Origin of the sequence: Symbiobacterium terraclitae (assembly GCF_017874315.1) — a bacterium.
Classification (GTDB): Bacteria; Bacillota; Sulfobacillia; order Symbiobacteriales; family Symbiobacteriaceae; genus Symbiobacterium; species Symbiobacterium terraclitae.
Window position 1 is genome coordinate 57,672 of record NZ_JAGGLG010000003.1, and the last position, 113,731, is coordinate 171,402.

The 113,731-nt window shown below is 68.7% G+C and carries 108 protein-coding genes, 9 tRNA genes, 1 pseudogene and 1 other annotated feature (2 of these 119 only partly in view); of the genes and pseudogenes, 20 read left to right on the plus strand and 98 right to left on the minus strand.

The window, feature by feature from the left end; translation table 11 throughout:
* From J2Z79_RS02665 to mraZ, 3 genes are all read right to left on the minus strand, one after another.
* On the minus strand, positions 1–446 hold the 5' portion of the coding sequence (locus tag J2Z79_RS02665) for a hypothetical protein (protein ID WP_209465313.1). It extends 70 nt beyond the left edge of the window; the window shows 446 of its 516 coding nt (coding positions 1–446); it begins with the start codon at positions 444–446; its stop codon lies beyond the left edge, outside the window.
* A 1-nt stretch (position 447) separates the two neighbouring features.
* Entirely contained in the window at positions 448–1,404 is a 957-nt protein-coding gene (rsmH, locus tag J2Z79_RS02670; protein ID WP_209465314.1) for a 16S rRNA (cytosine(1402)-N(4))-methyltransferase RsmH, read from the minus strand.
* A 90-nt stretch (positions 1,405–1,494) separates the two neighbouring features.
* Positions 1,495–1,917: a division/cell wall cluster transcriptional repressor MraZ gene (gene mraZ / locus J2Z79_RS02675; RefSeq protein WP_209465426.1), complete on the minus strand. Its 423-nt coding sequence runs from the start codon at positions 1,915–1,917 to the stop codon at positions 1,495–1,497.
* 405 nt (positions 1,918–2,322) lie between these two features.
* Between mraZ and J2Z79_RS19245 the strand changes: the two are divergent.
* Together J2Z79_RS19245 and J2Z79_RS02685 are read left to right on the plus strand one after the other, a co-directional pair.
* Positions 2,323–2,523, plus strand: a pseudogene (locus tag J2Z79_RS19245) (metallophosphoesterase family protein); the annotation flags it as partial.
* Positions 2,524–2,542: 19 nt separating this feature from the next.
* Positions 2,543–2,773 carry a hypothetical protein gene (locus J2Z79_RS02685; protein WP_209465315.1) on the plus strand — a complete coding sequence of 77 codons (231 nt, stop codon included), beginning with the start codon at positions 2,543–2,545 and terminating at the stop codon, positions 2,771–2,773.
* 48 nt (positions 2,774–2,821) lie between these two features.
* Here J2Z79_RS02685 and J2Z79_RS02690 read toward each other — a convergent pair whose 3' ends face one another.
* The 3 genes from J2Z79_RS02690 to J2Z79_RS02700 are packed head-to-tail and all read right to left on the minus strand — an operon-like array spanning position 2,822 to position 5,416.
* Entirely contained in the window at positions 2,822–3,610 is a 789-nt protein-coding gene (locus J2Z79_RS02690) for an ABC transporter permease (protein WP_209465316.1), read from the minus strand.
* Positions 3,600–4,427 carry an ABC transporter permease gene (locus J2Z79_RS02695; RefSeq protein WP_209465317.1) on the minus strand — a complete coding sequence of 276 codons (828 nt, stop codon included), beginning with the start codon at positions 4,425–4,427 and terminating at the stop codon, positions 3,600–3,602. Before J2Z79_RS02695 ends, J2Z79_RS02690 begins: the two co-directional genes overlap by 11 nt.
* Positions 4,424–5,416, minus strand: a complete 993-nt coding sequence (locus tag J2Z79_RS02700; RefSeq protein WP_209465318.1) for an ABC transporter ATP-binding protein — start codon at positions 5,414–5,416, stop codon at positions 4,424–4,426. The genes J2Z79_RS02695 and J2Z79_RS02700 overlap by 4 nt, the downstream gene beginning before the upstream one ends.
* Positions 5,417–5,651: 235 nt before the next feature.
* Here J2Z79_RS02700 and J2Z79_RS02705 point away from each other — a divergent pair, with 235 nt between their 5' ends.
* The 3 genes from J2Z79_RS02705 (at position 5,652) to J2Z79_RS02715 (ending at position 9,605) form a co-directional block, all read left to right on the plus strand.
* Entirely contained in the window at positions 5,652–6,905 is a 1,254-nt protein-coding gene (locus J2Z79_RS02705; protein WP_209465319.1) for a Glu/Leu/Phe/Val family dehydrogenase, read from the plus strand.
* A 53-nt stretch (positions 6,906–6,958) separates the two neighbouring features.
* Positions 6,959–8,458 (plus strand): glycerol kinase GlpK, encoded by a 1,500-nt coding sequence (gene glpK, locus J2Z79_RS02710; protein WP_209465320.1) that lies wholly within the window; start codon positions 6,959–6,961, stop codon positions 8,456–8,458.
* Between the two features lie 631 nt (positions 8,459–9,089).
* Complete coding sequence (locus J2Z79_RS02715; RefSeq protein ID WP_209465321.1) at positions 9,090–9,605, plus strand: hypothetical protein; 516 nt, start codon at positions 9,090–9,092, stop codon at positions 9,603–9,605.
* A 12-nt stretch (positions 9,606–9,617) separates the two neighbouring features.
* Here the strand turns inward: J2Z79_RS02715 and J2Z79_RS02720 are convergent, their stop codons facing one another.
* From J2Z79_RS02720 to J2Z79_RS02790, 15 genes are all read right to left on the minus strand, one after another.
* Positions 9,618–10,190, minus strand: coding sequence for a 5-formyltetrahydrofolate cyclo-ligase (locus J2Z79_RS02720; RefSeq protein ID WP_209465322.1), 573 nt, complete (start codon positions 10,188–10,190; stop codon positions 9,618–9,620).
* 89 nt (positions 10,191–10,279) lie between these two features.
* Positions 10,280–11,629, minus strand: a complete 1,350-nt coding sequence (accC, locus tag J2Z79_RS02725) for an acetyl-CoA carboxylase biotin carboxylase subunit (RefSeq protein WP_209465323.1) — start codon at positions 11,627–11,629, stop codon at positions 10,280–10,282.
* A gap of 33 nt (positions 11,630–11,662) precedes the next feature.
* Positions 11,663–11,920, minus strand: coding sequence for a hypothetical protein (locus tag J2Z79_RS02730; protein WP_209465324.1), 258 nt, complete (start codon positions 11,918–11,920; stop codon positions 11,663–11,665).
* Positions 11,920–12,393, minus strand: coding sequence for a biotin/lipoyl-containing protein (locus J2Z79_RS02735; protein ID WP_209465325.1), 474 nt, complete (start codon positions 12,391–12,393; stop codon positions 11,920–11,922). Before J2Z79_RS02735 ends, J2Z79_RS02730 begins: the two co-directional genes overlap by 1 nt.
* A 22-nt stretch (positions 12,394–12,415) precedes the next feature.
* On the minus strand, positions 12,416–13,957 hold the full coding sequence (locus J2Z79_RS02740; RefSeq protein WP_209465427.1) for an acyl-CoA carboxylase subunit beta: 1,542 nt from the start codon (positions 13,955–13,957) through the stop codon (positions 12,416–12,418).
* 7 nt (positions 13,958–13,964) lie between these two features.
* Positions 13,965–14,375 (minus strand): methylmalonyl-CoA epimerase, encoded by a 411-nt coding sequence (gene mce, locus J2Z79_RS02745; protein WP_342589402.1) that lies wholly within the window; start codon positions 14,373–14,375, stop codon positions 13,965–13,967.
* Between the two features lie 85 nt (positions 14,376–14,460).
* Positions 14,461–14,859: a cobalamin B12-binding domain-containing protein gene (locus J2Z79_RS02750; protein WP_209465327.1), complete on the minus strand. Its 399-nt coding sequence runs from the start codon at positions 14,857–14,859 to the stop codon at positions 14,461–14,463.
* Positions 14,860–14,863: 4 nt separating this feature from the next.
* A complete protein-coding gene (locus tag J2Z79_RS02755) occupies positions 14,864–16,534 on the minus strand; it encodes an acyl-CoA mutase large subunit family protein (protein ID WP_209465328.1) in 1,671 nt (556 codons plus the stop codon).
* A gap of 144 nt (positions 16,535–16,678) precedes the next feature.
* On the minus strand, positions 16,679–16,885 hold the full coding sequence (locus J2Z79_RS02760; RefSeq protein ID WP_209465329.1) for a hypothetical protein: 207 nt from the start codon (positions 16,883–16,885) through the stop codon (positions 16,679–16,681).
* Between the two features lie 213 nt (positions 16,886–17,098).
* Positions 17,099–18,649, minus strand: coding sequence for a choice-of-anchor L domain-containing protein (locus J2Z79_RS02765; RefSeq protein WP_209465330.1), 1,551 nt, complete (start codon positions 18,647–18,649; stop codon positions 17,099–17,101).
* A gap of 25 nt (positions 18,650–18,674) precedes the next feature.
* Positions 18,675–19,283, minus strand: coding sequence for a M73 family metallopeptidase (locus J2Z79_RS02770; protein WP_209465331.1), 609 nt, complete (start codon positions 19,281–19,283; stop codon positions 18,675–18,677).
* A 300-nt stretch (positions 19,284–19,583) separates the two neighbouring features.
* Positions 19,584–20,228 carry a SipW-dependent-type signal peptide-containing protein gene (locus J2Z79_RS02775; RefSeq protein ID WP_209465332.1) on the minus strand — a complete coding sequence of 215 codons (645 nt, stop codon included), beginning with the start codon at positions 20,226–20,228 and terminating at the stop codon, positions 19,584–19,586.
* Between the two features lie 66 nt (positions 20,229–20,294).
* Positions 20,295–20,810: a TasA family protein gene (locus tag J2Z79_RS02780; protein ID WP_209465333.1), complete on the minus strand. Its 516-nt coding sequence runs from the start codon at positions 20,808–20,810 to the stop codon at positions 20,295–20,297.
* A gap of 94 nt (positions 20,811–20,904) precedes the next feature.
* A complete protein-coding gene (locus J2Z79_RS02785) occupies positions 20,905–21,495 on the minus strand; it encodes a signal peptidase I (protein WP_209465334.1) in 591 nt (196 codons plus the stop codon).
* Positions 21,492–23,105 carry a hypothetical protein gene (locus J2Z79_RS02790; RefSeq protein WP_209465335.1) on the minus strand — a complete coding sequence of 538 codons (1,614 nt, stop codon included), beginning with the start codon at positions 23,103–23,105 and terminating at the stop codon, positions 21,492–21,494. Before J2Z79_RS02790 ends, J2Z79_RS02785 begins: the two co-directional genes overlap by 4 nt.
* Before the next feature lie 395 nt (positions 23,106–23,500).
* Between J2Z79_RS02790 and J2Z79_RS02795 the strand changes: the two genes are divergently transcribed.
* Positions 23,501–24,160, plus strand: coding sequence for a LuxR C-terminal-related transcriptional regulator (locus J2Z79_RS02795; protein WP_209465336.1), 660 nt, complete (start codon positions 23,501–23,503; stop codon positions 24,158–24,160).
* 64 nt (positions 24,161–24,224) lie between these two features.
* On the opposite strand, the gene J2Z79_RS18765 is transcribed toward J2Z79_RS02795, so the two are convergent.
* The gene (locus tag J2Z79_RS18765) at positions 24,225–24,725 is read right to left on the minus strand and encodes a MarR family winged helix-turn-helix transcriptional regulator (RefSeq protein ID WP_209465337.1); all 501 of its coding nucleotides are present in this window, start codon (positions 24,723–24,725) and stop codon (positions 24,225–24,227) included.
* A gap of 332 nt (positions 24,726–25,057) precedes the next feature.
* Between J2Z79_RS18765 and J2Z79_RS02805 the strand changes: the two genes are divergently transcribed.
* Positions 25,058–25,612 (plus strand): RNA polymerase sigma factor, encoded by a 555-nt coding sequence (locus J2Z79_RS02805; protein WP_209465338.1) that lies wholly within the window; start codon positions 25,058–25,060, stop codon positions 25,610–25,612.
* 86 nt (positions 25,613–25,698) lie between these two features.
* Here J2Z79_RS02805 and J2Z79_RS02810 read toward each other — a convergent pair whose 3' ends face one another.
* Both J2Z79_RS02810 and J2Z79_RS02815 read right to left on the minus strand, forming a co-directional pair.
* On the minus strand, positions 25,699–26,442 hold the full coding sequence (locus J2Z79_RS02810; protein ID WP_209465339.1) for a TasA family protein: 744 nt from the start codon (positions 26,440–26,442) through the stop codon (positions 25,699–25,701).
* Between the two features lie 176 nt (positions 26,443–26,618).
* On the minus strand, positions 26,619–27,074 hold the full coding sequence (locus J2Z79_RS02815) for a MarR family transcriptional regulator (protein WP_209465340.1): 456 nt from the start codon (positions 27,072–27,074) through the stop codon (positions 26,619–26,621).
* Between the two features lie 165 nt (positions 27,075–27,239).
* Between J2Z79_RS02815 and J2Z79_RS02820 the strand changes: the two genes are divergently transcribed.
* From J2Z79_RS02820 to J2Z79_RS02830, 3 genes are read left to right on the plus strand one after another with little or no spacing between them, the layout of a single operon-like run.
* A complete protein-coding gene (locus tag J2Z79_RS02820) occupies positions 27,240–29,153 on the plus strand; it encodes a PrkA family serine protein kinase (protein ID WP_209465341.1) in 1,914 nt (637 codons plus the stop codon).
* Between the two features lie 15 nt (positions 29,154–29,168).
* The gene (gene yhbH, locus J2Z79_RS02825; RefSeq protein ID WP_209465342.1) at positions 29,169–30,356 is read left to right on the plus strand and encodes a sporulation protein YhbH; all 1,188 of its coding nucleotides are present in this window, start codon (positions 29,169–29,171) and stop codon (positions 30,354–30,356) included.
* 1 nt (position 30,357) lies between these two features.
* On the plus strand, positions 30,358–31,611 hold the full coding sequence (locus J2Z79_RS02830) for a SpoVR family protein (RefSeq protein ID WP_209465343.1): 1,254 nt from the start codon (positions 30,358–30,360) through the stop codon (positions 31,609–31,611).
* A 24-nt stretch (positions 31,612–31,635) separates the two neighbouring features.
* Here the strand turns inward: J2Z79_RS02830 and J2Z79_RS02835 are convergent, their stop codons facing one another.
* The 11 genes from J2Z79_RS02835 to ruvC all read right to left on the minus strand — a co-directional run bounded on the left by J2Z79_RS02835 (position 31,636) and on the right by ruvC (position 42,685).
* Positions 31,636–32,430 (minus strand): response regulator transcription factor, encoded by a 795-nt coding sequence (locus J2Z79_RS02835; protein ID WP_209465344.1) that lies wholly within the window; start codon positions 32,428–32,430, stop codon positions 31,636–31,638.
* 241 nt (positions 32,431–32,671) lie between these two features.
* Positions 32,672–32,941 (minus strand): preprotein translocase subunit YajC, encoded by a 270-nt coding sequence (gene yajC, locus J2Z79_RS02840; protein WP_245301985.1) that lies wholly within the window; start codon positions 32,939–32,941, stop codon positions 32,672–32,674.
* Positions 32,942–33,112: 171 nt separating this feature from the next.
* Positions 33,113–33,583: a GNAT family N-acetyltransferase gene (locus J2Z79_RS02845; RefSeq protein WP_209465345.1), complete on the minus strand. Its 471-nt coding sequence runs from the start codon at positions 33,581–33,583 to the stop codon at positions 33,113–33,115.
* Positions 33,584–33,606: 23 nt separating this feature from the next.
* A complete protein-coding gene (tgt, locus tag J2Z79_RS02850) occupies positions 33,607–34,785 on the minus strand; it encodes a tRNA guanosine(34) transglycosylase Tgt (protein WP_209465346.1) in 1,179 nt (392 codons plus the stop codon).
* An 18-nt stretch (positions 34,786–34,803) separates the two neighbouring features.
* On the minus strand, positions 34,804–35,829 hold the full coding sequence (gene queA, locus J2Z79_RS02855) for a tRNA preQ1(34) S-adenosylmethionine ribosyltransferase-isomerase QueA (RefSeq protein ID WP_209465347.1): 1,026 nt from the start codon (positions 35,827–35,829) through the stop codon (positions 34,804–34,806).
* Between the two features lies 1 nt (position 35,830).
* Positions 35,831–37,507, minus strand: a complete 1,677-nt coding sequence (locus tag J2Z79_RS02860; protein ID WP_209465348.1) for a SpoIID/LytB domain-containing protein — start codon at positions 37,505–37,507, stop codon at positions 35,831–35,833.
* Between the two features lie 194 nt (positions 37,508–37,701).
* On the minus strand, positions 37,702–39,639 hold the full coding sequence (locus tag J2Z79_RS02865) for an anti-sigma-I factor RsgI family protein (RefSeq protein WP_209465349.1): 1,938 nt from the start codon (positions 39,637–39,639) through the stop codon (positions 37,702–37,704).
* 21 nt (positions 39,640–39,660) lie between these two features.
* On the minus strand, positions 39,661–40,416 hold the full coding sequence (sigI, locus tag J2Z79_RS02870; RefSeq protein WP_209465350.1) for an RNA polymerase sigma factor SigI: 756 nt from the start codon (positions 40,414–40,416) through the stop codon (positions 39,661–39,663).
* A gap of 102 nt (positions 40,417–40,518) precedes the next feature.
* A complete protein-coding gene (gene ruvB / locus J2Z79_RS02875; RefSeq protein ID WP_209465351.1) occupies positions 40,519–41,562 on the minus strand; it encodes a Holliday junction branch migration DNA helicase RuvB in 1,044 nt (347 codons plus the stop codon).
* Positions 41,563–41,568: 6 nt separating this feature from the next.
* The gene (gene ruvA / locus J2Z79_RS02880) at positions 41,569–42,183 is read right to left on the minus strand and encodes a Holliday junction branch migration protein RuvA (RefSeq protein WP_209465352.1); all 615 of its coding nucleotides are present in this window, start codon (positions 42,181–42,183) and stop codon (positions 41,569–41,571) included.
* Between the two features lies 1 nt (position 42,184).
* On the minus strand, positions 42,185–42,685 hold the full coding sequence (gene ruvC / locus J2Z79_RS02885; RefSeq protein WP_209465353.1) for a crossover junction endodeoxyribonuclease RuvC: 501 nt from the start codon (positions 42,683–42,685) through the stop codon (positions 42,185–42,187).
* Positions 42,686–43,188: 503 nt separating this feature from the next.
* On the opposite strand from ruvC, the gene J2Z79_RS02890 reads away from it, so the two are divergent.
* A complete protein-coding gene (locus J2Z79_RS02890) occupies positions 43,189–44,097 on the plus strand; it encodes an LCP family protein (RefSeq protein WP_209465354.1) in 909 nt (302 codons plus the stop codon).
* Positions 44,098–44,239: 142 nt separating this feature from the next.
* On the opposite strand, the gene J2Z79_RS02895 is transcribed toward J2Z79_RS02890, so the two are convergent.
* The 20 genes from J2Z79_RS02895 to tyrS form a co-directional block, all read right to left on the minus strand.
* The gene (locus J2Z79_RS02895; protein WP_209465355.1) at positions 44,240–45,067 is read right to left on the minus strand and encodes a hypothetical protein; all 828 of its coding nucleotides are present in this window, start codon (positions 45,065–45,067) and stop codon (positions 44,240–44,242) included.
* Positions 45,064–45,570, minus strand: coding sequence for an RNA polymerase sigma factor (locus J2Z79_RS02900; protein WP_209465356.1), 507 nt, complete (start codon positions 45,568–45,570; stop codon positions 45,064–45,066). The genes J2Z79_RS02895 and J2Z79_RS02900 overlap by 4 nt, the downstream gene beginning before the upstream one ends.
* 341 nt (positions 45,571–45,911) lie before the next feature.
* Positions 45,912–46,367 carry a M67 family metallopeptidase gene (locus J2Z79_RS02905; RefSeq protein WP_209465357.1) on the minus strand — a complete coding sequence of 152 codons (456 nt, stop codon included), beginning with the start codon at positions 46,365–46,367 and terminating at the stop codon, positions 45,912–45,914.
* A 70-nt stretch (positions 46,368–46,437) separates the two neighbouring features.
* Positions 46,438–46,947 (minus strand): M67 family metallopeptidase, encoded by a 510-nt coding sequence (locus J2Z79_RS02910; protein ID WP_209465358.1) that lies wholly within the window; start codon positions 46,945–46,947, stop codon positions 46,438–46,440.
* A 58-nt stretch (positions 46,948–47,005) separates the two neighbouring features.
* Positions 47,006–47,905 carry an NAD(+) synthase gene (gene nadE, locus J2Z79_RS02915; protein WP_209465359.1) on the minus strand — a complete coding sequence of 300 codons (900 nt, stop codon included), beginning with the start codon at positions 47,903–47,905 and terminating at the stop codon, positions 47,006–47,008.
* A 3-nt stretch (positions 47,906–47,908) separates the two neighbouring features.
* Complete coding sequence (locus tag J2Z79_RS02920; RefSeq protein WP_209465360.1) at positions 47,909–49,114, minus strand: M20 metallopeptidase family protein; 1,206 nt, start codon at positions 49,112–49,114, stop codon at positions 47,909–47,911.
* Positions 49,115–49,546: 432 nt separating this feature from the next.
* Positions 49,547–51,220, minus strand: coding sequence for an ABC transporter permease (locus J2Z79_RS02925; protein ID WP_209465361.1), 1,674 nt, complete (start codon positions 51,218–51,220; stop codon positions 49,547–49,549).
* 1 nt (position 51,221) lies between these two features.
* Positions 51,222–52,328, minus strand: coding sequence for an ABC transporter substrate-binding protein (locus tag J2Z79_RS02930; protein WP_245301989.1), 1,107 nt, complete (start codon positions 52,326–52,328; stop codon positions 51,222–51,224).
* 33 nt (positions 52,329–52,361) lie between these two features.
* Positions 52,362–53,414, minus strand: a complete 1,053-nt coding sequence (locus J2Z79_RS02935; protein WP_209465362.1) for an ABC transporter ATP-binding protein — start codon at positions 53,412–53,414, stop codon at positions 52,362–52,364.
* Positions 53,415–53,842: 428 nt separating this feature from the next.
* Positions 53,843–53,959 carry an RCKP-type rubredoxin-like domain-containing protein gene (locus J2Z79_RS19070; RefSeq protein WP_342589403.1) on the minus strand — a complete coding sequence of 39 codons (117 nt, stop codon included), beginning with the start codon at positions 53,957–53,959 and terminating at the stop codon, positions 53,843–53,845.
* Positions 53,960–54,128: 169 nt separating this feature from the next.
* The gene (gene sat / locus J2Z79_RS02940; RefSeq protein ID WP_342589404.1) at positions 54,129–55,346 is read right to left on the minus strand and encodes a sulfate adenylyltransferase; all 1,218 of its coding nucleotides are present in this window, start codon (positions 55,344–55,346) and stop codon (positions 54,129–54,131) included.
* Positions 55,347–55,360: 14 nt separating this feature from the next.
* Entirely contained in the window at positions 55,361–56,062 is a 702-nt protein-coding gene (locus J2Z79_RS02945) for a phosphoadenylyl-sulfate reductase (RefSeq protein ID WP_209465364.1), read from the minus strand.
* A gap of 75 nt (positions 56,063–56,137) precedes the next feature.
* Positions 56,138–57,301, minus strand: coding sequence for an MFS transporter (locus J2Z79_RS02950; protein ID WP_209465365.1), 1,164 nt, complete (start codon positions 57,299–57,301; stop codon positions 56,138–56,140).
* 392 nt (positions 57,302–57,693) lie between these two features.
* Positions 57,694–58,629, minus strand: a complete 936-nt coding sequence (gene cysK, locus J2Z79_RS02955) for a cysteine synthase A (RefSeq protein ID WP_209465366.1) — start codon at positions 58,627–58,629, stop codon at positions 57,694–57,696.
* Between the two features lie 336 nt (positions 58,630–58,965).
* Positions 58,966–59,712: a HesA/MoeB/ThiF family protein gene (locus J2Z79_RS02960; RefSeq protein ID WP_209465367.1), complete on the minus strand. Its 747-nt coding sequence runs from the start codon at positions 59,710–59,712 to the stop codon at positions 58,966–58,968.
* Positions 59,709–60,470 (minus strand): HesA/MoeB/ThiF family protein, encoded by a 762-nt coding sequence (locus tag J2Z79_RS02965; protein WP_209465368.1) that lies wholly within the window; start codon positions 60,468–60,470, stop codon positions 59,709–59,711. The genes J2Z79_RS02960 and J2Z79_RS02965 overlap by 4 nt, the downstream gene beginning before the upstream one ends.
* A 98-nt stretch (positions 60,471–60,568) precedes the next feature.
* Positions 60,569–60,781: a hypothetical protein gene (locus J2Z79_RS02970; RefSeq protein WP_209465369.1), complete on the minus strand. Its 213-nt coding sequence runs from the start codon at positions 60,779–60,781 to the stop codon at positions 60,569–60,571.
* A gap of 410 nt (positions 60,782–61,191) precedes the next feature.
* Positions 61,192–61,935 carry a sporulation protein YunB gene (gene yunB, locus J2Z79_RS02975; RefSeq protein ID WP_209465370.1) on the minus strand — a complete coding sequence of 248 codons (744 nt, stop codon included), beginning with the start codon at positions 61,933–61,935 and terminating at the stop codon, positions 61,192–61,194.
* Between the two features lie 180 nt (positions 61,936–62,115).
* Positions 62,116–63,165: a mechanosensitive ion channel family protein gene (locus tag J2Z79_RS02980; RefSeq protein WP_209465371.1), complete on the minus strand. Its 1,050-nt coding sequence runs from the start codon at positions 63,163–63,165 to the stop codon at positions 62,116–62,118.
* Between the two features lie 424 nt (positions 63,166–63,589).
* Positions 63,590–64,816 carry a tyrosine--tRNA ligase gene (gene tyrS / locus J2Z79_RS02985; protein ID WP_209465430.1) on the minus strand — a complete coding sequence of 409 codons (1,227 nt, stop codon included), beginning with the start codon at positions 64,814–64,816 and terminating at the stop codon, positions 63,590–63,592.
* Positions 64,817–65,240: 424 nt separating this feature from the next.
* Here tyrS and J2Z79_RS02990 point away from each other — a divergent pair, with 424 nt between their 5' ends.
* Positions 65,241–67,862, plus strand: coding sequence for a transglycosylase domain-containing protein (locus J2Z79_RS02990; RefSeq protein ID WP_209465372.1), 2,622 nt, complete (start codon positions 65,241–65,243; stop codon positions 67,860–67,862).
* A 77-nt stretch (positions 67,863–67,939) separates the two neighbouring features.
* On the opposite strand, the gene J2Z79_RS02995 is transcribed toward J2Z79_RS02990, so the two are convergent.
* The gene (locus J2Z79_RS02995) at positions 67,940–68,332 is read right to left on the minus strand and encodes a hypothetical protein (protein ID WP_209465373.1); all 393 of its coding nucleotides are present in this window, start codon (positions 68,330–68,332) and stop codon (positions 67,940–67,942) included.
* 258 nt (positions 68,333–68,590) lie between these two features.
* On the opposite strand from J2Z79_RS02995, the gene J2Z79_RS03000 reads away from it, so the two are divergent.
* Together J2Z79_RS03000 and J2Z79_RS18770 are read left to right on the plus strand one after the other, a co-directional pair.
* The gene (locus tag J2Z79_RS03000) at positions 68,591–69,832 is read left to right on the plus strand and encodes an HD domain-containing protein (RefSeq protein ID WP_209465374.1); all 1,242 of its coding nucleotides are present in this window, start codon (positions 68,591–68,593) and stop codon (positions 69,830–69,832) included.
* 264 nt (positions 69,833–70,096) lie between these two features.
* Positions 70,097–70,486: an NUDIX hydrolase gene (locus tag J2Z79_RS18770; protein ID WP_209465375.1), complete on the plus strand. Its 390-nt coding sequence runs from the start codon at positions 70,097–70,099 to the stop codon at positions 70,484–70,486.
* 296 nt (positions 70,487–70,782) lie between these two features.
* Here the strand turns inward: J2Z79_RS18770 and J2Z79_RS03010 are convergent, their stop codons facing one another.
* From J2Z79_RS03010 to J2Z79_RS03050, 9 genes are all read right to left on the minus strand, one after another.
* Positions 70,783–73,164 carry an endonuclease MutS2 gene (locus J2Z79_RS03010; RefSeq protein ID WP_209465376.1) on the minus strand — a complete coding sequence of 794 codons (2,382 nt, stop codon included), beginning with the start codon at positions 73,162–73,164 and terminating at the stop codon, positions 70,783–70,785.
* Between the two features lie 227 nt (positions 73,165–73,391).
* Positions 73,392–74,315 carry an alkaline phosphatase family protein gene (locus tag J2Z79_RS03015; protein ID WP_209465377.1) on the minus strand — a complete coding sequence of 308 codons (924 nt, stop codon included), beginning with the start codon at positions 74,313–74,315 and terminating at the stop codon, positions 73,392–73,394.
* 99 nt (positions 74,316–74,414) lie between these two features.
* Positions 74,415–75,122, minus strand: coding sequence for a DUF421 domain-containing protein (locus J2Z79_RS03020; protein ID WP_209465378.1), 708 nt, complete (start codon positions 75,120–75,122; stop codon positions 74,415–74,417).
* A 58-nt stretch (positions 75,123–75,180) separates the two neighbouring features.
* Complete coding sequence (locus J2Z79_RS03025) at positions 75,181–77,139, minus strand: ABC-F family ATP-binding cassette domain-containing protein (RefSeq protein ID WP_209465379.1); 1,959 nt, start codon at positions 77,137–77,139, stop codon at positions 75,181–75,183.
* Positions 77,140–77,591: 452 nt separating this feature from the next.
* Entirely contained in the window at positions 77,592–78,479 is an 888-nt protein-coding gene (locus tag J2Z79_RS03030) for an ABC transporter ATP-binding protein (RefSeq protein WP_209465380.1), read from the minus strand.
* A complete protein-coding gene (locus J2Z79_RS03035; RefSeq protein ID WP_209465381.1) occupies positions 78,472–78,867 on the minus strand; it encodes a GntR family transcriptional regulator in 396 nt (131 codons plus the stop codon). Before J2Z79_RS03035 ends, J2Z79_RS03030 begins: the two co-directional genes overlap by 8 nt.
* Positions 78,868–78,893: 26 nt before the next feature.
* Positions 78,894–79,703, minus strand: a complete 810-nt coding sequence (locus J2Z79_RS03040) for an ABC transporter permease subunit (protein WP_209465382.1) — start codon at positions 79,701–79,703, stop codon at positions 78,894–78,896.
* Between the two features lie 12 nt (positions 79,704–79,715).
* Positions 79,716–80,492, minus strand: coding sequence for an ABC transporter permease (locus J2Z79_RS03045; RefSeq protein ID WP_209465383.1), 777 nt, complete (start codon positions 80,490–80,492; stop codon positions 79,716–79,718).
* Positions 80,489–81,376: an ABC transporter ATP-binding protein gene (locus J2Z79_RS03050; protein WP_209465384.1), complete on the minus strand. Its 888-nt coding sequence runs from the start codon at positions 81,374–81,376 to the stop codon at positions 80,489–80,491. The genes J2Z79_RS03045 and J2Z79_RS03050 overlap by 4 nt, the downstream gene beginning before the upstream one ends.
* A 343-nt stretch (positions 81,377–81,719) precedes the next feature.
* Between J2Z79_RS03050 and J2Z79_RS03055 the strand changes: the two genes are divergently transcribed.
* Positions 81,720–82,601, plus strand: coding sequence for a VOC family protein (locus tag J2Z79_RS03055; RefSeq protein ID WP_209465385.1), 882 nt, complete (start codon positions 81,720–81,722; stop codon positions 82,599–82,601).
* Positions 82,602–82,971: 370 nt separating this feature from the next.
* On the opposite strand, the gene J2Z79_RS03060 is transcribed toward J2Z79_RS03055, so the two are convergent.
* The 14 genes from J2Z79_RS03060 to J2Z79_RS03125 form a co-directional block, all read right to left on the minus strand.
* Positions 82,972–83,048 (minus strand) — tRNA-Pro (locus J2Z79_RS03060).
* Positions 83,049–83,782: 734 nt separating this feature from the next.
* A tRNA-Pro gene (locus J2Z79_RS03065) sits at positions 83,783–83,859 on the minus strand.
* A 40-nt stretch (positions 83,860–83,899) separates the two neighbouring features.
* Positions 83,900–83,989, minus strand: a tRNA-Ser gene (locus J2Z79_RS03070).
* Between the two features lie 7 nt (positions 83,990–83,996).
* Positions 83,997–84,072: transfer RNA gene (locus tag J2Z79_RS03075), tRNA-Arg, on the minus strand.
* Between the two features lie 34 nt (positions 84,073–84,106).
* A tRNA-Ala gene (locus J2Z79_RS03080) sits at positions 84,107–84,182 on the minus strand.
* Positions 84,183–84,201: 19 nt separating this feature from the next.
* A tRNA-Asp gene (locus J2Z79_RS03085) sits at positions 84,202–84,278 on the minus strand.
* 55 nt (positions 84,279–84,333) lie between these two features.
* Positions 84,334–84,409 (minus strand) — tRNA-Lys (locus tag J2Z79_RS03090).
* Positions 84,410–84,415: 6 nt separating this feature from the next.
* Positions 84,416–84,489, minus strand: a tRNA-Gly gene (locus tag J2Z79_RS03095).
* A gap of 2 nt (positions 84,490–84,491) precedes the next feature.
* Positions 84,492–84,566, minus strand: a tRNA-Asn gene (locus J2Z79_RS03100).
* Between the two features lie 105 nt (positions 84,567–84,671).
* Positions 84,672–85,727: an ABC transporter ATP-binding protein gene (locus tag J2Z79_RS03105; protein WP_209465386.1), complete on the minus strand. Its 1,056-nt coding sequence runs from the start codon at positions 85,725–85,727 to the stop codon at positions 84,672–84,674.
* Positions 85,724–86,707, minus strand: coding sequence for an ABC transporter ATP-binding protein (locus J2Z79_RS03110; protein ID WP_209465387.1), 984 nt, complete (start codon positions 86,705–86,707; stop codon positions 85,724–85,726). Before J2Z79_RS03110 ends, J2Z79_RS03105 begins: the two co-directional genes overlap by 4 nt.
* Positions 86,708–86,722: 15 nt before the next feature.
* Positions 86,723–87,568, minus strand: a complete 846-nt coding sequence (locus J2Z79_RS03115) for an ABC transporter permease (RefSeq protein ID WP_209465388.1) — start codon at positions 87,566–87,568, stop codon at positions 86,723–86,725.
* 12 nt (positions 87,569–87,580) lie between these two features.
* Positions 87,581–88,591 carry an ABC transporter permease gene (locus J2Z79_RS03120; RefSeq protein ID WP_209465389.1) on the minus strand — a complete coding sequence of 337 codons (1,011 nt, stop codon included), beginning with the start codon at positions 88,589–88,591 and terminating at the stop codon, positions 87,581–87,583.
* Positions 88,592–88,603: 12 nt separating this feature from the next.
* Positions 88,604–90,202: an ABC transporter substrate-binding protein gene (locus J2Z79_RS03125; RefSeq protein WP_342589405.1), complete on the minus strand. Its 1,599-nt coding sequence runs from the start codon at positions 90,200–90,202 to the stop codon at positions 88,604–88,606.
* A gap of 232 nt (positions 90,203–90,434) precedes the next feature.
* Here J2Z79_RS03125 and J2Z79_RS03130 point away from each other — a divergent pair, with 232 nt between their 5' ends.
* Complete coding sequence (locus J2Z79_RS03130; protein WP_209465390.1) at positions 90,435–91,262, plus strand: ferritin family protein; 828 nt, start codon at positions 90,435–90,437, stop codon at positions 91,260–91,262.
* A gap of 166 nt (positions 91,263–91,428) precedes the next feature.
* Here the strand turns inward: J2Z79_RS03130 and pheT are convergent, their stop codons facing one another.
* From pheT to infC, 9 genes are all read right to left on the minus strand, one after another.
* Positions 91,429–94,173 carry a phenylalanine--tRNA ligase subunit beta gene (gene pheT, locus J2Z79_RS03135; protein WP_209465391.1) on the minus strand — a complete coding sequence of 915 codons (2,745 nt, stop codon included), beginning with the start codon at positions 94,171–94,173 and terminating at the stop codon, positions 91,429–91,431.
* A 19-nt stretch (positions 94,174–94,192) separates the two neighbouring features.
* Positions 94,193–95,224, minus strand: a complete 1,032-nt coding sequence (gene pheS, locus J2Z79_RS03140) for a phenylalanine--tRNA ligase subunit alpha (RefSeq protein WP_209465392.1) — start codon at positions 95,222–95,224, stop codon at positions 94,193–94,195.
* A gap of 42 nt (positions 95,225–95,266) precedes the next feature.
* Positions 95,267–95,522 (minus strand) — a binding site (T-box leader).
* 270 nt (positions 95,523–95,792) lie between these two features.
* Positions 95,793–96,584: a TrmH family RNA methyltransferase gene (locus J2Z79_RS03145; RefSeq protein ID WP_209465393.1), complete on the minus strand. Its 792-nt coding sequence runs from the start codon at positions 96,582–96,584 to the stop codon at positions 95,793–95,795.
* The gene (locus J2Z79_RS03150) at positions 96,581–97,246 is read right to left on the minus strand and encodes a potassium channel family protein (protein WP_209465394.1); all 666 of its coding nucleotides are present in this window, start codon (positions 97,244–97,246) and stop codon (positions 96,581–96,583) included. The genes J2Z79_RS03145 and J2Z79_RS03150 overlap by 4 nt, the downstream gene beginning before the upstream one ends.
* Complete coding sequence (locus J2Z79_RS03155) at positions 97,243–98,613, minus strand: TrkH family potassium uptake protein (RefSeq protein ID WP_209465395.1); 1,371 nt, start codon at positions 98,611–98,613, stop codon at positions 97,243–97,245. The genes J2Z79_RS03150 and J2Z79_RS03155 overlap by 4 nt, the downstream gene beginning before the upstream one ends.
* Before the next feature lie 15 nt (positions 98,614–98,628).
* Positions 98,629–99,279 (minus strand): potassium channel family protein, encoded by a 651-nt coding sequence (locus tag J2Z79_RS03160; protein WP_209465396.1) that lies wholly within the window; start codon positions 99,277–99,279, stop codon positions 98,629–98,631.
* Positions 99,280–99,392: 113 nt separating this feature from the next.
* Complete coding sequence (gene rplT, locus J2Z79_RS03165; RefSeq protein WP_209465397.1) at positions 99,393–99,746, minus strand: 50S ribosomal protein L20; 354 nt, start codon at positions 99,744–99,746, stop codon at positions 99,393–99,395.
* A 60-nt stretch (positions 99,747–99,806) separates the two neighbouring features.
* A complete protein-coding gene (rpmI, locus tag J2Z79_RS03170) occupies positions 99,807–100,001 on the minus strand; it encodes a 50S ribosomal protein L35 (protein ID WP_209465398.1) in 195 nt (64 codons plus the stop codon).
* Between the two features lie 16 nt (positions 100,002–100,017).
* Entirely contained in the window at positions 100,018–100,539 is a 522-nt protein-coding gene (infC, locus tag J2Z79_RS03175) for a translation initiation factor IF-3 (protein ID WP_245301993.1), read from the minus strand.
* A gap of 953 nt (positions 100,540–101,492) precedes the next feature.
* Between infC and J2Z79_RS19075 the strand changes: the two genes are divergently transcribed.
* The gene (locus J2Z79_RS19075; RefSeq protein WP_209465399.1) at positions 101,493–102,749 is read left to right on the plus strand and encodes an amidase domain-containing protein; all 1,257 of its coding nucleotides are present in this window, start codon (positions 101,493–101,495) and stop codon (positions 102,747–102,749) included.
* Here the strand turns inward: J2Z79_RS19075 and proC are convergent.
* The 3 genes from proC to tatC all read right to left on the minus strand — a co-directional run bounded on the left by proC (position 102,746) and on the right by tatC (position 106,772).
* Positions 102,746–103,585, minus strand: a complete 840-nt coding sequence (gene proC / locus J2Z79_RS03185; protein WP_209465400.1) for a pyrroline-5-carboxylate reductase — start codon at positions 103,583–103,585, stop codon at positions 102,746–102,748. The genes J2Z79_RS19075 and proC overlap by 4 nt on opposite strands.
* A 350-nt stretch (positions 103,586–103,935) precedes the next feature.
* A complete protein-coding gene (abc-f, locus tag J2Z79_RS03190; protein ID WP_245302044.1) occupies positions 103,936–105,618 on the minus strand; it encodes a ribosomal protection-like ABC-F family protein in 1,683 nt (560 codons plus the stop codon).
* 437 nt (positions 105,619–106,055) lie between these two features.
* Positions 106,056–106,772 (minus strand): twin-arginine translocase subunit TatC, encoded by a 717-nt coding sequence (gene tatC, locus J2Z79_RS03195; RefSeq protein WP_209465402.1) that lies wholly within the window; start codon positions 106,770–106,772, stop codon positions 106,056–106,058.
* Positions 106,773–107,037: 265 nt separating this feature from the next.
* Here tatC and J2Z79_RS03200 point away from each other — a divergent pair, with 265 nt between their 5' ends.
* On the plus strand, positions 107,038–107,481 hold the full coding sequence (locus J2Z79_RS03200; protein ID WP_209465403.1) for a hypothetical protein: 444 nt from the start codon (positions 107,038–107,040) through the stop codon (positions 107,479–107,481).
* On the opposite strand, the gene J2Z79_RS03205 is transcribed toward J2Z79_RS03200, so the two are convergent.
* The 6 genes from J2Z79_RS03205 to J2Z79_RS03230 form a co-directional block, all read right to left on the minus strand.
* The gene (locus tag J2Z79_RS03205; protein WP_209465404.1) at positions 107,475–107,756 is read right to left on the minus strand and encodes a hypothetical protein; all 282 of its coding nucleotides are present in this window, start codon (positions 107,754–107,756) and stop codon (positions 107,475–107,477) included. The two genes, J2Z79_RS03200 and J2Z79_RS03205, sit on opposite strands and share 7 nt — an antisense overlap.
* Positions 107,756–108,235, minus strand: a complete 480-nt coding sequence (locus J2Z79_RS03210) for a V4R domain-containing protein (RefSeq protein WP_209465405.1) — start codon at positions 108,233–108,235, stop codon at positions 107,756–107,758. Before J2Z79_RS03210 ends, J2Z79_RS03205 begins: the two co-directional genes overlap by 1 nt.
* Positions 108,236–108,986: 751 nt before the next feature.
* Entirely contained in the window at positions 108,987–109,988 is a 1,002-nt protein-coding gene (locus tag J2Z79_RS03215; RefSeq protein WP_209465406.1) for a M42 family metallopeptidase, read from the minus strand.
* Positions 109,985–111,013 carry a M42 family metallopeptidase gene (locus J2Z79_RS03220; protein WP_209465407.1) on the minus strand — a complete coding sequence of 343 codons (1,029 nt, stop codon included), beginning with the start codon at positions 111,011–111,013 and terminating at the stop codon, positions 109,985–109,987. The genes J2Z79_RS03215 and J2Z79_RS03220 overlap by 4 nt, the downstream gene beginning before the upstream one ends.
* A complete protein-coding gene (locus tag J2Z79_RS03225; RefSeq protein WP_209465408.1) occupies positions 111,004–112,059 on the minus strand; it encodes a M20/M25/M40 family metallo-hydrolase in 1,056 nt (351 codons plus the stop codon). Before J2Z79_RS03225 ends, J2Z79_RS03220 begins: the two co-directional genes overlap by 10 nt.
* Before the next feature lie 46 nt (positions 112,060–112,105).
* On the minus strand, positions 112,106–112,573 hold the full coding sequence (locus tag J2Z79_RS03230; RefSeq protein WP_209465433.1) for a 2-thiouracil desulfurase family protein: 468 nt from the start codon (positions 112,571–112,573) through the stop codon (positions 112,106–112,108).
* Between the two features lie 208 nt (positions 112,574–112,781).
* On the opposite strand from J2Z79_RS03230, the gene J2Z79_RS03235 reads away from it, so the two are divergent.
* Together J2Z79_RS03235 and J2Z79_RS03240 are read left to right on the plus strand one after the other, a co-directional pair.
* Positions 112,782–112,934 carry a hypothetical protein gene (locus J2Z79_RS03235; RefSeq protein ID WP_209465409.1) on the plus strand — a complete coding sequence of 51 codons (153 nt, stop codon included), beginning with the start codon at positions 112,782–112,784 and terminating at the stop codon, positions 112,932–112,934.
* Complete coding sequence (locus tag J2Z79_RS03240) at positions 112,931–113,653, plus strand: PepSY domain-containing protein (RefSeq protein WP_209465410.1); 723 nt, start codon at positions 112,931–112,933, stop codon at positions 113,651–113,653. The genes J2Z79_RS03235 and J2Z79_RS03240 overlap by 4 nt, the downstream gene beginning before the upstream one ends.
* A gap of 50 nt (positions 113,654–113,703) precedes the next feature.
* Here J2Z79_RS03240 and J2Z79_RS18780 read toward each other — a convergent pair whose 3' ends face one another.
* On the minus strand, positions 113,704–113,731 hold the final stretch of the coding sequence (locus tag J2Z79_RS18780; protein ID WP_209465411.1) for a stalk domain-containing protein. The gene runs 917 nt beyond the window's last position; the window shows 28 of its 945 coding nt (coding positions 918–945); its start codon lies off the right edge, out of view — the gene reads right to left on this strand; it ends in the stop codon at positions 113,704–113,706.

The window sequence follows — 113,731 nt, forward strand, 5'->3', positions numbered from 1 at the left end:
GGCTCCGCCTCGGTCACCTGTGCCTCCACCGGCTCGGGCTCAGGCGGGGTCCGCACGGCCACGGCCTCCTCGCGGCCCGCGAGCGTCTCCGCCACGCTCTCGGGCTGCTGCATGCCGTGGGCCAGGGCCCACCGCTCCACCTCCTCCACCGATGCGGCGTTGGCGATCTTGGCCTCGAGGGCCAGGTTCTGCTCGTTGAGCAGGCTGATCTGCCGCTGGGCGGCGGCGGTGGCGGCCTCGGCCTGCCGGATGGCGGCCTTGGTCTGGACCAGGGAGAGCGCGACGAGGATCAGGGCGACCCAGGCCGCGGTCAGGCCCAGCACCGCCGGGATGCTGACGGTGCGGCGCGCCGGGCGCGGTACAGGCGCAGCGACAGGCGCCGCCGGGGCTGCCGGCGTGTAAGTCCTGGGCTTCTGTACCGGGGTAAGCTGCGGTGCAGCCGACATCTCACATCGCCTCCTCGTCTCCCTGAAGCTTGGCAACGGCCCGGAGCGTGGCGCTCCGCGACCGGGGGTTGTCCTTCAGTTCCTCCGCCGACGCCTTCACCGGCTTGCGCGTAACCGGCTCGGCCAGGGGCCGCTTGCCGCAGACGCAGACCGGGATGTTGGGCGGGCAGGTGCAGGGCTTCGCCCAGCGGGCGAAGGTCTGCTTCACGATCCGGTCCTCCAGCGAGTGGAAGGTGATCACCGCCAGCCGGCCGCCCGGCTTCAGCACCTGCAGGGCGCCTTCCAGGCCCCGCTGCAGGACGCCGAGCTCGTCGTTGACGGCGATGCGTATGGCCTGGAACGTGCGCCGGGCGGGGTGTCCGCCCTCACGCCGGGCGGCGGCGGGAATCGCCGCCTTGATGATCTCCACCAGCTGGCCGGTGGTCTCGACGGGCCGCTCACTGCGGGCCCGGGCGATGAACTGGGCGATGCGGCTTGCCCAACGCTCCTCGCCGTACTCCCGGATCACCCGGGCGATCTCCTCCTCCGGCCACTCGTTCACCACCACGGCGGCGCTGAGGGGGCTCGTCCGGTCCATGCGCATGTCCAGGGGTGCGTCGTGGTGGTAGCTGAAGCCCCTCTCCCCCTCATCGAACTGGTGGGAGGAGACGCCGATGTCCATCAGCACGCCGTCCACCGGCCCGATGCCGAGGCGGTCGACCACGGCTGCGATCTCTGCGAAGTTGGTGCGCACGAGCCGCACCCGCCCGCCGAAGGGCGCCAGCCGCTCGCCGGCGGCGGCCAGGGCGTTGTCATCCTGGTCGAAGCCGATCAGGCGGCCGTCCGGCGACGACAGCCGGAGGATCTCGGCGGAGTGGCCGCCGCCCCCGACGGTGCAGTCGATGTAGACGCCGCCCGGCCGCACGGCCAGGGCGTCCATGGTCTCGCGCAGCAGCACGGGAACGTGGTGAAAGACCACGGGGATCGCCTCTTCATGCCGGATTGGAAGGCCTGTTGCGACCCGGAGCGGGGATGCGCCTGCGGGTGTCGGACACCGCCGTGGCACACCTCAGAAGCCGAGCTTCTCAGCGATCTCGGTGTAGAGCTCGCCGGCCTCCTCACTGTACTCTGCCCACCGCTCCGCCGCCCAAATCTCCACCCGGTTCTCCACGCCGACGATGACGCAGTCCCGGACGATGCCGGCGTACTCCCGGAGGTTGGCGGGGAGCAGGATGCGCCCCTGCGGGTCCAGCTCGCACTCGGTGGCGCCGGAGAAGAACAGGCGGTTGAAGGCCCGGGCGGCGCTGGTGCCCATGCCGAGGCTGCGCAGCTTCTGGCTCACCGCCTCGAACTCGGCCTGCGGGAAGACGAACAGGCAGCGGTCCAGCCCCTTCGTGGCAATAAAGCGCTCGCCCAGCCCCTCGCGCAGCTTGGCCGGGATGATGAGCCGCCCTTTTGCGTCGACTGCGTGCTGGAACTCGCCCATGAACATGGCTGTCGTCCCCCGCTGCCAGCCGCCCTGCAGTGGCGCCAGCCGCATGGTGAAGGGGGCAGGGCGGGCGCCAGCCACTTCAATGGGCCAGCGCCCCACTTTCCACCACTCTTCACCACCATATTACCACGAAATGGGCAAAACGCAAGGGAATCTTGAGTAACTTGCAGACAAAATTCTCACGATAGGCAGAATCGCCCGGGTTGCGGCGCGCAGAGGGCCCGCCCCCACGTGGGGGCGGGCCCCGCTCCGCCACTCGAGCCACGCGCCCCCCAGGCGTCGGGCCACTCCCCTGCGGCGCACGGCCTGCGACCATGAACATCTGGCTTGTACTACGATCATCAGTTCGCTAGACTGAGAGGAGCGATCAACCTGTGACATTTAAGGAAGTAAGGTGTTTGGCAGATGCGACTCGCAGCGGTCTCGGACATGCACGGCAACGCAGTCGCTTTCGAGGCGGTAATCGCTGACCTTCGCCGCCAGTCCCCTGACCACGTGGTCTGCCTGGGCGACGTGGTCATGCGAGGCCCCCAGCCCAAGCGGTGTGTGGATCTGCTTCAGGCCCTTGATCCGCTGGTGACGGTTCGGGGCAACTTCGATCACCGGTTCACCCGGTGGCCGACCTGTGGTCAATGCCGGCTCGGTCGGTCTTTCGTTCGATGGCGACAACCGGGCCAGCTACGCGGTGATCGACATCGCCAACGGCGACCTGGCCGTGCAGATCCGCCGGGTCGCCTACGACGTGGAGGCCGCAGTTCAGGCCGCCCGCGACGCTGCCATGCCGGACATCAACGTCTTCGCGCATGCCGTCCGGAGGGCGGAGTATCCGTACCATGCGCCGGTGCCCCAGGGATAGCCCGCGTTGCAGAAGGCCCCCGGCCATTTCCGGCCGGGGGCTCTCGCGCTATGACCGCATCACCATCAGGTTGCCCGACTCGTACCGGCGCAGGCCCCGGTGGAAGGTCCAGACGCCCAGCCCCAGGAACGCCGCAGCGGCCCCGGCCAGCCAGAGCAGCCGGATCCAGTCGAACTCCCGCACCAGCTCCACCGGAAGCGTGGAGATCAGCCCCGCGGGGAGCACCGTGTACAGGATCGTCTGCACCCTCCGGTCGAACAGGGTCGCCGGGTAGGTGGAGAAGTGGACCAGGGCGTTGGCCACCTGCCCCAGCACCGCCTCCGCGTGGCCGATGAAGAAGGCCAGCGACCCGATGAGGATCAGGAAGCCCAGCAGCACCAGGGCGGAGAGCACCGTCACCACCAGGTAGACGAGTGCCGTGGCAGCCCCGGGCCGCACCACCAAAGCCAGCAGGACGGGCCCGAAAAGCAGGTCGCCCAGGTTCACGATCGCCATCCGGCTCACCAGCAGGTGCAGCAGCGGGTTCTTGGGCAGGGCCAGGTAGAAGTCGAGCTGCCCCTCGGCGATGAGCTGCGGGATGCGCAGCACGTTGCCCATCAGCCCCACCGCCAGCCCGAAGCTGGTGGTGACCACGGCCCAGAGCATGACCACGTCGTCCAGCGTCCAGCCCCGCACCACCGAGAACCGGCTGAAGTAGAGCGCCCAGAAGAAGACCCAGAGGGCGTTGTTGATCAGCATGCCGACCACTTGGGAGACTAGGGAGACCCGGTATTCCAGGGCCGTGGCCAGATTGGCCCGCATGTAGGCCCCGATGAAGGCCAGCGACTTACCCACCATTCAGGTCCACCCTCCTCACGCCCCGCCGGTAGATGCCGGCGCAGACCAGGCCGAAGACGGCCAGCCAGAGCGCCTGGTTCAGGAGCAGTTCCGCCGCCCCGGACCACGAGAAGTGCACGAAGAGTTCCGCCGGCCCGCCGATCATGTGCCGGAAGGGCAGCCAGTCCACGAGCCGGCGCACGGCCTCCGGGTAGAGCTGGACCGGGATCAGCATGCCGCCCAGAATCCACTTGAGCTTGTCGAAGAGCAGGTGGAGCCCGATCACCTCCTCCACCCAGAAGGCCAGCAGGCCCACGGCGGCGATGTAGAAGAAGTTGAGCGCGTGGGTGGTGAGGTAGAGCAGCAGCAGGACGGGAGCGGCCTCCCAGCGGAAGGGGATGGGCCCGACCATCAGCCGGGCGGTGGTCCCGCCGACCAGCAGCATCACCGCCAGCTTGACCAGCGCCTCACCCAGAAAGGTAGCGTAGTGGAAGCCCAGGTAGGCGTAGGGCTTGGAGAGCCGCAAGGCCAGGTCGCCGCCCTTCACCTCCTGCTCCAGCACGGCGTGGACCCGGGGGAACGAAAGGATGATGGCCTCGGTGGCCACCAGGTACCAGATCATCTCCGGCAGGGTGTAGCCGTCGATGACGGCGCCCTGGGCGGCGAACGTCACCCGCCAGAGCTGGACGAAGACGTAGAGGACCACCACCAGGAACAGGGTCGAGAGGAGCTGGTTCCAGATGTAAGCCCAGGCCGAGCGCAGGGCGATCCGGCACACCTCGGCATACTTGCGGGCGATGCGCCAGACCCGCCGGCCCGGTGCTGCGTGAGCGATCATCCCACCGCCCCCTTTCCCTGGTAGATCGCCGCGATGATCTGCTCCATGGGCGGCATGGCGATGGCGATGTCCTTGACCTCGCACTCCCTGAGCAGGGCGCCCAGCGTCGCCTCGATCGGCGCCACGCTGGTGTCCACCGCCAGTTTCAGTCCGTAGCCCTTCGCCTTCAGCACCCGTACGCCGGGCAGGTTCAGTTCGCCGGCGAAGGGCGCCCCCAGCCTCAGGTCGATCTCCCGTTCCTTCATATAATCACGCTTGAGGGCGTTGACCGTTCCGTCGTGGATCACCTGGCCGTGGTTGATGATCACCACCCGCCGGCAGAGCTGTTCGATGTCGCCGGCGTCGTGGGAGGTGAGGAAGACGGTCACCCCCTCCTCCCGGTTGGCCCGCCGGATCAGGTCCCGGATCGCGCCCTTGGCCACCGGGTCCAGGCCGATGGTGGGCTCGTCGAGGAAGAGGATCTCGGGCCGGTGCAGCAGGCTGGCGGCGATCTCACAGCGCATGCGCTGCCCCAGGCTCAGCTTCCGGGCAGGCGTGTACATGATCTCCTCCAGCTCGAAGAGCTCCACCAGCTCTGCCCGCCGCTTCCGGTAGTTCACCTCGTCCAGTTCGTAGATGCGGGCCAGCAGGTTGAAGGTGTCCACCGGCGGCAGGTGGAGCCAGAGCTGCGACTTCTGGCCGAAGACCGACCCGATGCGGAAGGCGAGCCGCTGCCGCTGCTTCCACGGGGTCAGGCCGAGCACGCTGGCGGTGCCGGCGGTCGGGTGGAGGATGCCCGTCAGCATCTTGATCGTGGTGGACTTCCCTGCGCCGTTGGGGCCGATGAAGGCCAGGGTCTCGCCCCGCTCCACCGAGAGGTCGATGGCCTTCACCGCCTCCACCTCCGCCGCCCGGGGCCGGAAGGTGGCGACCAGCCGCTCCCAGGAGGACTCGGGCTTACGATATACTCGGAACACTTTGCGGAGACCGCGGACCTCGATCACTGTCATGCCGAATCCTCCCCTCACAAAGGTATATTGGTTCACTAGACGTCGGGTCAGGACCGGAGGTTCCAAAGTTGCATAGAAATCTTACAGAGAATCGGTCGGATGCGGCACGGGACAAGAACTGAGGGTTTATGCAACAAAAGCGCTTCTGGCGCGTGCGGGACGCAGGAGCCCAGCCCCCACCTGCTGAATAATGGATAGGGTCGTGGCTTGCAACTACGAAGGGAGGATACCGTTCATGACTGGCCAGGAGTTCTTCCGGGATACCCAGGAAACGATCCGCCAAGCGGTGGCCAAACTGGGCCACTCGGAGAACGTCTACAAGGTTCTTCGCAACCCGCGGCGCACACTCGAGGTCCACATTGCTGTCACGATGCCTGATGGCTCCATCGAGACCTTCCTCGGCTACCGCTCTCAGCACGCCGCCGTCTTCGGCCCGTTCAAGGGCGGGGTGCGCTTCCACCCCAACGTGAACAAGGAAGAGGTCGAGGCGCTGGCGATTCTGATGACCCTGAAGAACGCCGTGCTCGGCCTGCCTTACGGCGGTGCCAAGGGCGGCGTCATCTGCGATCCGACCACCCTGCCCGCATCAGTGGTGGAGCAGATCGCACGGGGCTACGTGCGCGGCCTGAAGGACATGATCGGCCCGGAGAAGGACATTCCTGCGCCGGACGTGAACACCAACTCCCGCATCATGGGCTGGATGCTGGATGAGTACCTGAAGCAGGCCACCGCCATCGACTTCAGCGTCTTCACCGGCAAGAGCCTCAACCTGGGCGGCATCGAGGGCCGCACGGGCGCGACCGGCCTGGGCGTCGCCTACGTGACCCGCGAGGCCTGCCGCGTCCGGGGCATCAACCTGCGGGGCGCCCGCGTCGCCGTGCAGGGCTTCGGCAACGTGGGCCGCGGTGCGGTCCAGGCCCTCAGCGAGATGGGCGCCAGGATCGTCGCGGTCACCGACGTCACCGGCGGCGTCTACCGCGCCGAGGGGCTGGACGTGGCCGCGCTCTCCGCCTACGCACAAGCCAACCGTGGCGTGGCCGGCTTCCCCGGCGGCGCCCCGCTCACCAACGAGGAGCTCTTCGCGCTGCCTGTCGACGTGCTGGTCCCGGCCGCGCTGGAGGGGCAGATCACCGCCGAGGTGGCCAAGAAGGTGCAGGCGCCGGTCATCGTGGAGGGCGCCAACGGCCCCACCACGCCCGAGGGCGCCAAGGTGCTGGCCGACCGGGGCATCCTGCACGTGCCGGACATCCTGGCCAACGGCGGCGGCGTCACGGTCTCCTACTTCGAATGGGTCCAGGGGCAGCAGGGCGGCCTCCGCTGGTCGGAGCGCACGGTGCACCGCCGCCTCGACCGCTATATGACCGATGCGTTCAACAACGTGCTGAGCTACAGCAAGCGGTTTGACGTGTCCATGCGCGACGCCGCTTACCTGTATGCCGTCGACCGCCTGGCCACCGGCATGATCGAGCGGGGCTGGGTGCCGAACTAGCAGACCGGGGGGCGCGCCATGGGCGCGCCCTCTTGTGCTGGGAGGCTGCGGCGATGACGAAACGGTATGTACTGGCGCTGGATCAGGGCACGACCTCCTCCCGGGCCATCCTCTTCGACCAGGATGGCCGGCCGGTGGCGCAGGCCAGCCGGGAGTTCCGGCAGATCTACCCCCAGCCGGGCTGGGTCGAGCACGACCCCCGGGAGATCTGGTCGAGCCAGCTCGGGGTTGCGCGCGCGGTGCTGGAGCGGACCGGCGTGGCGCTGGACCAGGTGGCGGCCATCGGCATCACCAACCAGCGGGAGACGACGGTGGTCTGGGATGCCGAGACCGGCGAGCCGGTCTACAACGCGATCGTCTGGCAGTGCCGCCGCACGGCCCCCATCTGCGACGACCTGGCGGCGCGCGGCTGGGCCGACCGCATCCGGGCCAAGACGGGCCTCGTGATCGACGCCTACTTCTCCGGCACCAAGGTGAAGTGGATCCTCGACAACGTCCCCGGCGCCAGGGAGAAGGCCGAGCAGGGTCGGCTGCGCTTCGGCACCATCGACTCGTGGCTGATCTGGAACCTGACCGGCGGCCGGGTCCACGCCACGGACTACTCGAACGCCTCGCGCACGATGCTGTTCAACCTCCACACCCTGGCGTGGGACGAGGAGATCCTCGCTGAGCTCTCCATCCCGCGTTCCATGCTGCCGAAGGCCCTCCCCTCGTCGCACGTCTACGGCGAGACGGCCCCGGAGGTGCTTGGGGCGGCCGTCCCCATCGCCGGGGTCGCGGGGGACCAGCAGGCTGCCCTCTTCGGGCAGACCTGCTTCCGGCCGGGCGACGCCAAGAACACCTACGGCACCGGCTGCTTCCTGCTCATGAACACCGGCGAGCGGGCGGTGCCGTCCAAGAGCGGCCTGCTCACCACCATCGCTTGGGGCCTCGGCGGCCGGGTCGAGTACGCCCTCGAGGGTTCGATCTTCATCGGCGGGGCCGCGGTGCAGTGGCTGCGGGACGAGATGCGCTTCTTCGACAAGGCCGCCGACTCGGAGGCGCTGGCCCTGTCGGTGCCCGACTCGGGCGGCGTCTACGTGGTGCCGGCCTTCGTGGGCCTCGGCGCCCCGTACTGGGACATGTACGCCCGCGGCACGATCGTCGGCCTCACCCGGGGCACTGGCCGGGCGCACATCACCCGGGCCACCCTGGAGGCCATCGCCTACCAGACCCGCGACGTGATCGGGGCGATGGAGGCCGATTCGGGCATCCGGCTCAACCGGCTGAAGGTCGACGGCGGCGCGGTCGCCAACAACTTTCTGATGCAGTTCCAATCCGACATCCTGGGCGTTCCGGTCGACCGGGCCAAGGTCGCCGAAACCACGGCGCTCGGTGCCGCCTACCTGGCCGGCCTCGCCGTGGGCTTCTGGCGCAGCCAGGCCGAGCTGGCCGACAAATGGGCCCTGGACCGGGGCTTCACGCCGGCGATGCCCGCGGCGGAGCGGGAGCGGCGGTACGCCGGGTGGAAGCGGGCCGTCGAGCGGGCCCGGGCCTGGGCCTCTCCCGAGTAGGCCGCCCACCGGCGCCTGGACGGAACAGCCGGGTTGGGTCTTGAGGCCGGGGGGCGATGTCCCCCGGCCTCGTTCATACCGTTAATGCCGGCCGCACGTCTCCTCGGCCGGCCGCATACGGTCTGTTCTTCCTCGCTGTTGACGGGGGCGCGGGCACCCCCGGCGGGCTGCATACGGTCTGCTCTGCCTCGCTGTTGACGGAGGCGCAGGCGCCCCCGGCGGGCTACATAGGGTCTGCTCTGCTTCACTGTTGATGGGGGCGCCCGCACCCACGGCGAACTGCATACGGTCTGTTCTGCTTCACTGTTGACGGGGACGCGGGCACCCCCGGCGGGCTGCATACGGTCTGCTCTGCCTCGCTGTTGCCGGGGGCGCAGGCGCCCCCGGCGGGCTACATAGGGTCTGCTCTGCTTCACTGTTGATGGGGGCGCCCGCACCCACGGCGAACTGCATACGGTCTGTTCTGCTTCACTGTTGACGGGGACGCAGCCGCACGCAGGTGGCTAATCGCTCCGCCCCCTGCGAGGCCCCGCACCAACAGTCAACCAGAACAGACGCTATGCCACCGGAGGGGCCACCCACCAGGACTCGGAGGTGTTTTGGCGTATAAACTTACTGAGGTGATGTTATTTTGGCTACGGTCTGTCGGGTCGATGTCCTGTACCACTACATGCTGGGCGGCCAGGAGGCCCTGCCGGGTATCCTGGAGCGCGGGCTGCTCCCGCTCAGCGCGTTTCCCGAGTCCGAGCGCTGGCGCCAGCTTGAGCCGTTCTTCCGGTCGCTGTACGCAGAGTGGGCCGAGCCGCTCCTGGGCCCCTTCCGCAACTCGGGCGTGTTCCTCTCGCCCATCGACTTCCGGCAGCTCCCGGGCTCCGTCCTTCACAACCGCACCCGGATCGCCGTGCCGTTGGATGCGATCCCGGCAGACCGGTCGGTGCTGACCTACGAACTGGAGGGCAAGCGCACCGTCCTGCCACTGACCCCCTCTGCCCTGGAACAGGCTGCCGCAATCTGGACCGCCGACCTCGTCTCCGAGTGGTTCAACCGGAACCCCCAGATGATGTTCTACTACGTCCCCCAGGTTGCCGTGTTCCCCGAAAACGGCATCGCCGTGCAGCCCGAATGGGTGGAGCACGGCGACAAGTAGGGACGCGTGCGGCTAGTGGAACCGCAGCAGGCCCTCGTCCGTGGCCACGGCGTGGAGCCGCACGTCGTGGGGCTCGGCGGGCAGGAGGTCCACCAGCTGGAAGGCGTAACCCAGGCCGATCTTCACGGCCCGGTCCATGCCGGGCAGGGCCCGGTCGTAGTAGCCGCCGCCGTACCCCAGCCGGTATCCGCGGCGGTCGAATGCGACCCCGGGTACGACCACCAGATCGACCGCAGCGGGCTCCGCCTGTGGCAGGTCTGGCAGGGGCTCGGGGATGCCGAACGCCCCCGGCGCCAGCTGGTCGGCCGTGCCGTCCCAGCGGTGGAGCCAGAGCCGCCGTCCGCCCTGCTCCGCCCGGGGCAGCAGAAGCTGCTTGCCCTGCTGAACACCGGCCGCGGCCAACAGGGCCGTGTCGGCCTCCCCGCGCACGGGGATGTAGAGGAGCACGACCCCGGCCTGGTGCCACTCCGGCGCGGACAGCACGGCCTCCTGCGCCGTGCCGCTGCGGCGCGCCCGCTCGTCCGGGTACAGGGCCTGGCGGGCGGCGATCATCCGGCGGCGGATCTGCTGCTTGCTGACGTCCACGTGACGAGGCCTCCTCGCGCTGCCTGAGGGCCAGGTCGCACATCGCCGGCTCAGACTGCAAAAGGCCGGGCGTGCTGCCCGGCCCTCTTCTACTTCATTCCCAGAAAACCCTCCAGCCACTCGGTGGAGAAGCGGCCCTCCCGGAAGTCGGACGACGCCAGGATGCGCTGGTGCACCGGAACCGTGGTCTTGATGCCCTCCACCCGGAACTCGGCCAGCGCCCGCTGCATCTTGGCGATGGCGTCCGCCCGGTCCTCTCCCCACACGATCAGCTTGCCGACCAGCGAGTCGTAGAAGGGCATCATCTTGAATCCCGGGTAGAGCATGCCGTCCCAGCGGGTCCAGGGGCCGCCCGGCACCTCCAGCGCCGTGACCGTACCGGTCGAGGGGTAGAGCTTGTTGTCGGGGTCCTCGGCGTTGATGCGGCACTCGATGGCGTGGCCCCGGATGACGATGTCCTCCTGCTTCCAGGGCAGGGGCTCGCCGGCGGCCACCCGGATCTGCGCCTTCACCAGGTCGATGCCGGTCACCGCTTCGCTCACCGGATGCTCGACCTGGATGCGTGTGTTCATCTCGAGGAAGTAGAACTCCCCCGACATCTCGTCGTAGATCATCTCCACCGTGCCGGCGTTGTCGTAGCCCACCGCACGGGCCGCCCGCACGCCGGCCTCGCGGATGCGCTGGCGGGTCTCCTCCGGTAGGAACGGGGCCGGTGCCTCCTCCAGCACCTTCTGCCGGCGGCGCTGGATCGAGCACTCGCGCTCGCCGAGGTGGATGACGTTGCCGTGCTGGTCGCCCAGCACCTGCACCTCGATGTGGCGCCCCACCTGGATGTACTTCTCCAGGAAGACGGCGGCGTTGCCGAAGGCCGCGCCCGCCTCGCTGGCCGCCTTCTGCAGGGCCTGGACCAGCTCCTCCGGGGTGTGGGCGATCCTTATCCCCCGGCCGCCGCCGCCGGCCGTGGCCTTCACCATCACCGGATACCCGATCTCCTCCGCCACCGCGAGCGCGTCGGACTCGGACTCGACCAGCCCGTCGGAGCCCGGGATGGTGGGCACGCCGGCCTTCTTCATCAGCGCCTTGGAGGCGTCCTTCATCCCCATGGCCCGGATCGCCTCCGGGTTGGGGCCGATAAAGGCAATCTTCCACTGCCGGCAGGCCTCGGCGAAAAATGGGTTCTCGGCCAGGAAGCCGTATCCGGGGTGGATGGCGTCTGCGCCGCTGGCCGTCGCCGCGGTGATGATCGCCGGAACCGACAGGTACGACTGATTCGAGGGGGCGGGACCGATGTAGTGCGCCTCATCGGCCATGCGCACGTGGAGCGCCTCCCGGTCGGCCTCGGAGAAGACCGCGACGGTCTTGATCCCGAGCTCCCGGCAGGCCCGGATGATCCGGATGGCGATCTCGCCCCGGTTGGCAATCAGGACCTTCTGAAACATTCGTTCCCCTCTCCTCCCCTGGCTTGAACGCCGCTACCGGGTCCGCCCGCCGAACTGGGCCCTGGTGAGGTGAGCCTGCACCACGCCCGCCCGTGACCAGCCGCTGGCCGCCGCCAGTGCGGCCGCACCCGGTGTTCCGGCCGCATACGGCCCCTGGGCTCCGGCCGTCACCCCGGCGGGCTCAATGGCCCGGATGGCGAAAGTCCCCGGGGGCTGGTCCAGGGCGGCGGAGATGGCCGCCGTGATCACCGCAACGATGTCCACCGGCACCTGTGCACGCTCCTGCCCCATCAGCCGATCACCACCAGCGGGTCGTTCATGCTCACGGATGCGCCCTTGCTCACGAGGACCTGCTTCACCGTACCGGCGTACGGGGTGGTGATGTCGTTCTCCATCTTCATGGCCTCCAGCACCGCCACCACGTCGCCCGAGTTGACCTTCTGGCCGACCGTCACCCTCACGTCCACGATCATCCCCGGCAGCGGGGCGCAGACCGGCTGGCCGTCGCCGGACGGGGCGGCGGCAGCGGGAGCGGGAGCGGGAGCGGGCGCGGCCGGCGCCACGGGCGCCGCGGCAGCCGGTGCGGCCGGCGCAGGGGCCGACGTAGGGGCAGGGGCCGGCGCCGGGGCGGGGACCGTGGGTGCGGCGCTCATCGGGGCGGCCGCAGCCGGGGCGGCGGGCGCAACCGGTGCCACGGGGCCGAGCTCCTCCACGTCCACGTTGTACGTCACGCCGCCGATGGTAACCCTGAACCGTCTGGTCATCGGATAATCCTCCTTCCGCCGCCTACACGGGGAAATTGCCGTGCTTCTTCGCCGGGCGGGACTCCCGCTTCGTCCCGAGGGCCCGAAGCGCCTGGGCGAGCAGCGGGCGGGTCTGGCGGGGGTCGATCACCGCCTCCACGAAGCCGCGGCCGGCGGCGTTGTAGGGGGTGTTGAACTTCTCCTTGTAGCGGGCGACCCACTCGGCCCGGGCCGCCTGGGGGTCCTCCACCTCGGGACCGGGCTTGAAGAGGATGTTGGCGGCGCCGTCGGCGCCCATCACCGCGATCTCGGCCGTCGGCCAGGCGACGGTGAAGTCGGCGCCCAGCGACTGCGACGACATGGCGAGGTACGCGCCACCGTACGCCTTGCGCAGCACGACCACCAGCTTGGGCACGGTCGCCTCGCAGTAGGCGTAGAGCAGCTTCGCCCCGTGCCGGATGATGCCGCCGTACTCCTGCGCGGTGCCCGGCAGGTAGCCGGGCGTGTCCACGAAGGTGATGACCGGGATGTTGAAGGCGTCGCAGAACCGGATGAATCGGGCCGCCTTGTCGGAGGCGTTGATGTCGATGCAGCCGGCCAGCACCCGGGCCTGGTTGGCGACGATGCCCACCGTGCGCCCGTCCAGCCGGGCGAAGCCGACGACCATGTTCATGGCCCAGCCGGGCTGGACCTCCAGGAAGTCGCCGCCGTCGACGACGGCCGTGATGACCTCCCTCACGTCGTAGGGCTTGTTGGGGTTGTCGGGCACGATGTGCAGCAGCCGCTCCTCCGCCCGCCAGATGGGGTCCGTGGCCGGCCCGGGGGGCGGGTCGTCCACGTTGTTGGACGGCAGGAACGAGAGCAGCCGGCGGACGGCCGCCAGGCACGAAGGCTCGTCGGGCGCCCGGAAGTGGGCGACGCCGGAGCGCTCGCAGTGGGCCTGGGCCCCGCCCAGCGCCTCATGGGTGGTGGTCTCGCCGGTGACGGCCTTGATCACCTCGGGCCCGGTGATGTACATGTAGCTGGTCTTGTCCACCATGAAGATGAAGTCGGTGAGGCCGGGCGAGTAGACCGCCCCGCCGGCGCAGGGCCCCATGATCACCGAGATCTGGGGGATCACCCCGCTGGCGAGGGTGTTGTTGAAGAAGATCCGGCCGTAGCCGTTCAGGGCGTCGATGTGCTCCTGGATGCGGGCGCCGCCGGAGTCCTGGATGCCGACGATGGGGCAGCCGGCCTTGAGCGCCATCTCCTGCACCTTCTGGATCTTCCGGGCGTGCATCTCCCCCAGCGAGCCGCCCATCACCGTGAAGTCCTGCGAGAAGGCGTAGACCGTGCGGCCGTCCACGGTGCCGAAGCCGGTCACGACCCCCTCCGCGGGCGTCTCCCGCTCGGCCATGCCCAGCTCCGTGCCCCGGTGGCGCACGTGCAGATCGATCTCGACGAAGGAGCCGGGGTCAAACAGGAGGTCCAGCCGCTCCCGGGCCGTCAGCCTCCCCTGCTCCTTCCGCTTCGCCAGGGCCTTCTCCCCACCGCCCAGGCGCAGCCGGGCCTCGCGCGCCCCCAGCTCCGCGACCAGGTCCTCCATGCTCACGCTAATGCTCACTCCTCGTGTGCTGCACCAGTTCGGTCAGCACGCCGCCGGTCGACCTGGGGTGCAGGAAGCACACCAGGGTCCCGTGGGCGCCGGGGCGGGGCTCCTGATCGATCAGCTGGAACCCCTTCGCCGCAGCCTCGGCCATGGCGGCCCGGATGTCGGGCACCCGGTAGGCCACGTGGTGCAGCCCCTCGCCCCGCTTGTCGATGTGCCGGGCGATCGGCCCGTCGGGCGAGGTGGAGGCCAGCAGTTCGATGCGGGAGCTGCCTGCGGCGAAGAAGGCGACCCGCACTTTCTGCGCCGGCACCTCCTCGATGCCCTCGAAGGCCAGCCCCAGCCGGTCCCGGTAGAGGCTCACCTGCCCATCCAGGTCCCGGACGGCGATACCGATGTGGTCGATCCCCATCATCATAGCACGTCACCTTTCTTATGACCAGATCCTAAAACCGACTCCTAAAAAGAAAGTCGCGCACCCTGGCTGGGCTCATGAACCGTCAGCCGGGCTTGACGTGCTGTGAGATGAACTCGATGGCCGCCCGGGTCGGCGTGCCGGGGGTGAAGACCTCGGCGATGCCGGCGGCCTTCAGCCCGGGGATGTCCTCCGCGGGGATGACGCCGCCCGCCACCACCAGCACGTCGGAGAGGCCGCGGGCCCGCAGGGCGGCCACGGTGCGCGGCAGCAGGGTGTTGTGGGCGCCGGACAGGATGGAGAGCGCCACCACGTCGACATCCTCCTGCAGCGCCGCCTCGGCGATCTGGTCGGGCGTCTGGCGCAGTCCGGTGTAGATCACCTCAAACCCGGCGTCCCGGAAGGCCCGGGCGACCACCCTGGCCCCCCGGTCGTGGCCGTCGAGGCCGGGCTTGGCCACGAGGATGCGAACCTTGCGCTCCATGGTGTCACAGCTCCTCCGAGGGGTGGTACTCGCCAAAGACCGACCGCAGCACGTCGCAGATCTCCTGGAGCGTGGCGTAGGCCTTCACGGCGTCCAGGATCGGCTCCATCAGGTTCGCCGTGCCCGCGGCCGCGGTCTTCAGGGCAGCCAGCGACCGGTCCACGGCGGCCTGGTCCCGCCGGGCCCTCACGGCCGCAAGCTTGCGGATCTGTTCCTCCTGCACCGCCGGGTCGACCCGCAGGAGGTTGGTGGGCGGCGGCTCGTCCACCTGGTACCGGTTGACGCCGACGATCACCCGCTCGCCGTTCTCCACCTGCCGCTGGTACTGGTAGGCCGCCTCCTGGATCTCCCGCTGGACGTAGCCGAGCTCGATCGCCCGCACCGCCCCGCCGAGCTCGTCGATCTTGGCGATGTACGCCCGGGCCTGCCGCTCAATCTCGTCGGTCAGGTGCTCGACGTAGTAGGAGCCGCCCAGGGGGTCGATGGTCTCCGCAGCCCCACTCTCGTGGGCGATGATCTGCTGGGTGCGCAGCGCGACCATCACGGACTGCTCGGTGGGCAGGGCGAGGGCCTCGTCCATCGAGTTGGTGTGCAGCGACTGGGTCCCGCCGCAGACGGCGGCGAAGGCCTGCAGGGCCACCCGCACGATGTTGTTCATGGGCTGCTGGGCGGTGAGCGTGGAGCCGCCGGTCTGGGTATGGAACCGGAGCATCCAGCTGCGCGGGTTCTGCGCCCGGAAGCGCTCCCGCATGATGCGCGCCCAGAGCCGCCGGGCGGCCCGGAACTTGGCGACCTCCTCGAAGAAGTCGTTGTGGGCATTGAAGAAGAACGAAAGCTGGGGCGCGAAGTCGTCCACCTTCAGCCCGGCGGCGATGGCGGCCTCGACGTAGGCGATGCCGTTGGCCAGGGTAAAGCCCACCTCCTGGGCGGCGGTGGAGCCCGCCTCCCGGATGTGGTAGCCGGAGATGGAGATGGGGTTCCAGCGGGGGACGTGCCGGGCACAGTAGGCGAAGGTGTCGGTGATGAGCCGCATGGAGGGGCCCGGCGGGAAGATGTAAGTGCCGCGGGCGGCGTACTCCTTCAGGATGTCGTTCTGGATCGTGCCGGAGAGCTGCTCCGGCTTCACGCCCTGTTTCTCGGCGACGGCGATGTACATGGCCAGCAGGACCGCGGCGGGGGCGTTGATGGTCATGGACGTGGAGACCTTGTCCAGCGGGATGCCCGCCAGGAGCGTCTCCATGTCCGCGAGGGTGTCAATGGCGACGCCGACCTTGCCCACCTCCCCCTCGGCCAGCGGCGAGTCGGAGTCGTAACCGATCTGGGTGGGCAGGTCGAACGCGACGGAGAGGCCGGACTGACCGTTCTCCAGCAGGTAGCGGAACCGGGCGTTGGTCGCCTCCGCGGTGCCGAACCCGGCGTACTGGCGCATCGTCCAGAAGCGGCCGCGGTACATGGTGGGCTGGACGCCCCGGGTGAAGGGGTACTCGCCGGGGAAGCCCAGGTCGGTCAGGTAGTCCACCGGCACATCGGCCGGGGTATAGAGCCGCTGCACGGGCAGGCCCGAGTTGGTGGTGAACTCGGGCTTTCGCTCCGGGACCCTGGCGAGGCTCGGCGCGGCGACTTCCCGGTGCCACCGCTCCTGCTCGGCCGCGATGCGGTCGCGCGAATCGGACAAGGGCGATCACCTCGGTGTACGGCTTGCAGAGACGAATGTTTAGGAGTTTTCGACAGCCAGACTAGACCACCTTCTTTGTAACGTTCAGAACAAGCGGCCACCTCCGGGACGTCCCGGAGGTGGCCGCCGATGTAGACGGAAGGGCTACGCCGGTTCCTCCACCTGGCCGATCTGATCCAGCATCTCGCCGAGCTCCCTGGCGGTGTTGGCATCGATCAGATTGGCCCGGAGTGCAGCCCCGAGCTTCAGCCGCAGCGAGGCAGCCGCACAACGAGCGGAGAAGTGGCCGCCGTTGGCCGCAACGCGCGGGATCGATTCGACTTGGTAACGGAGCCAAACGCCAAGGGACACCGGAACACTCACGTGACCAGGGCCTCGGTGTGCCACGCGACCGCTCATCTCTCTCGCCGCCTTTCACTGGTTTTACCCTTAACACGGATCAGGGGGGAGAAAGGTTCGAAGGAAGAGCCGAAGAGTTTTCGACAGCGGCGCTGAACCTGACCGATTGGGAGCACGGTGCGGCGAAGCGGCTGGTGGCTGAACTCGTGCTGCTGCGCTGGGCGGTTATTCGGCGCCTACGATGACGTCCCAGGTGCCGCGAAGCTTGTTGCCGAAGTAGACGAAGATCCGGATCACAGTATCCTTGACGTTGAACCGGCTGGTGTCGAAGAGCTGACTGTACACCTTGGTCGCCTCATCGAACGTGATGCTCTGGTTGTACACGAAACCGGCGAGGAGCTTGTTGTTGTCGTTCGTGTCCCTGACCTTGACCGCCACGGTCTTGTCGAACTCGCCACCTGCGCAGCCGCCGTGCATGAACTGGATATGGAAGCTTTCACCGTTCGCAACGGCCGCGGGTGTCAGCCAGGAGATCCCGCCCCCGCTGCCGGGCGTGAAGGTAACAGTGTGGTCCTTGGACAAGGCGGAACCCTGGTTCCCCTGGGCGTCGCTCGGTACGACCGCAAAGCGGTATGCGCCCGGAGCCAGGCTGAGGGTGAAGGTGCGCTCCTGCGTCCTGCCCTGCTCCGCACCGTTGACCTGAACCGCGTATTCCACGGGGGGCGAGGAGTCGTTCGCCTCGGGCCAGGTCAGCGTCACGATCCCGCACTGCTCAACGACGTCGAGCGCCGCGCCTTTCGGCCACTTCGGGCCCTCGGTGTCCTTGTAGGACCCAGGACCGATGAAGACGGCCGAGTCATACTCAGCGTCCCATGCATCGGCGATGCCAATCCGAATATTGTACCACTTATCCTTCTGAACTTGTACCTCCTTGGTCGTCAGAACCTGACTGAAGCCGTTTACGGCAATCTTCTTCTCGTCAGGCCCGGGCGGATTGTTGATCAACAGGCCGCTGTTCTGCAGGTTGTAGACCGATACCGTCTTGTCGCCGGGCAGCGTGGCGATGTTGTCCACGGCATCCAGCTTCAGCCACTCGTCGAACAGGAAGTAGAAGCCATCGTTACGGCGGTTACCGGGATTCTTGACTTCGAACTCATCCGAACCAAAGACATAGTTGAAAGAGATGGTCCCGCTGCGCACCGGGCGGAACCGGAACTCCAACACCGACCTGTTGGTGGTGTGTTGCAGCAGCATGAGCGAGAGGAGGGGGTCGGCCCCCGAGCCCGAGTCAAAACTCCAGGTCTTGTTCGGGGCGGCCCCGACGTCGACCGCCTTCCCGGTGGTGAGCACGGCGCCCTGCTCGATGTTGATGATGCCCCCGCCGCCGGTGAAGGTTCCCGAGGACGCAGCCTTCTTGGACCCTTCGTACTCGACGTCGGCCAGCCGGCCCGGATCATGGTCGATCAGGGGCCCCACGATCGCCATGGCCAGCTGCTCCTTGGTGGCGCTGCCCGGTACCACAATATTGAGGACGGAAAACTCCGCCTCTGCGTCACCCTCCGGAACAGGGGTTGCCAGGTCGACCTCAGCCAGCTCCCCTTCGCCCGTGAGTGGATCGAGCAGACCGGCTTCGTCCTCGTTCAACCCGCCCTCATAGGGGGGGATTTCACCGCGGTCCAACTCGTCTGCCATGGTGGGGGCAGCCGACAGGCTCATGCCCGCCATCATGCTGGCTGCGACCAGCCATGAGATCGCCTTGCGAAACGGCAGCTTCACGCGCGCTCTCCTCCTTTGCCCGAGGCTACGGGTTGTTCCTGACCTGCTCGGCCACGGCCGTGAAGGTGACAACCGTCTTCAAGCCCTGGTAGTCGTTGCCGGTGTTCAGGGGCAGCTCAACGGTGATGTAGAGGTCGAGGTTGTCGGTGGGCTCGAGCACGACGGCGGGCGTGAGCGACCTGCCGTCAAAGAAGGACGCCAGCGTACCGGAGGCCAGCACGTTGCCGTGCACGTCCCGGACAGTGACCTGCAGGACGTCTGCCAGGTCCTCGCCATTCGGACCCTTGACGGTGCGCGCGGCATCCTCAGTGACCTTGATCGTCGTCAGCCGGGCAGCGAGCGTGCCGATGTTCTCGATCTGCCACTCGCGCATGTGCGAGTCTCCGGGAGCCCAGAGACCGGTTTCCCGGGCGCCGGGCAAGTCTCCCGCAGCGCCGTCATCCGTATTGCTGATGTAGAAGATTGGGCCCTCCAGCGTCTCGTCCACCCGGTTGCCCTCGAGGGCCAGCGTACCGGCCACGAAATCCTGGCCTCCGGACTGGACGGAGTCCGTGAACAGGGCCAGCGTGAAGCCTGCCCCGCCGAGGACGGTGACGCCCACCAGCGAGGCGACCAAGACCCACTTGCGCAGCATCCCATCACATCCTCCCATCTGCGTTGTGACCCGGGTCAGCGACCCGGCGATGGACCCTTGGCGATTCGTTCTCCGTGGAGGCGTGTCTGTCGTTTCATCCCCGATCGGATGTCGCGTATCAGCTCGAGCGGGGGCGGAGCACCATCCCAGTGATGATGTGACAGACAGTAGTGCTCAGGGTCAGTGGGGCGCGCGACGCCCCGCTCGCAGATTTTCGCTCTGAGGAAAAGCGCGTGCACGACTGAGCGGCTGCTCCCAATCCCCGGGCCATGCGGGCCCGGGGATTGGGCACGTCAACCACTACCGGTTGTTCCGCTGCTGCTCGGCATGGACCACGAAGTCCACCACCAGGGTCTTGCCCTGGTACTCGTTGCCGGCGTCCCTGTCGAAGGCGACCTCGAACTTCATGTGCCGGTTCGAGGGGTACGCCAGGGGAATCTTGTCGCCATCGGGGTAGAGGATGGTCACGGGCCCCGCCAGGAAGTCGCTGAGCGGCGCCTCTGCCACCACCACGTCGGGACCGCCGCCCTGAGGCGTCTTGACCACGACGTTCAGCTGGCTGGCCAGGGCGACGTACTGGTCAGCGATCCCCTCGGTAAGGCGGGCCTCCACCGCCGTGAGCCACGCATCCATGCTCGTCTTGCACTCGGGGCGGTTGCCGTTGTAGACGGTCAGCGTCCGCGTATGCGAGTCGCCGGGAGCCCACACTCCGGTGGGAAGCAGACCCGGCGCGCCCGATGTCGTCCGGCCCTGCTCAGCTGTGATGTAGAACATCGGGCCGGGAACCGTGTCGCCGTCATTGCGTTCGCTGTCGAGGCACAGCGTTCCGGCGACAAAATCGGCGCTGGCGCTCTTGGAGTCAGTGAACAGGGCGAGCGTACCGCCGGCGGACACGGCCGCGATCGCAGCGGCTGCACCCATCGTCAACAGAAGCTTCTTGTTCATCCGGGCTCCTCCTCACTGAGACCCCGCCGGGACGTGTGCTCATCCCGGCGGGGACCTCCGGTCTGCTTAGTTCCAGGAAATGGGCTTGCCGTCAGCGTCGGTGTTGTTCCGCGCCTGGACGGCCACGAACTTCAGGTTGACGGTGCCGCTGGCGCCCTGGTACTCGTTGCCGGCCGCCAGCGGGAAGGACCAGTCGGCGGTCACCGAGGCGGTGTCACCATCGTCGTACTTGCCCAGCAGGTAGTAGCCGTTGTGGTCGCCCACGCCGCCGGACAGGGAGACGGTCACGGGATGAGAGCCTTCGAAGAGGGCGCCCTCCGTCGAGAACTGGACACCGATGAAGGCCTCGAGGCTGCCCGAGTAGGTCACGTTGACCGTGCAGGAGCCGCTGTCGCCAGGAGCCAGGTTGTTGGGATCGCCGATATCGCAGGAACCGAGGGCCACATTGCCGAGGGTCACCGTGCCGGCGCTGAAGGTGTTGTTGATGTTCTCGGTCTGGGCCGTGAACAGGGCGAAGCTGGCGCCGGTGATCAGCGCGGAAAGGGCACCCACGGTCGCGAGGGACATAAGGATCTTCTTCATACCGTCTCATCCTCCATGTGTTGTAGTGATAGGACTGGAGTCCTTACCCAGGCTGTGCTGGGTAAACCTTGCACTGCAGCTGCGCTGCAGGAGACTAGCTGGGGGACTGGGCGTCGGCGGGCTCCTTCTCGGCCTTCTTGGCCCGCTCTTCCTCCATGACCACCTGCACGATCTTGCGGATCTCCATGGCGATCAGCAGCACGCCCGGTGCGATCACCAGCGAGACAATGCCCACAGGCTTGCGCATGAACTCACGGAGGTAGCCGTAGTAAGGCACCCGCCAGCGCTGGATACCGACGACCTGCGAACGGCTCACCGGAGAGAGGTCCACGGCGTCGTTGTTGTCGCCCTTGGTCACGTAGGCGGTGGGCTCGCCGTTGACCGACACGATGCCGACCACGCGGTGGGTGATGAGCATTTCGGGTGCGTCGGCCGCACGGAACGTGATCACGTCGCCCTCCTTGATCTCGTGGTCAGGCTTGAGCGGTTCGACGATGATCACGTCGCCGGTCTTGATCGCCGGCTCCATGGAGCCGCTGAGCACCGACAGGACCTTGTAGCCCAGAACTGACGGCATGCCATCTTGAGACCTGCGGGCGGTGATGGCCAGCGCGACCGTGGCGACCAGGATGACGGCGAGTACGGCCGTGACCGCACCGTTGAGGATTCGCAAGACAAGCTTCACGCGTCCTGACCCCCTGCATCTGCGTGATCAACATCGTCCTGGGCCTGGTCTGCTGCGGGTTCGGCGTCGGCCGCATCGCCCCCGGAGTCGGCGAGGTCATCGTCCGCGCCGTCGGCCCCACCTGATGGCGCGTCGCTTTCAACCGACTCGCCGGGGTCACGCTCGGCGGGATCGTCGACCGCGTCACCCTCCGCAGGCGTCTCGCCGATCTCGGCATCATCCTCGCTGGGATCGGAAGCGGAACTGCCATCAGCGGGATCCTCGTCCGCCTCGGCGTCGCCCTCGATCGACTCGCCGGCCGGATCGCCGTCAGCGGGCTCCTCGCCCGTCCCGGGATGTTCCTCGCCGGCGTCGTCGGCCGGGCCATCCTCACCGGGCTCCTCGTCCGCCGCGGGGGCGTCCCCGGTAGACTCGTCGGCCGGATTGCCATCAGCCGGCGGCTCACCCTCCTCAGCATCTTCAGCGGGCTCGTCAGCCGGGTCGGTCTCTACGGGCGGCTCGCTGACCGGCTCGCCATCCGGCAGTTCCTCGGGCGCCGGAGGTGCTGCTGCGGGTGGGTCACACGCTTGCGGCGCTTCCACGCCCTCGGTCTCCTCGGGCAGTGCGGCATCCACAGCCGGCTGGCACTCGAGGACCGGCGTCGGAACCGTGCGGGCGGGATCGCAGGGATCCTCAGACCGCGGGCGGCCGGGTGCCTCACCCGTGGTCGGCGCTTCGTCCTGAACCGGAGCCCCGTCCCCGGCGGAAGGCTCGTCCGCCACCGGGACCTCGTCATCGGCCGGAGCCTCGTCCACCACCGGGACCTCGTCATCGGCCGGAGCGTCGTCCACCACCGGGACCTCGTCATCGGCCGGAGCGTCGTCCACCACCGGGACCTCGTCGTCGACCGGCGTCTCGGCCCCCAGGGTCTCATCCTCGACAGCATCCTGATCGTCAACCGGTGCCGCGTCGTCGGCCGGAACCTCATCCCCGGCCGCGGCCTCCTCCTCTGCCGCGGTCTCCTCGCCGACCGGCGTCACGATCTCCACCGGCAACCCGTCGGTGACCGGGAGGATCTCCTTGCCGGCCGAAGGACCGCGCTTCGAGCCCACCGGCGCACACGGATCCAGGTCCGGCTCGGGGAGGACGACGACCGTGAACTCCATCCCCAGCTCCAGGAAGCCGCCCATGCCGTACACGGTCAGCTCGCCGGTCCAGGTGCCCGGCTCCCCGGGCGTGCCGCTGACGATGATCTCTGCGGTCTCGCCGGGGCCGAGCTTCGACTTGGACAGCTCCACCGTCGCCCAGGGGATCCCGGTCAGCTCGACCGAGAGGGTCACGTGCCGGTCGCTGATGTTCATGATCTGGAACGTGCGCACGACAACGGACCCGGCCTGGTCCGCTGCGGAATCCGGCATCAGCCGAACCCGACCGGAGCTGAACCGGAGCACCTCAGACGTGGTGAGTGTCCTCAGATCGATGCCGGGAGCCCTCGCCGCATCGTAGGTGGAGGCCAGGGTGGAGCCGGTGACGTGCCCGGCCGTGAGGCTGGAGATCACCAGCGTGACCGGGATCAGCAAGAGCGGGAGCTTCCCGCCGGATTCCCGGATCTGCCGACCGAGCGCCCGCATCGCCTTCTGCCTGAGCCTGCGCTTGCGTGACATGCGCCGCAGCGGGCATCACCTCCCGTCCGACGCCGATTATGGCACAGGCCCACATCACCTTTGGGTGTGAATCGGGGGGTGATTCCGAAAAATCACCCCCCGGTGGTAGCCGGGCCCTCCCTCCGGCAACATTGGCCGATCAATGCGGGATTTCCCATCCCCCGATGGGGTGAATTCCGCATATCAGGCAGGCTTTTCATGTGCTATTGTTTTTGGCAGACTCATCCCCGCGGGTGAATTCTGAGGATTTCGCCCACTCATCCTCGGGTGAGCAGGACTGTTAGACATGTCAGGCGAATCACCGGATTTACCCTCGTGAAACCACAACTCGTCCACCTACGGAGATCCAGGAGGCGAGCACGATGTCCGTAGCTTACGCTCTCGAGAAGATATGGGGGCCGCACCTCAGCCAGCGGGAGCTGGAGGTCGGCCGCCTCGTCGTGGCAGGGTACTCCACCCAGAAGATTGCCGAGACGCTGTTCATATCAGAGAACACCGTGAAGACCCACCTTAGGAACCTGTTCCGGAAGACAAAGACACGCAGCCGGATCGAACTGTATCGCAAGCTGGTGGAAAGCGGGGTCGCAGCCCCCAGCCTGCGCACCTTCGGGGAGTCGCTGCCCGACAGGTTCGAGCCCCTCTTCGCCGAGCTGACGGCCGGGCGCGACGGGGGGGCCTGCATCACGGCCGTGGTGATGCAGCTGGAGTTCCAGAAAGACGAGCGGCCCGCAGATCCGCCCGAAGGCATCGTCGACCTGCTGGCGACCTCCATCAGGCAACGGGACCACCTGTTCCCCTGGAAGGAAGGCCTCTATCTCCTGGTCCTTCCCGGCAGTGATCGGGCCAGCTCCCTGGACGTGGCCGAGCGGCTCGTGCGCAAGCTGCAGCGCTGGGCGCAGTTGAAGGGCCTCATGGTGCGGGCGGCGGTCGGGACCGCAGCCCTGAACGAGGGAGCCGGGACCGCCGAGTCGGTGGTCGAGCTGGCGGCCCGCCGGCTCAAGAGCATACATCTGAACTCGTAACGAATAAGAGGCGGGCCAGGGTCGATCGCCCTGGCCCGCCGTAATCCCCTGGAGTCGCCGGCGCTTAACCGGCGGCCACCAGTTCGTCATCCTCCTCGACTTGCACCCGGGAACCCAGCGGGTCCGTCATATCCTGCAGGAGCGCCTCGAGGTGCACGTGGATCTCCTGCGCCTCATCCCAGGTCGGACCCATCCACTCCATCAGCCGTCTGCGGAGCTCCTGCGTGATCTCGGTCACCCGGGCCCCCTTCTCGGTGAGACCCAGCATGACCACCCGGCGGTCCCCCTGAAGCCGAAAGCGCTTCAGCCAGCCGTCCCGCTCCAGGCGGTCGATGATCGCCGCCAGGTTGCCGCGAGTGCAGTAGACCGCGTCGTTCACCTGCTGAAGCATCGTCGGCTTCTCCACCGAGAGCTCCCGGAGAACCTGAAACTGGGGCCAACTCAACCCGTACTCGGTCCGCAGAACCCGTTCACACTGCTGTTCCAGCCTGCTGGCCAACCGCCGCACCAGGGCGATCCGCTCCAGCGCCTCCACATCCACTCGGCTCAGGTGACACACCCCCACGTCTGTTCTTTTACCTCTCTTAACGAATCGTCGCCATGAAATGTTCACGCACAGCACATGTAGGGACATATTTTCATCCCGATTCCGCGTCTTCCGCGCCGCGCTGGACCTCCTCGGTGGCCAACAGCAAGATGCACGGCACCATCCGGCACGGTATAGTCCGTGGATAGGATGTGAGTAAATAACTGAACAATCACCCTTGTTCGCCCTTACAAAAGGGTGCTATGATTACGGAGCACAGGGTCATATCCTCTGGTGCGAAACGTACGGCATTACCACCCGTTGAATCGTCAGTAATCTTGGTTCTGCATATAGAGAGGGGTTGAGGGGTCATGCGTGAAGGTGCCCAGCTGTTGGGAGACGCTCACACGGGCGACGACGAGGCTCTTGGCCGGCTCATGGAAGCGATGGGAGGATCGCTGCTTGCCTACGCGAACCGCCTTCTGGGCGACACCTTCACCGCCGAGGAGGTGTGCCAGGACGCCATGTACAAGGCCTGGTGCCACATGGAGTCCCTGGAGCCGACCGGGCAGCTGCGGGCCTGGCTGTACAAGGTCACGCGAAACGCCGCGCTCGACGTCCTGCGGAGTCAGCGCACTCAGACCGTGGCCCTGCCGGGCGACGACATGCTTGACCCGACGCCGGGCCCCGAGTGGGAGCTGGAGCGCAAGCTGTTCGTCGAGACGCTCCACTCGGCGCTCCAGCGCCTGCCCTCACACTACACCTCGGTGCTGAGCCTACGGCTCCTGGAGGGCTACTCCTACAAGGACATTGCGGAGGAGCTGAACCTCCCGCTCGGGACGGTGAAGAGCCGCCTGCGAAACGGACTGCAGTACCTCTCGCGGGAACTGGTGAGCGCAGGCGTGGATCAGGCGTATCTCTCCTGATATGTCGGTGATTCAGCCCACGGAAGTCCCCGTGGGCTGAATCACCGTGAGAGAGGCCCGGTCCGGGCCCCATCCATGCAGGAGTGCTAGTTGGCGACATGATCGATGGTGAAGTGGTAGACGCTGCCGTCACGGGTGAGGACCACGAAGAGGTAGCTGCCATCGGGAGCCGAGTTAGGGAACTGGAGCCATCGCCCGAAGCCCCCGCGGACGATGAGGCCGTCAGGCAGGCGCGTGTAGATTTCTGACATATCAGCATACTCCAGGTCGATCGTGTTCCCGTCGCTGTCCCGGATCTCATACACGTCCCAGAGCAGGTCGAAGAGCGGGGTGTTGTCCTGCGTCAGGACGGCTTCGGCCGGCTTCGCGGTAACGTTCTTCGTCTGGTAGGCGCGGATGGTGATGGTCGTCTCACCCTTCCTCTTCTGGTAGTCATTGTTGGCTTCCAGCGGTAGGGCAACGGTCAACGTCATGGTGGCCGACTCTCCGGGGCTCAGGATTCCGAAGGCGTTCGCAATCTGCACGGTCGCCGGGGTGTCTCCGCTGAAGATCGGCCCCTTGTTGCTGGCGGTGGCGACGTAGGCCAGCCGCAGGGAGCCCGTGTTCGCCACCGTAATCTCCCGCGAAGACACATCACCCGGGGCCAGGTTACCCACGTCTGCCGACCACGCCGTGCTCTGACTTGCGCTGATCTCCAGCGTGCCCGCCGTGAGCGCGGCACCTTCGGAAGCTGCAGACGCGCTGAAGAGAGCAAAGGTGGCCCCGCCCAACGCGCCGCCAAGGAGCACCGTCGACATGAGACCCATGATCAACGCTCGAATCCGTCGCATCAGCAACTCCTCCCCGTCGAGTCGACTGCCGCAATTATCCGCGGGGGAGCCTGCCCCGCGTTCGCGGGCCGCGGAGCCGGCCTCATCCAACCTGGTCAGTCGGCCCACCCGAACTGACAGAACACATGCCGAAGGGTCCGGCCCCCCACGGCCGGACCCTCCATGTATTGCATCCCCTATGCCTCCGCCGCATCCTCCCCGGTCACGAGCGCCTCCAGCGCCTGGAGCCGCTCGAAGAGCGGGTGCATCTCGCCGAACCACGGCTCCAGCGAGAGGGTGAGGAAGCGGTGCAGCCCCTCCTCCACCTCGCCGATCTTCTCGCCCTTCGGGGTCAGCTCCAGGTAGATCACCCGGCGGTCCTGGGTGGAGCGGGTGCGCCTCACCCAGCCGTCGCGCTCCAGGCGGTCGACGATGCCGGTGATGTTGCTGTGGGTGCAGGCCAGTGCGGCCGTCAGCCGCTTGGCGGACGTGGGGCCCGCCTGGCGCAGGGTGCGGAGGACCGTGAACCCCGGCCAGCTCAGGCCGTAAGTCCGCTTCAGGTAGCTGTCGCACCGGGTCTGCAGGATGTGGGAAACCACGGATGCAGTCTGAACGTAGGCCAGCGGGTCAAGCGGTGCAGCGCTCGCTGCCATGAACCTCACCTCTCCTTGCCGGGACGTGTTGTCCTCTCCTACCTCCTCATAACGTAGGTGAGACCTAAAATGTTCATACGCTGGGTACCAACTCTCGCATTCTGCGCTCTGTTTTGATGATTGCGCCCCTGGGTATAACTCATAGCCAGGAGGTGGCGCGCGAGAATGAACGCACTGCTCAGGCGGCTCGAGGAGTACCGGATGAGCGAGGAGGCCCTCCGCTGGGAGGGCACCTTTGCAGATTACCTCGAACTGGTGGCCCGCAACCCGTCGGTGGCCCAGTTCGCCCACGCCCGCATCTACAACATGATCATCTCCCACGGGGTCGAGGAGGTGAACGGCGTCCGGCGCTACCGCTTCTTCGACCAGGAGCTGTTCGGCCTGGAGCGGGCCCTGGAGCGGCTCGTGGAGGAGTATCTGCACCCGGCCGCCCGGCGGCTGGACGTGCGCAAGCGCATCCTGCTCCTGATGGGCCCGGTCGGCGGCGGCAAGTCGACCCTCGTCGCCATGCTGAAGCGCGGGCTCGAGGCCTACAGCCGCACCCCCGAGGGTGCGGTCTACGCCATCCGCGGCTGCCCGATGCACGAAGAGCCGCTCCACCTGGTGCCCCGCGAGCTCAGGCCGGAGGTGGAGAAGGAGCTCGGCGTGGTGATCGAGGGCGACCTCTGCCCCCACTGCCGGCTCATGGTGCGGGAGGAGTACGGCGGTCGGATCGAGGAGGTGCCCGTGCAGCGCGTGCTGCTCTCCGAGGCTGACCGCGTGGGCATCGGCACCTTCAGCCCGTCGGACCCCAAGTCGCAGGACATCGCCGACCTGACCGGCTCCATCGACTTCGCCACCATCGGCGAGTACGGGTCGGAGTCCGACCCCCGGGCCTACCGCTTCGACGGCGAGCTGAACAAGGCCAACCGGGGCCTGATGGAGTTTCAGGAGATGCTCAAGCTGGACGAGAAGTTCCTGTGGCACCTGCTGAGCCTCAGCCAGGAGGGGAACTTCAAGGCAGGTCGCTTCGCCCTGATCTCCGCCGACGAGCTGGTGATCGCTCACACCAACGAGAGCGAGTACCGGGCCTTCATCGCCAACAAAAAGAACGAGGCGCTGCAGAGCCGCATCATCGTGATGCCCATCCCCTACAATCTGAAGGTCTCAGATGAAGTACGCATCTATGAGAAGCTGGTCCGCCAGGCCGACACCGGCCACGTCCACATCGCCCCGCACGCCCTCTACGCCGCGGCCGTCTTCTCGGTCCTCAGCCGGCTGAAGGAGTCGAAGCGGGCCGGGATCGACCTGGTGAAGAAGCTCCGGCTGTACGACGGCGCCGAGGTCGAGGGCTTCAAGCCGGCCGACGTGGAGGAGCTGCGGCGGGAGTTCGAGGGGGTTGAGGGGATGAGCGGCGTCGACCCCCGCTACGTCATCAACCGTATCTCCTCGGCCATCATCCAGAAGGGCGAGAACAGCGCCAAGGCCTGCATCACCGCCCTGGACGTGCTCCGCTCGCTCAAGGACGGGCTCGACCAGCACCCCTCCATCACGCCCCAGGAGCGGGAGCGCCTGCTCTCCCTGATCGCCGTCGCCCGGCAGGAGTACGACGAGATCGCCAAGCGGGAGGTGCAGAAGGCCTTCATCTACTCCTACGAGGAGTCGGCCCGCAACCTCCTCAACAACTACCTGGACAACGTCGAGGCCTACTGCAACAGCCACCAGATCCGGGACCCGCTCACCGACGAGCTGCGCGACCCCGACGAGCGGCTGATGCGGTCCATCGAGGAGCAGATCGGCGTCTCGGACAACGCCAAGAAGGCGTTCCGCGAGGAGATCATGATCCGCCTCTCCACCTATGCCCGCCGGGGCCTCACCTTCGACTACACCTCCCATGAGCGGCTGCGGGAGGCCATTGAAAAGAAGCTGTTCGCCGACCTGAAGGACGTGGTGCGGATCACCACCACCACCCGCACGCCGGACGCGGACCAGCAGCGCAGGATGGACGAGGTGGTCGACCGGCTGATCCAGGAGCACGGCTACTGCGCCTCCTGCGCCAACGAACTCCTGCGCTACGTCGGCTCGCTGCTCAGCCGCTGACGAGGGGGGAACCCCATGAACGAGACGCGCTTCCGCATCTACCGCGAGGACTGGTCGCTGCACCGGCAGGGGCAGATGGACCAGGAGCGCCACATGGAGCGCATCCGGGAGGCAATCCGGGCCAACCTGGCGGAGGTCGTGAGCGACGAGTCGCTCATCGCCAGCGACGGCCAGAAGGTGGTGCGGCTTCCGATCAAGGCGCTGAAGGAGTACCGCTTCCGGCTGGACTGGCAGAAGCAGAACCGGGTGGGCGAGGGCGGCGGCGCCGTCCGGGAAGGCGATGCGCTGGGCACAGCCTCCGGCGCCGCCGGGCAAGGGGCCGGCGACGGCCCGCCCGGCGAGGAGGTCGGCGAGGAGTGGTTCGAGACCGGGTTCACGGTGGAGGACCTGGATGAGATCCTCTTCGCGGACCTCGCCCTCCCCCACCTCGAGCCGAAGCGGCAGCCCGACCTGACCGCCGAGAGCCACGAGTGGCGCGACGTGCGGCCTCAGGGGCTCCAGTCCAACATCGACAAGAAGCGCACGCTGATGGAGGCGATCAAGCGGAACCGGCTGGCGGGCCGGCCGGCGCTGGCGGGGATCAGCCGCAAGGACCTGCGTTTCAGGACCTGGGACGTGGCCCGCACCCCGCAGGCCAGCGCCGTGCTGATCTTCATGATGGACACGTCGGGCTCGATGGGCCCGGCCGAGAAGTACGTGGCCCGCAGCCTCTGCTTCTGGATGGTCCGCTTCCTCCGCACCCGCTACGAGAACGTGCGCCTGCACTTCATCGCCCACACCACCGAGGCCAGGGAGGTCTCGGAGGAGGCCTTCTTCACCAAGGGCGAGGCCGGCGGCACCCGCTGTTCCTCGGCGTACGAGTACGCCCTGCAGCTGATCGACCGGCAGTACCCGCCCGACCTGTTCAACCTCTACGCCTTCCACTTCTCTGACGGCGACAACCTGCTCTCGGACAACCCCCGCGCGATCGCCCTGATGCGCCAGCTGCTGGAGCGGTGCAGCCTGGTGGGCTACGGGCAGATCGAGACGCAGCCCCAGTACCTGGCCATGCCGTACTACCAGCCCAACACCCTGCTCTCGCTCTTCCAGCAGGAGATCGACCATCCCCGGTTCGTCACGGCGCAGATCCGCGACCGGTCCGAGGTCTACGCGGCGCTGCGGGCCTTCTTCCACCCCGGGCACCGCGAGAAGGGGGCTGGCTAGCATGGCCGTCGTGCGCAGACAGCCGGTCAGCGACCAGGACCTGGAGCGGCTCGCCCGGGCGATCGAGGAGATCGTGGGGCACGCCCGGGCCATGGGGCTGGACTTCTTCGAGATGCGCTACGAGATCTGCCCGCCCGACGTGCTCTACACCTTCGGCGCCTACGGTATGCCGACGCGCTTCTCGCACTGGTCCTTCGGCAAGGCCTATCACCTGCTGAAGAGCCAGGCCGACCTGGGCATCACCCGGATCTACGAGCTGGTGATCAACGCCGACCCGTGCCACGCATTCCTGCTGGAGTCCAACAGCCTGCTGGAGAACATGATGGTGGCCGCCCACGTGCTGGCCCACGCCGACTTCTTCAAGAACAACTGGCGCTTCCGGGAGACCAACCGGCAGATGATCCACGCGATGAGCGCCTTTGCGGAGCGCGTGCGCCAGTACGAGCGGCGGGTGGGCCGGGAGCGGGTGGAGCGCTTCCTGGACGCCGGCCTGGCGGTGGCCGAACAGGTGGACCCGTTCCCGTCGACCCGTCCCGACCCGCGGCGGGACCTGCCCCGCTTCCTGCTGGACCATGCATCCGGACTGGAGGAGTGGCAGCGGGACATCCTGTCCAGCCTGCGGGAGGAGGCCCTCTACTTCCGCCCGCAGATGGAGACGAAGATCCTCAACGAGGGCTGGGCGTCGCTCTGGCACGCCCGCATCATGCGGCACCTGGACCTGACGCCGGCCGAGTCGCTGGAGTTCGCCCGCCTCCATGCCGCCGTACTCGCCCCACACCCGTTCCAGCTGAACCCCTACCGGCTGGGCTACCACCTGCTGGAGTCCATCGAGGCCCGGTACGGGCGGGATGCGCTCTTCGAGGCCCGCACGGTGGAGACGGACCTCTCGCTGGTGCGCAACCACCTCACCCCCGAACTGTGCGAGGAGCTCGGCCTCTACGTGTACGCCAAGCAGGGGGGCCGGTGGCAGGTGCAGGATACGGGCTGGGAGGCGGTGCGGGACGCGCTCGTGCGGCAGCTGGAGAACTGCGGCCTGCCCTACATCTACGCCGAGGACGACAACTACCAGCGCCGGGGCGAGCTGTACCTGCGCCACGGCTACGACGGGGTCGAACTGGACGTCACCCACCTGCACCAGGCGCTCCGGCACGTCCACCACATCTGGGGGCGACCGGTGCACCTGGAGACGGTCTGCGACGGCCGGCGGACGCTCTACACGTGCGACGGGGAGAACGTGGAGAGCCGGGCGCTCTGAGCGGCGCCCGGCTCCAAGCTTTCGCTATGCGGTGTCCCGGAGGGCAACGGGGATGCGCCGCATCGCCGCCGCCACCAGCTCGTCCGGCGAGGCGATGCCCTCGGCCGAGCTGGCGGAGGCCAGCGAGAAGAGCAGGTCGAACCCGCTCACGCTGGCCCACTGGCCGAGGCTGAGGGCCAGCCGCATCGTCGCGTCGCGGGCGGCATCCCGGTCTGCCGCGGGAAGCAGGGCGAGGAACTGGCTCTCGGACCAGCGGAAGGCCAGGTCGGGCATCGGCGCCGTCCGGGCGAGCGCCTGCGCCACCGCCACGTCCGCGGCCACCCGGTCGGCGGTGGCCAGGAAGTCGCGCCCCTCCACCTCCAGCCACACCACCGCGAGTCCGGGGGCAGGCGTCGTCCCGAGCAGCTCGGCGGCCCGCTGGCGGAAGGCGCTCTGCGTGGGGAGCCCGGTGACCCGGTCCCGCTCGAGCACCCGCTTCGCCACCTCGGGGCGCCCGGCGACCGTGCCGCTCCGGCCGGTCCGGATCGACCGCCTTCGCTCCTCGGCATCCCGGAGCCGGCGGATGAGGTCGGAGCGCGACGACGTGCCGGTCTTCCGGAGGATGTGGCGGATGTGGGTCTTCACCGTGTTGACGGTGACGTAGAGCCGGCGCGCCACCTCACGGGATGGCAGGCCCGACAGCGCCAGTTGGGCGACCTCCAGTTCACGGCGGCTCAGGAGGCCCATCAGGTGGTGTGCCACCACCTCCGGGGCAACCGCCGTGCCCACTTGCAACCGCACGGCCGCGGTGTCCAGCTGCTCCTGCATGGCCAGGCTCACAGGCGCCACTCCTCCCTCCGTCCGGAGCTGCATCCCTGCGCGGGGCGGGGGCAGTCCAGATGTATGTTATCTGAACATGCTGTGATTTCAGTCTATTGTATCACCCATTCTACCGTATCATCGGGGTCTAGTCAACATATAGAATTCGCACAGATCCTGACAAGAAAACGCCCGGCCTGTCCCATGGCCGGGCGTCCGTATGCGCCGCAGGTGCGGCGGAACTGCGTGGGTGCACCGCAGGCTACTCGCCGCGCCGGACGCTGCCCACCGCGCTCCGGTTGAAGGTGAGCTCCACGTTGGAGGCGACCTTTACGCGGATGGTGTTCTTGGACTCATCCAGGGCCTGGATGACGCCGTGCAGGCCGCCGATGGTGATGATCTCATCGCCGACCTTGAGGGAGTTCAGCATCTCCTGGCGCTTCTTCTGCTGCTGCTGCTGGGGGCGGATCATCATGAAGTACATGAGCACGAAGAGCAGAATCAGGGGTCCCCACTGGACAAGAAATTCCAAGGCAGTTTCCTCCTCACTGTCTCATGGCACTACTATAGCATGCAGACCGAGGGCCTGTACATTTTTCCACCGATAATCCCAAAGTAAGCGGGAACACGGCCGCCTCCCTCGATGTGCAGGGCCCGCCCGAACGGACGGGGCCCGGATGCGGCCAGAGGCCTGCACGGAGGACTAGCGGCCGGGCGCGTACAGCATGGTCTGGATCGGGCGCATGCCCACCCGCTGGCCGAGCCGCACGGCCGGGCTGTCGTAGGGTGCGATCAGCGAGAGCGCGAAGGCGCCCTTCAGGTAGCCCCAGCCGCGCACCCGCTCCACCAGGCCCGTGCCGATGCCCTGGCGGCGGCGGTCAGGCACCACGTAGAGGTCGGAGATGTAGGTGTAGAGCTCAGGCCGGAAGATGCTGGGGGGCTCCTGCAGCATCCCGACGGCGTAGCCCACGATGGCGCCCTCGTCCTCCGCGACCATCACCACGGCGGCCGGGTGTTCCAGACACTGGGCCAGCGACGTCTTGGCGAACTGCATGAACCCCTCGGCAAGCTCGTGGATGCCCAGCTGGGCCTGCTGCTCCCGGGCGAACCCCTCGACGAGCGGCAGGAGGGCGTTCAGGTCGGACCGGTTGGCGGCACGGTACTGGATGGTCAAGGTCGACTCCTCCTTATGACGGGTCAGCGGTTCTCGGGGAGGGCGGGCTCCGCCGGTCCGGCCTTCGCCCCAGTCCTGCGGGCCTCCTCCCCCGCGTGCCAGCGGCTGAGGAACTCCCGCCGGTACTCGGCGAAGCGGCCCGCCTCCAGGGCGGCGCGGATCTCCTCCATCAGGCGCACCAGGAAGCGCAGGTTGTGGATGGAGCACAGCCGGAGGCCGAGCATCTCCTCCGCCTTCAGCAGGTGGCGGATGTACGCCCGGCTGTAGTTACGGCAGGCGTAGCAGTCGCACCCCTCCTGGATCGGCATGAAGTCGCGGGCAAACTCGGCGTTGCGCACGGTCATCTTGCCGTCGGGGAGGAAGACGGTGCCGTGCCGGGCGATGCGGGTGGGCAGCACGCAGTCGAACATGTCGATCCCGCGCCAGACCCCCTCCACCAGGTCCTCCGGCGAGCCGACGCCCATCAGGTAGCGGGGGCGGTCGCCGGGGAGGAGCGGCACGGTGATCTCCAGCATCTCGTGCATCAGCTCCTTGGGCTCTCCCACCGAGAGCCCGCCGATGGCGTAGCCGGGGAAGTCCAGGTCCACGATCTCCGCAGCCGACTGCCGCCGCAGGTCGGCGTAGGTGGAGCCCTGCACGATGCCGAAGAGCGCCTGGCTGTCGGGCCGGGCGTGGGCCGCCTTGCAGCGGGCCGCCCACCGGGTGGTGCGCTCCAGCGACCGCTTGGCGTAGTCGTGCTCGCACGGCCACGGGGTGCACTCGTCGAAGGCCATGATGATGTCCGCCCCCAGGGCGTTCTCGATCTCGATGGCCTTCTCCGGGCTGAGGAAGTGGGAGCTGCCGTCGATGTGCGAGCGGAAGTGGACCCCCTCCTCGGTGATCTTGCGCAGGTCGGAGAGGGAGAAGACCTGGAAGCCGCCCGAGTCCGTCAGGATGGCGCCGGGCCAGTTCATGAAGGTGTGCAGCCCGCCGGCCTCCCGCACCAGGTCGTGGCCGGGGCGGAGGTACAGGTGGTAGGTGTTGCTGAGGATGATGCGCGCCCCCAGGTCCCAGACCTCCTCGGGGCTCAGGGTCTTGACGGTGGCCTGTGTGCCCACCGGCATGAAGACGGGCGTCTCGATCACGCCGTGCGGAGTGTGGAGCCGGCCGCGGCGGGCCATGGACGCCGGGTCCCTCTGGATCAGTTCCCAACGAACAGCCAAACAGATGCCTCCCTGGGTTTAGAGAATCAACATGGCGTCACCGAAGCTGAAGAAGCGGTACCGCCGGGCCACCGCCTCCCGGTAGGCCTTCATGATCAGCTCCTGCCCGGCCAGCGCCGAGACTAGCATCAGGAGCGTCGACTTGGGCAGGTGGAAGTTGGTGACCAGGCTGTCCACCAGCTTGAACCGGTAGCCGGGATAAATGAAGATATCCGTCCACCCCGAGCCCGGCACCAGGCGGCCGTCCTCTGTGGCAGCCGTCTCCAGGGTGCGCACCGAGGTCGTGCCTACCGCCAGCAGCCTGCTCCCCCGCTCCCGCACCGCGTTGATGCCGGCCGCGGCCTCCGGGGAGACCTGGTAGAACTCGCTGTGCATCTTGTGCTGGGTGGGGTCCTCCACCTCCACCGGGCGGAAGGTGCCCAGCCCCACGTGCAGGGTGATCTTGTAGATCTCCACGCCCTGCGCCGTCAGCCGGTCCAGCAGCTCCTTCGTGAAGTGCAGCCCCGCGGTGGGCGCGGCGGCCGAGCCCCACTCCCGGGCGTAGACGGTCTGGTAGCGCTCCGGCTCCGCCAGCTGCTCGTGGATGTAGGGCGGCAGCGGCATCTGGCCGAGGCGGTCCAGCAGTTCCTCGAAGACGCCCTCGTAGGCGAAGTCGATCACCCGACCGCCGAAATCGGTGGGACCCACCACGGTGCCCACCAGCAGCCCGCCGCCGAACACGATGCGCTCGCCGGGGCGGGCCTTCTTACCCGGCTTGACCAGGGTCTCCCACCGGTCGCGGGTGAGCCGCTTCAGCAGGAGGACCTCCATCGCGCCGCCGGTCGCCTCCCGGTGGCCCAGCAGCCGGGCGGGCATCACCCTGGTATCGTTGAGCACCAGGGCGTCGCCGGGGCGCAGGAACTCGGGCAAGTCACGGAAGTAGCGGTGCTGGATCGCACCGCTGCTTCGCTCCACTACCATCAGCCGGGAAGCGTCGCGCGGCTCCACCGGCGTCTGGGCAATCAGCTCTTTGGGCAGATCGTAGTCAAAGTCCGCGAGTCGCACTTTATCGGGTCTCCACCTTCGTGCCGGTGTAGTAGTGGGTCAGGATCTCCACGTAGGTCTTGCCCTGCAGGGCCATGCCGTGCGCGCCCCACTGGGAGAGGCCGACGCCGTGCCCGTGGCCGCTGCCCGTGATCACCACTGACGTGGGGGCCTGCGGCTCCCGGAGGGCCGGCTGCTGAGGTGTCGGCTGCTGAGGTGTCGGCTGCTGGGGGCTCGGCTGCTGCGGGGCCGGCTGTTCAATCCTCGCCGGCTGCTCAGGCACCGGCGGCTGCTGAGCGGGCGTTCCGGGGTCCGGGCGCTCGCCCCGGGAGGCCGTCGCGGACCCGGTCCGCGGTACGATCCCGGCCACGCCGTAGGCGTCGCCGCCGGCCACCGCCACAGGTCCGTCGAGGAGCCGGGCAACCCCGCCGGCGCCCACCGCAAAGCTGCCCGAGACGGCCCGTGCCATCACGAGGCCGTCCGCACCCACCACCGCCACGGGAAGCGGCTGCGGCTCAGGCCGCGGCTCGGGTTGGGGTTGGGGCTGGGGTTGGGGCTGCTGGGGCTCGGGCTCGGGCTCGGGTTCGGGCTCGGGATCCGGCTCCGGCTCGGGCTCCGGCTGGGGCTCGGGCCCAGCGGGGTCGAACCCCGGGCCGGCGAGCGAGACCGAGCTGGGAGGGGCCGGAAGGCCCAGTGCCATGCGCATCTGCTGCATGGTCAGGGTGCGGGTGCCACCGGTGCCGGTGACGACCCAGGTCGTCGGCCGTCCGCTGGCCCCGGGCGCGCCGGGCGTGACCGAGGTCACGCTGCCCACCGCGTAGCCGGCCTGGTTCAGGCGCTGGCTGAACTCCTCGATGCTGAACTCGTAGTCCCAGGAGGTGTACCGGTTGCCGGGCACGTCATCGTAGTCGATCACGCCCCGCAGATACGCCACCGGCGTCCCGCCGGTCCAGATGTCTTCGTTGTTCTCGGTGTGGCCGCCGGACGAGGAATGGAAGTGCGTGGAGACCACCCGGCCCTGGTACGTGACCACCTGGCCTGCGGTTTCGTGCACCGCCTGGGTGGTGCTGGGCCGCTCGTAGGCGATGCCGTAGTACACCTGGTCGTCCGTGTTGTTACGCAGATCGAAGCCGTCCGCGGCCCGCTTGCCCAGGTTGGCCAGGGTATAGCTCCTGGCTGCCACCGCCTGCGCCTTCAGGGCCTCGAGCGGCCAGGTGTGGTCCATCTCCGCGGGGACCACGGCCAGCAGGTAGTCCTCCAGGTTGACGACGTTCACGATCGACAGCGTTCCCGCGGCCGTGGGCACGGCCTCGATCTCACCACGGTATTCCCTGCCCTGAAAACGAATATACCCTGCGGGGTCGGGAACCAGACGGACCGCACCCGCAAACCACGCCGGGATCGCGTCCACATAGACGCCCCCGTCCTGGACGACCAGGCCCACCGGCACGCCGGGGTCCACCTGCCCCTGGACGGCGCCGTCGGCCACGATCCAGAGCCCAGCGGATGCGCTGACCTCCGCCGCCCACTGCCCCCACGCAAGCCCCACCCGTACCGGGTTCTCCGATGGGGGCGCAGGGACCGCGCCGACCGCTTCCCCGGCCGCGGCTGTCGGGATCCACGCGCCGGGGACCACGGCCGAGGCGGCAAGCAGCACCGCACCCACCACGACCGCAGCCAGGGCGGAGAGAGTTCGCACTGGGGCCACCGCCTTTGTGTCAGATTGGGAAAATCCGTTCATAAATCGTTCGCCTCATCAAAGATGATCTCCTTCCCCGAATGCGCGCCAGGGGGCCGGTCGCCCGGCCCCCGTCTGGCGCCAAAAACGCCTGTTCCCCGGCAGGGTTGCCCTGACCAGGGTTTCTTCTCGTCACCGACCGGCGGAAGCCGCCGCTACCACGACCAGAGGTTCCACCAGGCGGGGCTGCCCTGGCCAGGACCGTCCGGGCCCCACCTGACAGGGGTGCTCTGGTTCCCCCTGCCCGGATTGCTCTGGCTGCCACGTCCCCGGTTGTCCTGGTTTCCCTTGCCCGGGTTCCCCTGGCCCCGGTTGTCCTCGTCTCCCTTGCCCGGGGTGCCCTGGCTCCCCTTGCCCGGGGCGTCCTGGTTCCCCTTGCCCGGGGCGTCCTGGTTCCCCCTGCCCGGGGGGTCCTGGTTCCCCCTGCCCGGGGCGTCCTGGTTCCCCCTGCCCGGGGGGTCCTGGTTCCCCCTGCCCGGGGTGCCCTGGCTCCCCTTGCCCGGGGCGTCCTGGTTCCCCCTGCCCGGGGTGTCCTGGTTCCCCCTGCCCGGGTTGTCCTGGCTCCCCTTGCCCGGAGTGCCCTGGTTCCCCTTGCCCGGGTTGTCCTGGCTCCCCTTGCCCGGAGTGCCCTGGTTCCCCTTGCCCGGGATGCCCGGGTTGCTCTGGGGGCCCTGTCCCGGTCCGTTCCGGTTCCCCTTGCCCCGGTCATCCCTGTCCGAGTTGGCCTTGCCCGGGTCCTTCAGATCGCCCTTGCCGGGGTTGCTCTGGCTGTCCCTGCCCGAGCCGCCCTGGTTGCTCTGGTTCGAGTTGCTCTGGTTGCCCTTGCCGGAGTTGCTCGGGTTGCTCTTGCCGGAGTTACCCGGAGTCCCCTTTCCGGAGTTGCTCGGGTTGTCCTTGCCCGAGTTGCTCGGATTCCCCATGCCCTGGTTCTTCTCATTCCCCTTGCCCTGGTTCTTCTCGTTCCCCTTGCCCCGGTCGTCCTCTTTCGCCTTGCCGTTCTTACCGGGGTTGTCCTGGTTCCACCACCCGAGGTTGCCCAGGTTCCAGTTGCCGGGGAGGATCTGGTTCCACCAGCCCGAGATGGCCTGGTTCCCCTTGCCCGGGTCCTTCTCGCTCCCCTTGCCCGGGTTCTTCTCGTTCCCCTTTCCGGACTGGGGGCCATCGGCGCCGTCCTCCCGGTCGCTGCGCCCGGCGTTGCCCGGGCCGGGATTGCCCCGGCCGGACTTGCCTGCCCCGGCGCCGTCGGCGTCCCCGCCCGAGCCGCCGCTGCCGGTGGCCGGAACCGCCTCGCTGCGGCGCTGTTCGGCCCGGCTGAGGATCTCGCTGGGGCTCACGCCCAGCTCCTTCAGGAACGTCCCCGGAGGCGCCGTCCGGATGGCCTCAGCGGTCACCTCGGGGTGCTCAGCCTGGAGCTCCTCCAGGAGGATCAGGCGAGGCAGGGTGAGGTCCTGCTTGCGGGCCTCCTCCACCTCCGCCGCGGTCGCCGGCAGCACCGCCACCCCGGTGCGGGGCGCCTCACCCAGACTCTCGGCCTGGGCGGCCACCACGGTCTGCAGGGCGGTGCGGGACCGCTCCACGATGCGCTGCGAGAGCACATCCGGCAGCCCCCTGTCGGACAACGGGGCCACGGCCATCACCACGGCGCTCGCCTCGGAGACGGGGTTCAACTTGCCGAGGGCGACAGCCCTGGTGGCGATCGCCGCGGCGACGTCCTCCACCGGCTTCCGCCGCCACGCGACCTCGTCCAGCACTTCCTGGCCGTCGGGGTTGAGCCCTTCGGCGGCGATCACCAACCGCCGGCCGTTGGCGGTGAGCTGGATGGACGGGTTGATATCAATCACGATGAGTGCCGCGGGCTGCGCCAGGCTCCACTGCCAGTAGCCCACGGGCGGGAGGAGCAGCAGCAGTACCGCCGCAGCCGCCGCCACCCAGCCCCAGGTGCGTCCGCTCAGCCAGGATCCGGCCTCGGGGACGGGGATCTCATCGCCCACCGCCGGCTCGCCAGCAGGCAGGGGAACCCGCCGGAACTCGCCCGCGGGGGTGAGGACAATCCCGGTTCTCCCCTCCACCTCAAGCAGAATGCCCTTCTGCATATGCGATGCCTCCCCGTGCACCTAGACCGCAATGTAGTGGCGGAGGTGAACAAAGTCCTCCAACAGAAGCAGCGCCACGGCGATGATGTACTTGCGCTGCCGCTCGAGCGTCTTGCGGCTCACGCCGACCCGCTCCTCCAACTGCCGGAGCGGCAGTTCCCGGCGGGCGACCAGGTGCTGCGCCAGCAGCGGGTCACCGGCCACGATGCGGGCGGCGTCGATCGCCCTCGCCCGGGCGTCTGCGTGCTTGGGGCAGACGGTGACCAGCTCGCTGAAGCGGATGCCGAACTCGGCCAGGCGCTGGGCGTAGCGGGCGATCTCGTACCGCCGCTCCTCAGCCTCCTGCTGCCGTTGGTGCGCGGCGATGGACTCCCGCATCTCCAGGCCCTGCAGCGGGTTGCCCTCGTCGTCTTCGGTTGTGAAGTCGCTGAAGGGCACCTCGGCCCGGGCTTTCTGTCGCCTGTAGTAGTCGACGAGGCGACGCTTGATAACCAGTTCGGCGAAGGGGATGAACGCGCTGCCCTTCTCGGGGTCGAAGCGGTCGATGGCCTCATTCAGGGCCATGAGGCCCACCGACACCTCCTCATCCCGACCGACGGTGAGGTACCGCCCCGAGACCTGGCTGCCCACCCGGAGCACGAGAGGCGTGTAGGCGCGGATCAGCTCTTCCCGTGCCGCCTCGTCGCCCGTCTTCGCCGGGCCGAGCAACCGCTCGGCTGGCGACGGCCCACGCGGGCCCGCGTCATCCGAGAGGCTCAGCAGAAAGGCCAGCAGCAAGTCCGTCACCTCTCGTCTGCTAGAGTGATACGTGCAGGCACCCCGTGGATCTGGGGGTCGCGCACATGGCAAAAGCCGGCGCCGGAGACCGGGCCGGCTGCATCAGAACAGGCGGGGCTGCACGGGGCCCTCGCCGCCGTCTGGGTGATCGCCGTAGGGGATGTTCAGGTACTCGTAGGCCGCGCGGGTGGCCACGCGCCCCCGCGGGGTGCGCTGGAGGAAGCCGATCTGCATCAGGTAGGGCTCGTACACGTCCTCGATCGTCTCGGGCTCCTCGCTGGTGGCCGCGGCCAGGGTGTCGAGACCGACCGGCCCCCCGCCGTACTTCTGGATGATGGTCAGCAGCACCTTGTGGTCGACCAGGTCGAGCCCCAGGGCGTCCACCTCCATCAGCCGCAGGCCGGCGTCCGCCACCTCGCGCGTGATCACCCCGTCGGCCTTCACCTGGGCGTAGTCCCTCAGCCGCTTCAGCAGCCGGTTGGCGATGCGGGGTGTCCCCCGGGACCGGCGGGCGATCTCCTGCGCCCCGGACGGGTCGAGCTGCACCTTGAGGATCCGGGCCGCCCGCAGGAGGATCTGCGTCAGCTCCTCCACGCTGTAGAACTGCAGCTGCATGACCACGCCGAAGCGGTCGCGCAGCGGCGACGTGAGGGCGCCGTACCGGGTGGTCGCGCCGATCAGGGTGAAGCGGGGCAGGTCGAGCCGCAGGGTGCGGGCGCTCGGCCCCTTGCCCAGGATGATGTCGAGGGCGAAGTCCTCCATCGCCGGGTAGAGCGTCTCCTCCACCAGGCGGTTCATCCGGTGGATCTCGTCGACGAAGAGCACGTCCCCCTCGGAGAGCTGGGTCAGGATCGCCGCCAGGTCGCCCTGGTGCGAGATCGCCGGCCCCGAGGTGATGCGCAGGTTGACGCCCATCTCCTGCGCGATGATGTGGGCGAGGGTGGTCTTGCCCAGGCCGGGAGGGCCGTAGAGCAGGACGTGGTCAAGGGCCTCGCCCCGCTGCTTCGCGGCGGCGATGTAGATGGACAGCTCCTCCTTCACCCGCTCCTGCCCCGGGTAGTCCGCCAGCCGGTGCGGACGGAGGGTCTCCTCGATCCGTAAGTCCTCCGGCCGCCTGTGGCCGGAGAGGAACCGTTCCTCACTCATGCCGCCTTACCCCCGGAAGAGTTGCTTCAGTCCCAGCCGGACGAGTGTCTCCACGGAAGGCGAGTCGCCCGCCTCGGCGCGGGCCCTGGCCAGGGCCTCCACCGCCTCGGTCCGGCTGTAGCCCAGGGCGCAGAGCGCCTCAGCCGCCTCGGACCAGACGTCGCCGGCGGGCGGGGCCGCGGCGGGGACCTCTCCCTGCGCCCACGGCGCGACGCCCAGCGACCCCACCTTCTCCTTCAGCTCGAGTACCAGCCGCTGTGCCGTCTTCTTCCCGATGCCGGGCACGCGGGTGAGGGCGGCGATGTCCTCGAAGGCAACCGCCCGGCGGAACGACTCGGGATCGGTGGCGGAGAGGACCGCCAGGGCGGCCTTGGGCCCGATCCCGTCCACCCGGAGCAGCAGCGTGAACAGGTCGTACTCGGCCGGCGTGAGGAAGCCGTAGAGGGTCAGGGCGTCCTCCCGCACCTGCAGGGACGTGTACAGGTGCACCACCGACCCGATGGCGGGCAGGCGGGACCGGGTCGAGGAGGGCACCAGGCAGCGGTAGCCAACCCCCGCTACGTCAATGACGACGGAATCGGCTGTCGCGGTGACAAGCTCACCGCGCAGGTGTGCGATCATGCTACGACAGACCTCCCAACCGTGAGGTGAGGCTGGCCGCGTGCAGGGCCGCGATGGCCACGGCCAGGGCATCGGCCACGTCGTCGGGCTTCGGGATCTCCGGGAGGGCCAGCAGGGCGCGCACCATCCGCTGGACCTGCGCCTTGTCGGCCCGACCGTAGCCGGCCACCGCCATCTTCACCTGCATCGGCGTGAACTCCCGGACGGGCACGCCGTTGTCGGCCGCGGCCAGGAGCACGATCCCCCGGGCCTGTCCCACGTGTATGGCGGTGGTGACGTTGCGGCCGAAGAACAGCTCCTCCACGGCCACGCAGTCGGGCTTGTACTCCAGAAGCAGGTCGACGATGCCCCGGTAGAGCGACTGCAGCCGCCGCTCGGGCAGCATGTCGGGCGGCGTCTCCAGACAGCCGTACGCCACCGCCCGCTCCCTTCCGGAGCCCGCGTCTTCCACGATGCCGTAGCCCATCCGGGCCGTTCCGGGGTCGATGCCGAGAATGCGCAAGCGCCTACCACCTCTTGGGGACCACCGTTGTTCTGTTCGGGACTTGATGCACGCCATAGTGGACACTGCTGGTGTCCTGCCGTACGCCATGGCGGACTCTGCTTATGTCCTGACGTATACCATAATGGACTCTGCTGGTGTCCTCATGTACGCCATAGCGGACTGCGGGGACCACGATGTCGGCTTGGGCGTATGCCGTAGTTATGTTCGGGGTCCGGACGGTGCAGTCCTGCCCCTGGCAACATTTCCGCTGGCTCCCGCGGTTGGATCGATCTCGCCAGACTCCGCCGCCATCCAGATTCCAGGCCTGCTTTGGGCTGGCTTCCGCTCAGCTCGACCACCGGGTCTGCTGCCGCTCAGCCCCGGCTCTGGGCGCAGCCGCCACCCCGTCTCCTTCCTGCTTCTGGCCAGATTTGTGCATTGAACTCCCTCGTGCGGAGTGCTATTCTCAGGTGGCAATCGCACCATACTTTAAGCAATCTGGGCGGAGAGGGGACCTGAGGATGGAAAGCACAAGCCGGAAACGCCGGCCGCTGGTGATTGCAGTGGCAATCGCCGTCCTGCTCCTGGGCGGGTGGGCGGCGAAGGTCTGGTTCGGCGCGGCGCCCATCAACGTACTCCTGTTGGGCCTGGATGAGGGCAAGACCCGGACCGACGTGGTCGTGCTGGCCCACCTGGAGCCCCGGCGGGGGTTGATCACCCTGCTCTCGCTGCCCCGGGACACCCTGGTCGAGATCGACTGCACCGGCCTCAGCGACGCCTGCGTTTCGCCGGACAAGCTGGCCCATGCCCACGCTTACGGTGGCGAGCAGGGGGCACGGGTCGCCGTCGAGACGGTGGAGCGGCTGCTGGGCGTGAAAATCGATCACTACGTGCGGGCCGACTTCGAGGGGTTCCGGCAGGTGGTGGACATCCTGGGCGGCGTGGACCTGGTGATCGATCAGGACATGCACTACGAGGACCCCTATGCCAACCCGCCGCTCACCATCCACTTCGAGGCCTCTGACCAGCCGCAGCACCTGGATGGCCAGCGTGCGCTGGAGTTCGTCCGCTACCGGGGCGCCACCGGCGACATCGGCCGCACCGAACGCACCAAGCAGTTCCTGGTGGCCCTGGCCCGGAAGGCGAAGGAGACGCAGTCGCTGGTCAGGCTTCCTGCGGTGATCCGCACCGGCCTGGCGTACATGGACACGGACATCGACGCCAGCACCGCCCTCTCGATGGCGGCCAGCGCCCTGCGGGCCGACCTGGACCTGGTCCAGATGGAGACCCTGCCGGGCTGGGACGACCCGAACCACCCGAGGGGCTGGGTCTGGGTGCCGGATGAGGGCGCGATGGCCGAGGTCGTCGACCGGCTGATCCGGAACCCGCAGCCGCCGTCTGCGGAACCCGAGTCCGGAGCAGACGAGTAAGTGCCTGCGAAGCCCGGGCGCCGGCAGCTGGCACCCGGACCCGGGCCGCTGGTAGGTCACCGGTGAGCCTGGGCAGGGTGCCGACCCGATGACATGCAACCCCCGGGGTATCTGTACCCCGGGGGTTCGCTGTTCCGATCCGCTAGAACATGGACTCCGCAACCTTGATCAGGATCTCGGGGCTCACGTCGCCGGAGAGCTTGATCATCGTGACCTGCCCGTCGGCCTCCTGGACCCAGAGTTCGAGTTCGTTCCAGTGCCCGACGATCTCCGGCAGCAGCCCGAGCCGCGAGCGGGCCTCGTTCTCCTCGTCCGCACGGGCCACCGGGACGTCCCTCTCGAGGAAGGCCGGGTGTCCGGCCACTTCGATGATCTCCGTTCCCGGAGGCAGGTCCATCTGCGGCGTCTCCAGACGGACGGACTGGATGATGCTGACGTGCTGGCCCTCATCCGACGAGTAGGTCTGGGTGACGAAGAAGTACTCGTCCTCCTCGATGCGCTGCCAGCCCTCGTCCGGGTAGTGGCCCCAGGAATAGGCGCCCATCGGCTCGTGGCGCGCGGCGAAACCCTCGGGGACCCACGTCGGGGTGCGGATGGGGAAGGGGGCGAGCTCCCTGGTTTCCTCCGGCGAGAAGAACTCCGTCTCGGGTCCCATGGAGAGCCAGTTCGAGAACGCCCCGCGCAGCCACTCCTCCCTACTCATGCTCAGGACTCTGACGGGAATGCCGAGGATGACCTCGGCCACGTCGGCCCAGGTGGACTGCGAGCCGTAGGCGAGGAGTACGAACACGGCTGCCGCAGCGGCGGCCACGCCCTTCCAGCGCCCGCGGAAGCGCTGCCGGCGCAGCCGGGCCAGGGTGCGTGTCCGGAGTGCAGGTGTGACCGTCGGTGTCTCCGGCATCACGTCCTCGGTCGACAGGGCGCTCAGGTACCGGTGAAGATCGGCATCGGACCACTTCACGTCGCTCACGGCTCAACCCCCCATTCCTCCAACTGCTGGCGAAGCAACTGCCTGGCCCGGTACAGCCGGCTGTGGACCGTTCCCACCCGCACGCGCAGGATGCGGGCGACCTCCGGCGCTGCAAGCCCCTCGAGGTAGTGGAGGACCACCGCCTCCCGGTACCCGTCGGGCAGCGAGCGTATGGCTCTGGCCAGCGAGTGGCAGACATCGGACCGGATCGCGGCTCCGGCGGGATCCGCCTCCGGGGCTCGGTCCACCAGGGCCAGTCCGTCCAGCTCCGACCCGTTCCGCGTGCGCCGCCACCACCACGACCGCCGCAGGTCCCGGCATGCGTTCATCGTCACCTGCAGCAGCCAGGGGCGGACCCGTTCGGGATCGCGCAACCGGTCGGCATGGCGGTAGGCCTTGATGAACACCTCCTGGAACACGTCTTCCGCCTGTGCGCGGTTCAGCAGGACGGCGTAGGCCAGGCGCAGCACCGCGTCGCCGTGCTGCGCGATCCATTCCTCCACGGCGCCGGCGTCCGATCGCGCCCGTTCGGGGCTGCTCAGCCACGCCCCGGTGGGGTCGCGCTGACACGCACCGGTGGGGCCGCGCGGATGCGCATCGGCGAACCCGCTCTCACACGCATCGGTGCGGACGCGCAAACCCGCATCCGTGTGGACGCTTGGACCCGCGTCCGTGCGGCGACGCGGAGGAGCACTCGCCCGGAGGTTGCTCCCAATCGCCCCTACATGCTCCACCTGCTCACCTCCCGTCAAGTCGTTCACCTATGTAACGAGGACGAAGCCGCATCCCTTCCCGGACGGCACGAAAAAAGGACCGGCTGTTCACCGGCCCCTGTGCGCATCCGCTACGTCCCGCATCGCTGGCGCAGGTCATAGTACGTGCCGCCCAGCCCGTCGCGGATATGGAGATGAACCGGCTCGACCTGGCCGTCGCGAATGAGGAACGCCCCGACATCGATCGGTCCGTCCAGCGAGATGATCAGCCGCACCGCGTCGGGGTAGTGCACTGCGTACTCGATGTCGGACCGCGAGGGCACCGCCTTCGCACTCGGATGGGAGTGGTAGATGCCGAGCAACCCCTCGCCCGCGGCGGCGATCCGCCGCAGGGCCTCCTCCTGCTGCTCCGGATCCACCTGGTACGAGACCGGGCTCCGCCGCGCGTTGTCCGTGGCGTAGACGGCGTTGACGTACCCGTTCGTGCCGGCGAGGATCCCGCACGCCTCCAGGGGCTTCTCCTCCAGGCAGTGCTCCAGCATCCGCTGCAGCAAGCGACGCCCGATGACCAGCCGGCGCGCTGCCATCGCCATCCCCTCCCCGCGAGAGCAGGTGACCGGCACAGAGCCGGGTGGGCCCGAAGTCGGTGCCGGCAGGCTAACCGCCGACCGTCCGCACCGCCTTCCTCAGGTCATACCACTCGCCGTCGAAGTGGCGCGCCACGACGATCAGGTGCTCAGACACCTGCCCGTCCACGATGCGCCAGGCCCGCGCCCGCGGCCGACGGCCCTTGAGTGAGATGATAATGTAGAACGCCTCTGGCCAGGTGGCCTGGGCGATGTCTGTGCGCGAGGGGATTGGCTCGCTGGCCACGTGGGAGTGGTAGATGGCCACGATCTCGCGGCCCAGCTGATGCGCCTCCTCGGCCGCGGCCAGCAGCTGACGGTCGTCGACGCGGTAAAGGATGGGACTGCGCTCCTGGTTGTCGGTGGCGTAGCCGGCAGCGACGTGGCCGGCCTCGCCCACCAGAAGCCCGCAGGCCTCGAGCGGTCGCTCCTCATAACAGTGGTTGATCATGCGGCGGTAGACGTTCTCCGGGATCACGATCCGCCGCTGTGCTGCGGTCAGGGGGGCCGCCCTCCGCTGCTTCCTCGTCCACCAGAGCACAGACCCTCCTCCTTTGCCTCGATGCGGCCCTCCAGTCTGCGCCGGTGAGCCAGTACGGCTACTTCAGGCCCCGTTCCTGCATGAGCGCCTCAAGATCGCCGGGACGGCGCTTGAACTCCGTCCGGCGGTTCTGCGCGATGATGCGCCTGGCCACGTCCGGGGCCACCGGCAGGTCGGGGGCGCCGAGGATGGCGTCCACGGCCTCCTCCCGCACGGTGAGGGTGGTGCTCAGCACCGGCGTGGCGAGGTGGCGCTCCAGGAGCCAGATGAGGAAGCGGTCTGCCTCGGCGTAGGTGAAGCCGAGCTCGCCCTCGTCCGTCTGGCCGGGCCAGAGGCCCGCCGTGGGCACGCGGTTGACCAGGTCGTCGGGCAGACCGGCCTCGGAGGCAATCCCGCGGACCTCCGCCTTCGTGCAGTCGCGGATCGGCTGCCTGTCCGACAGCCCGTCGCCGCGGATGGAGAAGTACCCGAGGAAATACTCCACGCCGTTGCCCGTGCCCATGATGAGGCCGCGGAAGGCGTCGGCGAAAAAGCCGGCCGTCATGATGCGCAGCGTCGGCTTGAGGTTGTTGATGGCCCACTGCAGCCGCTCCTCCTCCAGCGGGATGCCGGACTTGGCCGCCAGGTCGCGGGCCGCCGCCGAGTAGAGCGTCACGGCCATCTGCCAGAGGTCGCTCAGGTTGATGGTCACGGCCGGGATGCCCAGGTGGTCGGCGACCCGCTGGGCGTCCACGATGTCCTGGAGGCGCTCGCCCTCCAGTTCCTCCTCGGTGGAGCAGGGCAGGATCAGCCCCAGGGCGCCCTGCGGGGCCGCCTGCTTGCTGATCGCGGCCGTCGCCGACGAGTCGACGCCCCCGGAGAGGCTGTTGATCAGGGCCCCGATGCCGCCGCGCTCCATGTACTCCCGCTCGCGGGCGGCGCGCTCGGACAGGGATTTCACGTGGTGCTGGTGCGTCATCGCTCATGCCCCCTGGTTGGTCGATGCCAGGAAATCTTGGACCACCTGAATATAGTACGCGACGCCGACGGCAATGCACGACTCGTCGATCATCAGCCGGGAAGTGTGCAGTCCGTGGGGGCTCGTGTTGTCCTTGGCGCGCGCCCCCAGCCGTGTGAAGGTCCCGGGCACCCGCTCCAGGTAGTAGGCGAAGTCCTCGCCACCCATGGAGGGCTCCATCCGCTGGACGTTCTCCGCCCCCAGCACCGTCACGGCCGCCTGCCGGCCGATCTCGGTCATCTCCGGATGGTTGACCAGCATCGGGTACCCGTGCTCGTAGTGGAAGCGGTAGGTCGCTCCCGCAGCCTCGCACACGCCCCGGACGACCGCCTCGATCCGCTCGGGCATCATGCGGCGCAGTTGGGGGTCCATCGTGCGCACGGTCCCGACGAAGGAGACCTCGTCGGGAATGATGTTGTGGGCGCTGCCGCCCTGGATCATCCCGATGGTGATGACGGCCGGCTGGAACGGGTCGACGTTCCGGGCCACCACCTGCTGCAGCGCGGTGATGATCTGGCAGGTGGTCAGGACCGGGTCGACGGTGAGGTGGGGTGCCGCACCGTGTCCGCCCCGGCCGGCGACCGTCACCCGGATCTCGTCCGGTGCGGCCATGACCGGACCCGGCGCGAACGCCATCCGACCGGCCTCCATGTAAGGCTCGACGTGCAGGCCGAATATGGCGTCGACCTTCGGGTCATCGAGCACCCCGTCACGGATCATCAGCGAGGCCCCGCCCGGGTTCTTCTCCTCGCCCGGCTGGAAGATGAGCACCACCTGGCCGGCCAGATCGTCCTTGATGGTCTGCAGCGCCCTGGCGGTGGCCAGGAGGATCGCCGTGTGGACGTCATGGCCGCACGCGTGCATCACGCCGGGGCGCTGAGAGGCGAAGGGCAGGCCCGTCTCCTCCTGGATGGGCAGGGCGTCGATGTCCGCCCGCAGGGCCACCGTGGGCCCGGGCTGCGCGCCCCGTATGACCACCTGCAGGCCCGTCCCGCCGCCGAGGCCGGAGCGGAACGAGCAGCCCAGCTCCTGCAGCGCCGCCGCCAGGTACCGGTGCGTGTCATGCTCCTCGAAGGAGAGCTCCGGGTTCCGATGGAGGTCGCGCCGAACCTGCACCCCGTACGGGTGGACCGACCTCGCCAGCTCCCACACCTGATCCCTGCTCAACATTCTGGCTGGCACCCTCCCCACGCAGTCCTTGACTATGGGTACTACCCCGCACGGGCTGTGAATCCCTTCTTGTCGTGTCAGCTATCATGAGCTGCCCAGCCTCCGGGCGCAGGCCCCGCTCCCAGGCCACGTGCTGTCAGACAACTGCCCAGCCCCTGGGCGCACGCTCTGCCCCGGGCCGTTGGAGCACTCAGGCCATGTGCCCTGCCATATCGCAACTCGTGTGAACGTCATCCCACAGCCGCCGAAACCGCATCGGCACCTCTGCGTGACTGCCCCGCCGAACCGCCACCCCATCGGCACCCCGCGGAAGCCACTTCCCACGCGGCGCGAGGGCGGCCTGCCCCCCCACCAACTCACCGCCCCACTGTCTGTCACGCACAATAGCAAGGGAGGCACCCGTGCGGGTGCCTCCCACAACAGTCCACCGATCTACAGACTCACCCGGCCACGGCTCGCCCAGCGCATCAGAAGGTTCCCGATCAGTACCAGGATCAGGATCAGCACCGACAGCACGGCCGCAGACTGCGGAGAGGCGTACGAACTCAGGTGGTACAGGTGGTAGCCGGCCGGCGTCGCCTTGCTGCTGTACAGCAACACCGACATGGTCAGCTCGTAGAACGACGGCATGAACACCAGGAACCAGCCGCCGACGACCGAGGGGCCGACCAGCGGGATCGTCACGTCCTTGAACAGCCGCAGCCAGCTGGCGCCGCTCGACAGGGCAGCCTCCTCCAGCGAGGGATGCACCTGCTCCAGCGCGGCAGCGGCCTGTCGCACGGCGTAGGACAGGTGGCGCACGAAGTAGGCCACGACCAGGATCCAGAACGTGCCGTACAGGTTCAGCCCGAACTTGCCCGAGAAGGCCAGGATCAGGCCCAGGGCAAGGACGATGCCCGGCGTCGCATTGGTGAAGGTGGCGAGGAAGTCGGGGATGGTCCGGAACCGCATCCGGGTCTTCACCTTCAGGTAGGCGATGAGCAGGCCGACCAGCGTGCCGCCCGTCGCGGCGAGCACCGAGGAGTAGAGCGACGTCCGCAGCGTCCGCCAGGTGGCGTCGTCGGCCAGCACCGACCGCCAGACGTCCAGCGTCAGGTTGTCGAAGGCGAAGCCCCTGCCCATCGTCTTTACCAGGCTGGTCATCACCAGCGCCATGATCGGCAGGATGGCGAAGACGAAGCAGACGATGGCGAACACGGCAACCAGCGGCCACTTCCACGGACCCAGCTCCACCAGGGTGGGACGGGTCGACTTGCCGGCCAGGGTGAAGTACTCCCGCTTCGCCAGGTACCAGTTCGAGAACCAGAGCACGGCAATCGAGAGCATGAGCAGCACCACGGCCAGGGCGGTCGCCTCGTGCATCGCCTCAGTGGTGCCCACGTAGACGTAGCTGATAATCCGGGTGGTGACCACCTGAATTCGCGCCTGTCCGCCGATGATCGACGGGATGCCGAAGGCCGAGGCCACGGCGACGAAGACCAGCAGCGCACCGGCGGCGATGGCGGGGGCGGTCAGCGGGATGGTGATGTTCCGCAGGACCCGCAGCGGGCCGGCGCCGGAGATGCGGGCCGCCTCCTCCAGCGACGGGTCCATCTTCTCCAGGGCCCGGCTGATCGACAGGAAGGAGAACGGGAAGTAGAACAGCACCAGCACCCAGACCATGCCGTTCATCGAGTAGATGTTGATCGGCCCCTGCTCGAAGAAGGGGAACACCGCCCGGATCCACTGATTCAGGTAGCCGATCCGCGGGTTGGCGAGATACCCCCAGGCGAAAGCGCCGATGAAGGGCGGGATCATGTACGGCGTGATGATCAGCGTGCGGAAGACATTCTTGAAGGGCAGGTCGGTGCGGCCCACCAGCCAGGCCAGCGGGAACGAGATGGCGGTGCTGAACAGCATCGTCAGGCCCGACGCCTTCACCGTGTTCCACACGGCCATCAGGTTCGACTTGTTGACGTAGACCTCGCGGAAGTTGTCCAGGCTGAAGTGGCCGTCGACGATGAAGGCGTCGATGACCAGCAGTGCAATGGGGAAGATGCCGAAGACAAGGAGCACGGCCACCGCAAGGGCGATGGCCACGCTCTTTGCATCGAAGTTGAATCGCATACTACTTCGTCCCCATGATCTCGACGAACTTGTCCTTGACCTCGCCAGAGCGGGCGGCAAGATCCTCCCAGTTGACCTTCATGGCGCCCGGGGCGAACGAGGCCAGCGGCTGGGCGCCCTTCGGCGACTCGACGTCGGTGCGGACCGAGTGCATCCAGCCGGTCACGATGGCCTTCTGGCCCTCGGGCGACAGCCACCAGTCGACGACGGCCTTGGCGGCCTCGGCATTCTGCGTGGTCTTCAGGATGCCGATCGGCGAGGGAACGATGATCACGCCGTCCTCGGGATAGACGATGTCGACGGGCTCGCCGCGATCCTTGACCTTCAGCAGGTTCTCCTCGAGGATGACCGCGACCTTGAACTCGCCGGTGACGAGCTTGGTCTCGGTGGAGGAGTTGCCGCCGCCGATCACGGCGCCGTTGTCACGGAGCTGCTCGAAGTACTCCCAGCCGTACTTCTCAGACAGCGCGTAGGTGGAGACCAGCGCGGTGCCGGAGAGGGTCGGGTCGACGATGACAACCTGGTCCTTCCACTTCGGGTCGGTCAGTTCCCTGAAGGTCTTGGGGGCCTCCTCGGGCTTGACCAGGTTGGTGTTGTAACCGATGACGACGTTCGAGATCCGGACGCCGGTGTAGGCGTACCCCTCGGTGTCCTTATCCACGGCGACGGCATCGAAGTTCTCGGACTTGTAGGACATCAGCAGGTCACGGTTCTTCAAGTACACGTAGTAGGAGGGGTCGGCGACCATCAGGAGGTCGGCGCCGATCTTGCCAGCCTCGATCTCGGCGGCCATCTTGGCCGTCACCTGCTCGGTACCGCCCTGGAACCACTCAACCTTGAGGTTGGGGAACGCCTTCTCGAGTTCCGGCGACACGAGGTTGATGATGTCGGGGTAGATCGAGGTGTAGATCATGATGCTGCCCGACGGACCTGACGCCGTCTGGGTCTGACCGGAGGTGCTGCCGGAGCTCTGCCCGGAGGTCGCAGGCGGCGTGGTGGTGTTCGACCCGGAACTGGGATTCGAGCTGGAACCGGAGCTGCCGCCACAACCGGCGAGTGCAGTGGACAGAACCAGCAGAAGTGAAAGCACAACCGCGAACCGTTTCATGACTGATCCCCCTTGTGAGATGTGAAGATGGGACTAGAGCGGGAAGGCAAAGGCCTGCTGAACGTGGAGCACCACGGAGTCGCCCTCTGCGAACGACCCTTCCAAGGGGCTGCCGCTCACCCGGACCTCGCCCCCGCTCGTCTGAACGAAGTAGTCGATCTGGTCCCCGAGGTAGTAGCGGCGCTTCACCGTGCCGCGCACGGTGCCGACCCCGCTGCCCTCGCGCCGGATGAGGACGTGCTCCGGACGGATGGCGGCCAGCACCCGCTGGTGGTCGCCCTCGGGCAGGGTGACCTTGAGCAGCAGGTCGTCGCCCACCCGGATGGTGCCGTCGCGGTCGACGACGGTGGCTTCCAGGAAGTTGACCAGGCCCACGAAGTCGGCCACGAACTTGCTCTTCGGCCGGTCGTAGATCTCGGAGGGCGGGGCCTCCTGCTCGATGACGCCCTTGTTCATGACGATGATCCGGTCGGACATCGCCATGGCCTCCGCCTGGTCGTGCGTGACGTAGAGCACGGTGATGTTGAGGCGCCGCTGGATCTCCTTGATCTCAAACCGCATGGCCTCACGCAGCTTGGCGTCGAGGTTGGAGAGCGGCTCGTCCAGGAGCAGCATCTTCGGCTCGGCCACGATGGCGCGCGCCAGCGCCACGCGCTGCTGCTGACCGCCGGAGAGCTGGCTCGGCATGCGGTGCTCGAGCCCGTCCAGGTGGACGATGCTCAGGGCGCGCATCACCCGCTCCTGCACCTCCTGCTTGGGGACCCGGCGGATGCGGAGCGGATAGGCCACGTTCTCGAACACGTTCATGTGCGGCCACACGGCGTAGGACTGGAAGACCATGCCGATGTCCCGCTTCTCGGGCGGAACGTGCGTCGTCGTGCTGCTGACCAGCTTGTCACCGAGCCAGACCTCGCCCTCAGTGACCTTTTCAAAGCCGGCCAGGATGCGCAGCATCGTGGTCTTGCCGCACCCCGAGGGACCGAGCAAGGTCAGGAACTCGCCGTCAGCCACTGTGGCGGAAAATCCGGGGATCACCGTCACGTCGCCAAAACGTTTTACGACGTTGTTGAAGCGGATTTGTGCCATGATGCGCCCCCATTTGTGAGTTGAAGTCTAACGGCTGTCCATTTCTATTGGCTTCTGCAGGTCGTGTCTCCTGCCGTTACAGAACGAAATAGCTCGTTCAGCTTGTCACAATCTCCATAGCATTAAAGCCCTGCCTCCCAATGGACAGGTCCCCGCCTCCAGCCAGCCCTATTTCTCCTCCTCTTCCGCCGCCGCAGGCGACCCCTCGCAGGTTCGTCCACCCTGCGGTTCGCAGCGCCCTGGTTGCCCGGGGACGCGTTGCGCGAGGTCGCGAGCACGCCGTGCCGGGAGCAGCCGCGAGTACGGCGCAATGGGAGAAATTGTGCGCCGCGCACGAATGACGAAGCGAAACTGCAAGGTCGCCGGCACAACCGCTGCAACAACAAAGACCTGCCACAGGCGGGGCAGGTCTTTGTCAGCAGCCGGGCCTACTTCTTCTCCTCTTCCTTCTTGACGAACGAACCCTTGGCACCACACGCACACTTCTGCGGCTTGCAGCGCCCCTCGCGCTCGGCGCCGCACTGGGTGCAGACGAACACGGCCATCGTGCCACCTCCTCTGCAGTGGTGTCCGTAGCATAGTTTAGCACCGCTGGAGGATTTATGCGATGGTGTGAACAGACCAGGTGCGTCGGAAACACCCGGCCGCCCACCCGAGGAGGTGGTTCAGGCGTGCCCGCGGTGCCACTGGGTCGCAGGGGCGCACGGGTTCTCCCTACCCGGAACGGCCCTGCAGCCCCTCCATCAGCACCCGGGCCACCTCGGGCCGGGTGAACTCGGGCGGCGGGGCTTCGCCCCGGTAGAGCATCTCGCGCACCCGGGTGCCGGAGAGCGTGACCCGCTCCGCCGAACCGTGCGGGCAGGTCTTGGGCGACGCCATGCCGCCGCAGGCCCGGCAGTAGAAGGTGTGCTCGAAGCAGAGCACCGTGATGCCCAGTTCGGCGGGGTCGATGGCGTCGAAGATGCGCTGGGCGTCGTACGTGCCGTAGTAGCTGCCCACGCCGGCGTGGTCGCGGCCGACGATGAAGTGCGTACAGCCGTAGTTCTTCCGGCAGATGGCATGCCACACGGCCTCCCGGGGGCCGGCGTAGCGCATGGCCGCCGGGAAGACCGCCAGCAGCACCCGGTCGGCGGGGAAGTAACGGGCGAGGATCGTCTCGTAGGCCTTCATCCGCACGGCCGCGGGCACGTCGTCGGCCTTGGTCTCGCCCACCAGCGGGTGGAGGAGCAGCCCGTCGCAGATCTCGAGGGCGCACTTCTGGATGTACTCGTGGGCCCGGTGCACCGGGTTGCGGGTCTGGAAGCCGACCACCGTCCGCCAGCCGCGCTCGGCGAAGATCGCCCGGGTCTCGGCCGGGGTCAGGTGGTACGCGGGGAACTGCGGCGGGGGGCGGTCCACCAGCCAGACCTCCCCGCCCAGGTAGACCTCGCCCTGGTCCAGCAGCCGCCGGACGCCGGGGTGCGCCGGGTCGGTGGTGCCGTAGCAGCGCCGCGCCTCCTCCTCCCGGTCGCAGGCGAACCGCTCCGCCACCCGCATCAGGGCCAGGACCCTGCCGTCGGGCCCCTCCAGGGCGACCTCCCCGCCCTCGGCCAGGCTCTCCGCCTGGGCCCGGCTCACCGCCAGCGTCACCGGCAGCGCCCAGAGCAGGCCGCTTGCCAGCCGCATCTCGGCCACGACGCACCGGTAGTCGGCGCTGCCCATGAAGCCGGTGAGCGGCGAGAGGGCGCCGTCGCCGATCATCTCCAGGTCCGCCGCCTCCCGGGCGTCCAGCCGCACGCGCGGCAGCCTGAGGGCGCGCTCCAGGGCCTCGTCACGGGCCTCCCCCCGCAGCCAGCGGTCTACCAGCCGCCCGCCGTGGGGGGCGCCCGGGCCGGAGGCTGCGGCGGCGGTCGACCCCCGCGCCGGGGCGCCGTGGGTGTTCACTCCCTGCACACCTCGGCCCCCCTCTACGCGTGCAGCCCGCATTCGGTCTTCTGGAAGCCCGACCAGCGGCCGGCCCGCGGGTCCTCGCCCGGCCGGACCGCCCGGGTGCAGTGCGTGCAGCCGATCGACGGGTAGCCCTGGTCGTGCAGGGGGTTGTACGGCACGTTGTTCTCCAGGATGTACTTCCAGACGTCGGCGTCCTTCCAGGCGACGAGCGGGTTGATCTTCACCAGGCCGAACTTCCGGTCCCACTCGACGACCTGGGCGTTGGCCCGGGTCGGCGACTGCTCCCGGCGGATGCCGGTGATCCACGCCTTCAGCCCGCTCAGCACCTGCGTGAGGGGCTGTACCTTGCGGATGCTGCAGCAGGCATCGGGGTCGCGGCGCCAGAGTTCGTCGCCGTACTGCGCCGCCTGCTCCTCCGGGGTGAGCGACGGCAGCACCTGCCGGATCCGCAGCGGGTAGGCGGCCCGGACCGCCTCGATCGTCTGGTAGGTCTCCGGGAAGAGGAAGTTGGTGTCCAGGTAGAACAGCTGCGCCTCGGGCGCCAGTTTGCTGATCATGTCCACCAGGGCCACGTCCTCGGCTCCGAAGGAGCAGGCGAGGGCGATCTCGTCGTGCGCGAAGTGCTCGTAGGCCCAGCGGAGCGCCGCCACGGGTCCCTGCCCCTCCAGGGCGGCGCTCGCGGCGGCGAGCTCCTCCGGCGTCCAGCGCTTGTCAGCCATGGGGTGAGACTGCCTCCTTTGCGAGGTGTTCCACCCCACCGTATGCGGCGGCGGCGAATGGGTGCGGCGCCCGGCTTACCGTCCCTCGGCTGTGCGGCCCCCCGCCCGCCGACCCGGCAGAGCCCGGAGCAGGGCCGCGGCCGCAAGGGCACCGCCCACGATGACATAGACCCCGAACACGGACGGCAGGGCGGCCGCCGCGGGGAAGGCTGCGGCGATGAGCAGGCTGGAGCCGAGACTCTGGAAGGACAGGATGGTGGCCCGCTGCTCCGAAGGGATCGCCTGGTTGATGCGTGCGGAGAGCAGGGGGTAGACCAGGCCGTCGAGGCCCTCGTTGAGGGCGAGGACGGCCCCGCCGCCGGCCGTCCGTACGAGGCCGGCCAGCATGAGGAGCGCGGCCTGACCCAGGGGCCCCCACCGCAGCCAGCGGGCGGCGGCCGTCCCGGTGAGCCGTTCGGCGATCCAGCCGCCTGCGGCCCCGAGCAGCCTGCCGGCGCTGAAGACCACACCGGCCCCGAACATGCTCAGCCCCAGCGCAGGCAGGTAGACCTGACCGAACTGGCCGGACATGGACGCGACGGCCTCGTAGACCCACGCGAAGGCGATGAGCCCCAGGAGGCCCGGCCGGCGGCGCAGGCAGACCAGGGCCGCACGGGTGTGAGACCAGGGGCTGGCCGGGCGCTCCGCCGCAGCGGCGGGCCGGGAAGGCTCCGCCATCGTCCAGACCACGGCGGCGGCCAGGAGGGAGGCCGCGCCGTGCGCCCAGAACGGCGCGACGGGGTGGCGCTCGTACAGCCACCCGGCGATGACCGGCGCCGCGGCCAGGGTGATCATCTGCAGGGCGGACGCCCGGGCCATGGCACGGCGGGCGAAGTCCTCGCCACCCAGCGCCTCCGCCGTCTCGTAGAGCAGGGCGGTGTCGGCGCCCGAGATGAAGGTCAGGCTGAGGCCCGTGAGGCCCAGCATCAGGCAGGCCGTCAGGGTGTCGGAGATCAGCGCGTAACCGAAGAACGAGGCTGCGCCGAGCACGAGGCCGATGAGCATCGAGCGCCGCCGGCCCAGCAGGTCGGCCACGACGCCGGTGGGCACCTCGCCCATCAAGATGGCCAGGTGGAACGCAGACTCGGCCCAGCCCGGGTTGCCGCCCCGGGAGGTCACGAAGACGAACCAGGTGGTCCAGGTGAACGTCAGGCCCGAAAGAACGGTGTATACGTAGTAACGCTGCAGGTTGCGCCGCATGAAGCTTCTCCTTCCCGAATAGTGCACGCGAAAAAGGCGTCACCGGACTCGCCGGTGACGCCTTCCCGTGCCTCCGGAGAAGGGTGCATCCGGCTGAGCCCGACCCAGAAAAGGGCATAGTCCCCCCTGGGACGGCGCTCAGCAGCTGCCCTTGAAGCTCAGGACAAAGGCGCGGGCGAAGCCGCTGCGGTTGTGGATGGTCAGCATCGGCCTCGCCCTCCCTTCAGTCGCAGTCAATCACGAGCCGAATATTACCACATGATGTGCGGCCCGTCAACGCGATCCGGGCCGAGACGGGCGCACGCGGTGGGGGATCCGTCGGCGCTCCGCGGGTGATCCGTGGACTCTCGCCAGGGTGCCCCCCCAACGGCTGGCCGGTCCGGGCTCGGGCGCTAGACCGTGAGGTCCGCCCAGAGGGCGCTGGAGAGGTAGCGCTCGCCGGTGTCGGGCAGCACGACCACGATGGTCTTGCCGGCGTTCTCGGGCCGGCGGGCCACCTGCAGCGCCGCGTAGGCCGCCGCACCGGAGGAGATGCCGCAGAGGATGCCCTCCTCCCGGGCGAGGCGTCGGGCCGTGGCGATGGCGTCCTCGCTGCTGACGGTGATGACCTCGTCGACGACGTCGGTGTGCAGGTTCTCCGGGATGAAGCCGGCGCCGATGCCCTGGATCTTGTGCGGGCCGGGCTTGCCGCCCGAGATCACGGGAGACTCGGCGGGCTCCACGGCCACGACCTTGAAGCCGGGCTTGCGGGGCTTGATCACCTCGCCGACGCCGGTCACGGTGCCGCCGGTGCCCACGCCGCCGACGAAGATGTCGACCTGGCCGTCGGTGTCCTCCCAGATCTCCTCGGCGGTGGTCCGGCGGTGGATCTCGGGGTTGGCCGGGTTCTCGAACTGCTGGGGCATCCAGGCGCCGGGCGTGTTGGCGACGATCTCCTTCGCCTTGGCGATGGCGCCCTTCATGCCCTCGGCGCCGGGGGTCAGCACCAGCTCCGCCCCGTAGGCCTTCAGGAGCTTGCGCCGCTCGAGCGACATGGTGTCGGGCATGGTCAGGATGCAGCGGTACCCGCGCGCCGCCGCCACGAAGGCCAGGGCGATGCCGGTGTTGCCGCTGGTCGGCTCGACGATCACCGTGCCGGGCTTGAGGATCCCCTTCTCCTCGGCGTCCTTGATCATGGCATAGCCGATCCGGTCCTTCACCGAACCGGCGGGGTTGAACGACTCCACCTTCGCCAGCACCGTGGCCGCTGCGCCCTCGGTCACCCTCTGGAGCCGGACCAGCGGCGTGCGGCCGATGGTGTCGGCGATGCTCTCGTAGATACGGGCCATCCTGCATCCTCCCTATTTCCGTGTTCACATATCGGAGATATGTGGATTACGTTATCCCCATTATAGCATGCCAATCCACGCTGTCTAGGAGCATCTGGCGAGGTCGCAGGAAAATTCACCGGGATGCTGGGAGGCGACGCCCTGCAAGCGGACCGGAGCCGAAGCAGTGGCGGAGTGCACCGGTTTCCGGCGCACCCGGAAGGGCGCCCGGGCGGGCGGCTCGAGCAACCGGCCGACGGCGGTGCGCACCCTCCCCGGCGGGAGCAACCGTCGCGGGCGAGGGCCCGGAAAATAAGATCGGAGACGGCCTGCACCGTCTCCGAAGGACCTTCGTTTCTACCGACCTGCACAGAGCGGGCATTCAGCCCGGCGTGCAACGCCCGACTCCCGGAACCGGGCCTCCCAGCCGTCGTAGCGGAGCAGCCGGCCCGTGAGCGGCGTGCCGATGCCCAGGATCAGCTTCAGCGCCTCGGTCGCCGCCGCGGTGCCGATCACGCCGCCTGCGGCAGCCACCACGCGGCCGTCGCCGCCGGTGCCACCGGCCTCCGGGACCAGCCCCGCCTCAGCCGCGCGGTCCGCCCCGATGCAGCCCAGGCACGGCTCGCCGGGACGGTAGGCAAAGAGGGCGCCTGACGCGCCGCGCGCACCGGCGAATACCACCGCCGCGCCGCTTGCGATCGCCGCGGCCTGCACGGCGTCCCAGTCACCGGTCGTCGCCACCACCACCTGGTGACCCGCCACGAGCGCCGGGAGGGCATCGGGGTCGGCGACGGCCTTCACCTCGGCATCCGGGTTGATGGCCTCGAGCTTGGCCCGGCCCGATTCCGCCCGGTTCTGTCCGATGCGGGCGAGCGTGTGGGCGATGGCGCCGGAGAGGTCCGCAGCGGCCAGCTCCGCCGGGTCCCAGAGGGTGATCCGCCCGACGCCGGCCGCGGCCAGGTACATGCCGGCCGCAGAACCGGCGGCACCCTGGCCGGCCACCAGGACGGAGGCCGCCTTGATGCGCTTCTGGCCGCGCCCGCCGACCTCGGGCAGGATGATGTGCCGGCTGTAGCGCAGGATCTCCTGCTCGGTCAGGCTCATCTGCCCACCCCCCCGCAGAACTGCTCGTAGTCGATCAACTGGTGAATGGTGGGGTGGTCGCCGCAGACCGGGCAGTCCGGGTTGCGCCGCAACTGCACCTCGGCCACGTCCATGTCGAGGGCGCTGTAGACCAGCAGCCGGCCCACCAGGGCAGCACCGCGGCCGGAAAGCACCTTCAGCGCCTCCATGGCCATCAGGCTGCCGACGAAGCCCGGCAGGACGCCGATCACGCCGGCCTCGGCGCACGAGGGCACCGACCCGGGGGGCGGCGGCGTGGGGTAGATACACCGGTAGCAGGGTCCCTGTCCGGGGATGAAGGTGGTCACCTGGCCGTCAAACCGGAAGATGGAGCCGTGGATCTGCGGACGCCCGGCCAGCACGCAGGCGTCGTTGACCAGGTAGCGGGTGGCGAAGTTGTCGGAGCAGTCGAGGATCAGGTCGTACTGGGCGAAGAGTTCCAGGGCGTTGTCGCTGGTTAGGCTGACCGGGTGGAGGTCGACGTGGGTCTCGGGGCGGAGCGCCGAGATCTTCGCCATGCCGCTCTCCACCTTGAGCCGGCCCACGTCGGCCGCGTCGTGCAGGACCTGCCGCTGCAGGTTGGACAGGTCGACGCGGTCCATATCACAGAGGCCGATGCGGCCCACCCCGGCCGCCGCCAGCTCGTACGCCACGGGCGACCCGAGGCCGCCGCAGCCGACCACCAGCACCGAGGACGCAGCCAGCCTGGCCTGCTCAGCGGGTGTAAAGCGTGCTTCCATCTGTGCATAACCCCTTCGAATGCCACCATCACCGCCGGTAGGCATCAGCGCGTTCCCCGTCAAGTTTATCACCTGATGGGGTAAACCTCCAGCCCAACCTAGATGGTGAGCCACCGGTCCAGCCCCGGGGCGAAGCGGTACATGAGGCTGCGCAGGCGGTACCGCAGGAAGAACAGCCGCCGCTTCCACGCCTCTCGGCGGCGGGTCCGGAGGAGTTCCTCCGCCTCGGCCCTGTGCAGCGCGTTGTGCGGGTGGTAACCGGTGACGCGCTGCCGCGCCACCAGGAGGAGGTTTTCCGGATGAAGGTGCACTGGCATTCACCTCCGATGTCAGTCTGCCGCCAGGCCGCAGTGCAACGGTCCGGGCGGGCCAGGCTGGCGCAGCTGCGCCAGCACGAGCGAAAAAAGCGGACCACGGGCGCGGTCTGCCCATGGTCCTCCCCATATGAAAGGGCCACAGGCAGCCGCTCGCTGACCTGTGGCCGTAAGCTGCAGCGCGGCGTGGCTACGCCGGTCTGACGGCAACAGGTCGCGAGATGACCGTACCAGCGAACTGAAGCACGTGGGCCACAGTCAGCGCATGGACCTTGGCGATCCGTACCATCTCGGCGACCTCCTTTCGGTGTACTTCAGGACTCGCGAGTCCCGGCAGATGTGAGTATAGCCAGCGGGAACCTGTTCAGTCAACGCGGAAGTGCGGAAAGAACCAGATGACTTATTCTCTACCGGCCGGGCAGCGTGACCCCGCCCAGGCTCCCGCCGTAGAGCGAGTTGGGCACCGGACCGACGATCACCGTGTCGGAGAGCGGCAGCTCCTGCACCAGGGGGACCTCCTGGGTCGTCAGCGGCAGGATGATCCGCATGGTGGCCGCGGCCTCCAGCCAGACCCGGTGCCGGGTCTGGTTGATTCCCTCACCCCGGAACTCCTGCTGTACCGTGATCGCCACGGAGCCCACCGGGACCAGCTGCACCGAGAGGCGGGGCCCCAGGTTGGAGAGCAGCGCGGAGCCGGTGAGGGCGCCCAGCGGCAGCCGGACGGGCGTCTCGGCCAGGCGGGCCAGTTCCTCCTGCACCGCCACGGCGGCCTCGCTGGCGACGCGGTTGATCAGGGGCGTGTTGATGTGGTAGGCGGCGATGCGTCCGTCGGCGTCCTTCTCGTACTCCACGACCTGGGCGCCGGCCAGGGAGCGGCTCACCTGTCCCGCCACCACCCGGTTCACGGCCGCCGCCCCGAGCCGCTTCGCCTCCACCTCGGCCACCGCCTTCAGCGGCTGGAGGAGGATCAGGTCGCCGATGCGGACGAGCAGGTAGAGCACGGCGGCCGAGAGGATGAGGTTGCGCACCCAGACCCGGCGGAACCGCAGCCGCCGCCAGATCCGCCCGATCCCCCTCGCCGGGCGCAGCCGGAACCGCGCCGGGCCCCGCCGCAGTGGGCGTCCCGTGCGTATGCGGCCGAAGCGGGACATCGCCTCTCCCCCTCTTGCACACCGCCTGTCTCCTGACATAGCCAGCCTATGCCCGGCGTCCTGGCGCACATGCCTGGGGGGGCGTAGCACGCCGCTGTCCCCGATCACCGCCCTACGATAGCATGGTTCGCCACGGAACTTCGCAGGCCGGGGCGGACTGCCCCGGCCTGCCAAGTGCGATCACGACGGAAGCTGGCCGACCAGCGTCTGCGTCGGGTAGGCCAGCCGGATTCCCTCCTCCTCGAACCGGCGGAGAATCTCCAGGTAGATCTCCTGCCGGGTTTCCATGAACGGATACCACCCGTACGGCTCCACCCAGTAGGCCACATCGAACTCGTAGGCGTAGGTGCCGAAGCCGATCAGGCAGGCCCAGTCGAACCGGGTGCGGGGGTGCCGGTCCACGACCTCCTTGATGATGGCCGGGATCCGCTCCAGCTTCTCCCGGGGCGTCTGGTAGACGACCCGGATCGTAAAGCGGACCATCCGCTTCTGCATCTGCCGCAGGTTCTGGATGCGGGCCCCCACGACGTCGGTGTTGGCGAGGATCAGCTCCTCGCCGGTGAGTGCACGCAGGCGGGTGGTCTTGAGCCCCACGTGCTCCACCGTGCCCATCATGCCGTTTTCCAGGATGATGAAGTCCCCCACCAGGAACGGCTGGTCCAACATGATGGAGAGCGAGGCGAACAGGTCCCCGAGCACGTTCTGCACGGAGAGGGCGACGGCCACGCCGCCGATGCCGAGGCCGGCCAGCAGCGCGTCGATCTCGACGCCCATGTTCTGCAGGGTCAGGAGCAGCAGGCAGGAGATGAGGATCAGCCGACCCAGGAAGCCCACCGCGCCGGCCATCGTCTTCCGGGTCTGGTCCGAGCCGTTGCGGGTGCGGATGTAGTGGACCACCCAGTAGCTGATCAGCCGGTTGCCCCAGATGCCGAGCTGGATCGCCAGTGCGATGACCAGCAGGTTGCGCAGCAGGCCGAGGGTGGTCGGAGGCAGGACCAGCGCCCGGGAGCCCGCGTAGACGGCCAGATAGAGCTTGAACCAGACAGCGGTCCGGCTGAGCACGTCGGTGATGGCGTCGTCCAGCTGCGTGCTCGTCTGGGCCGCAATGCGCGCCAGGCGGCCGACGACGACGCGGATGAGGAAGGCGAGGACCAGGTAGGTGCCCGCCGCCACCGCCAGTGCGAGCAGCCAGTCTTGCAGGGAGTTGCCGTAGAAATACCAGGACAGCACGGTACCACCTCGGTTTTCGGGATATACATCGACAACCCAGACGCAGCCCACGGGTTGCAGGTTCAGGGAACTTCGCTCCCCCGAACTGTCATCCCTGCCGCCAACCCCGTCGACCAGCCGGTGCGCGGAAGGCCTGGACCCGTCGTCGGCGGCGACTCTCACAAGAGTTGGGCGATCGCAGGGCGCACGGCTGTAGGGTCACAGGCGACGGCTGGAGGCCTGCTCCGGCGCGGGCTGGCTCGTGTCAAGGGACCGTTGGCGTTCTGTGGAGTGCACCTGCGCAAGAAGCAGGCGGCCGCGCCGCCTGCTTCTTCCACTTGCGCTGCGTCAGCACGAACCGCAGCCCTGGACGTGCTGGCGATGCACCCAGCGCTGCCGCATGTCGCAGCACGAGCCTGCGACCATCATCCATGCGCCCTCCGCGCTACCCCAGCACGACCCGGCCGTACTTGCGCTTGCCCGCCTTCAGCACCTGGCCGCTGGTCAGCGTCAGCTCGGCCCGGGGGTCGGTGATCTTCTCACCGTCCACCGTGAACCCGCCCTGCTCGATCAGGCGCCGGGCCTCGCTCACCGACGGGGCCAGTCCCGTGCTGGCCAGCAGCCGGGCGGCCTGGATCGGCAGGTCGGCGGTGCGCACGACCACGTCGGGGATGTCGTCGGGCACCTCGCCCCGGGAGAACTGAGCGACCCAGCGCTCCTCGGCGCGGCGGGCCTCCTCCTCCGTGCCGCCGTACGTGGTGATGATCGCCCGGCCCAGCTGCTTCTTGAAGTTCATCGGGTTCTCGCCGGCATCCATCGCCGCCTTGATGCGGTCGATCTCCTCCTGCGGAACGTCCGTGAAGTACGTGAAGTACGTGAGGATCAGCTTGTCCGGGATCGACATCGTCCGGCCGAACATCTCGTCAGGCGAGTGGTCGAGCCCGATGTAGTTGCCCAGGGACTTGGACATCTTCTCCGTGCCGTCCAGCCCCTCCACGATGGGCGTCATCAGGCAGACCTGCGGCTCCTGGCCGGCGTTGCGCTGCAGGTCGCGCCCCGTGAGCAGGTTGAACTTCTGGTCGGTGCCGCCCAGCTCGACGTCGGCCTGGACGGCCACCGAGTCCGTGCCCTGCATCAACGGGTAGAAGAACTCGTGAATGTAAATCGGCCGACCTTCCTCGTAACGTTTCTTGAAGTCTTCTCGTTCTAGCATGCGAGCGACGGTGGACTGGGCCGCCAGCCGGGTGACGTCCGCGAAGGTCATCGGCGCCAGCCACTCGCTGTTGCGCCGGATCTCCAGCCTGCTGACGTCCAGCACCCGGGCGGCCTGCTCCAGGTAGCGCTGTGCGTTCTCCGTCGTCTGCTCGTGCGTGAGCTGGGGGCGCGCCTCGTTCCGGCCGGTGGGGTCGCCGACCATCGCCGTGTAGTCGCCGATGATCAGCACGCCCGTGTGGCCGCACTCGACGAAGTCCCGCAGCTTGCGCAGCGGCACCGTGTGGCCCAGCGTCAGGTCCTTGCCGGTGGGGTCGATGCCCAGCTTCACCCGGAGCGGCCTGCCCGTCTTCGCCGACCGCTCCAGCTTCTGCCGGAGTTCCTCCTCGCTGACCACGTCAACCACGCCGCGCATCAGGATCCTCAGTTGCTCGTCCACGCTCATGAAACCCATCGCGATCCGTCCTTCCCTCCCGGCGCAGGACCGAAAGCAAAGCGCCCTGCCCGGTCGTCTCAGCCCAGGGACGACGTGTGCCTGCACGCCGCGGTACCACCCTGGTTGACCCCCGGGGAGGGAGCCCACTCGTCGTTCCGGTAACGGGGAACCTCCGGCCCGGCCTATCCATCTAACCAGAGGAGCGCCTGGCCGGCGCGACCTGGCCGACGGACTCGGCGGGCGGCTCCGGAGTGTACTTCAGCGCCGTACCCCGGGGCTTCGCACCAGCCAGCCCCTCTCTGGTGGCGGCTCCGACGCCTACTTCTCTCCGTCCTCGCCGATTTGGTCCAAATTCTAGCATAATCCTTCCAGCCGTGCAATTCCGGGGCCCCACAAGGAGTCTCGCCCAACAGGGCGAATTCCTTTCATTCTGTTGGAGGTGTTTCACTTGCCGAATACCCGACGGCCTGACGGTTCGCCTCCGAAGCGACCGGCCGCACAGAAGCGAAGGCGGGGACGCCGCTGGCTCCTCTGGGCCTTCCTCCTCTTCCTGGGCGTGCTGATCGGCGGCGCCGGTCTGGCTGGCGCATACGTCTACCAGGCGTACCAGGACCTGCCCACCTTCCAAGCATTCGACCCATCGCTCACCTCGATCATCTACGACCGCTACGGCAACAAGGTCTACGAACTGGCCGCAGAGGAGAACCGGGTGCTGGTCGACCTGGAGGACATCCCCGAGGACGTCCGCAACGCGGTCATCGCCGTGGAGGACCGCCGGTTCAAGGAACACTTCGGGGTCGACCCCATCCGGTTGGCCGGCGCTGTATGGTCTGACGTGAAGTACTTCCTGGGCGTGCCCGGGTCCCAGCTGGAGGGCGGCTCCACCATCACGATGCAGCTGGCCCGCAACGCCTTCCTCACCCTCGACCAGACCATGAAGCGCAAGGTCCAGGAGATTATGATCGCCATCAACCTGGAGCGGCGGTACACCAAGGACGAGATCCTGGAGCAGTACCTGAACACCGTCGCGTGGGGCGGTCAGGCGTACGGCATCGAGGCCGCCGCCCAGATGTACTTCTCCAAGCACGCCAGTGAGCTCACCCTCTCAGAGGGGGCGCTGCTGGCCGGAATCCTGAAGGGCCCTTCCGAGTACAGCCCCTTCGACAACCTGGAGGGGGCGCTTGAGCGGCGGGAGATCGTGCTCGATCTCATGGTCGAGCAGGGCTATCTGGACGCCGCCGAGGCGGAGCGGCTCAAGAAGGAGGTCCCGGTGATCAAGCGGGCGGAGATCACGCCCACCACCGTCACCTTTACCGGCGACTGGTACGTGGACCACGTCATCACCATCCTGACCGACCCGGACGAGGCGGCCAGGTACAACCTCCCCCCCTTCACCGCCGACGACCTCTACCAGAAGGGCCTGCGCATCTACACGGCGCTGGACCGCGAGAAGCAGCGCATCGCCGAGGAGAAGCTGAAGGAGATCATGCCCGCGGCCACGGTGGAGTTCAGCGGCAGCGAGGACACCGAAGTGCCCGAGGCCGCGGTGGTGGTCATGGACCACACCACCGGCGAGGTCCTGGCCCTGGTGGGCGGCATGAACCACGACCGGATGCTGGGCTTCAACCGGGCCACGCAGGCCCGGCGTGACCCGGGCTCAACGATCAAGCCGATCGTGGCCTACCTGCCGGCCATCGACCTGCTCGGCTGGGGCCCGGCGACGATCATCGACGACTCGCCGCCCCGCCTCAACGAGGACGGCACCAACGTCTGGCCCGAGAACTACGAGTTCAACTACCAGGGTCTCAAGACCATGCGCTATGTGGTGGAGCAGTCGCGTAACGCCGCCGCCGTGCGCACCCTGGAGGCCGTCACCCCCACCCGGGGCGTCGAGTACGGCCGCAGGCTGGGCCTTCCCCTGGTCACCCGTGAGGAGAACCCCGTCATCAACGACGAGAACCTCTCCCTGACCCTGGGCGGCCTCAGCCAGGGCGTCACGCCCCTCGAGATGACCGCCGCGTTCGGCGTGCTGGGCAGCCTGGGGCAGAAGACCGACCCCGTGGTGATCACCCGCATCGAGAACAAGTACGGCGAGGTCATCTGGGAGGCCAGGCCCAAGGTGGAGCAGGTGGTCGACCGGACGTCCGCGTGGCTGATGGTCGACGTCCTGCGGGGCGCCATCAAGAACGGCACGCCCGCCTACGAGACCAAGGGCTGGCACGGCTGGCCCGCTGCCGGCAAGACCGGCACCACCGAGGAGTGGCACGACGCCTGGTTCATCGGCTTCACGCCGGAGATCGTGGTCGGGGTCTGGACGGGCTACGACAACAACGAGGGGCGCAAGCGGCTGCCCCACGGCGGACAGGGCTGGAAGAACTGGACGGGTGCCGGCCCGCCCACCCGGATCTGGACCGCGATCATGGACGAGTACTACACCGAGGCCCCGCCCGACTGGGAGCGGCCGCGGAACGTGGTGCAGGCACAGTACTGCGGGGTGACGGGCAACCAGCCCAGCGAGTTCTGCCCGCCCGAGGAGATCAAGACCGACTGGTTCCGCCAGGGCAACGAGCCCAAGCCGGAGACCTGGTACCAGCAGGTGACGGTGGTCCGGGAGCCCTTCCTCACGCTGAAGGACGGCACGGTGGTCGAGCGCTACGTGCTGTGGCAGCAGGGGTGCGCCGGCACCCCCGAGACGCTCAACCTGATCAAGCGGCCCACGACGTGGGTGAAGCACCCGAAGGATCCCAACAACATCTGGCGCTACTGGCCGCAGGACTGGTGGAAGGAAGTGCCCACCGACAAGTGCACGCCGGTGACGGGCGGCGGACAGCTGCCGGGCGGGACCAACCGGCCGGGCACCGGCGGCCAGAACGGCGGCAGCACCGGGAGCACCGGTGCCACCACCCCCGGCAGCAGCACGGGAACCGGGAACCAGACCGGCGACACCGGGAACACGGGCACCGGCCGCCAGAACCGGGGCGGCACCGGTACGACCGTCCCCGGCGGCAGCAACCAGGACAGCAGCCCCGGGAGCGGTGGCACCGGCGCAGGCAACACGACACGACCGTAACAGCACGACTGAGGGGGAACTGGAGCGCATCCAGTTCCCCCTCTTGTAAGTCTTTGTGCGGACTTGCGCCCCCGGCCCTACCAGGTGCGCGTCACGACCCAGCGGCCGCCCTCAGACTTGACCATGAGCTGGGCTCCCACCGCAACGCCGTCCGGCCTGTACCCGCCCAGCAGGGCGACGAAGTACCGCGGTTCATCCCCGGGCTCCACCGTGACGAGCGTGGCGACTTCCGGCTGCACCAGGTTCCCGATCAGTGCGATCGCATCGTCGGCGGTGATCTCCGCATTCCAGGACAGCAGCGACTCGACAGCCGCCCTGTCGCCATTCACCGCGGCCGCGACGAACCGGTCGGCCGCCTTCCTGGCCTGGGCCGAGTCGGACCAGTATCTGCCGTAGATCGAGGCCCCAAGCCCGAGGATGACCGCCAGCCCGAAAACCGCCAGGAGATACTGTTTCCGTGACATTGTCACGGACGGATCACCTCCCCCTGCAGGGCCGTCTCGCCGACAGAGCGACCGGGTCGTCGCCCCGGGGACACGGCCCCGGCTGGCCCCCCGCAGCGGGCAACCGGTCGTGCACGCGCCCCTCCGGAGACGGCCGAAGCATCACACGCTGCACTGTGAGTGTACCACGGACCCGAAATTTCTGGCAACCGCGTCAGTGGCCCTCGCACAGCAGGGTTCGCCGTCGCGCTGGACGAAACTACTGTTCGGGTGATCTCCATGCAAGTGCGCGACCCCGTTCATGGCGATATCTTCCTGACCGAGACTGAGGTCCAGGTGCTCGACACCCGGGAGATGCAGCGGCTCCGGTCGATCAAGCAGCTGGGTGCGGCCCACCTGGTCTTCCCCGGGTGCGTCCACACCCGGTTCGACCACAGCCTCGGGGCGCTGCACATGGCCCACCGCCTGATGGAGGCGCTCCGGCTGCAGGGCTGTGCGATCGACCCCGAGGAGGCGCAGCTCGTGCGCCTGGCGATGCTGGTGCACGACGTGACCCACATCCCCTACGGCCACACCTTCGAGGACGAGCGGCAGATCTTCCCCAGGCACGATGCCGGCCCCCGGCTGGACTACTTCCTCGGCATCCACAGCGAGCTGGGCCGCACCCTGGCCGCCGCCGGCTACCTGGACGGGGTGAGGGCGATCCTGTCCGGCCGCCCTCCCGCGCCGTGGATGGGCCAGATCGTCTCCTCCACCGTCGACGCCGACCTGCTGGACTACCTGCGGCGTGACTCCTTCTTCGCGGGCCTGCGCATGAACTACGATGACCGGGTCCTCTCCTACTTCGTGAAGGAGGACGGCCGGCTGCTGATCAACATGGTGAAGCGCGGGCTGGACCGGCCCGACGCCCGGACCGAGATCATCCACCTGCTGCGGATGCGCTACGTCCTGACCGAGCGCCTCTACCTCCACCACGCCAAGATCGCCGCCGGGGCGATGATCTCGAAGACCGTTGAACTCCACGCCAGGCACACCGGCCTCAGGGAGGAGGCGCTCTACGGCCTCGGCGACCAGACCTTCCTGGACCTCATGGCCCGGCTGCCCGGGCCGGGCGTCATCCAGGAGCTGGTGGACGGCGTGACCAACCGCCGGCTGTACAAGCGCGCCTACGTGCTCTCAGGTGACACGCTGGGCGAGGAGCGGGACGGCTTCATCGCCCGCTACGGCGGCCAGTCTGAGGCCCGGGAGGAGCTGGAGACGCAGATCGCGCAGAAAGCCCGGCTGAAGCCGGGGCAGGTGATCGTCTACTGCCCGAAGGCGAGCTTCTTCAAGGAAGTCCAGGTGCCCGTCCGCTCCCGCCACGGCGTCGGCCCGCTGCTCGAACTGGACCGCTCCGGCGAGGTGGCCGCCATGGCCCGGCAGTACGAGGGGCTCTGGCGGACGTACGTCTTTTGCCCGGCGGAGAAGGTGGACGCCGTGCGCCGGGCGTGCGAGAAGCTGTTTGGGTATGAGAGCGAGTACAAGTAGGGAGCGTCGGGCGATGGGCTTCCCCCGGCTTTTCAATGCCTGTCTCAGCCCGTGCGGGGAATGGCCTCGTGCAGCTTTAGACCGGGTTGGAGGTGGCACTGGCCTGGACCGTGCCGGAGCAATCCTGCGGCCCAGGCCGTCCGACAGATCGTACGACCATCCAAGGGGGTCTGCGGCGTGGGTGTCCAAGATGTGTCGAGTGGTGATGGCGGTGCGGGCAACCGCACTGGTGGTGTGGGCAACCGCCCTTTGAGAAGGGTCGACGTGGCGTACATCCTCATCTTCGACCCTGCTGCGCAGCGGATCCTGATGGTTCGGAACGACCACGGCTCGTGGACACTCCCCGGCGGCATGCGCGAACCGGGCGAGACCCTGCAGGAGACCGCACGGCGCGAGGCCAGGGAGGAGACCGGGCTGGAGGTGCGCGTCGGTCCGGTGGTGCACGTCGCCGAGCGCATCTGGCACGAGCACACGCTCTTTGTGACGTTCCGGGCCAATGTCGTGGGCGGCACGCTGGGGGCGGGGCTGCTGGGCGACGTCCGGGAAGTGGCCTGGAAGGGCGTCGAGGAGGCGCAGGAGTTGATGCCTTACTACGAGGACCTGCAGAGCCTCCTGACCGCCTCGGCGAACTATCAGTGCCATAGAGACACGTAGGGCCGCTCGACGCGAATCAGCACACCAAGTGGAATCGTCCGGGGTGCACAGGCGCCCCGGACGATCTCATCGTGCGCAGCCATGAAGAGAGACGGCGTAGCCTGATGGGGTAATCGGCATGGCGGCGGCCAGCCTCGCATGCATGGCGCTGACGCCAACATGGCTGGATTGATACATCTCAAGCACACCCCGGTCGACTCTCCCAAAGGTTGACACGGGGCAGGGCGCACCGCCGTAGGCACGCCGACGATGGCCGGACGCCTGCTCCTGGGCGGGCTGGCTCGTGTCAACCTCACTCACTCCTGCAGCTTCGCCACGGTCACCCCGTCGCCGCCCTCGCCGATGCCGCCGAGCCGGTGGGAGACCACCCGGCGGTCGGTCCGGAGCATCTCGGTGACGGCCTTGCGCAGGGCGCCGGTGCCCTTCCCGTGGATGATCCGCACCTGCGGGAGCCCCGCCAGCACGGCGTCGTCCAGGAACTTGTCGACCTTCTCCAGCGCCTCGTCCACCATCAGCCCGCGCAGGTCCACCTCGGTGGACATCTCCTGCGCCTTGGCGGCGGCCAGCCCCTTGCCGCGGGTCCGCATGCCCGCCGCGCCACGGGCCCTGGCGTCGGGCTGCTCCTCCTCCGCCCGCTCCAGGTCCTGCACCGAGACCGTCATCTTGATGATGCCGGCCTGCACCAGCAGGTTGCCCTGGGCGTCGGGCTCGGTCAGCACGTAGCCGCGGGTGTCCAGCGAGACGATGCGCACGGCGTCGCCCGGCTTGAGCCCGCGGGGGGCCTCGCCCCGGCGCTGGGCCCGGCGCTCCTCCTCGGTGGGTTCCACGGACTGGCGGGCCCGGGAGAGCCGCTCGCGGGCGGACTGGATGGTCCGCATCCGCTCGGCCTCCCGCTGCTCCCGCAGGGCCTGCTTCAGCTCGGCGATCACCGCCTCGGCCTCGCGCCGGGCAGTGGCCAGGATCTGCTGCGCCTGGGCGCGGGCCTTCTCCACCGTCTCGGCGGCCTTCTGCCTGGCGTCGCCGTAGCGCCGCTCGTACTCCTCCCGCATGCGCTGAGCCTCCGCCCGCAGGCGGTTGGCCTCGGCCCGCTCCTTCTCCAGCTCGGCCCGGGTGGCGTGGATGCCCTGGATCAGGTCCTCCACCCGCTCCTGGTCCCGGGTGAGGAAGCTGCGGGCCCGGTCGACGATGTGGGGCGACAGCCCCAGCCGCCGGGAAATCTCAAACGCGTTGGACGACCCCGGCACGCCGATCAGCAGCCTGTAGGTGGGCTGCAGCGTCTCCACGTCGAACTCCACCGAGGCGTTCTCCACCCGGCTGCGGGTGTAGGCGTAGGTCTTCAGCTCCGAGTAGTGGGTGGTGGCCACCGTCTTGGCGCCCCGGGCGTGCAGGTGCTCCAGGATCGACATCGCGAGCGCCGCGCCCTCCGTGGGATCGGTGCCGGCCCCGAGCTCGTCCATCAGGACCAGGGCGGGCCCCTCGAGCGCATTGAGGATGCGGATGATGTTGGTCATGTGCCCCGAGAAGGTGGAGAGCGACTGCTCGATGGACTGCTCGTCGCCCACGTCGACGAAGACCTGCTGGAAGATGCCCACCCGGGTGCCGTAGCCCGCCGGCAGGTGCAGGCCGGCCTGGGCCATGAGGACGAACAGCCCCATGGTCTTCAGCGCCACCGTCTTGCCGCCCGTGTTGGGACCGGTGATCACCAGCGTGTCGAAGGTGATGCCGATGTGGACGTCGATGGGCACCGCCTTGCCCTGGAGCAGCGGGTGGCGCCCCTTGCGGATCTCCAGCAGGGGCTCACGGGCCAGCTCGGGCTCGATGCAGTCCAGGTCCAGCGACAGCTTGCCCTTGGCCGAGGCAAAGTCGATCTGGGCCACGGCCTGCAGGGTGTCGAGCAGGCTGTCCGACTCGTCGGCGACCAGGCTCGAGAGACGGGTCAGGATCCGCTGGACCTCCTCCCGCTCCTTCAGGGCCAGCTCCTTCAGTTCGTTGTTCATTTCCACCACGGCCAGCGGCTCGATGAAGAGCGTCGACCCCGAGCCGGACTGGTCGTGGACGATGCCGGGCACCTGCGCCCGGTACTCGATCTTCACCGGCACGACGAAGCGGTTGTCGCGGATGGTGACGATGGGGTCCTGCAGGTACTTGGCGGCCGGGCCGCGCACGAAGGCGTCCAGCCGGTCCTTCATGCGGTTCTGCAGGGTGCGCATCGCCCGCCGGATGTCGTGCAGGGCCGGGCTGGCGTCGTCGCGCACCTCGCCGTGCTCGTCGATGGCCTGGCGGATCTCGGCCTCCAGGCGGCTGAAGGTGCCCAGCATGCGCGACAGGGCGTTCAGGATCGGCACGCCCTCCTGCTCCTCCAGGAACCGCTTCAGGCGGCGGCTGCTGGCCGCGGTGTCGGCCACGTCCAGCAGGTCGGCGGGCTCCAGCGTGCCGCCGCGCACCGCCCTGCCCACGTGCGGCCGCAGGTCGTGCAGGCCTCCCAGGGGGATGGCGTGGCCGGCCAGGTAGAGCCGCCTGGCCTCGCTGGTCTCGGCCTGCCGGTGCTGCACCTCCAGGAAATCGGTGGCGGGCATGAGCGACTCGACCACCTCCCTGCCCAGGGAGGTCGCGCACCGCTCGGCCAGCATCTCCTTGATCTTGGCGAACTCCAGCGTTCGCAGCGTACGTTCGTCCATGATGGTGTTCTTCCGTAGCTCCTCTCGTGTAAGGGGGGGCGGAGAGTTCCCAGAGTGTCTAGACGTAAGTTCGCTGGTATTGTTCCCCGGGCCGCCGTCGCAGGGGACGGGGAACCCGCTCCAGGACAGGCGACTGGGGCTGCTCAGCGGCGACCACACCTCGGGCGGGCGCCGGCAGCTGCCCGGCGGTGAGCCCACCGGGCGCGGCAGTGCTCGGCACCGGGCTGTCAGCCCACCACCCGCAGGATCGCCGGGGTGATGTCCAGCAGCGACCGGATGCCGCTGGCCACCGCGCCAGCCCCCGGCCCCCGCACGAAGGTCGCGACGGGGTTCAGGGTGTGGGTCTTCACCGACAGGTCCTCGATGTTGCCGTGGTCCGAGGTGATCAGCAGCAGGTGGTCCTCCGGCAGCTCCTGCAGGAGCCCTGCGAGGAAGGCGTCCAGCCGCTCCAGCACCCGCCGGGCCTCCGCCATGTCCCGGGCGTGGCCGGCTTTGTCGGTGAGGAAGTGCTCGTACAGCGTGAAGTGGTGCTCGGCGGCCACGCGGGCGGCCCGGCGGCCGGCCTCCACCGGGTCGACCGGTTCGACGTCGTAGCCCATCTGCCGCAGCACCTCGTGGTCGATGTCGAAGCCGACGGCCTCGCCGCGCCGCAGCTGGTCGAAGTTCCGGAAGACGTGCATGCCTCCGGCCAGCGCAGCGACGGTGGACGCCGAGGGCCGGTACCGGCGGTCTGCCTGCAGCGGCTGGCCCGCCGCCACCCATTCGAAGAACTCGGGCCGGAAGGCGTTGAGGAAGGTCGCCTTCAGCCCCCGCGCCACCACCCGGCGGAAGATGGAATGCTCCTCGAGGATCGCCCGGAGGCGGGGCGTGGGGTAGGCGTTGAGGTGGCGACCGATGGCCCGGGCCGCGTTCTGCCCGGTAAAGATCGTGGTCTGCCCCGTTGCGCTCTGGGGCAGACCCGGTACGTCCAGACACGGATCGGTGGCCACCACGGCCAGGTCGGGGCCCGAGAACGGCACGGCGCCGCGCCAGAGCGGGCTGCCGCCCAGGAGCGACCTGAAGGCAGGCATCTGCGCCGTAAGCAGCGGGTTCACCTCGGGATCGTCGCCGCCGAGACCCATGCCGTCGATGAAGAGCAGAAACACCCTCATGCTGCCACCTCCGATCGCTGCGACGGGAAAGCGGCCTCCGTTGAGCGGCGCCAGCCCCGGCGTCGGCGTGACCCGTTTGCCGCGGCCACCGGGCGCTATCTAGGACGGCGGCGGGGTGACCTCCTGCTCCACGGCCGCCAGCCTCCCCTGCAGCCCCAGGTCAGGCCCTTCCCCCGGAGAGCCTGCCGCCTCGGCGGCCGCCCGCCGCATCGCCCGGTCGACGGCCGCCTCCACCAGGGCCGGGAGCCGGCGGGCGAGGACCATCTCCACGACCCGCTCGACGTCCCGCGGCGTGGCGGCGTCGAAGTCCCGCTTCAGGATGACGCTGATGCCGCCGGCCTGCTCGATCCAGGCCTCCTTGACCTCCGACACGTCCTCCACCTCCCTGTGGCGGAGGGCGGTCATGAGGTCTGCCATGGAGACTCGCTCCTTCAGAAGGTTTCGCCGCAGAACCCGCCCGTCCTTCACCAGCAGGGTCGGAAGGCCTTCCGTCAGCCGCTCGAAGCCCTTCCAGTGCAGGTTGATCGTGGTGAGAAGCACGTGCAGCCCGCCGATGAGGGCCACGGGGATGAGGCCGTGCAGGAAGTCGACGTCCAGCTCGCCGATGGGGATGGCCGCGACCTCGCCGATGATGATGACCATGGCCAGGTCGTACGGGGCCAGGTTGGCGATGGACCGCTTGCCGGTCCAGCGGACGACGACCATGACGAAGACGAAGGTCAGAAGTGTCCGCACGACCAGTACGGGGATGTGCTGGAAGACCTCCTTCGCCCAGTCGGATGTGAAAATCTGCGCCAGGGTGAGCACCCTCGGTTCGTCGCTCCTTTCTCGGCCCCGCAGGGCCACCCCCTTAGGATGCCCAACCCTATCCGCCGATGGCCTCGGCCAGCGCCTCCCATTCCACGTAAAGCCGCTCCAGCTCCGCCTGGACGGCGTTGTACTCGGCGACGGCCTCCCGGCCGGCCGCGGTCCTGTAGATGTCCGGATCGGCCATGCGCGCCTCCAGCTCGGCCTTCCGCTCCTCCAGCCGGTGGATGGACGCCTCCAGCCGGCGCGCTGCCTCCATCGCCTTGCGCTCCTCCTTGCGGGAGCGACCGGCCTGCTGGCGGGCGTCCGTCCGGGCCGGCGCCGGGTCAGGCCGGCCCTTCTCCGCAGCGCCGGCCATCCCCTGTCCGGTCCGCCCGGCGGCCTCAGCCGCCTGCGCGGCCAGGAGCGCCAGCCGCTCCTTCTCCTCCCGGTAGGCGGTGTAGTTGCCCTCGTAGACGCCCACACCCTCGGGCAGTCCGAACTCCCAGATGTGCGTGGCCACCTGGTCGACGAAGAAGCGGTCGTGGGAGACGAAGATCAGGGTGCCCGGGTAGGCGCGCAGCGCTTCCTCCAGCACCTGCTTGGACTCCAGGTCCAGATGGTTGGTGGGCTCGTCCAAGAGCAGAACGTTGGCGCCGCTCACCATCAGCTTCGCAAGGATCAGCCGGTTCCGCTCGCCGCCAGAGCAGTCGGCGATGCGCTTGTGGGCGTCCTCGCCGGAGAAGAGGAACTGGCCCAGCAGCGAGTGCGCGTCGAACCGGGTGAAGCCGGGCAGCTCCATGATCTCCTCCAGGCAGGTGCGGCTGTAGTCCAGGGCGTCCAGGTCCTGGCTGAAGTAGCCCCGCTGCACGCCCACGCCCCAGCGGTAGGAGCCGGCGCTCGGCTGCAGCAGCCCGTGGATGATCTTCAGGAAGGTGGTCTTGCCGGAGCCGTTGGGCCCGACCAGGGCCACCCGGTCGCCCTTGTGGAGGGCGAGATCGACATTCCGGAAGACCGTGCGGTCGCCGAAGGACTTGGCCAGCCCCTCTACCTTCAGCACGTCGTCGCCCGACTCGTAGTCCACGTCGAAGGTGAGCTTCATCGTGCGCTGCCGCACCTGCGGCCGCTCCATCAGCTCCATCTTCTCCAGCTGCCGCTTGCGGGACATCGCCTGGCCCTTGCGGTTGGCGTTGCTCCGCCACTTCTCGTAGAAGGTGCGCAGCCGCTCCGCCTCCTGCTGCTGGCGCTCGTAGGCGCTGAGCAGCGCCTCCTGCCGGCGCTTCTTCTCCTCCAGGTAGTAGGAGTAGTTGCCGTGGTACATGTCGGACGTGTTGCTGGCCAGCTCCAGCGTGCGGCTGATCACCCGGTCGAGGAAGTACCGGTCGTGGGAGACCAGGATCGCCGCGGACTTCATCTGCCGGAAGTGGCCCTCCAGCCACTCCACCGCCTGCAGGTCCAGGTGGTTGGTGGGCTCGTCCAGCAGCATCAGGTCGGGCTCCTCCAGCAGCAGCTTGGCGAGGCCCAGGCGGACCTTCTGGCCGCCGGAGAGGACCTCCACCGGCTTCTCCAGGTCGCCCTCGTCGAAGCCCAGACCGAAGAGCACCGCCCGCACCCGGGCGGGCGCGTCGTAGGCGCCCGCCCCCTCGTAGAGGGCGGTCACCCGGGTGTACTCGTCCATGATGGCCTGCAGGGCCTCCTCCGACTCCGCCTCGCCCATGCACGCCTCCAGCCTCCGAAGGTCGCGCTCCCACTTCTCCAGGTGGCCGAGCACGGACCGGGCCTCCTCGAAGACCGTGCGGCCGGGCGTGAACTCGGGGTCCTGGCTCAGGTAGCCGATGCGGGTGCCGGAGGGCACGATGATCTGCCCGCTGTCGTACTCCATGCGGCCCATCAGGATCTTGAGCAGCGTCGTCTTGCCGCTGCCGTTGCGGCCGACGAGGGCCATCTTCTCGCCCTCGTTGAGGAGGAATGAAACATCCTTGAAGAGCAGGTCGATTCCCCAGTATTTGGAGAGCCCCTGCACGGTGAGAATGGCCATAGGTAGATCGCTCCTTCCGTCGTCCCCGCTGAGGGTGGATGTGGTTCAGGGGGACGGCAGGCGGGGACGTGTGAGGCGGGGGCGATGGTACGGACTGGACGTGGGGCGAGTGCGGCGCGCCGCGCGTGAGGGCGCTTCCCGTGGCAGACGGCTCCGCAACGCCATCCGGACGGACGGCTGCGCAGGCCGCACAAACACGCAAAAGCCGCGGGTAAGACCTCTTACCGCGGCTCAGATACGCCCGGTGGCGAGGCTTACCGCCCTGTGTGCCAGTCAATGTCCCGTCCTGCCGTCAAAAGGGCACACTGCCCCCTTGGTGCTCTACGCGCGTACGGCACAGACCGGGCTGACCAGCAGCATCATGGCGGTCTCCTCTCCTCCAGTTCACACAGCTTGCCTCCATGATATGCCGCCCGGGCAACTCCTGTCAAGGCGGCCCGGGCGGCACGGGTTCACGAGACGTAGCTGATGAAAATCTCCTCGAGGCTCTGATCGAAAACCTGGACGCCCGTCACCCCGGGCAGGGCCCGGAAGGCCCGCTCCAGCGCCTCCCGCTCCCCGCTCGCGTAGAGCAGCCAGCCACCGGCCTCCCGCACCGCACGGCGCACGCCCTGCACACCGCGCAGGGCTTCCTCGGCCACCGGTCCGGCCACCCGCACCCGCTTCTCCCGCTCCTTCAGGTCATCCAGCCCGTCTGCGACGACGAGCCGGCCGCCCACGAGGATCGCGACCCGGTCGGCCAGCCGCTCGATCTGGTACAGATCGTGGCTGCTGAGGAAGACCGTGCAGCCCGTCTCCAGGCTGTCGGCCAGCAGCACCTGCAGGTACTGGTGCCGGTTCAGCGGGTCCAGGCCCAGCGTGGGCTCGTCCAGGATCAGCAACTCGGGGCCGCCGCCCATCACCAGGGTCAGGGACAGCTGCGCACGCATGCCGGTGGACATGTGCCGCACCGGCAGGGTGTCGGGCAGTTCGAACAGGTCCAGGTAGCGCCGCGCCGTCCGGTCGTCCCAGCGCGGGTGCAGCCCGCGGCAGAGGGCGAACAGATCCCGCGCCGTCATGCCCTCCGGCAGCGCCTGAGCCTGCGACACGTACCCGATGCGCGGCTTGAGGGAGAGCGGCGGGTAGCCCGGTCCCAGGGGCTCGCCGAGGACCTCGCCGCCGCCGGCGTCCGGTCGGATCAGACCCATGAGGCAGCGCATCAGGGTCGTCTTGCCCGCCCCGTTGGGTCCGAGCACGGCGAAGAAGGAGCCCCGGGGCACCGCCAGGTCGACGGCCGACAGGGCGGTCTTCGGACCGTACCGCTTGGTCAGGCCTGCCACGCGAATCGCCCACTCACTCACCGGACCGCCTCCTCTCCGCCGCCGCCAGGCGTTCGCGGAAGATCGCCAGGGCCTGCTCCGAGTCGATGCGCAGCCGGTATGCGTCCGCCGCCAGCCGGTCCGCCGCCTCCGCGAACTGCCGCAGCCGCTCGGCCTCGGGCACGGCCGGGTCGCGGTCGGCCACGAAGGTGCCGCGGCCCCTGGGCGTCTCGATGACCCCCTCGCGCTCCAGCTCCTGATACGCCTTGGCAACGGTATTGGGGTTGACCGCCAGCTCCACCGCAAGGTCGCGCACCGAGGGCAGGCGGTCGCCGGCCCTGAGCACGCCGGATGCCACCGCCTGCCGGACCTGCTCCACCAGCTGGCGGTAGATGGGCGTTCCACTGGCCGGGTCGATGTGGTACCACACGGGCCGCCCTCCTTCCGCCCCTCAGTTTACACGGCGATCTGCTTGCGTTGGAAGAGCCGGACCGCGAGGAACAGCAGCAGGAGGGAGCCGCCGCCGAGCAGCGCCAGGTCGCCCCAGGGCACCTCGCCCTGCATCACGATGGCCTGCACGTCGTAGAAGGAGAACGGCAGCGCCCCGCGCAGGGCCTTCAGGGCCCCGGTCGCGTCTCCCGTGGACATGTGGACGAATACCAGACCCAGCCCGACGCCGAGCGTCGCCCCGGTGCCGGGTCCGAAGTCGTCGATGAACAGGCTCACCACCAGCATCAGCCCGCCGACGAAGAGGTAGAGCAGAAGCGAGTTCGCCTCGGCCAGGGCGTACCGCCCGGGGTGCCCGGCCTCGCCGAGGGCGGCCAGCCCCAGCAGGATCCCGGCAAAGTGGCTGAGGTGCAGCACGGCCAGCGCGCCCAGCAGCACCATCCAGCGGGAGACCAGGAGCTGCGCCCGCGTGACGGGGAGCGAGAGCAGAAAGGCCATGGTGCGCCGGTCCATCTCCCGGGTGACCATGCCCGCCACGAAGAGGGCGGTGAAGATCACGTAGAGCAGCGAGAGCCAGTTGCCCAGCACGTAGCTCTGGATCCAGCCGTCCAGGTACGTCAGGCTCGCCCCGTCGGTGCCGATCAGGCCCTTGAGGGTGCCCGTCGCCGACCTCAGGAGGTCATCGAGGACGTCCAGCGCCCCGGAGTTCAGCACATACCGCCAGAGGGAGGTGGTGATGAAGCCGACGAACCCGAGCAGGACGGCCCAGGTGAGGATCGAGGCGGCCTCAGCGCGCGCGTGTTGACGGATCAAGGTCATGTCCTGCACCTCCTAGGCCGGGAACTGCTTGCGCTTGAACGCCCAGAAGCTGATGGCCAGGCCCGCGGCCGCGGCCAGGGCCAGCACCAGGGCGTCGGCTGCGAAGGCCCCGGTGCGCAGGACGCGGGCGACGTCCACGTAGCTGAAGGGACTGAGTACCCGGCCGGCCCGGCTCACCGTGGCGCCCTTCAGGACAAACTCCATCAGGTAGGCGAAAGCCACGGCGCCGAGGAAGAGCTTGACGCCCATGCTGTAGTCGTCCACCCACATGGAGGCCGCGAGGATCACGCAGCTGAAGGCGACGGCCAGGAGCCAGAGGTTGACCATGGCGGCCCCGAAGTGGCCCCAGCTGCCCTGATACCCCTGTGCGGCCATGTCGAGGCGGAACGCCGCCCACACGGCCGCCACCATCAGGGTGAGGTTGACCAGCAGGACGGCCACGCGCGCCCCCAGCAGCCGCGTCCGCCCCACCGGCAGGGAGAGCAGGAAGTCGACCGTGCGCCGGTCCACCTCGCGGGTGACAACGGAGAGGGCGAGCAGGGCGCCGTAGAGGACGGGCACCAGCATCGTGCCCTTGCCCAGGGCAACCACCAGGTACTGGTCCACCGGGTCCATGCCCGCGAGGTCGCCGAGCAGGGCGAGCAGGGACGGCGGGAGCGAGCCGATCGAGTTGCTGTCGATGAAGGGTGCGGCCGACCGCGTCATGGCCAGCGCCAGCGCCACTCCTACGGCGAGCCAGATCAGCAGCCCCCTCAGCTGCACGGTGAAGAACTGGCGGAAGAGCGTCACCGGCCGCCACCCCCCTCGTAGAAGGCCCGGAAGACCTCCTCCAGCGGCGGGTCGGCCACCGTGAGGTCGACCAGGTCCTGGCCGGCCAGCGCCCCCACCAGGGGGGCGATGGGGCCGTGGAACGTGAACCGGACCGTGCGTCCGTGCACCTCCAGGGCGCGCACGCCAGGCGTCGCCGCAAGGTCGGGGACGGCGGCGCGGAACTCGGCCGCCACGTGCTTCACCCGCTGCTTCTTCAGGTGCTCCACCTGGTCGACGGCGACGATCTGCCCGTCCCGGATGATGGCGACCCGGTCGCAGAGGGCCTCCACCTCCGAGAGCACGTGCGACGACATGAAGACCGTCTTGCCCCGGGCCTTCTCCTCCCGGATCAGGGATGCGAAGGCCTCCTGGACCAGCGGGTCCAGGCCCGTGGTGGGCTCGTCGAGGATGATCAGCTCGGGGTCGTGCGCCAGGGCGATCAGCAGGGCGACCTTCTGCTTGTTGCCGCGGGAGAGCGTCTTCATCCGGCGCCTCAGGTCGACCTCCAGCCGGTCCGCCAGGTAGGCGACGCGGCTGCGGTCGCGTACGCCCCGCACGGCCAGGGCGAAGTCGACGTTCTGCTGGCCCGTGAGGAACTCGTAGAGTGCGGGGTCCGAGGGAAGGTAGCCCACGCGGGCGCGCACGCTGCGGCTCTGGGCCACGGCGTCAAGCCCGAGGACGTGCGCCCGGCCCGCCTGGGGCCGCAGGAAGCCCAGCAGGGTCCGGATCAGCGTCGTCTTGCCCGCTCCGTTGGGGCCGAGGAAGCCGAACACCTCTCCCTGGCTCACCGCCAGGTCGATGTTCCGGACGCCCCGGCCGTTGCGGTACAGCCGGGTCAGGCCCTCCACCTGAATCGCCTGCATCAGCCGTCGCCTCCAGTGCAGAATGTACGTGTGTACTACAACAATAATACACCAGCACACCTGGCGGGTCAACCGAGTCCACACGCCCGCCGCTGCTGTTGCATCTTCCAATACTTCTTGGTATTCTGTGATGAATAGGTGTGTTTTCTTGCAGACATCCCCGGAGGGAGCGAGCCCGTCGCCCTTGGTCGCGGCCGATCCCCCTCATTATGGTCTGCGCCGCGGCGTTCAACTGCCGCGGCTGAATCGACTGGGTACACCCGATGCTGGGGTCGTTGCGGGGCGCCGACGCGCATGGCCGCAGGACGCTCCGACCACCCCGACGGAAAGGAGGCAGCAGAAGATGACCCAGGAGATACACCCCGAGACACGGCTGGGCCCGGTCCACCTGACGGTGAGCGCACTGGACCGCCTGACCGACTTCTACCAGCAGGCGCTGGGGCTGCAGGTCCACTGGCGGTCCGGCGGGAGGGCGGGGCTCGGCGCCGGCGGTGAGGACCTGCTGGTGCTCTACGAGGCGCCCGGCGCAAGGCGGGCGCCTCGCACCACGGGCCTCTACCACTTCGCCCTGCTCCTGCCCGACAGAAGGGAACTGGCGCGGGCGATCGTCCGCCTCGCCCAGCTGAAGGTGCCGCAGGCGCCCACCGACCACCTGATGACCGAGACCACTTACCTCTCCGACCCCGAGGGGAACGGAATCGAGCTCTACGTCGATACCCCCGAGGACGGCTGGTTCGGCCAGGAGAACGGCCGCTTCGTCGCCCGCGACAAGGACGGCCTGCTGCGATCCGGCCGGGATCCGCTGGACCTGGACGAGCTCTTCACCCACCTCCAGCCCGGCGACCGGTTCGACACGCCCATGCACCCGGCGACGCGCGTCGGCCACATCCACCTGCACGTGGCCGACATCGGGGAGGCGATGCGGTTCTACCACGGCGTGCTCGGCTTCGGCGTGCAGATCGAGGACGAGACGATGGGCTTCGTCTCCGCCGGCGGCTACCACCACCACATCGGCTTCAACACGTGGCTGGGCCATGGTGCGCCCCCGCCGCCGCCCGGCGCGCGCGGGCTGCGCCACTACACGGTCGTGGTGCCCCACCGGGACGAACTGGACCGACTGGGGGCGCAGGTCCGCACGGCCGGGCTGCCGGTGGAGCAGCGCCCCGACGGGCTGATGGTCGCCGACCCGTCGCAGAACCGCCTGCTGCTCACGGTGCAGCAGTAGCGCTGCGGCAGGGGGCGGACGCTATGCTCAGCTTGCCCCGCGACATGCCGCCCGGATCGCCCTATCGGGAGAGATGCGAAGAGGGACGTGCACTTGCACGTCCCTCTTCGTCGTCCCGGTCGGCGCTTTCGCCCTTCGCTTCGCAAAGGGCTGCGTAGTGACAGCGTGCGGATGCATCACCCCGGATGGCTGAATGGTCGGCCCTCCCGGGCTGTGCTTCGCCAAGGGCCGCCGTGCCACCCCGTCTCCAATCGCGTGCACCGAGCGAAGCGGCATTCCGAGCGGTCGGCCCTCTCGCCCTTTGCTTCGCAAAGGGCTGTCGGGCCACCCAAAACGAAAGCAGGCATGCAAAGCATGCCTGCTTTCGTTTTGGTCGGGGTGACAGGATTTGAACCTGCGACCTCACGGTCCCGAACCGTGCGCTCTACCAAGCTGAGCCACACCCCGGTTCAGTTGTGGGCAGCAAGCGGGTATCTGCGGGACGGCTCCCTCGGGCTTTGCTGCGCAAAGGGCTGCCGGATTGACCCTTTGAACAGCAGGCGCCCGGACGCGCACTGCACGTTCACTGGTCGGCCCTCTCGCCCTTTGCTTCGCAAAGGGCTGTCGGATTGACCGTTTGAACAGCCAATCTCCTGATGCGCACTACACGTTCATCGGTCGGCCCTCTCGCCCTTTGCTTCGCAGAGGGCTGTCGGATTGACCGTTTGAACAGCCAACCTCCTGATGCGCACTACACGTTCATCGGTCGGCCTTCTCGCCCTTTGCTTCGCAAAGGGCTGTCGGATTGACCGTTTGAACAGCCAACCTCCTGATGCGCACTACACGTTCATCGGTCGGCCCTCTCGCCCTTTGCTTCGCAAAGGGCTGCCGGGTTGACCCTTTGAACAGCCGGCGCCCGGACGCGCACTGCACGTTCACTGGTCGGCCCTCTCGCCCTTTGCTTCGCAAAGGGCTGTCGGATTGACCCTTTGAACAGCAGGCGCCCGGACGCGCACTGCACGTTCACTGGTCGGCCCTCTCGCCCTTTGCTTCGCAAAGGGCTGCCGGGTTGCCCCTTGAACAGCCGGCGCCCGGACGCGCACTGCACGTTCACTGGTCGGCCCTCTCGCCCCTTGCTTCGCAAAGGGCTGTCGGGCCACCCATTTGGATAGCAGATGCGCGGAGCGCATCTGCTATCCAAATGGTCGGGCTGACAGGATTTGAACCTGCGACCTCTTCCACCCCAAGGAAGCGCGCTACCAAGCTGCGCCACAGCCCGATTCGATGCATCTGGGCCGGGGGTTGCCCGGCCCAGACTTTGGCGGAGAGGGTGGGATTCGAACCCACGGTACGGTTTCCCGTACACAGCATTTCCAATGCTGCACCTTAAACCACTCGGACACCTCTCCAGGGTGTTGGCGCGCCGGGCAGGATTCGAACCTACGACCACCTGATTCGTAGTCAGGTACTCTATCCACTGAGCTACCGGCGCAACCTGTCCGAACGCGGTTCGGGCGTCCGGACCTTGGTGGAGCTAAGGGGATTCGAACCCCTGACCTCTTGAGTGCGATTCAAGCGCTCTCCCAACTGAGCTATAGCCCCATCTCACCTATGAAGTTGTTGGCGGAGGCGACGGGATTCGAACCCGCGATCTCGGCCGTGACAGGGCCGCATGTTAGGCCTCTACACCACGCCTCCGTCTGCATCGGGCGACGAGCCGTATTATATCAGGACTTCGGGTGTTATGCAACCCTGGTGGACCGCGTAGGACTCGAACCTACAACCAGACGATTAAGAGTCGCCTGCTCTACCAATTGAGCTAGCGGTCCATGTGCTGGAGCGGGCGATGGGAATCGAACCCACGCTTTCAGCTTGGGAAGCTGAAGTTCTACCATTAAACTACGCCCGCGGTGGCTCCGGCAGTAGGATTCGAACCTACAACCCTCCGGTTAACAGCCGGATGCTCTACCGTTGAGCTATGCCGGAATCTCGCCGCTAACGGCCGGCGAGGATTAATGATACCCGAAACATCGCGGCGACGCAAGCGTCCTGGTGAAAGAATAACTTGCGAGTTAACTCCGCGAGATCAGATCAGCCTGCCGGGTGGACGCCCTGCGCCGCACCCCTCGGCGCGCCGCCGGCCGCAGGCGCCCACGGCGCGGTGAGATGGCACGCCACCCACCGGCCGCCGCCGCGGTCGGTCAGCGCCGGCCGCACCGTCCGGCACACCTCTCCCGCCGCCGCCGGGCAGCGCGGGTGGAAGGGACAGCCGGGCGGCGGGTCCAGCGGGCTGGGCGGTACGCCCTGCAGGATGATGCGCTCCCGCCGCCCCTGGCCGGGCGCCGCCGAGAGCAGCGCGTGGGTGTACGGGTGCAGCGGGTCGCGGAAGAGCGGCTCCGTCGGGCCGATCTCCACGATCTGGCCCAGGTACATCACCGCCACCCGGCTGCTCAGGTGGCGCACCACGCCCAGGTCGTGCGAGATGAAGAGGTAGGTGAGGCGCAGCTCCCGCTGCAGGTCCTCCAGCAGGTTGATGATCTGCGCCTGGACGGACACGTCCAGGGCCGAGACCGGCTCGTCCGCCACGATCAGCCGGGGGTGCATGGCCAGGGCCCGGGCGATGGCGATGCGCTGCCGCTGGCCGCCGCTGAACTGGTGCGGGTACTGGTCCAGATGGCGGGCGGAGAGGCCCACCCGCTCCACCAGCGCCGCCGCCTCCCGGCGCCGCTCCCGGGGCGGCAGGCCCCGCAGGGCCAGCGGCACGGAGAGGATCTGCCGCACCGTCTTGCGGGGGTTCAGCGAGGCGTACGGGTTCTGGAAGACGATCTGCGCCTGCTGGCGGAACCGGCGGAGGCCGGCGGCGTCGAGCTCGAACACGTCCTGCCCGTCGAAGCGCACGTGCCCCCGGGTGGGGGTGTGCAGGTGCAGGATCGTGCGCCCCAGCGTCGACTTGCCGGATCCGCTCTCCCCCACCAGCCCCAGCGTCTCGCCCTCGTGCAGCACAAAGGAGACCCCGTTCACCGCGTGGACCACGCGGTTGCCGCCGCCGGTCAGCAGCCGGGCGAGGAGGCTGCGGGGCAGGATGAACTGCTTGTGCAGGTCCACGACCTCGAGCAGCGGCGGTCCGGCTTGGCCCGGCACACTCACCCCGCCATCACCTCCTCCGCGCGGACGCACGCTACCTCGCGGCCGTCCGCCAGCTGCCGCAGCGGGACCTCCCCGGCCCGGCACTCGGCCGTCGCGTGGGGGCAGCGGTCGGCAAAGGCGCAGCCCCGGGGGAGCTGCGTCAGGTCCGGCAGCGACCCGGGGATCGGCTCCAGCCGCCCCTTCCGGCCGCCCCACACGGGCAGGCAGCCAACCAGCCCGCGGGTGTACGGGTGGTGCGGCGCGGCCACGACCTGCCAGGCCGGCCCCACCTCGACGATGCGGCCGGCGTACATCACGGCGACGCGGTCGCAGAACTCGGCCGCCAGGCCGATGTCGTGGCTGACCAGCAGGATGGCGGTGTTGCGCGTGCGGTTGATCTCCCGCAGAAGGTCGAGGATCTGGGCCTGGATCGTCACGTCCAGCGCCGTGGTCGGCTCATCGGCCAGCAGGAGGCGCGGGTTGCAGGCCAGCGCCGCGGCGATCAGCACGCGCTGGAGCATGCCCCCGCTGAACTCGTGGGGGTAGGCGCGGTACCGCTGGGCGGCGTTCGCGATGCCCACCGCCTCCAGCAGCTGCAGGACCCGCGCCCGTTCCTCGGCGCGGGACTTGCAGTACCGGTGCACCCTCAGGCTCTCCCGCACCTGCTCGCCGATGGGCATGGCGGGGTTGAGCGCGGTCATCGGGTCCTGGAAGACCATGCCGATCTCGTAGCCCCGCACGCCGCGGTAGGCCCGGGGCGAGAGCCGGGTCAGCTCCCTCCCCTTCAGCCGGACCGACGAGCCGGGCAGAATCCGCCCCGGCCGCGGGATCAGCCCCATCACGGCCAGCAGCACGGTCGACTTGCCCGACCCGGACTCGCCGATCAGCCCCACGACCTCTCCCGCCTGCACCCGGAGGCTCACGCCGTCGACCGCGCGCAGGGGGCCCCGGGGCGACGGAAACTCCACAGACAGGTTTTCAATGGCCAGGAGCGGCCCCACGTCAGCTCCCTCCCCTCACCGCCGCATGCGGGGATCCAGCACGTCCCGCAGGCCCTCGCCGAACATGTTGATCGCCAGCACCAACCCCACGATGGCCAGCCCGGGCATCGTGGCCACCCACCATGCGTTCAGCATCTGGTCCCGGCCGGCATTGACCATGGAACCCCACGCCGGGATCGAAGGGGGAATGCCGAGGCCCAGGAATGAGAGCGAGGCCTCCATGATGATCATGTAGCCCATGCGGAGCGTGGCCAGCACCAGCAGGGAGTGGATGATGTTGGGCAGCACCTCCCCGGCGATGATGGCCACCGGCCCCCGCCCCAGCGCCCGGGCGGCCTCCACGTACTCCTTGGTCCCCTCCGTCAGCATCTCGCCGCGGGCGAGCCGGAAGAACTCCACCCAGGCCTTGAAGCAGAGGGCGATGATCAGGTTGCCGAAGCCCGGCCCGATGACGGCCATGGCGAAGATCGTGAACAGCAGGTAGGGGAAGCCCATCAGCAGGTCGGCGACGCGCGAGAGGATCCGGTCCACCCAGCCTCTCCAGTAGCCGGCGACGCAGCCCAGCACGGTGCCCACGGTCAGGGAGATGGCCACCGAGATCAGCCCCACCAGCAGCGAGACCCGTGCACCGTACAGGATGCGTGTGAAGATGTCCTGCCCCAGCTGGTCCGTCCCCAGCAGGTGGGCGGCCGTGCCGCCGTCAACGAAGGCCGGCGGCTTCAGGCGGTCCGCCAGCACCATCTCCCGGGGGCCGTACGGCGCGATCCAGGGGGCGAGGAGCGCCGCCAGGATGTAGAGCAGAATGACGACCAGGCCAACCACGGCGCCAGGGTGGCTGATCAGACGGCGCCAGAAACCCATTGCCCACCTCCTTCACAGTTCGAGCTTGGGATTGAGCTGCGTGTAGAGGATGTCGACCAGCAGGTTGGCGATCAGGAACGTCAGGGCGTAGAGCATCACGGCGCCCTGCACCAGGGCGTAGTCGCGCCCGAAGATGGCGCCCACCACGAGCCGGCCGAGCCCCGGCCAGCCGAACACCGTCTCGACGATCATGTTGCCGCCCAACAGCACGCCCAGCTGCAGGCCGGCCACCGTCACGGTGGGGATCAGGGCGTTGCGCAGGGCATGGCGCAGCACCACCTGCCACTCGGGCACGCCACGGGCCCGGGCGGCGGTGACGTAGTCCATGTGCAGCGCCTCCAGCATCGAGGAGCGGGTCACCCGGGCGATGATCGCCGTCAGCTCCGCGCCCAGGGTGACGGCAGGGAGCAGCAGGTGGAGCAGGGCGTCCTTGAGCAGCGCCCAGTCGCGGGTCAGCAGTGCATCCAGCACGTACAGGCCGGTCAGGTCCGGCGGCGCGATGCCCGCGGAGAGGCGTCCCTGGACCGGCGTCCAGCCCAGGTGCACCGAGAACAGCATGATGGCCATGATGCCGAGCCAGAAGGCGGGCATGGAGATGCCCAGAAAGGACACCCCCATGGCCAGCCGGTCGAACGAGGAGTTGCGCCAGACGGCCGACAGCACGCCGATGGGCAGGCCGATCAGGAGCGCCACGAGGAGCGCGGCCAGCGCCAGCTCCACCGTGGCGGGGAAGGCGTCGAGGATCACGTCGGCGACGGGGCGCTGCTCCCGGAAGGAGGTGCCCAGGTCGCCCCGGAGCAGCCCCCGCACGAAGATGGAGAGCTGCTCCGGCAGCGGACGGTCGAGGTGGAGCTCGCGGCGCAGGGCTTCGATCTCGGCCTGGGAGACGTTGCCGGACTGGCCCATCATGATGTCGACGGGGTCACCGGGCAGCAGGCGCACGAAGCCGAAGACCAGGAGCAGCATCAACAGCGACATCGGCAGGGCCGTCAGCACGCGCTCCAGGATCCGTACCGCCTTCACGCCTTCCTCCTCCTAGTCGGTCACATAGCCGGCCTCCTGCAGGAGCTTCCTGGCCAGGTCGGGGTCGTACGCCAGGGGGGCCAGGTCTGCGTCGTAGCCGAAGCCGCTGGGCAGCATCGCGGTGGCCACCCGGTGGGCCCGGCCGCCGTAGATCTCCTTCAGGATCGTGTCCCAGTCGATGGCGTGGTTCAGGGCCCGGCGCACCCGGGCGTCCGTCAGCACCTTGTTGTTGAGCTCGATCATGTAGAGGCGGGTGCCCTGCGTGGTGAGGACCTGGATGTTGCTGTCGGCTTCCAGGGCGGCGATCTGGTCGATGGGCACCTCCTGGATGATGTGGACCTCCCCGGCCTTCAGCGCTGCCACACGGGTGGAGGGCTCGGGGATCATGCGGAAGGTGACCGTCTTCAGCTGGGCCGGCCCCACCGGCGCCAGGGCGTCGGACCCGCCGTAGTAGTCGTCGAACCGCTCCAGCACGATCTCGCTGTCCACCTGCCCGCGCACGAACTTGAAGGGGCCGGTGCCCATGGGCGCCGCGGACAGGGCCTGGGAGGAGCCCACCTTCTCCACGTACGCCTTGGACAGGATCTGGGTGTGCGGCAGGAGCTGCAGCCAGGTCGGGAAGGGGTACTCCAGCTCGAAGCGCACCTCATAGTCGCTTACCTTCTCGATCTTCTTGATCGGTCCCACCAGGCTGAGGCGGGGCGACGGCTGGCCGTCGATGCCGTCGGGCGCGAGGATGCGCTCGAAGGTGAAGACGACGTCGTCAGCGGTCATCTCGGTGCCGTCGTGGAACTTGACTCCCTGCTTCAGCTTGAACACGTAGGTAGTCGGATCCGGCTGCTCCCACGACTCGGCCAGCTCGGGCACGATCCGGCCGTCGGGAGTACGGGTGACGAGGCCGTCGTAGATGTTGCGGATCACCGTCTCGGTGTCGCGGTCCCGGTGGTTCGCCGGGTCCAGCGACTGCAGCCGGTCGACCCGCAGACCCACCACCAGCGAGTCGGCCCCGGTCCGGCTCACGTCGTGAAGGTTGATGCGGCTGTCCATGGCGGGGGTGAAGCCGACCACGTCCGCGGTGGCGGCCTCGACCACGTCCATGTAGTAGCCGAAGATCCAGGGGGCGTCCTCGATCAGGATCCGCTGCACCTGCTCATAGGCCTTGCGGCGCTCCTCCGGATCGACCCCTGCCGCGCCCTGGTCCAGCAGGCGGTCGACCTCGGGGTTGGCGTAGAAGGAGTAGTTGCCGCGATCGCCGGTCTTCAGCTTCGGCACGGCCAGGTCGTAGGGATCAAAAGTGGAGCTGCCCCAGTCCTGGGTGTACGCCACCCGGTTGCCCTGCTTGATCTCCTCCAGCAGGGCGCTCTTCTCCCAGATGCGCACCTCGGCCTGGACGCCCACCTGGCGCAGGTAGTTGGCCACCACCTCCGCCTCCGGGATCCGACCCTGGAAGGTGTCGATGGTGATGGAGAGCCGCTGGCCCTGCGTGGAGGTCCCGCCCTGTGACTGCTCGCCGGTCTGGCTGCTCCGCTGCCCCGCAGAGCACCCCACCACCAGCACCAGGCCGGCCGCGATGACAGGGGCCAGCAGCCGAATCAGTCGTCCGCGTCTCACCAACACATCCTCCTTCTCCCGTGTTCCTACATGGGGCGTAGTTCGGTGGATCTTCAGGCGACTGGATCTTCAACGTATCCTACAACTTGTGCGCAATCTGCAGGTTGGAGGATTTCGACACACCGGCCGCAAACCCCTCCAGGGCGGCGGGATAAATCGGAATATACGCTCGAGCGCCTCCGCACCCTCTTCTTGCAGTTGCCATACAATACAGCCGTGGGAGGGGAGACGGATGAACCAGCACCAATATCCGGGATACGGACCGGAGGCCACCCCGCCATTCGGGGGGATGATGCCCGGCGGAATGGGGCCCGGAGGCATGTGGCCGGGCGGGATGGGGCCCGGCGGCGTGATCCCGGGCGGGATGATGCCCGGTGGAATGATGCCCGGTGGAATGATGCCCGGTGGGATGATGCCCGGTGGGATGATGCCCGGCGGGATGATGCCCGGCGGGATGATGCCCGGCGGGATGATGCCCGGCGGGATGATGCCCGGCGGGATGATGCCCGGCGGCATGACGCCCGGCGGGATGGCGCCCGGCGACATGATGCGTGACGCCCGCCCGGAGGGGAGGCCCATGGGGGACCTGCCCGAGTCCGCGCCCGAGCTCGTGCCCGCAGTTCCGGCGCTGCCTCTGCCCTCCGGCGACCTGGCAGCCCTGGCTCGCAGGATTCCGAAGTACTTACAGGACGAAGTCACGTCAGCCGCTTTCTACCGGCATCTGGCGGGGGAGGCCCGGGACGAGAAGGTCCGCGGCTACCTCGAGCAGGCTGCCGCGGATGAGGATAAGCACTTCCGGTTGCTCAGTGATCTGTACTTCCGGCTGACCGGTCGCCGGCTGCACCCCACCGCACAGCGCGTACCGCACAGCTCGCACCGGGACGGTCTGCTGATCGCCGCAAATGACGGGATCAAGGCGTACGGGGAGTACGAGGACGAGTACCAGCGGGCGACCGACCCGTACCTCCGCTGGCTCTTCTTCGAGCTCCTCTCCGATGAGATCGGGCACGCAGTCCGCCTTAACACCATCCTGCACATGGCGGGTGGACATGGGGAATAACCGGTGAGGCACGCCGCAGGGCGGTGTGCCTCGCTTCGTGGCCCCGCCGTCACCGTCGCTTCACGTTCCAACCAAGCCCGTCGACCCCTGCGACGTGGGTAACCGCCTGCACAAAGAAGGGTGCGCCCCGCAAGGCGCACCCTCCCCGATCATGTCGCAAGTTGATTCAGCTCCGCAGCTCGGCGCCCAGCGCCTGCAGCGCCTCCCGGACCCGGTTGTGCACCGGCTCCAGCTCGGCGTCGGTGAGCGTGCGGTCGGCGGCCCGGTAGGTCAGCCGGTAGGCCAGCGAGCGCTTGCCCTCGCCCAGCCTCTCGTCCTGGTAGAGGTCGAACAGCCGCACGTCCTCCAGCAGCTCGCCGCCGGCCTCCCGGATCGCCGCCTCGAACCGGCTGGCGGGCGTGTCGAGGCCGACCACCATCGCCACGTCCCTGGCGACGGCGGGGAAGCGCGGCACGGGCCGGTAGGTGGCCTGGGGCGCCATCGCCGCCACCAGCGGGCCGAAGGCGACCTCCGCCACGTAGACCCGGCCGGGCAGCTCCCAGGCCTCCTGCACCCGCGGGTGCAGCTCGCCCAGGTGGCCGGCCGGCACGCCGTTCAGCAGCAGGGCAGCCTGCCGCCCCGGGTGCAGCACCGGGTTGGCGCTGGGCTCGAAGCTGGCGCCCTGCACGCCCAGCTCGGCCAGCAGGTGCTCGACCACGCCCTTCAGGGCGAAGAAGTCCGCAGGCTTCTCCGGGCTGCGCCAGCCCAGCGGGGCCAGGTTGCCGGTCATCGCCAGCCCCAGCACCAGCGGCTCGTCGGGCAGCTGCTGCCCCTCGACCGGCCGGTAGATGTGGCTGATCTCGAAGATGGCCAGGTCGCGGATCTGCCGGTTGACGTTGTACTTCACCGCGTCCAGCAGGCCCGGCAGCAGCAGGGTGCGCAGCGTGGAGCGCTCGTCGTACATCGGGTTGGCCAGCGTGAGGAAGTTCCGGTGGGGATCGTCCGCCGGCAGCCCCAACATGTCGTAAACGCGGGGGTGGATCAGCGAGTGCGTGAGCACCTCGGTGAGGCCCGCGCCGGCCAGCGCCCGCCGGGCGGCCAGCTTCGCCTCCGCCTGGGGGGTGCGGCCTCCCCGGGTCGAGGGCAGCGTCGGCAGCTCCAGCGGGATCTGGTCGTAGCCCTCGCAGCGGGCGATCTCCTCGATCAGGTCGACCTCGATGGCGATGTCGCTGCGCCGGGTCGGCACCACGACGACCAGGATCTCGCCGCCCTCGCCGGCCTGCACCGCCTGCCCGGTCCCCGCCGCGGCCCCGCCGCTCACCGCCGGCGCCTGACCGGCATCCGCCAGCACCTCGGCGTCCACGGTCGCCTCACCGCCGGCACCGGGCGTCGCCCCATGGCCCAGCAGCGCCTCGAGCCGCGCACCGGCCTCCTCCAGCGCGGCCCAGGCGGCGGAAGCCCACGCCCGGTACGACTCCGGGTCGGCGGGCACCGGCGAGACCTGGTGGATGGCGGTCCAGACCGGGCGGCCGCCCAGGTCCTCTCCCGCCTCCTCGCCCGGCTCGGGCGCGCCCTGGGCCAGGTCGGCGACCAGGTCGGCCGGGCGCAGCACCGCCATGCCCAGGCTCGTAAGGTGCTCGGCCATCCGCTCCGGCGACAGCTTCAGCCCGGTGAGGGCGTTGGCCCGGTCGGTGCGCAGCAGGATGACGGGCGGGACCGCCGGGCGCGGGTAGACGTCCACGCAGCCGGCGACCACGGTGCCGCCGGCCAGCCCGGCCATCAGCTGCGCGGCCCGGTCGGCGGCCCGGATGCAGCCGGAGGGGTCGACGCCCTTGGTGAACCGCTTGGACGCCTCGCTGGGCAGGTTGTACCGCAGCGCGGTGCGCCGGTTGTTGATGTTGTCGAAGTGGGCCGACTCGATCAGGATGTCCACCGTCTGATCGGTGACCTCCGACTCCAGCCCGCCCATGACGCCGGCCAGGGCCACCGGCCCCTCGCCGTCGGCGATGACCAGCACGTTCTCGTCCAGCACGCGCTCCTGCCCGTCCAGGGTGGTGAAGCGCTCGCCGGCGCCGGCCCGGCGCACGATGATCTGCCGGCCGCGGATCTTCGCGTGGTCGAAGGTGTGCAGCGGCTGGCCCAGCTCCATCATGACGAAGTTGGCGATGTCCACAATGTTGTTGATGGGCCGCATCCCCGCCGCCCGGATCCGCGCCTGCAGCCAGAGCGGCGACGGGCCGACCTTCACCCCGCGCACCACCCGGGCCGCATAGCGGCTGCAGAGGTCGGGGGCGTCGATGCGCACGGCGATCAGGTCATGCGCGTCCGTGCCCGGCGCGTCCTCGGTGTAGGTCGCGGGCAGGGCGACCTCCCCGCCCACCAGGGCGGCGACCTCCTGCGCCACGCCGATCAGCGACTGGCAGTGGGCGGCGTAGTTGGCCGTCAGGTCCAGCTCCATGATCCAGTCGTTGAGGCCCAGGACCTCGGCCACGTCCATGCCCGGCTCCAGCCCGTCCTCCGGGGGCAGGATCATGATACCGTCGGCGTCGTCGCCCACCTGCAGTTCCACCTCGGAGCAGAGCATGCCGTGGGACTCCACGCCCCGGAGCTTCTTGACCCCCATCTCCATGCCCGGCAGTTTCGAACCCGGCACCGCCGCCGGCACCAGCGCGCCCACCGTGACGTTCTGCGCGCCGGTGACGATCTGGAGCACGTTGCCCCCGCCCACGTCCACCTGGCAGACCCAGAGCGTGTCGGCGTTGGGGTGGCGCTCCAGCGCGACCACCCGGCCCACCACGACCCCCTCCACCCCGGGGTTGGCGGAGACCAGGTTCTCCACCACCACGCCCCGGGCGGTCAGCCGGTCGGCCAGCTCCCGCGGGGAGAGGTCCACAGCCACGTAATCCTTCAGCCAGTTGTAAGAAACCCGCATCTGTGCCGCCTCCCCTCGCCTAGAACTGCCGCAGGAACCGCATGTCGTTGTTGACGAAGTGCCGGATGTCCTCGATGCCGTACATCAGCATCGCCACCCGCTCCGGGCCGTAGCCGAAGGCCCAGCCCGAGACCTCCTCGGGGTCGTAGCCGCCGGCCCGGAGCACGTTGGGGTGCACCATGCCCGAGCCGCCGATCTCGATCCAGCCCGAGCCCTTGCAGGTGCGGCAGCCCTTCCCGCCGCAGAAGATGCAGGAGATGTCCATCTCCGCCGAGGGCTCCGTGAAGGGGAAGTAGGAGGGCCGGAGCCGGATGCCGACGTTCGGGCCGAAGAGACCCCGGGCCATCTCGGTGAGGGCGCCCTTCAGCGAGGCCATGGTGATGCCCCGGTCGATGACCAGCCCCTCGACCTGGTGGAACATCATGGCGTGGGTCGCGTCCTCGAAGTCGCGCCGGAAGACGCGGCCGGGGCAGATGATCTTCACCGGGGTGCGGCCCTTGGCGACCTCCAGCATGTAGCGGATCTGCGTGTTGGAGGTGTGCGTGCGCAGCAGCACCTCGTCGGTGAGGAAGAGCGAGTCCTGCGCGTCGCGCGCCGGGTGGCCCTTGGGAATGTTCAGCGCCTCGAAGTTGTACCAGTCGGTCTCCACCTGGCGGGACTCGGCCACCTCGTAGCCCATGGCGATGAAGATCTCCTCGATGCGGTGGATCACCTGGTTGAGGATGTGCAGGTGGCCCCGCCGGACCGGCTCCCCGGGCAGGGTGACGTCCAGCCGCTCACGCGCGAGCCGGGCCTCAAGCTCGGCGGCGGCCAGGTGCGCCTCCCGGGCGTCGAGCGCTGCGGTGATCGCCTGCTTGATCTCGTTGCCCAGCGCGCCCATCGCCTTGCGCTCCTCGACGGTGGGGAGCTGGCCCAGCCCGCCCAGGACACGGCTCAGGTCCGACTTCTTGCCCAGGTAGCGCACCCGCATCTCCTGGACCGCCCCCACGTCGGGGGCCGCTGCGATGGCGGCGAGCGCCTCGTCGCGCAACTTCAGCAACTGCTCCTTCAACAAGGCCACCTCCGAAAATCAAAATGAGCGCCTTCGTCCCACCAACGGGACGAAAGCGCTCGCTTCCGCGGTACCACCCGAGTTGAGCCCATGCGGGCTCCGCTCTTGACAGGCGCCAGCACGCCGCCCTCCTGTAACGGGAAGGACCCGTCCCCGCCTACTGGGCTTTGACCGTGCCGTTCAGCAGGGCAGCTCCGGAGGGAACTTCACGCGACGGGTGGAGAGCCGGCTTGCAGTCGGGGCACGGCCTCCCTGGACACCACCGCTGTCGGCTACTTTCCTCCATCACAGCCGATTGCCACGTAGACCAAACCTGTGGGGATGAGTATAGCAAATGGCTACTGGACTGTAAAGCGCTTGTAGAGCAAGTAGGCGATGACGGAACCGGTGTGGGAGAAGATGGTCCAGAGCACCTCTGCGGTAGCGGAGTTGTTCACGCCGCCACTCCCTCCCTCTACCCTTGTTCGATTTGTCCGACATCTGGTATTATACCACGCCCGCACCTGTCCCTCAAGGCTTTACAGCAGAAGCGTCATAAAGAGACATCGAACTGAAGGGCGTGCGCCATTCAGGCCTGCTGCCGCAGCGCCTCGTAGACCATGAGCGCCGCGGCCACGCCTGCGTTCAGCGACTCGGTGGGCCCGACCATCGGGATGGAGACCACGCCGTCGGCCTCCTGGCGGGCCAGCGGCGAGGGGCCGGCGCCCTCGTTGCCGATGACGACCGCCGCCCGGGTGAGCGTCGCCTCCCAGGGAGACAGGGCGCCGCCGGCATCCGCCACGTAGATGCGCCGACCCCGGGCCCGCAGCCCCCGCAGGGCCGCGTCGAGGCCCAGCTTCACCACCGGCAGCCGGAAGAGCGAGCCCATCGCTCCCCGCACCACCTTGGGGTTGTAGGGGTCCACCCCGCCCGCCACCACGGCGCCGCCGCCGCCCAGCGCCTCCAGCGTCCGGACGACGGTGCCCAGGTTGCCGGGGTCCTGCAGGTTGTCCAGCACCAGCACCAGCCCCGGCCCCAGGTCGTCCAGTGCCCAGGGCCGCGGCCGGAAGACGCCCACGACGCCCTGCGGGGTCTGGGTGTCGGCGGCCCGCTCCAGGGCTTCCGGCGTGGCACGGTAGAGCGGCACGCCCCGGGCCGACGCCGCGCACAGCAGCTCGGCGCCCCGGGGGCGCTCCGCCAGGTCGGGCGAGTAGAGGAGGTAGGCCACCTCCACCCCCGCCGCCAGCGCCTCCTCGACGAGCCGCACGCCCTCCATGTGGGCGAGGCCCGCCGCCTCCCGCTCCCGGCGCTCCCGGGCGAGGAGGCGGGCCTGTTGAACCAGTCTGTGCTTGGGCCCCAGCGGGGCCTCGTGGCTGCTCATTGCTGCTGCAACATCCTCTCCAGCTGCTTGACGCCCTCTTTGCTCCCCAGCAGCACCAGGTGGTCGCCGGGCTTGATCTGGTCGGTGGCCAGCGGCGCCGCATTGATGTGCTCGCCGGACTTCAGGGCCAGCACCGAGATGCCGAAGCGGGCCCGCAGGTTAGCCTCCCGCAGGGTCAGGCCCTCCAGCTGGGGCGGCGCCTCCATCTCCATGATGGTGTACTCCGGCGAGAGCTCGATGTAGTCGATCTCGCTCCCGGTGAGCAGGGAGTGGGCCACCCGGGCGCCCATGTCGCGCTCGGGGTAGAAGACCCGGTCGGCGCCCACCTTCTCGAGGGTGCGGCCGTGCAGCTCGCTCATCGCCTTGGCCACCACCAGGGGCACGCCCTGCTCCTTCAGGAGGACGGTCGTCAGGATCGAGGCCTCGACGTCGTTGCCGATGGCGACGACGCCGACGTCGAAGTTGCGCAGGCCCAGGGCCCGGAGCGCATCCTCGTCGGTGGAGTCGCAGGCCACGACGTGGGTGAGTTCCGCGGCGAAGTGGTCCACCCGGTCCTGGTTCTGGTCGATGCCCAGCACCTCGTGGCCCATGCGCTGCAGGTGCAGCGCCACGCTGGACCCGAACCGGCCCAGTCCGACCACGACGATCGTCTTGCGGCTCATCCGATCATCACCCGCTCCTCCGGATATTCGATGTGCGCCCGCTCCCGGCGCCGCTGGGCCAGGGCCACGGCGGCGGTGAGCGGCCCGATGCGGCCGATGTACATGGTGAGGGCGATCAGCAGGCGGCCGGGGATACTTAGGTGGGGCGTGACCCCCGTCGTGAGCCCTACGGTGGAAAAGGCCGAGGTGCCCTCGAACAGCACGTCGGCGATGGTGACCGGGTTGCCGGGGTCGGAGACCACGTGGCTCTCGGTCACCAGCAGCAGACCGCCCACGACGACGATGATGGCCATGGCCATCGCGGCGATGGCGATCGCCCTGTCCAGCAGCTCCCGGGGCAGCCGCCGGCCCATCACCTGGATCTCCTCAGTTCCGCGCACGGTCGCCCGCACGGCCAGGATGATCACCGCGAAGGTGGTCGTCCTGATGCCGCCCCCCGTGCCGCCGGGGGAGCCGCCGATGTACATCAGCACGATGGCCACCAGCAGGGCGGCGTAGGCCATCCTCCCCATGGAGATGGACTCAAAGCCGGCAGTACGGAACGTGACCGAGGTGAAGAGGGCGTTGAAGAACTTGTCCGGGAACGGCAGCGGCCCCAGGGTCGCCGGATTGCCGTACTCCAGCGCCAGGATGAGCAGCGTGCCCGCGACCAGCAGCCCGCCCGTGACCACCAGCACGATCTTGGTCTGCAGGGCAAAGCGCTCCCACCGCCGCTGGCGCCACACGTCCTGCATCACGATGAAACCTATCCCGCCGAGCAGGATCAACCCGGCCACGACCAGCAGAATGAACGGATCCCGGTTGAAGATGCGCAGCGACTGAGATGTGAGGTCGAAGCCCGCGTTGTTGAAGGCGGTGATCGCGTGGAACACCCCAAAGTAGAGCGCCTGCCCGGGGGGGTAGTAGGCGAGGAAGCGCAGGGTGAGCAGCGCGGCGCCCACCGCCTCGACGATCAGGGTGGTCGTGATGATGCTGCGGGTCGTCTTCACCACCCCGGCGATGGAGAAGGAGCCGAGGGCCTCCTGCATCATCAGCCGCTCCTGCAGCCCGATGCGCCGGCCCGTCACCAGGAACATCATCGTGGAGAGGCTCATGATGCCGAGGCCGCCCGCCTGGACCAACAGCATCAGGACGACCTCACCGAAGGTGCTGAAGGTAGTCGCCACGTCCACCACCGCCAGCCCGGTGACGCAGACGGCCGAGGTGGCCATGAAGAGGGCGTCCACCAGCGTGAGCTGCTGCCCCGGCTCGTGAGCGATCGGCAGGGCGAGCAGGATGGTGCCCGTGAAGATCATCAGTGCGAAGCCAAGGGCCAGGGCCTGCGGCGGGGTGAACGATGGCGCCCTCCGGCGCTGCTCCAATGCCATGCTCCGCCCTCCCCGCTACTCGCCCTGCAGCCGGGTGATGCCCCCGGCCGACCCGATGACCACCATCACGTCGCCCTCGGCGATGCGCTCCTGGGCGCGGGGCGAGACGATCACCCGGTTCCCCCGCTTGATGGCCATCACGTTCAAGCCGTAGCGGTGGGGCAGGTCCAGCTCCTGCAGGCTCCGGCCCAGCACCATCCTGGGCGGCGTGATCTCGGCCATGCCGTACTCGTCGGAGAGGCGCACGTAGTCGATGATGCCGCCCGTGGCGATGTTGCTGGCCACGCGGATGCCCATGTCGCGCTGGGGGTAGACGACCCGGTCGACGCCCAGGTGCTTCAGGATGCGTCCGTGGGCCTCGTCCTGCGCCTTGGCCACCAGGTGCGGCACGCCCATGTCGCGGCAGTTGAGGACGGTGATCACGCTGGCCTCCACGTTGTCGCCGATGGCCACGACTACGGTATCGAACTCGTTGATGCGCAGGGCCCGGAGCGCGGCCGGGTCGGTGCAGTCGGCCCGGACGACGCGGCTCAGCACGGGCGCCAGCTCGTCCACCCGGGCCTCGCTCACGTCCACCGCCAGCACGTACTGGCCCATCTCGACGAGCACCCGGGCCACGCTGGCACCGAAACGCCCGAGTCCGATTACCGCATATCGCTTGCGCATCGTCGCTGCTCCCTTCGCTGACGGGTGAGTGCCCGGTGTCGCTAGCACCCAATATACTCCAACTCCGGACAAGTGGAAAGCCCACCCGGGAAGGGTGGGCGTGAGGAACGATGTTACAGGCTGGCCTTGGCCTTCTCCACCAGGGCGGAGAAGCCGGGGGCGTCGTTGACGGCGATGTCGGCCAGGACCTTGCGGTTCAGCTGCACGCCGGCCTTGCTGAGGCCGTTCATGAACTGGCTGTAGGACAGGCCGTTCATGCGGGCAGCAGCGTTGATCCGGGCGATCCAGAGCCGCCGGAAATTGCGCTTCTTCTGCCGCCGGTCGCGCCGGGCGTAGTAGAGCGCCTTCATCACGGTCTCGTTGGCGGGGCGGAACAGCTTGCTCTTGCCGCCCCAGTAGCCCTTGGCCAGCTTCAGGATCTTCTTATGACGAGCACGGGTGGTCTTCCCGGCCTTGATGCGCGCCATGTTGCTCTCCTCCTCTATCTCGTCCGGAGCCCCGCCCCGGAGCGGTGAACTCTGAATGGACTAGTGGGGCAGGATCTCGCGGATATTCTTCTGGAACGCCTTGGAGAGGACGAGGTTCCGCTTCAGGGCCCGAATCCGGTTCTCCCGCTTGTGGGTGTTCTTGTGGTGCTTGTTGGTGGGGTAATGCTTGACCAGGCCGCTGCCGGTCAGCTTGAAGCGCTTGGCAGCGCCGCGATGGGACTTCATCTTGGGCATGGTCGGGTATTCCTCCTTATTGCTCTTGGCCCTGCTGGGCGGTCCTGGGTTCGAGGTTGGCCTTCGGGGCCAGGATCATGACCATGTTCTTGCCTTCGAGCTTGGCCGGGCGTTCGACGACGCAGATGTCCTTCACGGCCTCCAGCAGCCGGTCGAGGACCTCCTTGCCCAGTTCGGCGTGGACGACCTCGCGGCCCCGGAACATGATCGTGGCCTTGACCTTATCCCCGTCCCGCAAAAAGGACTCGGCCTGGCGCCGCCGGACCGCGAAGTCGTGCTCCTCGATGTTCGGCCGCATCTTGACCTCTTTGATGGTCACGACCTTCTGCTTCTTCCGAGCCTCGCGCTCCCGCTTCGCCTGCTCGTACTTGTACCGGCCATAGTCCATGATCTTGCAGACCGGCGGCTTGGCGTTGGGTGCGACCTCCACCAAGTCGAGGCCCCGCTCCTCCGCGATGCGGAGCGCCTCGCGCGGCGAGAAGACGCCCAGCTGCTCGCCCGTCTCCGATACAAGCCGAACCTCGCGAGCCCTGATCATCTCATTGACCCGGACCTGTTCCTTGATACACCGACACCTCCTGAATGCGTTTTAACGGGCATCCTCTTCTTCCGAAACACAGCAGAAACGGGTGGCCGAAGGCCACCCGTATCCAAAGCTGAGCAGGCTGCGCCGCGCATAAGGCGGCGACCCGATCACTCAACCTCGAAACCGTACCGACAACCGGCCGTACGGTGAGAAGCGGTGGCTTCTGCTTCTGAGGTTCCCGTCTTCACTTGCGTTGGTAAGCGTACCACGACGAACACAGGTTGTCAAGCATAGCCACTGCTCTCGGAGCGCCGCATTTCGGCTCGTCCGGAGGCCAGCGCGCTCGCGGGCCGCGCGCGGCAGGTGACAGAAACAGGATGCACGCCGGCAAGCGCCTGTGGACAGAATAAGAGACCGAATGACACCTTGTAGATCGCTTGAACGAAGATCCGGATGAGGGATCCTGCCGCGTGCGAGGAACTCGCCCGTGAACCGCAGGCGGCAGACATGAGCGCGGGCGATGCGACTCGGTCCGGCGAGATGGTTCTCAGTCTTGAGCGCAGGCACCGGTCATGCGCGAAGGCTTCAGAGATCAGCGAGGGACTCAGGCGTGAACGAGGGCTTCCATGTTGAGCGAAAGCTTCCGTCATGAGCGTAGGCTTCCGCCACAAACGAGGCTCCCGCCGTGAGCGAAGGCTTCCGCCATGAGCGAAGGCTTCCGCCATGAGCGAAGGCTTCCGCCATGAGCGAAGGCTTCCGCCACGAGCGAAAGCCCCAGTCGCGAACGAAGGTACCACTTCTGAACGAAGGCTCAAGTGAGGGATCGCGTGATGAGGCGGCGGACCCGACTTCTTGTCTGCACCCTTCTGACTGCCGCGCTCTGCTGCGGCGCACCGCGGCTCCCGGCCATGGCCGCTCCGGCGCCCACCCCGCCGGCCCCAAGTGCAGAGAGCACGAGCAACCCGGTGAAGAAACCCGCTGACCCGGGCAGAGACGCCCGGTTCAAGGACGCGCCGAAGCCAGCGAGGTCGCCCCGGCAGGTGGAGTCGCCCAAAAACAGCAGCCCGCCCAGGGCAGGGGAGAAGGCAGATTCAGGGCAGTCGACTCGGCCTGGCGAGTCCTCCCAGCCGGGGGAACCGGCCCAGCCCGAGGCGCAGCCCGAAACCGAGAAGCCCCCGAAGCCCGACCTGACGCCCCGGCTCAGGGAGATCTACGAGCGCCGCGCCCAGCGGTTCGTCACCGGCCCGGCTGGGCCGTCGCTGAAGGACGACTTCCTCCTGGAGCGGCGGACGGCGCAGTGGGCGCTGCAGCACGAGGAGGGCAAGTACCGGTACGTCGAGGCCTGGGCCCGGGAGCGCGGGGTCAAGTTCGTCGAGGCCAAGACCGAGATCTGGGTCAAGGAACTGAAGGTCACCGAGGACCGCGCGCGGTTCTACGTGGCCCAGTCCCTGATGCTCGGCTACCAGTACCCGGGCGAGGAGGCCGTCAACCGGTTCGGCGTGGGCAGCCGGCACATCATCGAGCTGCACCGGACGGCGGATGACCGCTGGCTCATCGGCCTGGAGTGGTACTCCGACCCCCTGGGCGACGAGACCGAGACGCCGGCGGAGACGCCGAAGCGGAAACCGTCAACCGGCCGGGTGCCACAGGTCCTGGCGGGCCTTCTCGCACCGACGGCCGAAGCCACCGCCCTTTCGACGGCAGCCTCGGCCGGCCGGCTCGACCTGGCCTACCGCTACGACCGGGAGGGCGCCGTCAGGTACATGGACACGTACTGCGGCCTGGCGGCGGGCTGCGGCAACGGCAACAAGTACAACACCAAGTTCCGCAACTACATGGGCGAGGGGGGCGACTGCGCCAACTTCGTCTCCCAGGCCCTGCGCCACGGCGGCAAGATCCCGGTGCCCTACTTCACCCGGGTCGACGGCCTGGTCTCGCACCTGCGGTACACGGGAAAGGCCGACCTGGTGGCGAAGGGCGACTTCGCCACCGTGTGGCGGATCGCGGCCGGCAAGCCCGACGGCTTCCGCTCCTTCGTCCGGCCCGGTGACGTGCTGGCGTACCAGTACAAGGACAAGATGGCCCACGTGGCGCTGATCACCGGCTTCGACAGCCGGGGCTACCCGCTGGGCAACTCGCACACCGCCGACCGGTACCACGTCCCCTTTGACCTGGGCTGGGACCGGAAGACGATCTACTGGTTCGTGCAGATGCGGGACTAGTCGCCGGCGGCGGCCGCGGGCTTCTCCTCGCCCAGCTCGCGGGAGCGCTCGGTCGCCCGGGCGATGGCCCTGACCAGCGCCTCGGTGAAGCCCGCCTCCCGCAGGACCCTGAGGCCTGCCGCGGTCGTCCCGCCCGGGGAGGTGACCTGCTCGCGCAGCACCGCCGGATCGGCGCCGGTGGCGGCCAGGGTCATGGCGGCGCCCTTCAGCGTCTGCAGCGTCAGCGCCCTGGCCACGTCGGGCGCGAGGCCCACCGCCTGACCGGCCTCGATCATCGCCTCGACGATCAGGTAGACGTAGGCCGGCCCGCTGCCGGAGAGGCCGGTCACGGCGTCCATCTGCTCCTCGGGCACGGTGAGCACCTGCCCGACGCTGCCCAGCATGGCGGTGACCAGCGCCATCGCCTCGGGTGTCGCCGCGCTGCCCGCGCAGATCGCGGTGGCCGACTCGCCCACCTGGCAGGATGTGTTGGGCATCGCCCTGACCACCATGACGCCGGGCGTCACCCGCTCCTCGATGAACCGGGTGGTGATGCCCGCCGCCAGGGAGAGCAGGATCTGCCCCTTCCGGCAGCGCCTGCCGACCTCCGCCAGCAGCCCGGCCACGTCCTTCGGCTTGCAGGCCAGCACCAGCACCTGGCAGACGTCGGCCACGTAACCCTTGCTGCCCGCCGTGCGCACGCCGTAGCGCCGGGCCAGCTCGTTCAGCCGCTCCCGGTCCGAGCGGTTGCTGACCAGCACCTGCTCGGGCCTTACGATGCCGGCATTCAGCATGCCCCGAATCAGCGCCTCGGCAATGGCGCCCGCACCCAGGAAGCCCACGTTTCCCGTCAGCATCCGCTCCACCTCCTCCAGGCCACGCACCGGCCAGAAACAACGGGCCCTTCGCCCCTCCATCGGAAGGGCGAAGGGCCTCTGGCCTCTCCGCGGTACCACCTTCATTGGCCGCTGTGAAGCGGCCCGCTCGTCCGGGTCTGACAACCCGTGGCCGACGGTAACGGCTGGCCAGGCCGGGACGGCTCCTCGCCGCCGGCTCCGGGGCGGGTTCGAGCGGCTCACGCCGACCCGGGCTCTCAGCGCCGCCACGGTGGCGGGCCCGGGCTCTCTGCGCGGCGGAGGGGCGCTCTACTCTTCCCCATCGTCGCCTTTCGGTATTGAGTGCATCTTACCAGCGCAACCGGGCCGCGTCAAGTCGTTTTCTCCTTTAAAGCGCGCAAGGATCTGCTGACCCGGATGAACTCCTGCTGCAGGGCCTCGGCCTCCTCCTCCTTCGGGGCGGCCAGCGCTGCGCTCAACTGCGCCAGCCGGGCCTCCAGCAGCAGGATCTCAGCGGCCGCCTCCGGCCGCTCCCGGGCCTCGCCCCGCTGCACGAACTCCTCGTAGGTGCCGGCGAAAGCCTCCAGCCGCCCGCCCTCGATGTGCAGGATGCGGCTGGCCAGCCGCTGGACCAGGTACCGGTCGTGGGAGACGAGGATCATGGTGCCCGGGTAGTCGGCCAGGGCCTCCTCCACCCGCTCCCGGGAGGCCAGGTCGAGGCCGTTGGTGGGCTCGTCCAGCACGAGGAGGTCGGGGTCCGCGAGCAGCAGCTTGGCTACCGCGAGCCGCACCTTCTCGCCCCCGGAGAGCACCGAGACGGGCTTGTGCACCTCCTCTCCCCGGAAGAGCAGGCAGCCCAGCAGGGTGCGGACGCGCGCTTGGTCGGGAGCGGAGTTGCCGCCGCTGGCCTCCTGCAGCACGGTGTTCCGGGGGTCGAGGTCCGCCAGCTGCTGGTCGAGGTAGCCCACGCGGACCGGCGCCACGTGCAGGCGGCCCTCGGTGGGTGCCAGGCCGCCGGTGAGCAGACGGACCAGCGTCGTCTTCCCGCTGCCGTTGGGGCCGATCACGGCCACCCGGTCGCCGCGCTGCACATAGAACGAGGCGCCCCGGAACAGCCAGCGCCGTCCGTCGTACGTGAAGCCCAGGCCCTCGGCCAGCACCAGGTTGCGGGCCACATCGGTTCCGCCCCGCAGGGCGAGGCTGATCCGCTCCTGCTCCCGGGGCTTCTCCACCTTCATCCGCTCCAGCCGCTTCTCCCGCGCCTTGACCGTGCGCATGTGGTTGCGGGCCATGTTCCGGTCGATGCCCTTCTGGAACACGCTGGCGGTGGGATCGGGCTTGGCGGTGTGCGCCCGGTTCGCCCACTCCCGCTCCCGGCGGATCGCCGCCTCCAGCTGTCGCTTCATCTGCAGGTACTCCCGGTACTCGGCGTCGGCCCGCTCCCGCTCCGCCTGCTTCTGCCGGGCGTAGGCCGTGTAGTTGCCCGGGTACTCCTTCAGCCGTCCGCCCTCCAGCTCCAGGATGCGGGTGACCACCTGGTCCAGGAACCAGCGGTCGTGGCTCACCAGCAGCACGGCGCCCCGGTAGCGGCAGAGGACGTCCCGCAGCCAGTCCATCCCCTCGGCATCCAGGTGGTTGGTGGGCTCGTCGAGCAGGAGCAGCTCCGGCGACCGGGCCAGCACCTGCGCCAGCGCGGCCCGGGTCCGCTGTCCGCCCGAGAGCGCCCTTGCCGGGCGGCGCAGCATGGCCCGGTCGATGCCGCAGCGGCCCAACAGGTCGGCCGGCAGATGCCCCAGCGGGTCGCCGAGGGGACGGTCGGGGTCCCACGGGTCCGCCTGGCTCAGGTAGGCCCGGGTGATCCCCGGGCGGCCCCAGTGCAGGGCTCCGCCGTCGGGCGTGAGCTCGCCGGCCAGGATGCGCATCAGGGTGGACTTGCCAGAGCCGTTCAGCCCCACCAGCCCCACGCGCTCGCCCCGCGCCAGGTCGAAGCTCACGCCGTCCAGAATCGTCCGATCGGCAAACTCCTTCCGCAGGTCGCGGACTTGCAGCGTCATCAAGGTGAACCGCCTCCTCCTTCGTGGTCGGGGCGGTCCCGCTCACGGGCACAGCAAAACAGGACCACGGGCCCTCCCGTGGTCCTGGTCTCCGCGCAGGGGATACCAAGTGCAATGCAGACGCCAGCAGGCGCCACCGTGACGGGACCGCTTCAAAGCCGCGCCCGGCCCGCCGGCGGAACGGCCGGTGGTGCGGGCGCCGTATGCAGCTTAGAGAGCGGTCGTCCTCTTCACGGTCTTGTACCTCCGCCTTTGGCAACAGATTTCGTAACCAGTGTAGGGGTCGCGCGCCTGGAAGTCAAGGGCGGGCGCTCGCCGGGATGCGTCAGGCCGCGGCGGCGCCCGTCGGATGGGACGCTGAGACCGCCATGATAGCACAGAACACACCGCGCAGTCTGCCGAAGACCGTCGGTGTGTTCTGTGCTCTGCCCGGTATGCTACTTCTCCTTCGGCGCCGCGAACCGGGCCAGGAAGATCGAGAACTCGTAGAGCCCGTACAGCGGCACCAGGAAGATCACCATCGAGATCACGTCGGGCGGCGAGAGCACGGCCGCCAGGATCATGATCGCCAGGAAGGCGTACTTGCGCACCCGGCTCAGGAAGTGGTGGGTGACCAGCCCGAGGCGGGCCAGGATCAGCACCACCAGCGGCAGCTCGAAGGCGATGCCCAGGGGGTTGCAGATCCCCAGGATGAACGAGACGTAGTTGCTCGGGGTGATCGCCTCGACGACCCCCACGCCCTGGGCCATCGACTGGAAGAACTGCTTGGTGATGGGCACCACCACGAACCAGCCGAACGCCCAGCCCGAGAGGAAGAGCGCCGTGGCAAACGGCAGGCCGATGTAGAGCAGCCGCTTCTCGCCCGGCGTCAGGGCGGGCAGGATGAAGGCCACGATCTGGTAGAGGACCACCGGGAAGGCCAGCACCAGCCCCAGGATGATGGCCAGCTTGAACTGGGTCAGGAACGTGTCGCCGAACGTATACTGGATCAACTGCACGCCGTCGGCCTTCGCCTGGTCCATGATGTACTTGAAGACGGGCTGCGAGATGAAAACCGAGACGATGACGCCCACCACCACGGCGATCAGCGCCTTGATGATCCGCTCCCGCAACTCGGCCAGGTGCTCGACGAGGGTCTGCTCTCTGTCCTGCATGCTCCATACTCCCCATTCCACGCGGCTCCTGCGGTTCGGGCCGATCCACCTACCCCTGAAGTGTAGCCTGACCACGAGGGAAGCGTCAACCCACCGCCAGGGCCACGTGCGGGGCGAAGGCGGCGGCGCGGCAGCCGCCTTCTCTGGTCCCGCCCCCCCGGTTGAATGCTGCCTCAATTACAGAACGGCCTGCACCGCAGTTGCGTCAGGTATATATGGGAAGGTTTCGGCCGCTGCGGCGGCCGGAGCGAAGGGGGTAGACCCGTTGGCTGCCATGCACGAACAGCAGAGGCGACCGGCGCTGCTGTCGGGCCGGACGTGGCTGGCGCTCGTGCTCGTCCTGGGGCTCGCGGTCTGGTACTGGTCGCAGAACCTGTCTCCGACCGCCCGGGCGACCGCGGCCGCCCACCGGTTCTGGTCGGCGGCGGTGCGCGGGGACGCGTCCACGATCGAATCCATGCTGGCCGACGAGGCCGACTTCACCCCGGCCGACGTGATCCGGGCCAACACGGGCCTGCGGTACGACCGCCAGAAGGTCGCCGTCCTGTGGGTCAGAGGGCCCAGCCCGACGGGGACGGAGGTCCTCGTCGTCTCGAGCCTCTCGGATCCCCGGGAACCCACGCGCAGCGTCCTCGGCCGGAGCCTCGCGCTGAAGCGGGTGAACGGCACCTGGAAGGTCACCCGGCAGGGAACCTCCTTCACCTACTGAGCGGCGGCCCTCCAGCGAACCCCGAGGCGGTGCGCCAGGACGGCCGCCAGCCGGTCGGCCTGGTCGGCGCTGCCGAAGGTCTTGATCCCGTGGTGCACGCGCTCCACGAAGGTGCAGAGTTCGGCCTGGGTGGGGTTGGCCGGGTCGGCGGCGACCCGCTTGAGGTTGTTCAGCACGACCGGCTTGGCCATGATCTTCAGGGTGGGAGTCAGCAGTTCGATCGCCGCGGCGGTCCAGGCGGGGAGGCGGTCGTCGCCGGGGGTCCGGAAGGCCATCACCCGCTCACCCTCGTCAGGATGAACTCGCAGACCTCGTCTCCCTTGCCGCCGATGCAGCTCCGCTCCTGGGCGCCGAACTCGACTCCCAGCCCCTCCGAGAGCACCCCTGAGATCAGGCCCGCCTCCACGAAGCAGATCGGGCGGCCCTCCGGCTCGGCCCCGTGGCAGCCCACGCATTCGGCGATGGAGACCGTGACGGCGCCGTCCTCGCCGGCGGCGTGCCGCACCAGCCCCATGCCCAGCCTGTAGTAGAACTCCGCGAAGCTGGCCATCACGTCGTCGAGGCTACCTGCGGCGATGCGGCCGCGCCGCACCAGGGCGCGGCCCATCGAGAGCCCCGCCATATACTGCACCTGGTCCTGCTCCTCCCCCTCGATCCCCAGCGCCTCGGTGAGGCTGTCGAAGCCGAGCAGGCGGAAGAGCTGGAACGCCTCGGAACTGACGGCGTCGCCGAGCACCGGACGGACCTTGTCCATATCTCATCATCTCCTTGTCAGCCAAACCTGCCATTATCTAAGCAGTTACAAGTCGAAAGTGTAGTGACGCACGTCACCTCGACCCCGAAGCACGGGAAAGCCGCCCCCCGCTGACGGAGAACGGCTCGCCGAGTGCAAGTGAAACGGGATGACCCATCCTCCATCGAGCCGGTGATGCGGCCGCTCTCCCGGGCGTAACTGTAACGCGATGAGCCACCCTCCAACCCGGGGTGGCTCATGGAGTTTCACTTTGCGTTTCAACCAGTGCGCGATGGGAGGCAGCCAGCCCGGCGAACGGGCGCAAGCCCCCCTTGCACCCCTCGGAACACCACAGACTGCGGCATCGAGTCGGTGATGCGGCCGCTCACCCGGGCGCAACTGTAACGCGATGAGCCACCCTCCAACCCGGGGTGGCTCATGGAGTTTCACTTTGCGTTTCAACCAGTGCGCGATGGGAGACAGCCAGCCCGGCGAACGGGCGCAAGCCCCCCTTGCCCCCCCTCGGAACACCTCAGACTGCGGACTCGAGTCGGTGATGCAGCCGCTCACCCAGGCGCAACTGTAACGCGATGAGCCACCCTCCAGCCCGGGGTGGCTCATCGCTTTTCCCTGGAAACCTGAGCCGCCCCCCGATGACGGAGGGCGGCTTGCATCTGCGGGTATGGAGCGCTCGGCAGCAGCAACGAACGCGAACGGCGACGACGGCGGTGCGCACGACGATGGCATCCCTGCCCCCGTCACCAGCGGTGCGTTACCCCAGCTCCAGCGAACCGCCCAGCAGCTTCAGCAGCAGGTCCGCGGCGCCGTGCGCGTCGCGGATGTTGGCCATCTCCGCCCCCGTCCCCTGGTAGCGGACGGGGATGTCGATCACCGCCGTCGGCACGCCCGGGCCGACGGAGACCACGGCGCGCCCCTCGCTGTCGGTGGGGCTCACCGCCCGCTGCAGCGGGATCGCCCCGGCCTCGGCCACGGCGGCAATCCGCTCCGCCAGGCCGTGGTGCGCCACGTAGCCGGAGTCCTTGAGCCGCAGGGACGGCCCGCCGCCGAGGCGGGAGGCCACCTGCCGGACGCCCGGCTGGTCGCCGCTCAGGGCCGAATCCACCAGCAGGGCCAGGTCGGGTTCGGCGCCGAAGGCCGCCACGGCGGCCCCGCGCGGTGCGACCTCGCCCTGGGACGTGAAGGCGAAGACCACCGTGTGCGGGCACTCCCGGAGGTGCTCCGCCACCTCCAGCAGCACGGCGCAGCCGAGCCGGTTGTCCAGGTTCGGCCCGACCAGCCGGTCGCCCCACACCTCCACCGGGCCCGCCAGGGTGCAGATGTCACCCAGGGCGACCTTCGCCAGCGCCTCCTCCTTCGAGGCGGCGCCGATGTCGCAGAAGAGCTTCTTGAACGAGACCTCGCCGTCGCCGTGCTCGCACTGCAGCACGCCGGTGGCGCCGCTGCCCCACTCGACCCGCCTGCCCACCAGGTGATAGGCCTTCAGCCCGCCCACGGGGGCCAGGTAGATGAGCCCCTTCTCGCTCACGTTGAGGGCGATGGCCCCCGGGGTGTCCATGTGGGCGGAGAGCAGCACCCGGCGGCCGCCCTCGCGGCCCTTCCGCACGGCCAGCAGGTTGCCGAACCGGTCGCTCCGCACCTCGTCCACATATGAGGTGATCATGGCGCGCAGGGCGTCGGCCACCCGCTGCTCGCGGCCCGACGGTCCCCAGATCGCAGCCAGCTGCTGCACACGCTCCCGCAACTTCTCGCTCATGGGCGGAAATCCCCCTTCTCGACGCTCTCCAGGAATCGCCGAACCAGCTGCACCGCGCCGTCCACGTCGTCCAGGTGGCAGAGGGCGGCGTTGGTGTGGATGTAGCGGCAGGGCACCGAGATCGTGCAGGCGGGCACCCCTTCACGCGAGAGGGCGATGGCGCCGGCGTCGGTGCCGCCGGAGGTCAGGCGCCGGTGCTGGTAGCGGATCTGATGGAGCCGGGCCAGGCGCACCAGCTCGTCCCAGACCCGCTTGTGGGGGATGCCGGCTGCGTCCATCAGCGAGATCACCGGCCCCTCCCCCATGTTGGTGATGGTGTCGAAGGGGTCGACCCCGGCCACGTTGGCCGAGCCGGTTCCCTCCAGCGCCAGGGCCACGTCGGGCTTCAGGTGGAAGGCCGCGGCCTTCGCCCCCCGAAGGCCCACCTCCTCCTGCACGGTGAAGGCCCCCAGCAGCGTGATGCCGGGGAAGTCGTACTCCAGCAGCACCCGGGCCAGCACCGTGCAGCCCACCCGGTCGTCCAGGGCCTTGCCCTTGGCCACCCGGTCGCCCAGCAGCTCGAACTCGGTCGCAAAATAGACCGGCTCGCCGGGCTCGATGCCCAGGGCCTCCACCTCCGCCCGGGAGCGGCAGCCCAGGTCGACGTACATCTCGTCGAAGGGCACGACCCGCCTGCGCTCCTCGTCGCTGCTCAAATGCCAGGCCTTCACCCCGATCACGCCGGGGATGCGCCGGTGGGTCAGCCAGACCTGCCGGCCGGGCAGCACCCGGTCGTCCAGGCCGCCCACCTTCTTCAGCGACACGTAACCGTCGTCGGTGATCTCCCCCACCAGGAAGCCCACCTCATCCATGTGGGCATCCAGCATCACCCGCACGGGCCCCGATCCCTTCCGGACGATCAGGTTGCCCATGGGGTCGGACCACATCTCGTCGACCCGCGGCGCCAGGACCTCCTTGAGGAGGTCGCGGACCTCCCCCTCGTCACCTGAGACGCCGCAGGCGTTGGACAGCCGCTCTAGTAGCATCGCAACTCCTCCACGAAGGCCTGATCGATCCGCGCCACCACCTGCGCCAGCAGCCGGCCCGCCTGCCGGATGTCGGCCACGTCCACCAGCTCCACCGGCGTGTGCATGTACCGGAGCGGGATCGAGATGATGCCGGTGGCCACCCCGCCCCGCACCACCTGCATGCCCCAGGCGTCGGTGCCCGAGGGGCCGGACATGACCTCCAGGTGGTAGTCGATGCCCACGTCTTCGGCCACCTGCCGCATCAGCTTCACCAGTTTCGGCGTGCAGTTGGGCCCCACCCCGATGGTGGGACCGCCGCCCAGCGGGAAGGAGTCCTTCTCGCTGCCGGGGTGGCGGGCGAAGGTGACGTCGACCGCGAAGGCGATGTCGGGCTGCAGGGCATTCGTGGCCGCCACGGCCCCGGGGTAGCCGCCGAACTCCTCGCCTACCGAGCCCACCGCGTAGAAATCGGCGGTGTGGCGCAGCGTCTTCAGCTCCTCCAGGGCCACGGCCAGGGCCGCCTGGCTCGCCCGGTTGTCCAGGTAGCGGCTGGAGATGCGCCCGTTCTGCAGGATCCGGAACTGGTACCGGGGCAGGACCGGGTCGCCGACCCGGATCAGGTCACGCACCTCGGCCTCCGGCAGGCCGGTGTCGATGTAGAGCTCCTCCACCGGGACCAGCCGCTTGCGCTCCTCAGGGCTGGTCACGTGCGGCGGCTTTGAGCCCACGACGCCGGGGAGGACCCGGCGGCCGTGTACCTCCATCTCCTGCGCCATCAGGAGCCGGCGGTCCACCCCGCCCACCGGGGTGAAGCGGATGTAGCCGCCGGGCTCGATCGCGGTCACCACGCCGCCGATGGAATCGATGTGGGCCGCGGCCATCACGCGCGGCCGCGGCTCGGGGCCGTCGCCCCGCTTGAGCCCGATGTAGCTCCCCAGGCGGTCGAGCCGGGCCTCGTCCACCAGCGGCTCCCACGCCCGCAGGAGGTACTCGGCCACCGCCCGCTCCCGCCCGGTGATGCTGCTCAACCGGGTCAGTTCCGCCAGATGTCCGGTGATGTCCAACGTACGGTCGTCCCTTCTGTTCAGTCTGCGCTTAACCAATTCGCCGTCAGGGCCGCCGGTCTCCTGTCGCCTGCCAGTTTTCGTCGCTGCGCACGGCGATCCCGTGCCGCCGGAGCAGCGCTGCCGTCACGCCGGCACCCGGTGTGGTCGACCCGCTGAAGGTGCCGTCGTAGATGGCCTCCGTGCCGCACGACGGGCTCCGCTCCTTCAGGACCGCCTCGGTCGCCCCGACCGCCTGCGCCAGGCGCAGCGCCTCCCGCGCGCCGGCCAGAAACTGCGCCGTCACGTCCTCCCCGGCGCGGTTCACCACGCGGGCCCTGCCGTCCAGCACGTCGTCCCCGTCTCCGCCCACGATCTCCGCCGGCAGGCGCGGGGTGGGCAGCCCGCCCAGCTGCTCCGGGCAGACAGGCACCGCCTGCCCCCTCCGGATCAGATCCACGATCTCCGCCTGCTCCTTGGTGCCCTGGTCGTACCGGCAGCGGCACCCGACGAGGCAGGCGCTCACCAGGATCATGCGCTTCATCGCCTCCCGCCCTAGTCTCCCGCAACCATTTCGCAGGGAAACGCCCCGTCTCCTACCTCTGCGGCGGGAGTCGGCGGAAGTGGGAAACCAACCGCGGTACGACCCCCGGAGAACCTTTCTGCGTGCAGCCCGGTCTATTGGGATGAGTTGCCTGCATTCACACGCAGCCGTATCGGATGGCGCGGAGAGGAGGAAGCACGTGCGGATCAGGTCCCTCGCAGCAGCGCTCCTGCTGGCGTCGGCCCTCGCCGGGTGCAGCCCCGGGGCAGACAGCCCACCGACGCCGGCGGAGGCCGAGTCGGGCTTTGCGGTAAGCGGTGAACTGAAGCTCTATCCGAGCTCGCCCAGGTGAGCCAGGGTGCCCCTACCTACCTGTCCTCGCCCCGCAGCTACGACCTGACGCCGCAGCAGCCGGTCTACGGCCTGGGGCATCACTTCACGTTCCCCGATTGGGGTCAGGTGGACGTCGTGCGCCAGCTCGCCGGGAAGCCCCTGCGTGTGCACCTGGCCTGGGACGGCGGCGAGCAGTTCCTGGAGGTGCCGCCCGAGGCCATCCGCGTGACGCAGGAGGACGAGCCCCGGCGGCTGCCGAACGACCCGGATCTGTTCAGTTTCCCCACCCATCCCGCCTTTGTCGATCACCTGCCGTACTCGGAAGGCCGCTACCTCTCGCGGGCGAGCGGCGTGACGGCCGCCGAGCTGCTGGCGTGGTACCGGGCAGAAATGCCGGCGCAGGGATGGGAATCCCTGCCCGCGCATGACCGGGCGCTGCTGTTCCGGAAGGGGGAGATGTTCCTCAGCCTCTCCGCGGCGGATGAACCGGATGGGATGGCCGCCATGTGGTCGCACATGCGCCCGACCGCCGAGGTCTCCGAGGAGGCTGCGATCCGAATCGCCAGGGCCAGGTACCCGGAGAATGCGGCGAACCAGTGGGCGGCAGCCTACCGCGCAGATGGCGCCGGCCCCGGCACGGAGTCTCCCGCATGGGAGGTGAAGGGCCGCCTGGTGGGCAAGGGAGAGGTAACCGCCTGGGTGGACGCCGTCACCGCCGAGCTGCGGGTTGCGGAATAGCCGCGCGCAAAGCCCCGCCGACCTGGCGGGGCCGTTTCGTTCCTGCGGGCTTACAGCTTGGCCTTGTTCCCCTCCCAG

Coding starts and splice junctions, on each gene's coding strand:
- mraZ (WP_209465426.1), bottom strand. CDS start 1,917: ATGTTCATGGGCGAGTTCCAGCACGCAGTCGACGCAAAAGGGCGGCTC.
- J2Z79_RS02690 (WP_209465316.1), bottom strand. CDS start 3,610: ATGGTGGGTAAGTCGCTGGCCTTCATCGGGGCCTACATGCGGGCCAAT.
- J2Z79_RS02695 (WP_209465317.1), bottom strand. CDS start 4,427: ATGATCGCTCACGCAGCACCGGGCCGGCGGGTCTGGCGCATCGCCCGC.
- J2Z79_RS02700 (WP_209465318.1), bottom strand. CDS start 5,416: ATGACAGTGATCGAGGTCCGCGGTCTCCGCAAAGTGTTCCGAGTATAT.
- J2Z79_RS02705 (WP_209465319.1), top strand. CDS start 5,652: ATGACTGGCCAGGAGTTCTTCCGGGATACCCAGGAAACGATCCGCCAA.
- glpK (WP_209465320.1), top strand. CDS start 6,959: ATGACGAAACGGTATGTACTGGCGCTGGATCAGGGCACGACCTCCTCC.
- accC (WP_209465323.1), bottom strand. CDS start 11,629: ATGTTTCAGAAGGTCCTGATTGCCAACCGGGGCGAGATCGCCATCCGG.
- J2Z79_RS02730 (WP_209465324.1), bottom strand. CDS start 11,920: ATGGGGCAGGAGCGTGCACAGGTGCCGGTGGACATCGTTGCGGTGATC.
- J2Z79_RS02735 (WP_209465325.1), bottom strand. CDS start 12,393: ATGACCAGACGGTTCAGGGTTACCATCGGCGGCGTGACGTACAACGTG.
- J2Z79_RS02740 (WP_209465427.1), bottom strand. CDS start 13,957: ATGGAGGACCTGGTCGCGGAGCTGGGGGCGCGCGAGGCCCGGCTGCGC.
- mce (WP_342589402.1), bottom strand. CDS start 14,375: ATGATGGGGATCGACCACATCGGTATCGCCGTCCGGGACCTGGATGGG.
- J2Z79_RS02750 (WP_209465327.1), bottom strand. CDS start 14,859: ATGGAGCGCAAGGTTCGCATCCTCGTGGCCAAGCCCGGCCTCGACGGC.
- J2Z79_RS02770 (WP_209465331.1), bottom strand. CDS start 19,283: ATGCTGCGCAAGTGGGTCTTGGTCGCCTCGCTGGTGGGCGTCACCGTC.
- J2Z79_RS02775 (WP_209465332.1), bottom strand. CDS start 20,228: ATGAACAAGAAGCTTCTGTTGACGATGGGTGCAGCCGCTGCGATCGCG.
- J2Z79_RS02780 (WP_209465333.1), bottom strand. CDS start 20,810: ATGAAGAAGATCCTTATGTCCCTCGCGACCGTGGGTGCCCTTTCCGCG.
- J2Z79_RS02790 (WP_209465335.1), bottom strand. CDS start 23,105: ATGCGGGCGCTCGGTCGGCAGATCCGGGAATCCGGCGGGAAGCTCCCG.
- J2Z79_RS02795 (WP_209465336.1), top strand. CDS start 23,501: ATGTCCGTAGCTTACGCTCTCGAGAAGATATGGGGGCCGCACCTCAGC.
- J2Z79_RS02805 (WP_209465338.1), top strand. CDS start 25,058: ATGCGTGAAGGTGCCCAGCTGTTGGGAGACGCTCACACGGGCGACGAC.
- J2Z79_RS02810 (WP_209465339.1), bottom strand. CDS start 26,442: ATGCGACGGATTCGAGCGTTGATCATGGGTCTCATGTCGACGGTGCTC.
- J2Z79_RS02815 (WP_209465340.1), bottom strand. CDS start 27,074: ATGGCAGCGAGCGCTGCACCGCTTGACCCGCTGGCCTACGTTCAGACT.
- J2Z79_RS02820 (WP_209465341.1), top strand. CDS start 27,240: ATGAACGCACTGCTCAGGCGGCTCGAGGAGTACCGGATGAGCGAGGAG.
- yhbH (WP_209465342.1), top strand. CDS start 29,169: ATGAACGAGACGCGCTTCCGCATCTACCGCGAGGACTGGTCGCTGCAC.
- J2Z79_RS02830 (WP_209465343.1), top strand. CDS start 30,358: ATGGCCGTCGTGCGCAGACAGCCGGTCAGCGACCAGGACCTGGAGCGG.
- J2Z79_RS02865 (WP_209465349.1), bottom strand. CDS start 39,639: ATGCAGAAGGGCATTCTGCTTGAGGTGGAGGGGAGAACCGGGATTGTC.
- ruvB (WP_209465351.1), bottom strand. CDS start 41,562: ATGAGTGAGGAACGGTTCCTCTCCGGCCACAGGCGGCCGGAGGACTTA.
- ruvA (WP_209465352.1), bottom strand. CDS start 42,183: ATGATCGCACACCTGCGCGGTGAGCTTGTCACCGCGACAGCCGATTCC.
- J2Z79_RS02890 (WP_209465354.1), top strand. CDS start 43,189: ATGGAAAGCACAAGCCGGAAACGCCGGCCGCTGGTGATTGCAGTGGCA.
- J2Z79_RS02905 (WP_209465357.1), bottom strand. CDS start 46,367: ATGGCAGCGCGCCGGCTGGTCATCGGGCGTCGCTTGCTGCAGCGGATG.
- nadE (WP_209465359.1), bottom strand. CDS start 47,905: ATGACGCACCAGCACCACGTGAAATCCCTGTCCGAGCGCGCCGCCCGC.
- J2Z79_RS02920 (WP_209465360.1), bottom strand. CDS start 49,114: ATGTTGAGCAGGGATCAGGTGTGGGAGCTGGCGAGGTCGGTCCACCCG.
- J2Z79_RS02925 (WP_209465361.1), bottom strand. CDS start 51,220: ATGCGATTCAACTTCGATGCAAAGAGCGTGGCCATCGCCCTTGCGGTG.
- J2Z79_RS02930 (WP_245301989.1), bottom strand. CDS start 52,328: ATGAAACGGTTCGCGGTTGTGCTTTCACTTCTGCTGGTTCTGTCCACT.
- J2Z79_RS02935 (WP_209465362.1), bottom strand. CDS start 53,414: ATGGCACAAATCCGCTTCAACAACGTCGTAAAACGTTTTGGCGACGTG.
- J2Z79_RS19070 (WP_342589403.1), bottom strand. CDS start 53,959: ATGGCCGTGTTCGTCTGCACCCAGTGCGGCGCCGAGCGCGAGGGGCGC.
- J2Z79_RS02945 (WP_209465364.1), bottom strand. CDS start 56,062: ATGGCTGACAAGCGCTGGACGCCGGAGGAGCTCGCCGCCGCGAGCGCC.
- J2Z79_RS02950 (WP_209465365.1), bottom strand. CDS start 57,301: ATGCGGCGCAACCTGCAGCGTTACTACGTATACACCGTTCTTTCGGGC.
- cysK (WP_209465366.1), bottom strand. CDS start 58,629: ATGGCCCGTATCTACGAGAGCATCGCCGACACCATCGGCCGCACGCCG.
- J2Z79_RS02960 (WP_209465367.1), bottom strand. CDS start 59,712: ATGAGCCTGACCGAGCAGGAGATCCTGCGCTACAGCCGGCACATCATC.
- J2Z79_RS02965 (WP_209465368.1), bottom strand. CDS start 60,470: ATGGAAGCACGCTTTACACCCGCTGAGCAGGCCAGGCTGGCTGCGTCC.
- yunB (WP_209465370.1), bottom strand. CDS start 61,935: ATGTCCCGCTTCGGCCGCATACGCACGGGACGCCCACTGCGGCGGGGC.
- J2Z79_RS03010 (WP_209465376.1), bottom strand. CDS start 73,164: ATGGACGAACGTACGCTGCGAACGCTGGAGTTCGCCAAGATCAAGGAG.
- J2Z79_RS03015 (WP_209465377.1), bottom strand. CDS start 74,315: ATGAGGGTGTTTCTGCTCTTCATCGACGGCATGGGTCTCGGCGGCGAC.
- J2Z79_RS03025 (WP_209465379.1), bottom strand. CDS start 77,139: ATGGCCATTCTCACCGTGCAGGGGCTCTCCAAATACTGGGGAATCGAC.
- J2Z79_RS03040 (WP_209465382.1), bottom strand. CDS start 79,703: ATGACCTTGATCCGTCAACACGCGCGCGCTGAGGCCGCCTCGATCCTC.
- J2Z79_RS03050 (WP_209465384.1), bottom strand. CDS start 81,376: ATGCAGGCGATTCAGGTGGAGGGCCTGACCCGGCTGTACCGCAACGGC.
- J2Z79_RS03055 (WP_209465385.1), top strand. CDS start 81,720: ATGACCCAGGAGATACACCCCGAGACACGGCTGGGCCCGGTCCACCTG.
- J2Z79_RS03115 (WP_209465388.1), bottom strand. CDS start 87,568: ATGGGTTTCTGGCGCCGTCTGATCAGCCACCCTGGCGCCGTGGTTGGC.
- J2Z79_RS03130 (WP_209465390.1), top strand. CDS start 90,435: ATGAACCAGCACCAATATCCGGGATACGGACCGGAGGCCACCCCGCCA.
- pheT (WP_209465391.1), bottom strand. CDS start 94,173: ATGCGGGTTTCTTACAACTGGCTGAAGGATTACGTGGCTGTGGACCTC.
- J2Z79_RS03145 (WP_209465393.1), bottom strand. CDS start 96,584: ATGAGCAGCCACGAGGCCCCGCTGGGGCCCAAGCACAGACTGGTTCAA.
- J2Z79_RS03150 (WP_209465394.1), bottom strand. CDS start 97,246: ATGAGCCGCAAGACGATCGTCGTGGTCGGACTGGGCCGGTTCGGGTCC.
- J2Z79_RS03155 (WP_209465395.1), bottom strand. CDS start 98,613: ATGGCATTGGAGCAGCGCCGGAGGGCGCCATCGTTCACCCCGCCGCAG.
- J2Z79_RS03160 (WP_209465396.1), bottom strand. CDS start 99,279: ATGCGCAAGCGATATGCGGTAATCGGACTCGGGCGTTTCGGTGCCAGC.
- rplT (WP_209465397.1), bottom strand. CDS start 99,746: ATGGCGCGCATCAAGGCCGGGAAGACCACCCGTGCTCGTCATAAGAAG.
- rpmI (WP_209465398.1), bottom strand. CDS start 100,001: ATGCCCAAGATGAAGTCCCATCGCGGCGCTGCCAAGCGCTTCAAGCTG.
- infC (WP_245301993.1), bottom strand. CDS start 100,539: ATGATCAGGGCTCGCGAGGTTCGGCTTGTATCGGAGACGGGCGAGCAG.
- proC (WP_209465400.1), bottom strand. CDS start 103,585: ATGCTGACGGGAAACGTGGGCTTCCTGGGTGCGGGCGCCATTGCCGAG.
- abc-f (WP_245302044.1), bottom strand. CDS start 105,618: ATGACGCTGCAAGTCCGCGACCTGCGGAAGGAGTTTGCCGATCGGACG.
- tatC (WP_209465402.1), bottom strand. CDS start 106,772: ATGCAGGACAGAGAGCAGACCCTCGTCGAGCACCTGGCCGAGTTGCGG.
- J2Z79_RS03205 (WP_209465404.1), bottom strand. CDS start 107,756: ATGGCCTTCCGGACCCCCGGCGACGACCGCCTCCCCGCCTGGACCGCC.
- J2Z79_RS03210 (WP_209465405.1), bottom strand. CDS start 108,235: ATGGACAAGGTCCGTCCGGTGCTCGGCGACGCCGTCAGTTCCGAGGCG.
- J2Z79_RS03215 (WP_209465406.1), bottom strand. CDS start 109,988: ATGAGCGAGAAGTTGCGGGAGCGTGTGCAGCAGCTGGCTGCGATCTGG.
- J2Z79_RS03220 (WP_209465407.1), bottom strand. CDS start 111,013: ATGCTACTAGAGCGGCTGTCCAACGCCTGCGGCGTCTCAGGTGACGAG.
- J2Z79_RS03230 (WP_209465433.1), bottom strand. CDS start 112,573: ATGATCCTGGTGAGCGCCTGCCTCGTCGGGTGCCGCTGCCGGTACGAC.